Source organism: Kitasatospora sp. Root107 (assembly GCF_001424875.1).
Taxonomy (GTDB): domain Bacteria; phylum Actinomycetota; class Actinomycetes; order Streptomycetales; family Streptomycetaceae; genus Kitasatospora.
On the sequence record NZ_LMCT01000008.1, the window covers coordinates 16944 to 132286 of the forward strand.

The window sequence follows — 115343 nt, forward strand, 5'->3', positions numbered from 1 at the left end:
ACCCGTGTTCGTCGGTCCCCAGCAGACCGGCGAACACGGCAGGAGAGTCGAATCTGGGCAGGCACAGCCAGTCGACCGCCCCGTCCCTGCTGACCAGGGCGGCGGTCTGCATGTCCCCGATGAGTGCGTAGTCCTCGATACGGCCGGCCACGTGGGTCTCCAGTTCGCAAGATGTGCTCGGCGGCCACCGATGGCGGGGCGCGCGGATGCTGCGGGGCCGGAGAGTCCGGGCGGTGGCGGCTGGTGGCCACCTGGTCGGGGCTGGATGGGCCCCTGGCCTGGACGGGGTGAACTGGTGCGGGGAGGCGGCGTGTCCGGTCGCGCATCGGGGACCGAGAGGCGTCGTCCTGACCCCTCGCCCTCCGCGTGCTCTGTCTGTCGGCGATGCGTCCGTGCAGAATACGTCGGCGGCACAGGCCGGGGCACCCCGAAGAACCCCTGTTCGTCAGCTGTCGCACCGTTTGACGTCACATTGGTCCGGCTGGGGCAGTCGGACTGACCCGTACGAACCAGGCGGAACTGATCCTTCCGGGCCAGGCCGGACGGTGACCGGGGAACGCCGGATGAACTCCGGGCGGGCGCGCCGAGGTGCCCGCGACCGCGTCCACCGCCTCGCGCTGATACCCTGGTATCCCGTGGACTGGTGGGCATTCGCCCCGAGCCGCCAACCCCGACGACCCCGCCGGAGCAGCCGAAAGGCTCCCGGCCGAGTGCGAACTCCTCGTCGGCGAGGCGACCGGCGGTCCCTCCACCGGCGTCACCTTCGACAGCGACCCACGGGAGCCCCCTCTTGGCACAGCCCCAATCCGGCAAGGCAGCGAACGGCCGCGCCGTGACGACCAAGCACCTCTTCGTCACCGGGGGTGTCGCCTCCTCGCTCGGCAAGGGCCTCACCGCCTCCAGCCTCGGTGCCTTGCTGAAGGCACGCGGTCTGCGTGTGACGATGCAGAAGCTCGACCCCTACCTCAACGTGGACCCGGGCACCATGAACCCGTTCCAGCACGGTGAGGTCTTCGTCACCGACGACGGGGCCGAGACCGACCTCGACATCGGTCACTACGAGCGCTTCCTCGACACCAACCTGCACGGCTCGGCGAACGTGACGACCGGCCAGGTGTACTCGACGGTGATCGCCAAGGAGCGCCGCGGCGAGTACCTGGGCGACACCGTCCAGGTCATCCCGCACATCACCAACGAGATCAAGTCCCGGATCCGCCGGATGGCGACCGAGGACGTCGACGTGGTGATCACCGAGGTCGGTGGCACCGTCGGCGACATCGAGTCGCTGCCGTTCCTGGAGGCGGTCCGCCAGGTCCGCCACGAGGTCGGCCGGGACAACGTCTTCTTCGTGCACGTCTCGCTGCTGCCGTACATCGGCCCCTCGGGCGAGCTGAAGACCAAGCCGACCCAGCACTCGGTCGCGGCCCTGCGCAACATCGGCATCCAGCCGGACGCCATCGTGCTGCGCGCCGACCGCGAGGTGCCGCAGGCCATCAAGCGCAAGATCTCGCTGATGTGCGACGTGGACGAGGAGGCCGTGGTCGCGGCCATCGACGCCAAGTCGATCTACGACATCCCCAAGGTGCTGCACTCGGAGGGCCTGGACGCGTACGTGGTCCGCCGCCTCGACCTGGCCTTCCGGGACGTCGACTGGACTGTCTGGGACGACCTGCTGCGCCGGGTGCACGAGCCCCAGCACATCGTGAAGGTGGCGCTGGTCGGCAAGTACATCGACCTGCCCGACGCCTACCTGTCGGTGACCGAGGCGCTGCGCGCGGGCGGTTTCGCCAACAACGCGCGGGTCGAGATCAAGTGGGTGACCTCGGACGACTGCCTGACGCCCGAGGGTGCGCAGGAGCAGCTCGGCGACGTGGACGCGATCTGCATCCCCGGTGGCTTCGGCGACCGCGGGGTGGACGGCAAGGTCGCCGCGATCACCTACGGCCGGGAGAACAAGATCCCGCTGCTGGGTCTCTGCCTGGGCCTGCAGTGCGTGGTCATCGAGGCCGCCCGCAACCTGGCCGGCCTGCCGGACGCCAACTCCACCGAGTTCGACTCGGCGGCCAAGTACCCGGTCATCTCGACCATGGCCGAGCAGCTGGCGATCGTGGACGGCAAGGGCGACCTGGGCGGCACCATGCGGCTCGGTCTCTACCCGGCCAAGCTGGCCGAGGGCTCGATCGTCCGTGAGGTCTACGGCGGCGAGCAGTACGTGGACGAGCGCCACCGCCACCGCTACGAGGTCAACAACGCGTACCGCGCGGACCTGGAGAAGACCGGCCTGCAGTTCTCCGGCCTCTCCCCGAAGGGCGACCTGGTCGAGTACGTCGAGTACCCGCGCGAGGTCCACCCCTACCTGGTCGCCACCCAGGCGCACCCGGAGCTGAAGTCCCGGCCGACCCGCCCGCACCCGCTGTTCGCGGGTCTGGTGGCGGCGGCCATCAAGATCAAGACTGCCGCCGAGTAACTCTCGCGGTCGGTGGACGGCGGTCGTGCGATTCTTCGCGCGGCCGCCGTTCTGCGTGGGTTAGTGTCGCAGTGACGAAAAGGGGAGTGCGAGATGACGGACGGTCAGCGACAGATCCGGGACCAGGCGGAGGAGTGGCCCGTACGGTCCAGTGAACAGCCCTTCCAGGGGCGGGTCACCGGGGTCCGGACGGACGAGGTGCTGATGCCGGACGGGAGTTATGCCCGGCGGGACTACCAGACGCACCCGGGCTCGGTCGCGGTGCTCGCGGTGGACGAGCAGCAGCGGGTGCTGATCCTGCGCCAGTACCGGCACCCCGTGCGGCAGCGGCTCTGGGAGCTCCCGGCCGGGCTGCTCGACGTGCCCGGGGAGAACCCGCTGCACGCCGCCCAGCGCGAGCTCTTCGAGGAGGCGCACTGCAAGGCGGGGGAGTGGCGGGTGCTGGTGGACTTCTACACCTCGCCCGGGGGGACGGACGAGGCGCTGCGGCTGTTCCTGGCGACCGATCTGTCGGCGGCGGACGGGGATCGGTACGAGGCGCACGGGGAGGAGCTGGAGATCGAGACGGCGCGGGTGCCGCTCGGTGAGCTGCTTCAGCTGGTGCTGACCGGGGAGCTGCACAACCCGACGCTGATCACCGGGACTCTGGCGTTGCACGCTGCACTGACCTCGCCGGCCGGGCTGGACGCGCTGCGGGCGGCGGAGTCGCCTTGGCCGGCGCGACCGTTCAGCTAGGCAGCTGCGTCCAGTCGGCACACGCCAGGGGCTCGAGGAACTGCGACGCCGACCTCGTGCAAGGTGATCCGTGCGTAAGGGGTCAGGCACTTTCGCAGTGACCCGAACGCCAGATCTCCTCGCAGTTCCCCGAGCCCCTGGTCTGCTCTCGCTGAGCACCTGCGTCCGCATGGGTGATTTGGTGGTTGGTAGTACTGGTGTCACCTCTTGTGCGGGTGGTGGGCCGAACTACGCTTCCCGAACGGGGCCCCGGTGTGGGCCCGTCTGCTGACCGGTCGGGAGTGGCGCAGGTGGCGAGGAAGACGGCGACGATGGACGCACGGCCCGCCCCGGTTCCTGGTCAACTGCCGGACGGGCCCGGGCTGTTCGTCGGGCGTGGCGCCGAGCTCGCGGTGTTGGCGGCGGCCCGTACCAAGGTGGTGGCGGGGCGGTGCCCGTTGCTGGTGGTGGCGGGGCGGCCGGGGTCGGGGCGGACCTCACTGGCCGTCAGGTTCGCTGCCTCGGTGGCGGAGGAGTATCCGGACGGGGTGCTGTTCGCCCGGTTGTCCGCGCCGGACGGGAGCAGGGTGGCGCCCGGGACGGTGGCGCGGCGGCTGCTGGAGCAGCTGGGGGAGCCCGCTGCGGGGGCGCTGCCCACCGGGGCGGAGGAGGGCGAGGACGATCCCGCCTGTGCGGCCGTACGGGCGGCGGTGAGCGGGCGCCGGGTGCTGCTGGTGCTGGACGACGCGCGGGATTCGGGGCAGCTCTGGCCACTGCTGGCGACGGCGCCGGAGGCGCTGGTGGTGGTCACCACGGCGGGGCCGCTGACCGGGATCGAGGGAATTGATCCGGTGATCCTGGGCGGGCTGTCCCAGTCCGCGTCGGTGGACCTGCTGAGTGGGCTGGTCGGCGGGACCAGGATCAGCTGTGACCCGGTCGGCGCGGCTGGACTGGCCGAGAGCTGTGCCTGCCGTCCCACCGCGCTGCGGCTGATGGCGGGCTGGCTGCGGGCCGCCCCCAAGGCGGCGGTCACGGACGCGGCCCGGGAGCTGGCGCTGGCCGTCGAGGTGCGGACACCGCCGAAGCCGGACCGGCTCCGGAAGAAGCGCAAGGGCAAGTCCGAGCCGATCGCCGAGCCGACCCCGGAGGGGCCGGTCCCGGTGCCTGACGGCGACCCGCTCGGGGCGGCGTTCACGCTGCTGCACCGGTCGCTCCCGGCGGCCGAGGCCCGGATGCTGCGGATGCTCACGCTGGCGCCCGCGCAGTCGGCCGATCTGCGCACCGCCTCGGCCCTGGTGGGCTGCCCGGCGCCCGAGGCAGCGACGCTGCTGCAGAAGCTGACGGAGCGTGAACTCCTGGACCAGGACGGCGAGTCAGCCGACGGCACGCCCCGGTACCGGGTGCCCGGGCGGCTGTACGGACGGCTGGTGGCGCTGCGCGAGGAGCTGGACCGGCCGTCCGAGCTGGAGCTGGCCAGGGCACGCCTGCTGGAGCGGCTGGTGCGGCTGGTGGAGTCGGCCCGGGCGCTGCTCGACTCGGCCGCCGGGCCAGGCCCCGACCCGCTGCCCGGGCCGCTGCGGCTGCGGACGCCGGCGCAGGCCAGGATCTGGCTGACCGAGCAGCGCGGCCAGCTGCTGGGCGCGGTCGGGGACGCGATCGGCCGGGCCGATCTGGACGGTTCGGCCGGCCGGCTGGTGACCGCGCTGCTGCGGGCGCTGCCGCTGACGGGCCAGGCCGCCCCGGCGGATCTGTACGAGCTGCACGGGCTGGTGCTCAAGGTGGCCGAGCGGAGCGGGAACAAGCGCCGGACGGCCGCCGCACTGCTCAACCTGGGCGATCTGCAGGCGGCGGCGGGCCGCTGGGAGCCGGCCGCCGAGCGGTACCGGGCCGCGCTGGAGCAGGGCCGCGAGGTGGACGACGAGGTGGCCTGTGCCCGGGCCCTGGAGGGCGTGGCGGAGAGCCGGCGGGCGCTCGGCGACCCGGTGCGCGCCGCCGACTGGTACGGGCGGGCGCTGGAGCTGCGGCAGGGTCTGGGCGACCACCCGGCCGAGGCCAGGCTGCTGGCCCGGACGGCCGAGGCGCATCTGGCGCAGCGGCGGTTCGAGGAGGCCGAGCGGGAGTACCGGGCCGCGCTCGCGGTCCTGCGGCGACTGGGCGACGAGCGGGGGCAGTGGGCGGTCGCGGCGGCCCTGGAACACCTGCGGGGACTGGTCGAAGCCGAGCGGGGCCGGGCGACTTCGGAGTGATGTCCGGAAGGTCGCTTTGCGCCTGGATTGCCAGCTGATGTGGGAGGCAAGCCTACGAATCTGCCAATGTGTCCAGCGGATTTATTCACTTTGGAAGGCTGACGGATCACCTGGGCTTCATTACACTCGACCTTAGTCGCGTAGCGAAGCGTGCCCCGGCGTCTCCGGAGGTCTCCACGTGCGCGTTGCCCGCCGGTGTTCTCCGGCCGGGCCCCAGAGGCAAAAGGGACGTGTTCAGTCGTGAAGGTCGGCATCCCCCGCGAGGTCAAGAACCACGAGTACCGCGTGGCCATCACGCCCGCCGGCGTGCATGAGCTGGTCCGTAACGGACACGAGGTCGTCATCGAGGACGGCGCCGGTCTCGGCTCCTCGATCCCCAACGAGGAGTACGTGGCCGCCGGCGCCACCATCCTCCCCACGGCCGACGAGGTGTGGGCCGCCGCCGACCTGCTGCTGAAGGTCAAGGAGCCGATCGCGCAGGAGTACCACCGCCTGCGCAAGGGCCAGACCCTCTTCACCTACCTGCACCTGGCCGCCGACAAGGCCGGCACCGACGCGCTGGTCGCCTCCGGCACCACCGCGATCGCCTACGAGACCGTGCAGCTCGCCAACGGCGCCCTGCCGCTGCTCGCCCCGATGTCCGAGGTCGCGGGCCGGCTGGCCCCGCAGGTCGGCTCATACCACCTGATGCGCCCGGCCGGCGGCCGCGGCACCCTGCCCGGTGGCGTGCCCGGCACCCACGCGGCCAAGTGCGTGGTCATCGGCGGTGGCGTCTCCGGCTGGCACGCCGCCACCATCGCGATCGGCATGGGCTACGAGGTGACCCTGCTGGACCGTGACATCAACAAGCTGCGTGAGGCCGACAAGATCTTCGGCACGAAGATCAAGGCCATCATGTCCAACGCCTACGAGCTCGAGAGCGCCGTGCTCGAGGCCGACCTGGTGATCGGCGCCGTGCTGATCCCGGGCGCCAAGGCCCCGAAGCTGGTCACCAACGAGCTGGTCTCCCGGATGAAGCCGGGCTCCGTGCTCGTCGACATCGCGATCGACCAGGGCGGCTGCTTCGAGGACTCCCGTGCCACCACGCACGCCGAGCCGACCTTCCCGGTCCACAACTCGGTCTTCTACTGCGTGGCCAACATGCCGGGCGCCGTCCCGAACACCTCCACCTACGCGCTGACCAACGCGACGCTGCCGTACGTCGTCGAGCTGGCCAACCGGGGCTGGAAGGACGCGCTGCGCCGCGACGCCGCGCTGGCCAAGGGCCTGAACGTGCACGAGGGCCAGATCACCTACGGTGCCGTGGCCGAGGCCTTCGGCCTGCCGTCGGTCTCGCTGGAGAGCGTGCTCGCCTGACCCCGCTGACTCCCCGTCAGCACCCGCCGAACGCCCCCGACCTGCTCCCCTCAGGCCGGGGGCGTTCGGTCTGTCCGGCTGCCCTCCGGACGACGTATGTCGACAATTCAGGGTGGTCGGGTGACCGTGTCAATTTATGCGCTCGCTGTCACCCGGCGCAGAAACGTTAGTGGCGTGGGGCCTCACAAGCCTTGACACTGACCGGCCCGATGGCCGACACATCCGGCCCACTACCGTGGATTGTGTTGCTGCGAACGCCGCAGACAGCCTAGAGTCGCAAACCGTCGGCATGCTGCCACGCTGACGAATCGACAACAGTCCTGGATGCCCAAGGAGGTAAGACGACTTGTGAATGAGTCGACATTTGCTCCCGGGGGTGGTCAGCCGGGACTGGCGGAGCACTCGGTCGCGGTCCGTACCTTCGAGGCACGTCAGAACACCGCACCTGCCCCCACTACCGACGAGGCTGACCTGCCGTCACACGGCCTGGCCTACGGCGACTTTGCGTACGGCTCCTACGACGACCCGGACGCCGAGTACGAACCAGACCCGGAGTACGCCGCGACCCTGGCCCCCGACGCAGCCCGCCAGCGCCGTGAGCGCGTTGGCCCGACTGGTCGCCCGCTGCCCTATTTCCCGATCCCCGCGCCGCTGGCCGAACACGGTCCCGCGCAGATCATCGCGATGTGCAACCAGAAGGGCGGCGTCGGCAAGACCACGTCGACCATCAACCTGGGTGCCGCGCTGGCCGAGTACGGCCGCCGGGTCCTGCTGGTCGACTTCGACCCGCAGGGCGCGCTCTCGGTCGGCCTCGGGGTCAACCCGATGGAACTCGACGTCACGGTCTACAACCTGCTGATGGAGCGGGGTCTGACGGCCGATGAGGTGCTGCTGAAGACCGCCGTGCCCGGCATGGACCTGCTGCCCTCGAACATCGACCTGTCGGCCGCCGAGGTCCAGCTGGTCAGCGAGGTGGCGCGCGAGTCGGCGCTGGCACGGGCGTTGAAGCCGCTGCTGCCCGACTACGACTTCGTCATCATCGACTGCCAGCCGTCGCTCGGCCTGCTCACCGTCAACGCCCTGACGGCGGCTCACAGCGTCATCGTCCCGCTGGAGTGCGAGTTCTTCGCACTGCGCGGGGTCGCGCTGCTCACCGAGACCATCGAGAAGGTCTGCGAGCGGCTCAACCCCGACCTGCGGCTCGACGGCATCCTGGCCACCATGTACGACTCGCGCACGGTGCACAGCCGCGAGGTGCTGGCCCGGGTGGTCGAGGCGTTCGGCGAGCACGTCTTCCACACCGTGATCGGACGGACCGTCAGGTTCCCCGAGACCACCGTGGCGGGCGAGCCGATCACCACGTACGCGACCAACTCGGTCGGCGCCGCCGCCTACCGCCAGCTCGCCAGGGAGGTGCTCGACCGGTGCCGCCCCGCCGAGTGAGTCTCCCGGGTGCCGACGAGCTGTTCCGGACCACCGGCGGGATGGCACTGTCGCCCTCCCTCAGCCGGCCCGAGGCACCCCGCACGGAGACCGCCCGGAGCACCGAGAACCGGAGCACCGAGAAGGGCGGGCCGACGGCGGAGGTCCCGCAGGCCCGTGCCGAGTCCCAGCCCGCAGGACCCGAGGAGCCCACGGGGGAGGCCGCCCGGCGGCCCCGCCCCCGGGGCCGGGCCCCGCGCCGCCCGAGCGGACGGGAGCGGCACGACGAGAAGATCACCGTGTACGTCTCGGCCGAGGAACTGATGGACCTGGAGCACGCCCGTCTGGTGCTCCGCGGCGAGCACGGCCTCGCGGTCGACCGCGGCCGGGTGGTCCGGGAGGCGATCGCCGTCGTCCTCGCCGACCTGGAGCAGCGCGGCGAGGCCAGCATCCTGGTCCGCCGCCTCCGCGGCCGCTGAGCTTTCCGCCGGCGGCACCACCAGGGGCTCGGGGAACTGCGACGCCAGCCTCAGGAACGTGATCCGACGTAGCTGGTCAGGTACTTTCGCAGTGACCCGCACGCCAGATCTCCTCGCAGTTCCCCGAGCCCCTGGACCGTAGATGCCTGAGCAGAACGCTGGCTTTCAGGTGCGGCTGGAGAACTTCGAGGGGCCGTTCGACCTGCTGCTGGGGCTGATCGCCAAGCACAAGCTGGAGATCACCGAGCTGTCGCTGTCGCGGATCACCGACGAGTTCATGGCGTACATCCGCGCGATGGGCCCGGACTGGGATCTGGACGTGGCGACCGACTTCCTGGTGGTGGCCGCCACCCTGCTCGACCTGAAGGCGGCCCGCCTGCTGCCCGCCGCCGAGGTGGAGGACGAGGAGGACCTCGCCCTGCTGGAGGCCCGCGACCTGCTGTTCGCCCGGCTGTTGCAGTACCGGGCGTACAAGCAGGTGGCCGCGGTGCTGGCGGACCGCTGGGCGGCCGAGTCGCGGCAGCGGCCCCGCACGGTCGGGCTGGAGCCGCAGCACGCCGAGCTGCTGCCCGAGGTGGTGATCAGCATCGGCCTGGAGGGCTTCGCCCGGCTGGCGGCGAAGGCGATGACGCCCAAGCCCAGGCCGGTGGTCTACGTCGACCACATCCACTCCCCGCCGGTCAGCGTGCGGGAGCAGGCGGCCCTGGTGGCCGAACTGCTCCGGACGCTGGGCGAGGCCGACTTCCGCCGCCTGGTGGCCGACGCGGGTGACAACACCCTGGTGGTGGTGGCGCGCTTCCTGGCCCTGCTGGAGCTGTACCGGGAGCGGGTGCTGGACTTCGACCAGCCGGAGGCGCTGGGTGCGCTGACCGTCCGCTGGGTGGCCGAGGCCGACCGGCGGGTCGAGGTCACCGACGAGTTCGACCGCCCGCCGGAGCCGACCGAGAAGGAGCCGTCATGACCGAGGAGCCGTCACGGCCCGCCAGGCGCTCGCTGGGCGTCCCGGGGCAGTCCCGGGCCGGGGAGTGGCAGGAGTCCGTCTACGGGGCGGTGCAGGACGGCCAGGAGTGGGTGGAGCCGGAGGCCGAGGTGGCCGCGGCGGCCGTCGAGGCGTTCGTCGAGCCGTCGGCGGTGCCATTGCGCGCCGAGCTGGAGGCAATTCTGCTGCTGGTCGACGAACCGGCCACCGAGCGGCACCTGGCCGCCGTACTGGACCGTCCGGTCGCCGAGGTGGCCGCGACCCTGCGCGAGCTGGCCGCCGAGTACACCGCCCAGGGCAGGGGCTTCGACCTGCGGTTCGTCGCCGGGGGCTGGCGGTTCTACACCCGGGCCGACTGCGCGCCGGCCGTCGAACGGTACGTCCTGGACGGCCAGCAGGCCCGGCTCACCCAGGCCGCGCTGGAGACATTGGCGGTCGTCGCGTACCGGCAGCCGGTGTCGCGCAGCCGGGTCTCGGCGGTCCGTGGTGTGAACTGTGACGGCGTGATGCGTACCCTGGTACAGCGAGGACTGGTAGAAGAGACCGGCTCCGAGCCGGAAACAGGTGCAATCCTGTATCGGACGACGAACTACTTCCTGGAACGGATGGGGTTGCGCGGCCTGGAGGAACTCCCGGAGCTCGCGCCCTTCCTGCCCGAGGTCGACGACGTGGAAGCGGAGTCCCTCGAAGGCACGATGATCGCGGAGGCGGTCGCCGCCGCACGTGCGGACGGCAGGGAAGTGCAGTGAGGTCGGCCGGGCACGACGAGCACTTCCAGACGGAACACGACGTACGGATATTTTGATGCGTAGCAGTGGCAACGGCAGGAACAGCAGCGGCGGTGGCGGGAGCCAGGGCCGTGGCGGACAGGGCGGGGGCGGCCGGGGAGGCGACTCGCGCGGCGGTTCGTCGTACGGCGGCAGCGGCGGTGGCCGTAGCGGTGGCGCGCCCGGTGGCGGCCGCAGCGGTGGCGGTTCGTCCTTCGGCGGCGGCGGTGGCGGCCGGGGTGGCGACTCCCGTGGGGGCTCGTCCTTCGGCGGCGGTGGCAGCCGGGGTGGCGACTCGCGTGGCGGTTCGTCCTTCGGCGGCGGTGGCCGCGGTGGCGACTCCCGCGGCGGTTCGTCCTACGGCGGGAGCCGGGACGGGCGTGGCGGCGGTGGCGGCTCCTTCGGTGGCAACCGCAGCGGCGGCGCGTCCGGTGGCGGTCGCAGTGGTGGCGGTTCGTCGTTCGGCGGCGACCGCCGCGACGATCGTCGTGACGACCGGCAGTACCCGGACCGTCCGCTCCGCCCGGAGGAGCGCAAGTACGACCGCCCCGAGTTCGGTGGCGGCCCGCACGCGTACCCCAACCGTGGCAGCGCCGCCCGCAAGCCCAGCCCGGCCCCCCGGCCGCGGCGTGAGGGCCAGGGCGCCCCGGGCGACCCGCGGCGTCAGCCGCAGCGGACCCGTGAGCTGCAGGGCAAGATCGAGGACGCGGTGCTGGCCCGGCACGAGCAGGGCCAGGGCGTGAAGGGCGGGAACGAAGAGGGCGAGCGCCTGCAGAAGGTGCTGGCGCGCGCCGGTATGGGCAGCCGTCGGGCCTGCGAGGAGCTGATCGAGCAGGGCCGGGTGTCGGTCAACGGCCAGCAGGTCACCGAGCAGGGCAAGCGGGTCCAGCCGGAGACCGACGAGATCAAGGTGGACGGCCTGACCGTCGCCACCCAGTCGTTCCTGTTCTTCGCGCTCAACAAGCCGGCCGGCGTCGTCTCCACCATGGAGGACCCGGACGGCCGTCAGTGCCTGGGCGACTACGTGAACAACCGGGAGACCCGGCTGTTCCACGTGGGCCGGCTGGACACCGAGACCGAGGGCATCATCCTGCTCACCAACCACGGTGAGCTGGCCCACCGCCTGACCCACCCCCGGTACGGCGTCACCAAGACCTACCTGGCCGCCATCCAGGGCCCGATCCCGCGTGACCTGGGCAAGACGCTGGCCAAGGGCATCGAGCTGGAGGACGGCTACGCCCGCGCCGACAGCTTCAAGGTGGTCTCCAACGTCGGCAAGAACTACCTGGTCGAGGTCACCCTGCACGAGGGCCGCAAGCACATCGTGCGGCGGATGCTCTCCGAGGCGGGCTACCCGGTCGAGAAGCTGGTCAGGACCGCCTTCGGTCCGATCACGCTGGGCGACCAGAAGTCGGGCTGGCTGCGCCGCCTGACCAACCCCGAGGTCGGGCAGCTGATGAACGAGGTCGGTCTCTAGCACCGGTCGCCCCGGAGGGCCTTCCCGTCACATGGCGGGGAGGCCCTCCGGCGTTCGGTGGGGTTGTGTGAGCCTGAGCTCATCCGGCTTGTCAGCTCAGGGACTCGTGGCGGAGGATGGCCAGCGGACAACGGCGCGCCGAATGGCGGATCTGCGCCACCAGGGGTGGTGGCGAGGGGGAGCCGGTGGGGGAAGGGAACAAGGTGCTCGACTCTTTCGGGGTGCTCGGCCTGGGAAGGCCAGACGGCCAGGTGTACGCGGCTCTGGTGATAGCGCCGCAGTCGACGGCGGACGAGATCGCCACGCAGTGCGGCCTGACGCTGCAACAGGGCCATGCCGCGCTCGACCGGCTGGCCGACCAAGGCATGATCACCCGTGCCCCGGTGGACCGGGAGCGCTATCTCGCGGTCGCCCCCGACGTGGCCATCGGCACCCTGATCGGCCACCGCGAGGCCCAGCTGCGCAGCGCGAGGGCCGAGATGCACCGCCTGATGGACGCGTTCCGGGAGGCCTCCCGGTTCACCGACCCGGCGCACTCGGTCGAGGTCCTGACCGGCGGTGAGGCGATAGCCCAGCGGCTGGAGCACCTGGTCGAGACGGCCCAGTACCAGGTGCGCGGCTTCGACTGCCCGCCGTACATCCAGGACCCGGTGGCCAATCTGCCCCGGCAGCGGCAGCAGCTGCGGGCCGGGGTGCGGTTCCGCACCGTCTTCGACAAGGAGGCGGTGGCCTGGCCGGGGCGGCTGGAGAAGGAGATCCTGATCGGTGTCGCCGACGGCGAGGAGGCCCGGGTCAGGCCGGTGCTGCCGATGAAGATGATGATGGCCGACGACCGGATGGCGATCATCCCGATCAGCGTCGGGGATGCGGTGCTGGACGCCGCGTACGTGATCCACCCGTCGGCGCTGCTGCAGGCCCTGGACGGGCTGTTCGAGGCGGAGTGGGAGCGGGCGGTGCCGCTGCAGGCCGCGATCGGGGACGGCGACGGCGGGCCCGGGCCCGAGGACGACCAGCGCAAGCTGCTCGGGCTGCTGGCGGCCGGGCTCACCGACGAGTCGATCGCGCGGTCGCTGGGCTGGAGCGCCCGGACCACGCAGCGGCGGTTGCAGGCCCTGATGCGGGAGCTCGGCGCCACTACCCGCTTCCAGGCGGGCATGGCGGCCCGGGAACGCGGCTGGCTCTAGGCACACGCGCTGGCGTCAGCCACCAGGGGCTCGGGGCTCTGCTCGTCGGGCGGCTCCGCCGCCGGGGGCGACGCCGACCTCAGGAGCGTTCAACGTGCGTACAAGGTCAGGCACTTTCGCAGTGACCCGAACGCCAGATCTCCTCGCCCTGCGGCGGAGCCGCAAGTCAGCAGAGCCCCGAGCCCCTGGACCGTAGCTGCCGGAGCACCTGCAAAAGGCTCAGCTCCAGGGGAGCAGGGTGGCCCAGCTGCCCGAGGCGTCGCGTTGGAGCTTCTCCAGGCCGATCACGGCGGTGCGGTTGAGGCGGCCGTAGATGTGCGGGAAGCGGATGCCGGGGGTGGCGCCGGCCGGGGGTGTGCCGTTGGGGGGCTCCCACTTGATCATCGGCTCGACCAGCTTCTCCTCGATGAGCAGGGCCATCAGGGGATCCCGCGTGTCCCGGAAGAAGGCGTTGGCGACCGCGAGCAGGGTCGTCTCGTCGGCCGAGCAGTGGATGAAGCCGTCGGTCAGCAGGGAGGCGGCGGTGTACGGCCGTCCAGGGTCGCGCAGCCAGTCGTCCAGGGGTGCGAGATGGTAGATCATGGCTCCATTTTTACCGGAGTTGACGGCATTTCACCGGAGTTGACCGGCTGATCCGGGGTCAGAGTCCGGCCACCTTGGCCGTCGCCGAGACCTCGTACACCAGGGTGACGGTGCGTCGGCCGCCGGGCGGCAGGGTGAGCTGCCAGCGGACGATGCCGTCGGCGTCGAGCTCGTCGGGGGCGGGGGAGCAGAGCTCCTTGCGCAGCCTGACCTCCACCGCCGCGACCTCGGAGACCGGGATCCGCTCCCGGACGGTGACCGGCTGGTCGGTGCGGTCGTCCGGGCCGGTGAAGCGGGACAGGTGCAGCCGGACCGTGCGGGTCTGCACGGTGCGGGAGGACAGGGCGCCGGCGCTGCTCCGGGTCTCCTCGGTCTCCCGGAGCACCCGGTAGGCGTCGGAGCTGCCGAAGGACAGCTCGGCGGGGGCGCCGGGTGCGGTGAACGCCAGCTCGGCGCGGCCGGTGAAGCCGCTGCCCAGCACCAGGTCGACCGGCCCGGCCAGCAGGGCGTGGCCGGACGCGTTGGTGAACCGGGCGACCCGGGTGACCAGCGGGGAGAGTTCGGGGGCGCAGCCGTACTCGCTGCTGGCGGGGGTGCTGAAGACGGTGAGCGGCACCCGGTGCGGGCGGCCGTCGCCGGGGATCCGGGCGGGGTCGGGGGCGCGCAGCACCCGGACCTCGCCGCCGTCGTCCACCCCGGGCAGGCCGTCGGCGGCAGGGCCGGTGGAGCCGATCTCCTGTTCGCGCAGCTCGACCTCGACCGTCCGGCGCTCCTCGGTGGTGCGCGGACGGAGCGTCAGGACGTCCTCGGTGAGCCGGGGCGGTTCGCCCGCGAGGGCGGAGCGGGCGGTGGAGAGGGTGAGCTGGACGCCGGACCAGTCCTCGCCGGTGCGCTGCCAGACCACCGCGCCGGTCTCCAGGGTGAGGGCCCCGTCCTCGGCCAGGGTGGCCCGGTAGGCGGGTCGCCAGAGGGCGCACGGGGTGAGGTGACTGACGGTCAGCCGGCCCGGGCCGCCGGGCGTCTCGACGGTCAGCTCCAGGAAGCCGAGCAGCTCGGGCGGCGCCTCCTCGGTCAGCTCCAGCGCCGCCTCCGCCCGGAGCAGCTCGTCCTCCGCGGTGACCAGCCGGGCGTCGGTGGCGCGCAGCCGCTCCCCGTACGTCTCCCGCTCGGCGTCCACCCGGTCCAGCTCGCGGGACCAGCGGGCCGGCTCGGTCTCGCCCTGCCCGGCGCCCTCGGCGATCTCCCGGAGCAGGTCGGCGGCGAGCTGGGCGAGCAGGGCCAGCCGGGCGGTCAGCCGGAGCCGTTCGGCGCCGAGTTCGGCCTGCTCCTGTTCCAGCGCGTGCACCCGGTGCCGGAGTTCGGAGTCCGCGTCGGCGGGCGGCACCGGTGCGGGCGGAGTCCAGACCCGGGTGATCCGGGTGTCCAGCACGCTGCCAGTGGAGAGTTCGGCGCGCAGCGTGAGGTCGGCGGCCAGCGCGGTGACCGGGCCGAGGCGCAGCCGCTGGACGCCGGGGGCGAGGTCGAGCTCGACCGAGCGTTCGACCAGAGCCCGGTCCTCCAGGCAGGTGACGGCGGTGACGGGGAGCGGTGTGGTGGTCGTCATTTCAGTTCCTCCGGTCTCCGCCGTGCAGGGTCTGGGCAGCGGGGATGCGGATCTCGTAGCCGCCGTCCAGTTCGGCCCGGCCGTGGGCGGGCAGGTCGACCCGCCGGAGCCGGGTACCGGGCGGGCAGTCGTCGGACGGTTCGTCAGGGGCCGACCAGCCGGGCCGTTCCTGGATCTTGACGTCGGCTTCGGCGGTCACCGGCACCCGTTCGCGGACCTCGACGGTGACCGGCCTGGCCAGCCGGTTGGCCAGCTCGAGGTGCACCCGGTGGTCGAGCACCAGGACGTTGTTGCGCAGCCCCGCCGTCGACTCGTGCAGCTCGGTGCGCCGGGCCACCCGGACGCCCTCGGCCACCCCGAGCCCGAGCCGCCCGGTGGCGCCGGGGGCCAGCGTGGGCAGTGCGGCGGTGCGCAGGAAGTCGCCGTCCACCGAGACCTCGACCGGCCCGGCCAGCAGGGCCCGGTCGGTGGAGTTGGTGAGCAGCAGGGTGCCGTAGACGGTCTCCTCGACCGAGGGCACGCAGACGTACTCCGGCTCCAGCGAGAGCGGGATCTCGCCGATGGTGACGGTGTGCCAGCCGCCGTCCGAGGGCAGGTCGACCGGGGCGGCGGTGTCGAACCGCTGGTCGAAGGACCCGGCCGAGCGGCGCGGCGGCACGGTGTGCGGGGGGAGTGCGGCGGTCAGCGCGGGCGCGGCGCGGTGCTGCTGCGGCGCGGCGGCCAGTTGGCCCCGGCGCGGGCCGGTCGGGCCCTGCAGGGTGAGCGCGGTGTAGTCCAGCCAGCCGGCGCCGGGGTGCGGCGGGGCGGGCTCCGGCGGCGGTCCGGTCGGCGGCGGTGCGAGCGGAGCCGCGCCGGCCATCGGTGCGGCCGGGGGTGCGGGCGCGGGGGCGCCGCCGTACCCCTGCGGCGCGCCGCCCGGGGCCCCGCGGAAGCCGTCCCTGGGCATCGCACCCCGGGTCCGCATCGGCGAGACGCTCTTGCGGTGCGCCACCTCGTCCTCGTCGTCGCTCGCGGAGGCGGCACCCACGGCGGCGCCCCCGAACCCGACCGCGGCCGGGCTCCCGGGGCCGACCGGGCCGCGGCGCACCGGGCGCGGCCCCGCCGCGTCGTACGCCGCGAACAGTTCGCCCAGACCGGGCGGGGCCTCCCGCCAGCCGGACGGCGCCGGGGCTGCCTGGCGGCGGCCGATCCGGACCGACTGCAGCCGGGGCAGGTCGGTGCGGCGCTGCAGGTCGGCGGTGGAGAGGCCGAGCCGGACGCCCGTCCAGTCCTCGCCGGTGCGCTGCGCCACCGAGGCCCGCAGCACCAGCTGCCCGCCGGGGTCGCCCTGACGGTGGCTCAGCCGGTAGGTGGGCACCCAGCGGGCGCCGGGGACGCCGTACTCCAGCTCCAGGTCCACCGTGTCGGCGGCCGGTCCTTCGGCGGTCAGCGTGAGCAGGACGGTCGCGGTGCTCGTGGTCGGGGCGGCGTGCTCGGTGTCGGGTGCCGACTCCAGCCGGTCCTGGGCGATCTGCAGGGCGTGCTCGGCGAGCCGGCTCTGCTCGGCCAGCCGGGCCACGTCGGCCTGCAGGACGGTCAGCCGGGCGGCCACGAAGTCGGCCAGCTCCAGCCAGGCGTCGGCGGGGGTGCGGCGGCCGGCGGCGCGGCGGCGGGACGGCGCGCAGCGCGGTCAGCTCGGCGATCCGCTCCTCGCCGCGGCGCTCGCGGGCCCGGGCGGCGTCGTACTCCTGCCGGGCCAGCTCGCAGGCGCGGCGCAGCTCCGGGGTCTGAGCGGGGGCCCGGAGTTGGGCCGTGTACTCGACCCGGGCCTCGGTCACCCGCCAGCCCGCCCCCCGTACGGTGGCCCGGACCGACGACGGATCCAGCGCCGTCGGCAGCCCGGTCAGCCGAACCTGCCCGTCGGCCGGTACCGCCCCGCGCGCCCGCCGTCGGCAGAGCGCCCCGGTGGCGTACACCACCACCTCGTCCAGTACCGACTCCACTCGAACCCCTTCCGCGTGCCTGGTGAGCGTGGCTCAGTCTGCCGGGCCCGACTGACGGTGTCAGCGGATTTGCAGTCCGCGCGTCGCCCGGACCCGGTCGGTCTCAGCTGGGCCGGGCGGCGGATCGGACCTGACAACATCCGGACGGTGGCAGCCGTCGGAGCCTTCGGTGCGAGAAGATTGGGCCGACCCTGGCCCTACCGCCTTCAGGAGACGCACCCGTCATGCGCACAGTCGCCGTAGTCGGCACCGGACTGATCGGCACCTCCGCCGCGCTCGCCCTGACGGGGCGTGGGCTGCACGTGTACCTGGAGGACGCCGACCCGGACGCGGCCAGGACGGCGGAGTCGCTCGGGGCGGGCAGCACCGAGGTGCCGGACGGACCGGTGGATCTGGCGATCATCGCGGTGCCGCCCGCGCTGGTGGGGAAGGTGCTGGCGGACTGTCAGCGCCGGGGCCTGGCGCGCTGGTACACCGACGTGGCCAGTGTGAAGTCCGGGCCGGGGGTCGAGGTGGCCGCGCTCGGCTGCGACACCGTGAACTACATCGGCAGCCACCCGATGGCCGGCCGGGAGCGTTCGGGGCCGCTGGCGGCCCGGGCCGACCTGTTCGAGGGGCGCCCGTGGGTGCTCACCCCGACGGCGGACACCGACACCGAGACGCTGAACGCGGCGCTGGAGCTGGTCGCGCTCTGCGGCGCGATGCCGATCGTGATGGACGCCGCCGCCCACGACCGCGCGGTCGCGCTGGTCTCGCACGCGCCGCAGCTGTTCTCCTCGCTGGTCGCCGCCCGGCTGGAGCACGCGGACGAGACCGCCATAAGGCTGTCCGGCCAGGGGGTCCGTGACGTCACCCGGATCGCCGCCTCCAACCCCGCGATGTGGGTGGACATCCTGTCGGCCAACGCCGGCGTGGTGGCCGAGATCCTGGAGGAGCTGGCGGGCGACCTGACCGACACGGTCACCGCGCTCCGGGCCATGCAGGCCACCGACGAGGGCGAGCGGCGGGCCGGGGCGGCCGGGATCGAGGCTGTGATGCGGCGGGGCAACACCGGCCAGGCCCGGATCCCGGGCAAGCACGGCGCCCCGCCCACCCGGTACGAGACGGTTGCCGTGGTGCTGGGCGACCAGCCGGGCGAGCTGGGGCGCCTGTTCGGCGAGGTCGGCCAGCTCGGGGTGAACATCGAGGACGTGGTCATCGAGCACTCCTCCGGGCAGCAGGTCGGCTTCGTCCAGCTCGCGGTGGCGCCGTCGGCGGTCAAGCGGCTCACGGTCGCGCTGCGGGCCCAGGGCTGGAGCGTCCGGGACTGACCCGCCGTCAGGGGCCCGGCTTGTTTCAGAGCGAGCGGAGGAACTCCCGGACCGCCGCCGCGAAGCCGGCCGGGTCGGCGTCGTGCACGAAGTGGTCGGTCTCCAGCGTGACCAGCCGGGTGTCGGGGCGGCGGTCGGCCATCGCGCTGGCCTGCTCCTCGGACAGGCAGGGGAACTTGCTGCCGCGTACCAGCAGGGCGGGGCAGTTGCTGCCGAGCCAGTCGGCCCAGTGGTCGCCGCGCACCTGCTCCTCGGAGCTCACGGTGTCCGCCGGGTGGAACGGCAGCCGCCAGCCGCCGTACGGGAGCTCACGGAGCCGGTGGCCGACCATCGGGGCCAGCGGCCCGAGCGCGGTGACCAGCTCCTCCCGGGTCGGGGCCGTCCACGGCATCTTCAGGACGAAGGACAGCGGGCTCGGCCCGGCCGGCAGCTCGGCCGGCCCCTCCTCGTTGATCAGGGCGCTGACCAGCTCGGGGTGCCTGGCCGCCAGCTGGTACGCGGTGATGCCGCCGCCGGAGTGCCCGAGCACCGGGATCGGCCCGAGGTCGAGGTGGTGCAGCAGCGCCACCACGTCCTCCAGGTAGCCCTCCCGGCTGTACTCGGCGGTCCGGTCGGAGTCGCCGTGCCCGCGCTGGTCCGGCGCGATCACCCGCCACTCCGGCCCGAGTGCCTGCGCCATGGCGGCGAAGCTGTGGCCCTCCGAGACGTGCCCGTGCAGGGCGAGCAGTGGCCGTCCCGGCCCGCCGAAGTCGAGGTAGGACAGGCGGCGACCCGCGAGGTCCAGCTCGGTACGGGCGGGGGCGGTGGTCTCGATCACGGTCATGGGCATGGTGTGGCTCCTCCTCGATCGGCCTCGGACGACTCCAACTCTAGGGGAGATACATACGTTTGTCCAAGACTCTTGTACAAGACCTCCGTCTAATACAAACGTATTGATTCTCGGGGGTTGGCCGGAGGACCAGCGCGGGGGCCAGCCGGAGAGGCGGGGTGAGGTCAGCCGGTCGGCTGGGCCTCGGCGCAGGTGGTGGAGTGGTCGGCCACCACCTCGCCGACCACCGGGAGGGCCGCCACCTCCGGCGAGCAGACGGCGCTGGCGGTCAGACTCCAGCCGCCCGGAGCCTGGGCGATGTCCCCGACGGTGTTGTTGCTCGCGGCCTGGCCGGGGGTGGCGGCGCAGGTCAGGGCAGCGAGGGCGAGGGCGGCGCCGGTGAGCATTCGGTTCATGGCCGGTCCAACGAGAGCGGGGCCCGGCGGTCACTCGGCCGGGACCACGGCGCGGGTCGACTAACCTTGGTGTAGTTCCTGCCCAGATTCAGTAGAGAGGTTCGTGCCGTGGACACTGCCGACCGAGCGAACACCCCGGTCGTCGTCGCCATCGACGGACCTTCCGGCTCCGGCAAGTCGACCGTCTCCCGGGCGGTCGCCGCCCGGCTCGGGCTGAGCTTCCTGGACACCGGCGCGATGTACCGCGCGATGACCTGGTGGATGCTGGCCAACGAGGTCGACGTCAACGACGCCGACGCGGTGGCCCTCGCCTGCGGCAAGCCGGTGATCGTCTCCGGTACGGACGCCGCCGGGCCGACCATCACGGTGGACGGCCAGGACGTCTCCGGACCGATCCGCGGCCAGCAGGTCACCTCGCAGGTCAGCGCGGTCGCCGCGGTCCCGCAGGTGCGGGCCCGGTTGGTCGAGCTGCAGCGTAACTGCGCGGAGGTGGCCGAACGCGGCATCGTCGCCGAGGGCCGGGACATGGGCTCGGTGGTGTTCCCGGACGCCACCCTCAAGGTCTTCCTGACCGCCTCGGAGGCCGCGCGCGCCGCGCGCCGCGCCACCGAGCTGCGGGCCAAGGGTCTGGACGAGGCGACCATCACCGCGATGGCCGCCGACCTGGCCCGCCGGGACGCGGCCGACTCCTCCCGGGAGACCGCCCCGCTCACCCAGGCCGCCGACGCGGTACGGGTGGACACCAGCGAACTGACGCTGGAGCAGGTGATCGACACCATCTCCGGCCTGGTCGAGCAGAAGGCCGGGCTCTCCGCGGTCTGACGACCGCTCACATTCTCGCGTCCGCTGGAACGAACCGGCGGCTCGCACCGCGCTGCCCCCTCGGGGCAGGTACGCACGGCGCATCCCTGGGAAGGGAAGCACCGGGAAAAGGAAGTACAGAAGCATGAGTATCGAGACCAACGGCGCCGTGGACGACGCCGACTACGCCGAGTTCATGGCACTGGCCGCCGAGGAGGGCTTCGAGGGCGAGGACCTCGAGGGCCTGAACGAGGGCCCGATGCCGGTGCTGGCCGTGGTCGGCCGCCCCAACGTCGGCAAGTCGACCCTGGTGAACCGCATCATCGGCCGCCGCGAGGCGGTCGTCGAGGACAAGCCCGGTGTCACCCGGGACCGGGTCAGCTACGAGGCGACCTGGAACGGCCGCCGGTTCAAGGTGCTGGACACCGGTGGCTGGGAGATCGACGTCCTGGGCCTGGACGCGATGGTCGCCGCGCAGGCCGAGCTCGGCATCGAGACCGCCGACGCGGTGCTCTTCGTGGTGGACGCCAACGTCGGGGCCACCGACACCGACGAGGCCCTGATCAAGATCATCCGGCGGGCCGGCAAGCCCACCGTGCTGTGCGCCAACAAGGTGGACGGCCAGTCCACCGAGGTCGAGGCCACCTACCTCTGGTCGCTCGGCCTGGGCGAGCCGTACCCCGTCTCGGCCCTGCACGGCCGTGGCTCCGGCGACCTGCTGGACGCCGTGATGGCCGCACTGCCCGACGCCCCGCCGCAGACCTTCGGCGTCCCGACCGGCGGCCCCCGCCGGGTGGCGCTGATCGGCCGGCCGAACGTCGGCAAGTCCAGCCTGCTGAACAAGGTCGCGGGCGAGGAGCGGGTGGTCGTCAACGAGCTGGCCGGCACCACCCGTGACCCGGTCGACGAGATGATCGAACTCGGCGGCAAGACCTGGAAGTTCGTCGACACCGCCGGTATCCGCCGTCGGGTGCACCTGACCGCGGGCGCGGACTTCTACGCCTCGCTGCGCACCTCCGCCGCGCTGGAGAAGGCCGAGGTCGCGGTGGTCCTCGTGGACGCCAGCGAGACGCTCGCCGAGCAGGACACCCGGATCATCACGATGGCCGTCGAGGCCGGCCGGGCCGTCGTGATCGCGTACAACAAGTGGGACCAGATCGACGAGGAGCGCCGCTATTACCTGGAGCGCGAGATCGAGAAGGATCTCGTCCAGGTCCAGTGGGCGCCCCGGGTCAACGTCTCGGCGAAGACCGGCCGCCACATGGAGAAGCTCGTCCCGGCGATCGAGACCGCGCTGGCCGGCTGGGAGACCCGGATCTCCACCGCCCGGCTGAACGCCTTCCTCGGCGAGCTGGTGGCAGGCCACCCGCACCCGGTCCGGGGTGGCAAGCAGCCGCGCATCCTGTTCGGCACCCAGGCGGGCGTCAAGCCGCCGCGGTTCGTGCTGTTCGCCTCCGGCTTCCTGGAGGCGGGGTACCGCCGCTTCGTCGAGCGCCGCCTGCGGGAGGAGTTCGGGTTCGTCGGGACGCCGATCTCGATCTCGGTCCGGGTGCGTGAGAAGCGCAAGCGCACCAAGTAAGCAGTAGGCAGTGACATGCGGAAGGGGCCAGGCGGTTTGCCTGGCCCCTTCCGCATGTCTCAGTGCTGGGCCGGGGGCAGCGAGAGCATGCTGCGGTGGCGCCCGCCGACCGCCGGGGAGAGGTAGCCGGTGGCAACCCAACCCTGGCCGGTGGCAGGGGTGTTGGACTGGGCCGGCATGAACTGCGGGGTGCCCTGGGCGTGACCCGGGTAGGTGTGGAAGGTCTGCTGCTGGGGCGGGTACGGCTCGGTCCGCCCGGTGGCGTACGGGTCACGGGTGGCGAAACCGGTGAAGCGGAGGTCCTCCTCGCCGCTCCGGTCGCCGGGCAGGGCGCGGAAGAGCCGGCGGTACTCCGAGTACAGCGCGTCGTAGATCGGGGTCGGCGAGGTGGGGTTCTCCGCGTCGTACGACGGGCGCATACCCGGGATGGGACGGCTCGTGGGCTGGCGGTGGGCGGCGGCGACCTCGTAGCTGTACACGTAGGACCCAACGAGTGAGAGCGGCATGAGATGCGGGCGAGAGGCTCTCGCAGCTCCTGAGGTTGCACTGTCCAGGGGCTCGGGGAACTGCGAGGAGGTCTGGCGCCGGGGTCACGTACGAAAGTGCCTGACCACTTACGTACGGATCACCTGGTACGAGGTCGGCGTCGCAGTTCCCCGAGCCCTGGTGGCTGATGCCCGGAGCGGAGTGCCGACAGGGGCGGCTCAGGTGCCGGCGAGGGGGAGGGAGGCGGCGACCAGGAGGCCGCGGGTGGTGGCGCGGTCGAGGGCCTGGCGGAGCAGGTCCTCGCGGGGCTGGCGGCCGATGGTGCCGGCCGGGGCGGCGTACATGGTGACGGCGGAGAGCTGGCGGGCGGCGGAGCGCCAGGCTTCGGTGACCTGGAGAGGCTGGTGGGCCTGCCACCAGGCGGCGTTGGTGCCGGCGGGGGTGGGGTGCAGGATCGCGTGCAGCTGGCCCATCGCCATCAGGACCGACCAGCCGGGGAGCTGGGCGGGGGCCTTGTTGACGTCCTCGACGAACTGGAAGCCCTGCTCGGTGAGCAGGTCGAGGAACTCGTCCTCGCCGGTGGTGTTGCCGGGGCGGCCGACCGGGCCGGTCGGTTCGATCACCAGGGCGGCGTGCCCGGTGTCGCCGCAGAGCACCAGGCCGCAGGTGATGCCGAGGACGGCGGGCTGCCCGGTGCTGGAGACCGAGGCCTGCCCGGCGACCGGAGGGGCGGGGGCCGGAACGGGGGTGGGCGCAGGGGCCTGGGACTGGCTGATGCTGCGGACGGCGCCGGCCAGCTGCTCCTCGGAGACCGGGACCACCTGGGAGGGGATGCAGCGGGAGTGGGCGAAGGCGAGCACCGCTGTCTCGTCGGCGACGAAGAGCACCGTGCTGGTGGCCTCCCGGCTGGAGTCGCCGGGGGTTCGGCAGGAGGTGCAGTCGTAGCTGTCGGGCGCGTGGGCGCCGGCGAGCAGACTGTCTGCCTCGTCGTCGCCGATCTCGGCGCGGACCTCGTCGCTGACTTCGAGCATGCGCGGCACGGGGGACTCCTCGGTTGGTCGTGGGGGTGGCGGGCACACCCGATCGGCATTACCAACGGGCCGTTGTGGCTGCGGTCACGGGTCCGAGTGATCGTGACGGGATTTGCCCCGAATTCGACTGCGCCGCGTAGAGCAGAGGTCGCAATCTGTCGACATTGTGCGCGAGCTCACAGGGGCTCGAATGTGCCCCAGGCCACTCGAGGGGGAGGTTTGATCATGGAATGGGAGCCGAAAACGGACATAAGACCCACAATTGCTTGATCTTTACTGTCGGTAACAGGTGCCTGAGCTGGGTAAACCCGAAAACGTTTGGAACCTGCCTATCCGGCTCGTAGCTTCGTAACCAGTGCAACGAGCACTACCCGGGTTCACCTCCCGGTGCACGGCCCGCCGGTTCCCACCGGTGCGGCAGGTGCCCACCAGCGTGACTCGCTCGTAAGGGCGGCGCAGGTGTGCGGGAGGTTGCCGGGGCGGCGCGCACGTTGATTCAGAGACGTGCACGGCCGTCTTGCGGACGCGGCAGACGAAATCACGCTCTTCCAGGGCTTGGTTCCGCATGCCTGCCCGGGATTGTCGAGAGGATACTCATGACCTTCCGTAACGAGACCGCCGCTGCCACCACCGCCGTCAAGCGCAACCGCGTTCGGCTGGCTGTCATGGGCGGCGCCATTGCCGTCCTGCCCGTGGCCGGCCTCGTCACGGCCAACTCGGCCTCCGCCGCCTCTGTCTCCACCTGGGACAAGGTCGCGCAGTGCGAGTCCACCGGTGACTGGAGCATTGCCAACGGCAATGGCTTCTACGGTGGCCTGCAGTTCACCTCCAGCACCTGGGCCGCCTTCGGTGGCACCTCGTACGCCCCGCAGGCCAACCAGGCCAGCAAGGCGCAGCAGATCGCCATCGCCGAGAAGGTGCTCGCCTCCCAGGGCCCCGGCGCCTGGCCGGTCTGCTCCGTCAAGGCCGGTCTGACCGCGGGCGGCGCCGCCGCCGACGTCGACACCTCGACGAGCACCAGCACGTCCGACACCAAGGCCTCGCGCTCCGAGACCCGTGCCACGGCGCCGAAGAGCACCGCCACGGCTGCCCCGAAGGTCGAGACCAAGGCCGCCGCCGCCCCGAAGGCTGCCGCTGCGCCGAAGGCCGAGACCAAGGCTGCTGCCCCGAAGGCCGCCACCCCCAAGGCCGAGACCAAGGCCCCCTCGGCCCCGGTCAAGTCCAACGGTGGCAACTACACCATCAAGAGCGGCGACACCCTGAGCAAGATCGCCGCCGACAAGGGCCTGGACTGGAAGACGGTCTACAGCAACAACGCCTCCGTCCTCGGTGGCAACCCGAACCTGATCTTCCCGGGCCAGGTCATCTCGCTCTGATCGACGCCTGACGCTCGCTGAGCCGACTGCGCATCACCACGGCCGCCCCCTCCCTTGCGGAGGGGGCGGCCGTTGCGCGTCGTGGTCGTGGTCGTGGTCGTCGTCGTCCGGACGGACCGGCCGCGGTGCCGGGCGGCCGGGGCCGTGCCTTCATGAGGCCATGCGACCGATACTGCTGCCGACCCTCGCCGCCGCACTGCTGACCGCCGCCGCGCTGGTCCCGGCAGCGGTGCCCGCCGCTGCGGCGAACTCCGTGCCGGACGCCACCTGGGAGCGGCTGGCCCGCTGCGAGAGCGACGGCGACTGGCACGCCGACACCGGCAACGGCTTCTACGGCGGTCTGCAGATCTGGCCGCCGAGCTGGCGGGAGGCGGGCGGGCTCCGGTACGCCGACCGGCCGGACCGGGCCCCGCGGCGGCACCAGATCACCGTGGCCGAGGAGATCCGCCGGCAGCAGGGGTGGGGAGCGTGGGGGCACTGCGCCCGGGAGATCGGCCTGATCCGCTGACCCGTCGGCTGCCAGGATGGGTGCATGGAACTCTTCCCCCGCGAGCGGGCCGACCCGGCGCCCGGGGTGGTGCACCTGCCGGACTGGCTGAGCCTCGCCGAGCAGCGCGAGCTGGTCGCGGCGTGCCGGGAGTGGGCCCGCCCGCCGGCCGGGATGCGGACGGTCCGGATGCCGAACGGTGGCGAGATGTCGGTCCGCTCGCTGTCGCTGGGCTGGCACTGGTACCCGTACCGCTACGTCCGGACGGTGGAGGACGGTGACGGTTCGCCGGTCAAGCCGTTCCCGCCGGTGCTGGGCGAGCTGGCCCGGCGGGCGCTGGCCGACGCGTACGGTCCTGAGCCGACCGGGATCGCGGGCACGACCGGCTACCGGCCCGACATCGGGGTGGTGAACCACTACGCGCACGGCGCACACATGGGCCTGCACCAGGACAAGGACGAGCAGGTCGACGCCCCGGTGGTCTCGCTCTCGCTCGGTGACAGCTGCGTCTTCCGGCTCGGCAACACCGAGACCAGGACCAGGCCGTGGACCGACCTCGAACTGCGCAGCGGCGACCTGCTGGTCTTCGGCGGCCCGATGCGCTTCGCCTATCACGGCGTGCCCCGCACCCACCCGGGGACGGCCGATCCGGCGCTCGGTCTGGTGGGTCGGATCAATGTGACGATCCGTCAATCCGGCTTGGTTTAGTGCCAGGTCGGTGACGGTTCGTCGACAGGGATCGCGAGCGGAGGGTCTCATTCACTAGGGTGGCGCCGACAGTTGACCGAGTGCGGCCGATTCGTGGGGGCGAAACCTTGTCATCGCAACTGAACGTGAATCCAGCGGAGCTGGACAGCGCGGCCACGGTGGTCACCGATCTCAACGGGGAACTCAGGCCGGTCTCGGACCGGGCGGTCAAGGACGCCGACGAGGCGTCCTCCTCCACCGCCGGCTGGTCGGTCTCCGGTCAGCTGGGCCAGATCGCGGACAGCTGGCGTGGCGCGCTGACCGGTCTGCACCGGTCGATGGACGGCAACGCGGACGCGCTGCGCAGCACGGCCGGACAGCACCGCGGCAACGAGCAGTTGGTGGCCGCCTCGATGAGTCAGGTGGGCTAGCGATGGCCAACAGCTTCGCGCTTCTGATGAAGCAGAACTTCGGCGACCTGGAGGCCGCCGCGGCCTCCTGGCGCAAGCTCGGCGAGGGCAGTGGTGAGGCCCAGGCGCGCCACCGGAGTCAGGTGTCCGGTGCGCTGCGCCGGTCGGGCTGGGCCGGCGACGACGCCGATGCGGCGTACGGGAAGCTGGAGCGGGCCGAGGAGCAGCTCGGGATCGTGAACGCCGAGGCGATGGCGATCGCGGTCACCATCGACGCCGTGCACCAGCGGATGTCCGCCGCCCAGCAGGAGCTGCGGGCCGCGGTCTCGGAGGCGGAGAGCAACAACTACCGGGTGGACGACGAGGGTTGGGTCACCGGGCCGCAGCTGGACTCGGTGGAGCGGCACGACCCGGACGCCCAGGAGATCAACCGTCAGCAGAACGCCCGGCTGGGCGAGTTCAGGCAGCGGATCGGCGACGCGGTGCACAAGGCCGAGCAGGCCAGTGCCGACGGAGCCGCCTCGCTGGGCCAGTTGAACGGTGACGTGGTCAACGCCGACAGTGCGAAGGCCCAGGCGGAGGTCGCCAACGACGTGGCGGGGATGCGGTCCTCGCTCGGGCTGGCCTCGGTGGTGCCGAACAACGACAACCCGGCGGACAACGCCAAGTGGTGGAACTCGCTGACCCAGCAGCAGCAGCGCGAGTACCTCGCGCTCTACCCGGCCGAGGTCGGCAATCGCAACGGCATCCCGAGCCACGTCCGAGACGTTGCCAACCGGGCCCAGCTGGAACAGCAGTTGGACCTGGCCCGGAACGACACGTCCGAGGACGGCCGAAAGCGGCTCGGGGCACTGCAGAAGCTCCGCGACCGGCTGGAGTCGGAGGATCGCGACCCCAAGGGCCCCGAGGTGCTGCTGCTCGGGCTGGACCCGAAGGACGACGGCCAGGCCATCGTGGCCTTCGGCAACCCGGACACCGCGAAGAACACCGCCGTCTACATCCCGGGCACCACGGCCGAGTTGGACGGGATCGGCGGAGACCTGAACCGGATGAAGGACCTGCAGGCGGCGTCGGACCAGTACGGCAAGCCCGGGGACACCGCCACGGTCATGTGGCTGGGCTACGACGCGCCCGACGACGTGGTGAAGGACGCTCCGTTCGACAACTACGCGGAGGACGGCGCTCCCAAGCTGGACCGGTACGTGGACAGCCTCGGCGTCACGCACGACGGCGGGCCGCGCCACACCTCGGTGATCGGCCACAGCTATGGTTCGGTCGTGGTCGGAGAAGCGGCGAAGAACGGGAACGGTCTGGCGGCGGACGACATCATCGTCGCGGGCAGTCCGGGCATGCACGTCCAGCACGCCAAGGACCTGAACATCGACCCGAAGCACGTCTGGGCGGCCGAGGCGGACGGCGACCCGGTCCCGAATCTCGGGGCGCTCAAGCACGGCCGGGGTGGCTGGTTCGACTTCCCCAACACGCCGACCTCGGACGACTTCGGTGCCAACCGGATCACCACCGACGGGAACCACGGCCACAGCGAGTACTGGAACAACAACGGCAAGCCGCACAGTGCGTTGGGCAACCAGGCCGCGATCATCACCGGCAACTACGACAAGGTCGGCCTGGAGAATTGAGCATCCCGACGAGACTCCGGACGGTGGCCACCGCCGTCCTCGTACTGACCCTGCTGACTTCCTGCGGGCTCACCGCGGACTCCACGAAGGACAAGTCGTTGCGCATCGCCACCGAGGACCAGATCCGGGCCGAGCTCAAGCAAGCTTCCGACCGGGCGTACCAGGCGCTGGGGGTGAAGGGCCGGCTCGGGCAGAGTGAGACGGTCAACTTCTCCGGCTGCGAGGACCACGGTGGCTCCAAGGACGCCCGGGATGCCATCCACTTCTGGCAGGTGGACGATCTTGACCCGGCTGAGCTGAATCCGGCGGTCGAGCGCCTGCAGAAGTGGCTCAAGGACGAGGGCTGGGGCGGTCTCGGCGACCAGTGGGACGCGAACAAGGTGGACCACGAGGTCTGGGGCAAGAATCCGGAGAAGACCGTCGCGGTGTGGGCACAGTCGTTCCGTCCGATGAATCGGATCATCTTCCGGGTCAGCGCCGCGTGCTTCCAGCCGCCGGCCTCGTGAGGCAGATCACACACCTGGTGAAACCGGGGCAATTTCGGTAACGGTGCGGGTTTCGTTGCACTGGCGATCACGACATGGGCCTTGAATGTGAAGGCGATGCTGCGCTAATGGCAAGTAATCGTTGGTGAATCCTTGGATCTACCCGCTTGATCCATGTCACGGTTCGTCACCATCAAGCCCCTGAGCTGCGGAAACAGTTCAACGTACGGTTCGAGCATGGTTCAGCTCGACTCCCGCCCGAAGGTCGCCGGTCCGGCGGCCGGAGCGGACGCCAAGGACGGCGTCCGCTCCAAGGGCCTCAACAGCAACTCGGTCGGCCTGCTCGGGAACTCCGTCATCGGCGTCTCGACGGTGGCCCCGGTCTACTGCCTGACCACCACGCTCGGCACCACGGTGGCGGCGGTCGGGCTGCAGATGCCCGCGCTCTTCCTGGCCGGCTTCCTGCCGATGATGCTCGTGGCGTTCGCCTACCGAGAGCTCAACAAGGCCGTCCCGGACAGTGGCACCTCCTTCACCTGGACCGTCAAGGCCTTCGGCCCGCACGTCGGCTGGATGTGCGGCTGGGGTCTGGTGGTGGCCACCATCATCGTGCTGTCCAACCTCGCCGGGGTGGCCACGGAGTACTTCTACCTGCTGCTCGGTGAGGCCACCGGCAGTGAGTGGATCACCGGGCTGAACGACGACAAGCTGGTGCACGTCCTGACCTGCCTGGCGCTGATCGCGGTCGCCACCGCGATCAGCTACCGGGGTATGACCGCCACCAAGGGCGTGCAGTACGCCCTGGTCGGGCTCCAGCTCACGGTGCTCGGCATCTTCGCGGTGATGGCGATCGGCAAGGCGGTCGCCGGTGACGCGCCGGGCTCGCTGGACTTCTCCTGGAGCTGGCTCGACCCGTTCCAGGCCAGCTCGTTCTCGTCCTTCGTGGCCGGGCTCTCGCTCTCGCTCTTCATGTACTGGGGCTGGGACGCCTGCCTGAGCGCGAACGAGGAGACCGGGGGCAGCGAGAAGACCCCGGGCCGGGCCGCGCTGCTGGCGATGGTCGTGCTGGTCGGCTCGTACCTGTTCACCGCCGTCGCCGTGCAGATGTACGCGGGCGTCGGCAGCACCGGCACGGGGCTCGGCAACCCGGAGACCTCCTCGAACGTCTTCGCCGCGCTGGCCGGCCCGGTGATGGGCCCGACGCTGGGCATCCTGCTGTTCGTCGCGGTGCTCGCCTCGGCGGCCGCGAGTCTGCAGACCACCTTCATCCCGGTCAGCCGGACGGTGCTGGCGATGAGCGTCTACGAGGCGCTGCCGCCGTCCTTCACCGAGGTCAACGAGAAGTACCGGACCCCGGGCCGGGCCATCGTCACGGCGGGCGTCGGGACCGGCGTCTTCTACACCGTGATGACGCTGATCAGCGAGAACGTCCTCTCGGACACCATCGCCGCGCTGACCCTGATGATCTGCTTCTACTACTCGCTGACCGCGTTCGCCTGCGCCTGGTACTTCCGCCGGGACTTCGGCCGGTCGGTCCGGGACGCGTTGCTCAAGGTGGTCTTCCCGCTGCTCGGCGGGCTGACCCTGGCGGGCATCTTCGCGCAGAGCCTGCGCGACATGGTCAGCCCCGACTACGGCCAGGGCAGTTCGGTCTTCGGGATCGGCTCGGTCTTCGTGATCGGCGTCGGCGTGCTGGCCCTCGGCCTGGTGGTGATGGCCGTGATGATGCGGCGCAGCCCGGCCTTCTTCCGCGGCGAGGTGCTCACCCGGGAGACCCCGGCGCTGGTGCTGCCGGAGTAACGGAACGCGAGAGGCGGCCACCCCGTGCGGGGTGGCCGCCTTCGTCGTACCGTCAGACGTCCGTGAGCGTCGGCATCGGGCCCTCGGTGCGGGCCAGGTCGATCACCGAGAAGTTGGCGCCCTGCGGGTCGGTCAGCGCGGCGAACCGGCCGAACGGGCTGTCCATCGGACCGAACTGGAGCTTGCCGCCGAGCTCGGTGGCCTTGGCCACCGCCCGGTCGCAGTCCGGCACCGCGAAGTAGACGTTGAGCCAGGACGGCACACCGGCCGGGAAGCTGTCGTCCATCTCCATCCGGCCGAGGGCGGGGCCGTCTGCCAGGTTGTAGGTGCGGAAGTCGATCTGCGGGTCCGCCATCGCCTGCACCTTGTAGGGGAAGACCGCGGGGTAGAAGGCGTCCACCTCGGCGGGCTTGCGGGTGAAGACCTCGGCCCAGGAGAACGCGCCGGGCGCGTTGCGCTTCTCGAAGCCCTCGTGCTGCCCGCTCTGCCAGACGCCGAAGACCGCGCCGCCCGGGTCGGTGGCGATCAGCATCGAGCCGAAGTCGCCGACCTGCATCGGGTCCATCAGGACGGTGCCGCCGGCCGCCTTGATCTTCGCCGCGGTGGCGTTCACGTCCGGTGAGGCGAGGTACAGACACCAGGCGGAGTGGCTCTCCGTACCCGGCATCGGGGGGACCACGGCGGCCACCGCCTTGCCGTCGGAGTAGGCCTGGGTGTAGTTGCCGAACTCGGACGAGGCCTCGCCGAACGTCCAGCCCAGCACCTCGCCGTAGAAGGACTTGGCGCCCTCGACGTCGGCGAACATCGCGTCGGCCCAGCACGGCGCCCCTTCAGCGTACGCAGCCATGATCATGCCCCTTCTCTGCCTCGGGTGTGGTCCTTCGTCACCCTAAGCAGGGTCACCGAGACCCGCGCGCGCAGCGGGCCCGGGTACCCGCCGTCCGGGAACCGTAAGGTCTGCGCGGCCCGGCGGACCGCGCCTGCTCCTAGGGTGGGAAGGTCGTGAACGGAGGCTGGAGATGACGACTGACGCACAGTCAGAACTGTTGGGCGGGGCCGAGATCGGGGTGATCGGCGGTTCGGGGCTGTACGCCCTGCTGGACGAGGTCACCGAGGTACGGGTGGACACCCCGTACGGTGCGCCGAGCGACTCGGTGTTCCTCGGGGAGGTGGCCGGGCGGCGGGTGGCGTTCCTGCCCCGGCACGGGCGGGGGCACAGCCTGCCGCCGCACCGGATCAACTACCGGGCCAACCTGTGGGCGCTGCACTCGCTGGGGGTGCGGCAGGTGCTTGCGCCGTGCGCGGTGGGCGGGCTGCGGACGGAGTACGGGCCCGGCACGCTGCTGGTGCCCGATCAGTTCGTGGACCGGACCGGCGGCCGGGCGCAGACCTTCTTCGACGGCGAGCCACTGCCGGACGGCACCGTGCCGAACGTGGTGCACGTGTCGATGGCCGACCCCTACTGCCCCACCGGGCGGGGTGTCGCGCTGGCCGCCGCGCTGGCCGAGGGCTGGCCGCCGGTGGACGGCGGCACCCTGGTGGTGATCGGCGGTCCGCGCTTCTCCACCCGGGCCGAGTCCCGCTGGCATGCCGCCAACGGCTGGTCGGTGGTCGGCATGACGGGCCATCCGGAGGCGGTGCTGGCTCGCGAACTCGGGCTCTGCTACACCTCCTTGGCCCTGGTGACCGACCTGGACGCCGGGGTGGAGGCGGGGGAGGGGGTCACCCATACGGAGGTGCTGGCGGTGTTCGGACGGAACGTGGGCCGGCTGCGGTCGGTGCTGTTCCGGGCGCTGGAGAGCCTGCCCGCCGCCAGGGCGTGCGACTGCGCGCGCGCCCTGGACGGGTTGGACACCGGGCTGAGGCCCTCCGGCGATTGAGGGGCGGATAGAGGAGCGGCGTTGGGGTGCGTGCCTCGGCGTCGCGACGCCGCCCCTCAATCGCCGGAGGGCCTCAGCTGGGGCGTCGACGCCGGGTCAGCAGCCACACCAGCAGGGTGACCGCCGCCGTCCCGGCGAGCAGCAGCAGCCAGTTGCGCAGGTAGGGCAGCGCCAGCACCGAGGGGTTGCCGTGGTCCTGGCCGGCCCGCAGGACGGCGGGCAGTCCGACGGCGGTGAGCGCGGCGGCCACCAGCAGGCCGCCGCGCAGTGCCCAGCCGTGCACCGCCCGGCCGCGTGCCAGCACGGCGCCGGCCAGCAGGACCAGCGGCAGCCAGAGCCCGTCGTGGATCAGCAGCCCGCCGATCGCCCACCACAGCACGCCGAGCGGATCGCTGATCTGCGGGTCCGTCAGCAGTCCGAAGATCCCGAACCCGATCAGGGCCGCCCCGGCCGTTCCGGTCAGTACCCGCAGCATCACTGCACCTCCAGTCGGCTGACCCACTTGGTCTGCAGCACCCCGGGCCGGTTCGGCGCGATCAGTCGCGCCGGGTAGCCGTGGTCCGCGTTCAGCGGCTGCCCGTTCACCATCAGGGCCAGCAGGGTGAGCCCGTCCCGGGCGTACGGGGCGGGCAGCTCGGTGACCGCGTACGGGCCCTCGGCCTCCAACGAGACCACTCGCACCAGCGCGTCGGAGGGTGCCCCGGCCCGGTCGAGCAGGTCGCGGATCCGGACGCCGGTCCACTCCGCCGAGGCGCTCCAGCCTTCCACGCAGGCGATCGGCAGCCGGGCGGTGTGCTGCGGCAGCGCCTGCAGTTCGGCCAGGCTCAGCTGGTACGGCCGGGGCCCGGCCACGGTGAGGCGCCAGTCGGCCGGGACGACGGTGGTGCCCGCCTGGGCGGCCGTCCGGTTGACCGGCAGGCCGAGCGAGCCGATATCGGGCCGGCGCGGTGCCAGCAGGTCCGACCAGCGCAGCCAGGGCACGCTCTGGCCGGCCGTGGTCACCGTGACGGCGGCCGTCGCGACCGTGACGGAGGCCAGGAAGGCCCGCCGCCCGGGGACGGCGGCCTGGCTGCGCCACCAGTTCGCGCCGATCTGCGGGGCCTTGACCGCGATGTGCAGCAGCAGGCCGCCGACCGCCGTCCAGCCGAGCCAGAAGTGGGTCTGTCGGAAGGGGAACGGCCACGGGTACCACTGGAGGGTGTTCAGCAGCCCGGTGAACAGCTCGAGCAGGGTCGCGGCCACGAGAACGGCGATGCCGAGCCGCTCGAGCGCGTGCGCCACGCTGCGGACCGGCGGCCACTCGAACAGCTTCGGGTAGACCGTCCAGAGCTTTGCGCCGAGCAGCGGGATCGCCGCGATGCCGGCGATCACGTGCAGGCCCTGGGTGATCCGGTAGCCGTTCGCCGGGCGGCTCGGCAGGTACCGTTCGAGCCAGTCCGGCGGCTCCTGGAGCAGGTGGCTGAGCAGGCCGCTCAGGAAGCACAGCAGCAGCGCGGCGCCGAGCCAGCGACCCAGCACCACCGCCGTTCTGGGCTCGTGCAGCGGGGAGCTGAACGTCCCTTCGCGGAGCGGTCCTTGGCGCAGCACGGCGGGCGGTGGCGGCAATGGGAGGTCGAACCGGCGGCGGGCGCCGGGGGTGTCTTGGTCCACCCCGTCATCACACCGCGATCCGGCCTCCGGAGGGGGTGGCGACATGCTTACGGAAGTCGTACGGCGTGCGCGCGCCGCCTCCGACGGCCGGGGCGGGCTGGCACGCTGACGGGGTGTCCGATGAACCGTCAGTCCGCCGCCGCTGGGTCCTCCCGGCGGCCGTGCTGTCCCTGCTCGCCCTCACCGCCGCGCTGGCCGGGACGCTGCTCGGCGGCGGCACGCTGGGCAACTCCGGTCCGCTGTACGGCTGGTACGCGCTGGACGCGGTGCTGTTCGCGCTCGCCGTGGCGCTGCTGCGGCTGGCTCCGCCTGGGGTGGTACGTCTGTTGGTCCCGGTGGGTGGCGTGCTGCTGGCGGCCGTCGGGCTGCTGGCGCCGCCCCGGACCAGTGACGATGCCTACCGCTACCTCTGGGACGGCCGGGTGCAGGCGGCCGGGATCTCCCCGTACGCCCACCCGCCGGACGCCCCCGAGCTGGCCGCGCTCCGGGCCCGGGCGCCCGAGCTCTTCCCACCCACGGGGGACTGCGCGGGCTGGGACGAGCGCCGGGCCGGGCCCGGGTTCTGCAGTCACGTCAACCGGCCCGGGGTGCCGACCATCTACCCGCCGGTGGCCGAGGGCTGGTTCGCGGTGCTGTACGCGGTCGGTGGCCGGTACGGCGTGCGGGTAGCCCAACTGGGCGGCTTTGTCCTGGTGTTGGCAGTCGGTTGGGTGCTGTGGGCGGTGCTACGGGAGCAGCGTTGGCGGGTCGCGCTGTGGAGCTGGTGTCCGGGGGTGGTGGTCTGGGCGGTCAACGACGCGCACGTGGACACCTTGGGCGCACTGCTGCTGCTCGGCGGCCTGCTGGCGGCCCGGGGCGCACCGGACCGGGGGCGGACAGCCCTGGCGGGCGCGTTGCTGGGGCTGGCGGCCGCCGCCAAGCTGGTGCCGGGGATCGCGCTGCCCGCCGCGCTCTCCGGCGTGCTGGCCCGCCGTCCGCGCACCGGCCTGCTCCTGCTGCCGCTCACCGCCCTGGCGGCCTTCGCGCTGAGCTACCTGCCGTACCTGCTGGGCTCCGGCCGCGCGGTGCTCGGCTACCTGCCCGGTTACCTGCGCGAGGAGGGTTACGACCAGGGCGGCGGAGTCGACCGCTTCGGGTTGGTGGGATTGCTGCTGCCCGGCCAACTCGCCCCGGTGGCAGGTGTCCTGGTGCTCGGGGTGGTCTGCTGGTACGTGCTGCGGCACGGCGACCCCGACCGGCCGTGGCGGGGTGCGGTGCTGCTGCTCGGCAGCGCCCTGCTGGTCGCCACGCCGGCCTACCCCTGGTACGGGCTGCTGCTGGTGGCGCTGATCCCGCTGGACGGCCGCTGGGAGTGGCTGGCCGTCCCGGCGGCCGCACAGGTGCTCTATCTCGGGGGTGGCGCGGTCCAGCAGGCTGCGTACTGGCTGGCGCTCGGCGCGGTGCTGGCCGGTGCGCTGGTCAGACGGCGAGCGCTGGTCAGGCGGCGGGCCGCCGCAGGGTGATGAAGTGGCGGCCGTGGGCGATCCAGCGTTCGGTCTCGGTCAGCCCGGCCCCGGCGGCGTGCCGGGCTGCGCCTGCGGCGTCCACCCTGGCCCAGCCGAAGGGCGGGCCGAGCCGGTGGTCGGCGCCCTCGATCCGGACCGTCAGCCGCTCGTCCAGGCCGCCGGAGCCGGGCTCCACCTCGGCCAGCAACAGGCCACCAGGGGCGAGGAGCTGGGCGATCCGTCGGAGCAGGGCCGCCGGGTCGCCGCCGATTCCGATGTTGCCGTCGGCGAGCAGCACCGCGCCCCAGCGCCCCTCGCCCGGCAGGCGGTCGAACACCGAGCGCCGCAGGGCCGCCCCGCCGATGCCGGTGGTCCGGGTGACCGCCGCCGGGGTCACGTCCACCCCGAGGGCCGGGACGCCGAGCGCGAGCAGTTCGGTCACCAGCCGACCGGGGCCGCAGCCCACGTCCAGCACGGTCCGGCGCGGGCGCAGGCAGCGGAGCAGCAGCGAATGGTCGGCCGCGTCCGGCGGTGCGCACCAGCGCTCCACGTCCAGCGGGATGCGGCGGCCGTCCGTGCCGCGCAGCCAGAGTGGTCCGCGCTCGGCCGTGATGGCCAGGCTGAACGGGTCGTCGATCCAGGCCAGGGCGGTCAACTCGGCACCCCGCCGGTCACCTTGAGGCTGCGCCACTGCTCGGCGAAGCGGGTGTGCGGGGCGAGGGTGGCCACCTCGGCCGCGCTCGCGGCGGTGTCCACGTCGGTCAGAGCAGGGAGTTGATGGACCGTCAGTCCGGCGGTGGAGAGTCGCTCCAGCAGTACGGCGCCGGTGCGGTCGGTGGACATCGGCACGCCGAGCAGCAGCTGCTGCGCCAGTGCAGCGGTCGGCCGGGCCAGTCCGAGTGCCCAGAAGCCGCCGTCGGTGGCCGGGCCGTACCAGGCGTCCACTCCGCCCCGGGCGGCGGCCGCGAGTGGGGCGGCCAGCGACTGGGCGCGCAGCTGCGGGGTGTCCATGCCGACCAGCAGCGCGGGTACGTCCGGCGGGGCCAGCGCGAAGGCCGCTGCGAGCCGCTCGTCCAGCCCGCCCGGGCCCTGCGGGACGACCTGCCAGCCCGGTAGCAGCCAGTCGCCCGGCTCGCCGTCCAGCACCAGCAGCCGCCGCCCGGCGGGCACCCGGCCCAGCTCGGCCAGCGTGTCGGCGAGCGCCGCCTCGGCCAGTGCGGCGGCCTGCTCGGGGGTGTACGGCGGGGTCAGCCGGGTCTTCACCCGGCCCGGCACCGGGGCCTTGGCGATCACCAGCAGGGTCGGCGGCGGGGAAGCGAGCACTGCCCGCATGTCGCGGATCGCCTGCCGGGTGCCGCGCAGTGTGCCGGTGACCTTCGAACGGCCGCTCCGGGGCAGGTAGTCCACGGCGGTTTCGGTGATCCGCAGCCCGGCCGCCGAGGCGGACAGCACCATCTCCAGCGGGTAGCCGGAACGCCGGTCGCCCAGGCCGAGCGCGAGCAGGTGCTCCCGCCGGGCGGCCCGCATCGGGCCCAGGTCATGCAGCGGGGCGCCGGTCCTGGCCCGCAGCCGGCGGGCCAGTTCGGCGTTGGCCAGCCGGGCGTGCAGCGGCCAGGCGCCGGGAGTGGTCGGGCGACGGCGGCCGAGCACCAGGTCGGCCGAGCCGTCCAATACCGGACCGGTCACCCGGTGCAGCTGGGCCGGGTCCAGCGAGCCGTCGCAGTCCAGGAAGCACACCAACTCGGCGGTGGCGGCGAGCAGTCCGGCATGGCAGGCCGCGCCGAAGCCCCGGCGGTCCTCGCGGACCACGGTGGCGCCGAGCGAGCGGGCCAGCTCGGCGGAGCCGTCGGTGGAACCGTTGTCCACCACGATGGGCCGCCAGCCGGCCGGGATCCGGCCCAGCACCCAGGGCAGCGCCCGGGCCTCGTCCAGACAGGGCAGCACCACGTCGACGGTGCCGGGGATGAAGAGGGGAGGGGTCACGCTCTCCACGCTACGGTCGGGCACCCGGCCCGGCCCGGCTTCGACTCCTTACGGAAGTCCAACGGAGGCGAGCCGGACGCCCGGCCGGGGCCACGGCCTTCTACGCTGAAGGAGTGACAGCGACACCCCCCACCACCCGCGTCCTGGTGGTCGACGACGACCCGACGGTCGCCGAAGTCGTCACCGGCTACCTGCTGCGCGCCGGGTACCTGGTCGACCAGACCTCGGACGGCCGGCACGCCCTGGAGCTGGTCGCGGCCGACCCGCCGGACCTGCTGGTGCTCGACCTGATGCTGCCCGGACTGGACGGCCTGGAGGTCTGCCGCCGGCTGCGCGCCACCGAGGCGGGTGCCGCGCTGCCGATCGTGATGCTGACGGCCAAGGGCGAGGAGGCCGACCGGGTGCTCGGTCTCGAACTCGGCGCGGACGACTACGTGACCAAGCCGTTCAGCCCGCGCGAGCTGACCTTGCGGGTGCAGTCGGTGCTGCGGCGCAGCGCGGCGCCGCCGCCGGTCTCCTCGGTGCTGGTGGTGGGGGAGCTGACGCTCGATCCGAAGGCCCGCCGGGCGTTCCGTTCGGGTGCCGAAATCGCCCTGACGCTGCGGGAGTTCGACCTGCTGGCGCACCTGTTGCGGCACCCGGGGACGGTGTTCTCCCGGGAGGAGTTGATGCGGCAGGTCTGGGGCTGGGAGTTTGGCGACCTGTCCACCGTCACGGTGCACGTCCGGCGGCTGCGCGAGAAGGTCGAACACGACCCCGCGGCGCCGGTTCTGATCAGCACGGTGTGGGGGGTCGGGTACCGCTTCGACCCCGTGCCGTCCCAGCAGGGGAGTTGACGTACGTCCATGAATGACCTGTTGCTGATCGCGCTGTTCGCGGCCGTCGGGGCCGGGCTGGCCGGGCTGCTGGGCTGGCCCGCCGTCCGGATACTGCGCCGCCGGTCGGTCGCTCTGTCGCTGTTCGCCGTCGCGGTGGTGACGGTGCTGGCGATGGCCGCCGGTACCACCGCCGTCGCCCAGGCGATGTTCCTCTCCGAGCACGACCTCGGGGTGGTGATCACCGTGCTGGCGATGGGGGCCGTGGTCTCGCTCGGCACCGCCGCCCTGCTCGGCCGGCAGGCGGTGGCGGGCAGCCGGGCGCTCACGCTGGCCGCCAGGACCGTCGGCAGCGACACCGGCTTCACCGCGCCCGCGCAGCCGCTCAGTGCGGAACTGACGGAGCTGAGCGCCGAGTTGGCCGCCACCAGTGCCCGGCTGGCCGAGTCCAGGCAGCGCGAACAGAACCTGGAGTCCTCCCGCCGGGAGCTGATCGCCTGGATCTCGCACGACCTGCGGACCCCGCTGGCCGGGCTGCGGGCGATGGCCGAGGCACTGGAGGACGGCGTCGCCGAGGACCCGGCCCGCTACCACGCCCGGATCAGGACCGAGGTCGATCGGCTGACCGGCATGGTGGACGACCTCTTCGAACTCTCCCGGATCCAGGCCGGCTCGCTGCACCTGAGCCCGAGCCGGATCTCGGTCTACGACCTGATCGGTGACGCCCTGGCCGGGGCCGACCCGCTGGCCCGTGAGCGCGGCATCCGGCTGCTCGGCGGCCAGGTCGAACCGGCGCCGGTCGAGGTGGACGGCCGGGAGATCTCCCGGGCGCTGGGCAACCTGCTGGTCAACGCGATCCGGGCGACCCCCGCCGACGGCGTGGTGGCGGTGGGCGCCCGCCGCGAGCAGGACCGGGTGGTGCTCTCGGTCACCGACGGCTGCGGGGGCATCCCCGAGGGCGACCTGCCCCGGGTCTTCGAGACCGGCTGGCGGGGCGTCAGCGCCCGTACGCCACAGCCGGTCGGCGGCGCGGGGCTGGGCCTGGCCATCGTCCGGGGCATCGCCGAGGCGCACGCGGGCATGGCTACGGTCCGTAACGTCGAGGGCGGCTGCTGCTTCGAGATCACCCTCCCGGCGGCGGCCGCCCTGGTCTGAGCCTCAGGCTCCCGCTGTCGCGAAGGCGGCCATCCCGGCGGCGAACGAGACCTCCGGGCGCCAGCCCAGTTCGCGCCGGAGGCGGCCGGAGTCGGCGGTGATGTGCCGGACGTCGCCGAGGCGGTACTGGCCGGTGGTGACGGGGGCCGGGCCGTGGTGGGCGGTGGCCAGTGCGGTGGCCAACTCGCCTACGGTGTGCGGCTCGCCGCTGCCGACGTTGTAGACCCGGGCGGTGCCGGGCGGCCGTTCGGCGACGGCGGTCAGGGCGGTCAGGTTGGCCCCGGCGACGTCGTCCACGTGCACGAAGTCGCGGCGTTGGCCGCCGTCCTCGAAGACCCGGGGCGCCTCGCCGCGCGCCAGCGCCGAGCGGAACAGCGAGGCCACCCCCGCGTACGGGGTGTCGCGCGGCATCCCGGGCCCGTACACGTTGTGGTAGCGCAGCGTCAGGACCCGTCCGCCGCAGGCCCGGGCCCAGGAGGAGGCCAGGTGCTCCTGGGCCAGCTTGGTGGCGGCGTACACGTTGCGCGGGTCGGTCGGGGCGTCCTCCGTCACCAGCCCGGGGGAGAGCGGGGCGCCGCACTGCGGGCAGGGCGGCTCGAACCGTCCGGCGTCCAGGTCCGCCACCAGCCGGGGCCCCGGGGCGATGTCGCCGTGCCGGGGGCAGCTGTGCCGCCCCTCGCCGTAGACCACCATCGAACCGGCCAGCACCAGTTGACGTACCCCGGCCCTGGCCATCCCGGCCAGCAGCACGGCGGTGCCGAGGTCGTTGCAGCTCGCGTACTCGGGTGCGTCGTCCAGGTCGACGCCGAGACCGACCATCGCCGCCTGGTGGCAGACCGCGTCCACCTCGGCCAGCGCTGAGGCCACAGTGTCCCGGTCGCGGACGTCGCCGTGCCGGAACTCCACCCCGGCGGGCAGCACGGGCGGTTCGCGGTGCACCGAGGGCAGCAGCGCGTCCAGCACCCGGACCTGGTGGCCCGAGCGCAGCAGCTGCGTGGCGACGGCCGACCCGATGAAACCGGCGCCGCCGGTGAGCAGAATCTCCATGCCGCCGACGGTAGGCCCGAATGCCGGCCCTCAGCCTGTGAACTGCCGGTCCGTCAGGAACAGGTAAGACCTCAGGCGGCCCCCAGTCGGGCGGCGAAGGCGGAGAGCAGCAGGTCGAGCGCGAGCGGGTAGGCGCTGCGGTTCATCTCGGCGGTGAGCAGCGGGGCGGTGGCCGCGATGTGCGGGTGGGTCTCGGCGGGGAGCTGGGCGTAGCTGCTCTGCCAGACGCCGTGGTCGGCGGCCCTGGCGGGGGCGGGGAGGGCGTTCACGGCGGCGTCCAGGGCGGCGAAGGCCAGGCCCTGGTCGACGAAGGCGTGGTAGAGCTGGACGGCCTCCGGGTCGGGGAAGCCCGCGTTGCGCAGCACGCCGACGATCGACTCGACCGCCTGCATCTCGTACGCCCGCCCGGTGGTCCGGTAGGCGGCGAGCAGGGCGGCCTTCGGGTGGGCGTGGTAGACGCTGTGGATCCGCAGGCCGATCGCGCGCAGGTCGGCCTGCCAGTCGCCGGTGGCCTGCCAGCCCTGCTGGGAGCGGCCGATCAGCTCGTCGGTGATGGCCAGCAGCAGGTCGTCGGTGCTGTGGAAGTACCGGTAGATCGCGCTCGGGTCGGCACCCAGCGCCGCGCCCAGGCGCCGGACGGTGAGAGCTTCGGCGCCGTGCTGGCCGAGCAGTCGCAGCGCGGTCTCGATGATGATCTGCTCGGAGAGCACCGTGCCCTGCTTGGTCGGCCGCCGTCGTCGCCGTTCCGGTTCGCTCACCACCCGCTCGCCCATGGCCGTCACCTTACGACAACGGCATTGACGTGTGAAGGGCACCGGGAGTTTCATTTGCCGGACCCGGGGCCGACCGATAGGCCCCCTGGTCAAGGCGGTGGTCTGTTGACTGCGACAGCGAAGGACGGGGCGAGAACCTCGCCCCAGAGCGTCACCATGCGGAAGTCGATCGGCATGGTGGACGGGGTGGTGATCGCCGCCTCCAGTACGGCGGCGACCTCGAGTATCGGCATCGGGCTCGGCCTGACCGCAGGTGTGGTCGGCCTGCACCTGCCGGCCATCATGCTGCTGGCCTTCCTGCCGGTGCTCGGCATCGCGGTCGCCTACGGCCGGCTGAACCGGGTGGAGCCCAACGCGGGCAACGCCTACACCTGGGTCGGCCGGATCCTCAGCCCCTGGCTGGGCTTCCTGACCGGCTGGGTGAACATCGTCGGCACGATCGTCTTCATGGCGTACACCGTCGCCGTGACCGGTTCGGCGGTGCTCCAACTCGTCGGCCAGGCCGGGCTGCACAGCATCGGGGGCCTCGCCCTCGACCCGGACTCCACCCTGCAGACCACGCTGCTCGGGCTGGCCGTGCTGGCCGCCGCCACCGTGGTCGCGATCCGCGGCCTGGCGCTGGCCGCCCGGCTGCAGAAGTACCTGCTGATCTTCGAGTACGCGGTGCTGCTGGTCTTCTGCGGCTACGGCCTGGTGGTCGGCGACCAGCCGTTCTCGCTGGAGTGGTTCAACCCGTTCGCGATCCCGAGCATGGACGCGCTGGCCCAGGGCATGGTTTTGGCGGTGTTCTGCTACTGGGGCTTCGAGTCGGTGTTCACCGTCGCCGAGGAGGTGCGCGACCCCAAGGACGCCTCGCGGGGCGGCATCTTCGCGCTGGTGCTGATGATGCTGCTCTTCCTGCTCGCCGGTACGGCCTTCCAGCGCGTGCTGCCGCTGGACGAGTTGGCCGACAACGGTGCCCAGGGCCTGGCCTACTTCGGCGAGAAGCTCGCCGACCAGCCGCTTGCCGCCCTGCCGCTGATCGCCCTGACCTTCTCCGCCGTGGCGTCCCTGCAGGCCTCGGTGATCCCGACCGCCCGCGGCACCTTCGCGATGGGCCGGGACCGGACGCTCGGCCAGGTCTGGACGCGGATCCACCCCAAGTACGGGACCCCGGCGCTCGGTACGGTGCTGCTGGTGGTGATCGCCTCCGCGATCTCGCTGGCCGCCCTGGTCATCCCGACCGTCACCGACCTGATCAGCGCGGCAGTGAACGCGATCGGCATCGTGGTGGTGCTCTACTACGCGCTGACCGCCGTCGCCGCCGCCGTGAGGTTCCGTCACCTGCTGCGGGACGAGCCGATGGCCGGGCTGCGGGTGGTGATCGCCCCGCTGGTGAGCGCGGCCGCACTGCTCGCGGTCGGCGGCTACCTGGCCTGGACCTTCTACACCTCGGCCGACCACTTCGAGGTCAGCGCCGACAACGGCTGGTTCCAACTGCTGGTCCCCGCTCTGATGATCGGCACCGGACTGGTGGCCGCAGCCTGGGCCCGCTGGGTCCGCAAGTCCCCGTATTTCGTCACCGGTCGCGGCACTGACGCCGACTCGATCGAACTCGCACCCTCGGTCTGACGACCCGAAACCTCCTGGAGACACACCCATGAACCACGCAGACCTGGTCTTCACCGGCGGACCGGTGTTCACCGCCGACGCCGCCCGGACCCGGGCCACCGCCCTGGCCGTCACCGGCGAGCGGATCACCGCCGTCGGCCACCACGAGATCCGGGACCTGATCGGCCCCGGGACCGAAGTGGTGGACCTGAAGGGCAGGTTGCTGGTTCCCGGGTTCCAGGACTCGCACATCCACGCGGTGTACGGCGGCACCGAGCTGGGTGAGTGCGACCTGAGCGACACGGTCGGCGTGACCGAGTACCTGGACCGGGTGCGCGCCTTCGCCGACGCCCACCCGGACCGGGAGTGGCTCACCGGCAGCGGCTGGTCGCTGGAGAGCTTCGAAGGCGGGCTCCCCACCCGGCAGTTGCTCGACTCGGTGGTCGCCGACCGTCCGGTCTACCTGGTGAGCCGCGACCATCACGGCGCCTGGGCGAACACCCGGGCGCTGGAGCTGGCCGGGCTCACCAAGGACACCCCGGACCCGGCCGACGGCCGGATCGAGCGGGAGCCGGACGGCACGCCGAGCGGCGTGCTCCAGGAAGGTGCCACCGGTCTGGTCGCCCGGCTGGTGCCGCCGACCACGGCGGCCGACCGGCTGGCCGGGCTGCTCCGCGCGCAGGAACTGCTGCACTCGCTCGGCATCACCGGCTGGCAGGACGCCCTGCTCGGCGTCTTCAACGGCCAGCCGGACCCCTCGGACGCCTACCTGGCCGCCGCCCGGGCCGGCCTGCTGACCGCCCGGGTGAACGGTGCGCTCTGGTGGGACCGCGAGCGCGGCAGCGAGCAGATCGCCGAACTGGTAGCCAGGCGGGCGGAGTTGGTGCACGGCCGATTCCGGGCCGGCTCGGTGAAGATCATGCAGGACGGCATCGCGGAGAACTTCACCGCCGCGATGACCACCCCCTACCTGGACGGCTGCGGCTGCGCCACCGCCAACTCCGGGCTCAGCTTCGTCGATCCGAAGCTGCTCGGCGGGTACGTCACCGAACTCGACGCGCTCGACTTCCAGGTGCACTTCCACGCCCTCGGCGACCGCGCCGTCCGGGAGGCGCTGGACGCGGTCGAGGCCGCCCTCGCCGCCAACGGCCAGCGCGGCAACCGGCACCACCTGGCGCACCTGCAGGTGGTGCACCCCGAGGACCTCGGCCGGTTCGCCCGGCTCGGTGCGATCGCCAACATCCAGCCGCTCTGGGCCGCGCACGAGCCGCAGATGGACGAACTCACCATCCCTTTCCTCGGCCCCGAGCGCGCCGCCTGGCAGTACCCGTTCGGCGAACTGCTGCGCACCGGAGCCACCTTGGCTGCGGGCAGCGACTGGCCGGTCAGCAGCCCCGACCCGCTGGCGGGCCTGCACGTCGCGGTCAACCGGGCCGAACCCGGCGCCACCGACGGCCGGATCTTCCTGCCCGAACAGCGCCTCGACCTCGCCACCGCCCTCGCCGCCTACACGGCGGGCTCGGCCCACGTGAACGGCACCGACCAGGCCGGCAGCCTGCGTCCTGGCCTGCTGGCCGACCTGGTGGTGCTGGACCGCGACCTGTTCGCCCACCCGGCGGACCAGATCGCCGATGCCCGGGTCGAACGCACCTACGTGGGCGGCCAGTTGGTCCACCAGGCGGGCTGAGGACCTACGCTGCTGCGCAGCGCCGCCACCATCTCGAAGGGGGCAGGGGTGGTGGCGGTCAGTTCCAGCTTCTGATCAGCGTGTGGGCGAAGGGCTGGGGTTTGACCGGGACGGTCCAGCGGCCGAGGGTGACCTCGGCGGTGATGCCCGGGCCGAAGGTGGCGATCAGGCCGGTGGCCCGGTCGGTCGGGGTGCCCTCGTCGAAGTAGCGGGCCAGGGCGTCGAACACGACGGCGCCGCCGATGTTCCCGTACTCGGCCAGGGTGGCCCGGCTGAACCGTACGCGGTCCGGATCGACCTTCAGGTGCGCGCAGAGCTCGTCCAGGACGCGGGGTCCTTCCGCGTGCACGAGGTAGAAGTCCAGCTCGGACGCGTTCCAGCCGTGCTGACCGGCGAGTTGGGCCAGGACGGGGGCGAGCAGCGCCGTGCTGTCGGGCACCCGCCTGTCCTCGGTGCCCGGGACCAGATGCGAGCCGTTGCGCTCCAGGTGGACGCCGGTGCCGCCGTGGCCCCGCACCACGGCGGCGGCCACCGCGTCGCCGAACAGGCCGTCGGAGAGCAGCGTGCCAGTCTCCAGGTCCGTCGGCCGGTCGCCGAGCGAGCAGAACTCGCAGGCCACGATGAGCACGTTGGCCTGCGGGTAGGCGGTGCAGAAGTCGTGCGCGCGGTTGATCGCGGCGCCGTCGGCCGCGCAGCCCAGCTGGGCGATCGGGAGCCGACGGGTCTCGGGGCGGAACCCCATCGAGTTGATCAGCCACGCGGTCAGCGACGGCATCATGAAGCCGGTGCAGGAGACGTGGACGATCAGGTCGATCTCCTTGGCCGTCAGGTGCGCGTGCTCCAGTGCCTCCCGCACCACCGGCGGCACCCGGCGCCTGGCCTCCGCCTCGTAACGCCGGGTCCGCGCCTCGAGGCCGGGGCGCTCCAGGATCTCCTCGGCCGACTGGACCAGATGCCGCTTGCGTACCCTGGAGTTCTCGATCAGCTGTAGGGCATGCAGCAGTTGGGGATGATCGGCGTGGATCGACCGGGCCAGCTCGAGGGTCTCCTCCAGGGTGATCACGTACTCGGGCACGGCAACAGCGGGACGGCACAGGGTGGCCACGGGCAGGACGTTCCCCTCGCTCGGCAAGGGCCCGCCGGACGGGGGACACCCGTGGGGGGCCCGGAGCCGGACCGGCTCCGGCCGGTAGTCGTTCCCAGCAGCCCGCCGCAGCACCACCTGACGGGTCGAACTGCACACGAAGGAACCAGTCGCAATTCGGAGGCGGAGCCGAGAGCCCTCGGCGATACTCGCCGGATGACCTTTACCGACCCCGCCCAGGGGAGCACCGCGGCGGCCGCCCGGTGACCAGCTTCGTCACCCACCGGGAGCGGGTGCTCGATCCGGCCCTGCCGGTGCTGCAACGGCACCGGGAGCTCTGGGTCTGTCTCCATGTCTTCGCGCCGTACGGATTCCACGGCACCTACCACCATCTGACGATCAGTGCCCGGATGCCGCGTGACCTGGAGACCGACCCCGACGCGCTGGTCCGCGCGGTGACCGAGCTCGACCGGGCCCGGGTGCTCTGGCAGGCGGCGGAGGCCGGGTACGCGGAGCGGCGCCGGTTCGAGAAGCGGGAGTTGGGGCTGCGGACGCCGCAGCGGCCCGGGCCCTGGTGGCACGGCGGGCCGATGCAGGCGTGCTACGTGGTGGACGTCCTGTGCCACCCCGCCCTCGGCCTGCTGGAGTACGTCCACCGCCAGGTGCTGCTGGCCGAGGGGGTCATGCTGCCGGGGTGCCGGCAGTGCGGCGACGAGCGGCCGACGGTGTCGCGCTCCACCGGGCACGGGTTCGTCGAACTCTGCCAGGGGTGTGCGACGGTGCGGCGCTCCTGCGCCTGCGGCGGGCGGCACGTGCTGCGATCCCGCGAGCCGGTCGGCTGGCAGAGCCTGCGGCTGCGGGAGCACCTGACGGAGGACGGCCGGCCGCGCGAGACGGGCGGGATCGCGGCGCGGATCGCGCAGTTGGAACAGGTGCCGCCGCCGCGGGTTCACCTCGCGGGGTAGCCGGTTTCTTCCAGGTCGTCGGCCAGATCCGCCAGGGTCAGCTCGGGATTGAGGGCGCGGACCACCTCGGTGGTCAGTGGCCGCAGCGCCAGCACGTGGCGGACGGCGGCGAGGTCGATCGGGACCTCGTAGTAGTCGGTGGCGAACTCGGCGTACGCCTCCGCCGAGCGGTCGGTGAGGGACTGGAACATCCAGTCGGCGCCGTCCGGGTCGGGGTGGCCGGGCGGGAGGTCGACGGTGCCGGTGTGCCACTGCTCGTCGGTGCTCAGCCGCCAGAGTGCGGCGGTGACGGCCGGGAGGCCGTCGTCGGTGAAGGCGGGCTCCTCGGCGCAGGCGCGCAGCGGCTCGGGCACCTCGTCCAGCACGCCGGGCCAGACCCGGTCCTCCGCGTACGGGCTCATCGGGGACTCGTGGTCGAAGCCGCGCAGGTAGACGCCGGCGGGGGTGAAGGTGACCGTGTACTCGTCGCCGGAGCCGTTCTTCATCGAGGCCAACTGCTCACCGGGCGCCCAGTCGGCATCGAAGGAGAAGTAGCGGTCCGGCCACTCGGGGCAGAGGATCGCGTCCAGCACGGCCAGCGCCCGGCAGTGGTCCCGCAGGACGTCCGGGGCGGGCAGCAGCGGGGCGACATCGTTGGCGGTCATGATGATCATCCAACCGTATCGCTCCGACAGCGCTCGCCCCGGCCCGGCCCCTGGGCCCCTGCGGTCAGTTGAGGCTGTACCAGGGGGACGGGGTCCAGGCCGCGCCGAACGGCAGGGCGGCGTCCGGGTCGGTCAGGGTGATCCGGATGCCGACCGTCCCCGCCAGGCCGAGCCGGAGGCGGCTGCGGACCAGGGCGAGCATCCCCGTCAGGCCGTACTTGTTGAGCAGCGAGGTCCGGTAGCAGGCGGTGGTGTCCGGGTCGCAGAGTGCGGCGCGGGCCTGCTGCCGCCCGCCGAGCGGGCGGCCGTGCTGGTCGCAGGGCTCGACCAGGACGCCCGGGTGGCTCCGGACGTGCCGCACCACCGCCGAGTCGGTCCGGGCCCAGACGCCGAGCGCCGGGCCGTCCGCCACCACCCAGGTGGTGGCGGTGGCGGCGGTGCCGTCGGGCTCGAAGGTGGTGAGCAACAGGTACTGCTTCTCGGCGAGTTGGTCGCTGGGCAGGCTCATCTCACGCTCCGTCAGTGCTCGTCGGTGTGGGTGATCTCGCGGTACTGCTCGGCGGTCGGCCGGCTGATCTGGCTGCCGGGGCCGTACCAGGCGCGCGAGGCGCGGACCCGGACCTTGGTCAGCAGCCCGGCCCGGCCAGGGAGTTCGGCGGGTGTGTACTGCTCGTGTGCGGTCAGTCGGTGCAACTCGGCCTGTGGCAGCGGCTCGTGGAGTTCGACGAACTCGCCGTGCGGCAGCCGCTTGATGATGCCCGTCTCCCGGCCGTGCAACACCTTGTCCCGGTCCCGCCGTTGGAGGCCGAGGCACCAGCGCTTGGTGATCAGGAACACCGCGACCGGCACCACGAACGCCCCGATCCGGACCGCGTAGGTGATGCTGTTCAGCGAGAGGTGCAGGTGGGTGGCGAACAGGTCGTTGCCACCGCCGGCCAGCAGCACCAGGTACAGGCTGATCCAGGCCGTGCCGAACGCGGTGCGCACGGGCGCGTTACGCGGGCGGTCGAGCAGGTGGTGCTCCCGCTTGTCCTGGGTGATCCAGCTCTCCACGAACGGGTAGACCGCGATCGCGGCCAGCACCAGCGGGAAGGCCAGGAAGGGGATCAGGATGCCGAGGTTGAGGGTGTGGCCCCAGAGGCCGACCTCCCAGCCCGGCATCACCCGGATCAGGCCCTCGGCGAAGCCCATGTACCAGTCGGGCTGGGCGTCGGTGGAGACCTGGTCGGGGCGGTACGGGCCGTACGCCCAGATCGGGTTGATGGTGGCGATGGCGGAGATCACCGCGATGATGCCGAAGACCAGGAAGAAGAAGCCGCCGGCCTTGGCCAGGTAGACCGGCATCAGCGGTGAGCCGACCACGTTCTGCTCGGTGCGGCCGGGACCGGCCCACTGGGTGTGCTTGTGGTAGAAGACCAGGATCAGGTGCGTCACCAGCAGGCCCACGATGATGCCCGGGATCAGCAGCACGTGGATGGTGAAGAACCTCGGCACGATGTCGGTGCCGGGGAACTCGCCGCCGAACAGGAACATCTGCGCGTAGGTCCCGATCAGCGGCACCGCGAGGGTGACGCCCTCGACGAAGCGGATGCCGGTGCCCGAGAGCAGGTCGTCGGGCAGTGAGTAGCCGAAGAAGCCGTCCAGCAGTCCGAGGAACAGCATCAGGAAGCCGAACAGCCAGTTGATCTCGCGCGGCTTGCGGAACGCGCCGGTGAAGAACACCCGCATCATGTGCACGAACATCGCCGCGACGAAGACCAGCGCGGCCCAGTGGTGGATCTGACGGATCAGCAGCCCGCCGCGCACCTCGAAGCTGATGTGCATCGTACTGGCGTAGGCCTCCGACATCCGGATGCCGCTCAGCGGGAGGTACGGGCCGTGGTAGACCACCTCGGCCATGCTCGGCTTGAAGAACATCGTCAGGTAGACGCCGGTCAGGACGATGACGATGAAGCTGTAGAGGCAGATCTCGCCGAGCATGAAGGACCAGTGGTCCGGAAAGATCTTGCGCAGGTTGGTCCGGGCGATCGTGTAGATGCCCAGCCTGCCGTCCAGCCAGTCCGCCGTGCGGCGCCCCGAGTTCTGACGGGTGGTCATGGCACTCCCCTTGTGCGCGATCCGTGCAGCCAGTTGAAAACGGGGACTGCCCCCCGCTTCTGGGCGCTACTGTAGCAGTAGTGGGGAATGGTCCCCGTTTCAGGGATTGGTTAGGGTGAGCACATGACGGATCAGCAGGCCACGCCCCGGCGGCGGGACGCCCGGCGCAACCGCGAGGCGCTGGTCGAGGCGGCCGCCGAGCTCTTCGCCCAGCAGGGGCTCAACACCCCGCTGGACGTGATCGCCCGCCGCGCGGGCGTCGGAAACGCCACCCTCTACCGGCACTTCCCGACCCGGGAGGACCTGATCGGCGAGGTGTTCGCGACGGCGGGCTCGGTGCTGGCCGAGGCCGGGGAGCAGGCGCTCGCGGGTGAGGACGCCTGGGCCGAGATCGAACGGTACTTCGGCCGGATCTTCGAACTGGTCGCAGCCAACCGGGGGTTCAACGACCTGGTGACGATGGCCATCCCGAGCGTCCCGGCGCTGGCCGAGATGAGCCACCGGAACGCCGCCACCGTCACCGCCCTGATGGTCCGGGCGCAGAAGCAGGGCGCCATGCGGCTGGACGTGGTCCCGATGGACCTGCTCTTCCTGCTCGGCCCGCTCTGCCGGGCCGTCCCGGCCGCCGACGACCTGCGCCCCGGCCTGTGGCGGCGCTACCTGGCCCTGCTGCTGGCCGGATTCCACACCCGGGCCACCGGTCCGCTGACCGAACCGCCGGTCGGCGAAGAGCAGTTGGACCAGCTCTTCGCCGGGCTCTGGGAGGCGGAGGGGTGATCGTGCGTCAGCGGGGCACCCGAGTAGGGTCGGCGGCATGACCAGTGCGCCGGCAGTAGGGGGAGAGATGGCCGAGAGCATCGAGTACGTCAGGTCGGCGGCGGCCGTGGCGACCAGCACCGGTGACGACTACCGGGTGGAGATCCGGGCCGGACGGCACCAACTCGCCGCCGACGAGCCGGAGTCGGCGGGCGGCGCGGACACCGCGAGCACGCCGGTCGGACTGCTGCTGTCGGCTCTCGGCTCCTGCACGGCGATCACGCTGCGGATGTACGCGCAGCGCAAGCAGTGGCCGCTGGAGACCGTGCGGGTGCACCTGGGCTACGAGAAGGGCGCGGGAACGGCGGTGCGGATCACCCGGCGGATCGACCTGGTCGGCGAGCTGGACGAGGCCCAGCGGGCCCGGCTGCTCGACATCGCCGAGCGCACCCCGGTGACCCGGGCGGTCGGCTCGGCGGCACCCCGATCATCGCCGCCGAGCCGCACCCGGCGCGCAGTCACTCGCCCGCGTAGGCCCGCTGCAGTGCGGCGAGGTCGAACTTGACCATCTGGAGCATCGCTGCGGTGGCGCGGCCGGCCTTCTCCGGGTCCGGGTCGCTGACCATGTCGAGCAGGGCGGTCGGCGTCACCTGCCAGCAGACCCCGAACCTGTCCCGCAGCCAGCCGCACTGGATGGCCTGGCCGCCCTCGGTGAGGCGGCTCCAGTAGTAGTCGATCTCCGCCTGGTCGGCGCACGGGATCTGGAACGAGACCGCCTCGTTGAAGGTGAACTCCGGCCCGCCGTTGAGGCCGACGAACTTCTGCCCGTTCAGCTCGAACTCCACGGTCACCACCGAACCGGCCGGTCCTGGACCGGCCTCGGTGTAGTGGCTGGTCCGGCCGCGGCGGGAGTTCTTGAAGATCGACAGGTAGTGCTCGGCGGCCTCCTCGGCCTGCCCGTCGAACCACAGACAGGTGGTGAAGCGGTCGTCAGTGGTCATACCGGTGCCCTTCCGACTGGCCTGCCGGTGGCCTTCGGACGCACGCGGCCGGCGGTGCTGCGCCGAAGCCGGCGCCCGAAAAGTGAGCATAGGACCGAATCGGCACCGTCCGGGTGGACGCCGCGCGGGGTCAGCCCCGGCTGTGCGGCCGTGGTGCGGGGAGGGCGGCGCAGAGGCGGTCCAGTTCCTCCTCGGTGTTGTAGTAGTGGACCGAGGCGCGCACCACCGACTCCAGGCCCCGTTCGGCCAGGTCCCAGCGGGCCGAGCCGACCGCGGACACCGAGAGGTTGATCCGGCGGGCCCGCAGCTCCCGGACGAGTTCGAGGCTGTCGTGGCCGTCGACGGTCAGGCTGACGATCCCGCACTGCCGCAGGCCCCGGTCGTGCATCCGTACGCCGGGCAGGGCCCGGAGCCGGTCCCGCAGGCCGGCCGCCAGTGCGGTGACCCGCTGTTCGATCGCGGGCAGCCCGAGTTCGAGCGCGTAGTCGACCGCCACCCCGAGCCCGATCCGGCCCGCCACACCGTTCTCCCAGCTCTCGAAACGGCGGGCGTCCTCGCGTACCCGGTAGGAGTCCGGGCCGGTCCAGACCGCCGACTGCAGGTCCGGGAACGGCGGCTCGAGGCGGTCCTGCAGCCGCTCCGAGCAGTACAGGAAGCCGGTGCCGCGCGGCCCGCGCAGGTACTTGCGGCCGGGTGCGGTGAGCAGGTCGCAGCCGATCTCCCGGACGTCGACCGGCAGCTGGCCGACCGACTGGCAGGCGTCCAGCAGGTACAGCACCCCGGCCGCCCGGGCCACCCGGCCGATCTCGGCCGCCGGGTTGACCAGCCCGCTCTGGGTCGGGACATGGGTGACGCCGATCAGCTTCACCCGCTCGTCCAGCAGCTCGCGCAGCGCCGGTACGGAGATCTGCCCGTGCTCGTCGTCCGGCACCACCTCGATCCGGACCCCGTACCGCTGGGCCGTCTGCAGATAGGCCATCGCGTTGCTGGCGTACTCCGACCGGCCGGTCAGAATCCGGTCGCCCGGCTGCCAGCGGAGCCCGTAGAACGCCATGTCCCAGGCCCGGGTGGCGTTCTCCTGCAGGGCGATCTCGTGCGGTCCGGCGCCGATCAGCCGGGCCAGTGCGTCGTAGACGTGCTCGATCCGGTCGGTCTCGGCGATCGCGGCCTCGTAGCCGCCGCTCTCCTCCTCCAGCCGGAGGTGGCGCACCACCGCGTCCACCACCTGACGCGGCGGCAGGGAGGCACCGGCGTTGTTGAGATGGGTGACGGCCGTACAGCCCGCCGTGTCCCGCCGGGCCTGTTCGACGTCGATCGGCACTGTTGCCTCCCTGGGGTCCACCGTTGCTGCTCACCCTAGGCAGGCGGTCGGCCGGACGCAGGGGAAAGCCCGACGGGGTGTCAGGTGTGTGTGGAAGCACAGGTCGCGCGTCTGTGGCCGGGAATCGAGGGCAGGAGGGGAGAATGTCCGAGATGCGAGCGATTCTGTCGGCGAACGTACACCAGTATCTCCGCGATCCGGTGGTGCACCTGACCGTCCGGGCCACCCTCGCGGCGACGCTCGCCTATGCCGTGGCCGTGCAGCTGAGCACCGAGCCCGCGCCGCTCACCGCTCCGCTGACGGCGCTGCTGGTGGTCCAGGTGACGGTCTACTCGACGCTGACCACCAGTATCCGCCGGGTCAACTCGGTGGTGGTGGGCGTGCTGATCGCGATCGGCTTCAGTGCCGTGATGGGACTCAGCTGGTGGAGCCTGGGGCTGATCATCCTGGCCTCGCTGACGGTCGGTCAGTTCGTCCGGGTGGACGAGTTCGTCAACGAGGTGGCGATCAGCGCGATGCTGGTGCTGGGGGTGACCCGGCTCGCCAGCCAGGCCTGGGACCGGGTGCTGGAGACCCTGATCGGCGCCGGGGTCGGCCTGCTGTTCAACCTGCTGTTCGCGCCGCCGGTCTGGCTCGACACCGCCGGCGAGTCGATCGAGGACCTGGCGCGCCGGGCCCGCCACCTGCTGCTGCGGCTCGCCGAACAGCTGCACGGCCCGACCGAGGTGCACCGGGCCGCCGCCCGGCTGCACGAGGCCCGCGAGCTGGACCAGGCGATCGCCGAGGTGGACGCCGCGCTCCGGCAGGCCGAGGACAGCCTGCGGTTGAACCCGCGGATCTCCGAGGGCGTGCTCTCCCGGCTGGTGCTGCGCACGGGTCTGGACACCCTGGAGATCTGTGTCGTGGTGATCCGGGTGCTGGCCCGTTCGCTCACCGACCTGGCCAAGCGGCGCACCGGTGACCAGGGGCTGTTCCCGCCGGACGTGGCGCTCGCGCTGGAGGAGTTGCTCGCCCACATCGGGGGCGCCCTGGTCAGCTTCTCGGTGCTGGTCACCACCCAGGTCAGCCGCAACGCGGAGGCGGCCGAGCAGCGGCTGGCCGACGAGCTCAGCGCCGCCCTGGCCAGCCGGGAGAACGTCGCCAGGCTGCTGCTGGAGCAGGTGCGGCAGGATCCGGACGCCTGGCAGCTGCACGGTTCGCTGCTCGCCGAGCTGGACCGGATCCTGGACGAGCTGGATCTCGAACACCGGTCCCGCCGCCTGATGGAGGAGCTGGACCGGGCCACCGTGGCCAACCGGGAGCGGTTCACGGTGCTGTACCGGCTGCGCAGGCTGGTCCGGGGCTGACGCTCGGTCAGCGGCTCAGGCCGGGGTCGAGGTCGGGGTCGAGGTCGGTGCCGGGCCGAAGCGGCGGCGGTACGCCTGGGGGTTGAGGCCGGTCTCGCGGCGGAGCAGGGCGCGCAGGTTGGCGGCGGTGCCGAGGCCGCTGCGGTGGGCGCCGCGTTCGATCAACCGGCGGGCCAGCGTGAGCCGTTCGCCGGTGAGCCAGACCAGCGGGGTGGTGCCGAGCTCGGCGCGGAAGCGCCGGTGCAGGGTGGCCTGGCTGACGGCGGCACGGGCCGCCAGGTCGGCCACCGTCAGCGGTGCGTCCAGCCGCTCCTGGGCCCAGGCCAGCACGGGCCCGAGCGACTCGTCCGGCAGATCGCGGACCGGCCGTTCGACGAACTGCCGTTGCCCGCCGTCCCGGTGGGCCGCGAAGACCAGCCGGCGGCTGACCGAGTTGGCGATCTCGGCGCCGTGGTCGCGCCGGACCAGGTGCAGGCCGAGGTCGAGGGCGGCGGCGCTGCCCGCCGAGGTGAGGATGTCGCCGTCGTCGACGAACAGCACGTCGGACTCCAGTCGGACGGCGGGGAACCGGGCCCGGAACGAGTCCGCCCACTGCCAGTGCGCGGTGGCCCGGCGCCCGTCCAGGACCCCGGCCTCGGCCAGCGTGAAGGCGCCGCTGCAGAAGCCGACCAGCCGCGCCCCGCGCGCGTGCGCCCGGCGGACGGCGCCGAGCACGGCCGGGCGGCGCGGCACGTCGGTGTCCGGCCGGTTGGGGACGATCAGGGTGTCTGCCGTCTCGGCGGCCGCCAGGTCGGCCACGCCGGTGAGGGTGAAGAAGCCGTCCCGCATCAGCGTCTCGGGTGCCGGTGAGCAGAGCTTGAACTCGTAGAGCTCGCGCCCGACTTCGGGCCGACGGAGGCCGAACACCTCGGTGGCGCAACCGAGCTCGAACGGGTTGGAGTTCTCGTCCACGATGACGACCACGCGGTGCGGCCTGGTGTGCGGGGATTCTTGCGGCATGTGCGATTCCTAGCACTCACGCTGTCGGTCCGCCAAAGGCCAGGATCGGCCCATGACCACCACACCGATCGCTCTCGGCACGGCCCTGGCCTCCTTCGACGCCCTCTGGAGCCCCCGGATCGTCACCCGCGTCAACGACTACGACGTCCGGATCGCCAAGGTGCACGGCGAGCACGTCTGGCACGCCCACGACGACACCGACGAGTTCTTCCTGGTCCTGGAGGGCGAGTTGCACATCTCACTGCGCGAGCCCGCCGGGGAGCGCACCGTGGTGCTGCCGAAGGGCGCCGTCTTCACCGTCCCCCGGGGCATCGAGCACCGGCCGTCCGCTCCCTTGGGCGCCGCGATTCTGATGTTCGAACCCAGCGGCACCGCCACGGTCGGCGACCGCCACGACGAGATCCCTGATCATGTGGACGCCACCACGGGTCACCCGCTCACGTCCTGGTGAACTTGTCCGTGCGTGGTTGCGCCGGGGCGGTGGCACTTCCTACGGTCGTCACCATGAGTATCCCTACGGAAGCGATCGGTAGCATCCCGCGATCGCGCGCCCTGCAAGAGGCCCTGACCCAGCACGCCGAAGGGCGGCTGAACACAGCAGATCTGACGAAGCTGCAGGAGCAGGCGACGGCCGAGACCCTGGCCGCCCTGGAGGAGTTGGGCTGCGCCGTCCTGGTGGACGGGGAGCAGGCCAAGCCCAGCTTCGTCACCTACCCCCTGGCGGGGCTGACCGCCCTCGACCCGGATGGTGTGGTCATCCCGTTCGCCGACGGCCACATCCGGCAACTGCCCAAGCTGACCGCCGGGCCGTTCCGCTACCAGGTCCGCGCGGAGAGCTATCTGCGGGACGCCCGGCGGCACACCCACCGTCCGGTCAAGCAGGCGGTGATCGCACCGTCCGCGCTCAGTCTGCTCTACCCTGGCGAGCCGATCGGCGGCTACTCGCGGGACGCGTTCCTGCGTGATCTCGCGAACGAGGCCGAGGCCGATATCCGCGGCTGCCTGGACGCGGGTGCGCACGCGGTCCAACTGGACTTCACCGAAGGCCGGTTGTCGCTCAAGCTCGACCCGTCCGGGGGCGTGCTGGACGAGTTCGTCGCGCTCAACAACGAGGTGCTCGGCCGGTTCGACGACGAGCAGCGGTCGCGCCTGGGCGTGCACACCTGCCCGGGCGGCGACCACGACTCCACCCACAGTTTGGACGTCGACTACGCCGAGCTGCTGCCCAAACTGTTCCAGCTGAAGGTCGGCAACTTCTACGTCCAGCTGGCCAGCGAGGCGGACCCGGAGCGGGTGCTCGGCATCATCGCCGACCAACTCCGGCCCGGCATCCGGGTGTTCGTCGGGGTGACCGACCCGATCGACCCCGTCGTGGAGACCCCGGAGCAGGTCCGTGACCGGGTGTTGACGGCGGCCCGGTACATCCCGGTGGACCAGTTGGGCACCACCGACGACTGCGGCTTCGCGCCGTTCGCCGACGACATCTCGACCTCGCGCGACCTGGCCTTCGCCAAGATCGCGGCCCGGGTGCAGGGCACGGCGCTGGCGGCGCAGGCGCTCGGTCTCTGAACCCCCGGCGGTGGCCTGCCCGAGCGGGCCACCGCCGTTGCCTCAGCGCCTGGTTCGGAGCCAGTCGGCCAGCGCCGCCAGACCTGCTTCCGGGTCGCGGCGGCCGAGACCGATCCGGAACCGGTCGGTGGGGGTGGGGGTCAGCTCGGAGCGGTAGATGCTCGCGGGCAGCAGCAGCACCCCGGCCTCCTCGACCAGCCGGGTGCAGAAGGTTTCCACTCCCTCGGCGCCGAGGTAGCGCGGATAGGCGACGCAACCGCCGTCGGGCGCCTGCCAGTCGAAGAGCTCGGCGAAGTCGGCGAAGAACGCGTCGAAGAGCGGCAGGTTCGCCGCCAGCAGCGCCCGGTTGCGGTCGATGATGGTGTCACGGGCCTTGAGGGCGATCCGGGCCAGTACCTCGCTGGGGGCCGAGTTGCAGATCGTGGTGTAGTGCTTGGCGCGCTCCAGCCGGGACCGCAACTCGCCGTCGCGGCAGGCGATCCAGCCGATCCGCAGACCCGGCAGGCCGAGCGCCTTCGAGGTGACGTTCAGTGAGAGGGCTCGCGGCGAGAGGTCGGCGGCCTGCGGCAGGGTACGCGCGGGGTCGCGCTCCAGGCCGCGGTAGACCTCGTCGCTGAACAGGTGGATGCCGCGCTCCTCGCAGAGCTGCACCAGGGCGGCGAAGTCGGCGGCGTCGATCACCTTGCCGGTGGGATTGTTGGGGAAGTTGACCGACAGCACCCGGGTGTTCGGGCGCAGTGCGGCCCGGACCCGGTCGAGGTCCAACGCCCAGTCCTGGTCCGGGTCCAGGGCCACGCCGGTGACCTCGCAGAGGGCGAGCGGAATGGTCTCGGCGGCCTGGTAGTTCGGGGTGACCACCACGGCGTGGTCGCCGGGGCCGAGCAGCACGTTCATCGCCAGGTAGAGCGCCTCCTCGGCGCCGGCGAAGCAGATCACGTCGTCCGGCCTTGCCAGGTCGTACGTCGCCGCGATCGCCTCGCGCAGGCCCGGGTCGCCGAAGGTCTCGGTGTAGCCGAGCGGGAGGTGCTCGAAGGCTTCGCGGTCCCCGGCGTCGGCCAGCGTGAGCAGCTCGCTCAGGGTCATGGTCTGGGCGTCGGAGGCGGTGAGGTGGTGACGGGCGGTGAACTCCCAGCGGGAGAAGTAGGTTTCGAGCCGGAAGTCGGGCAGTCGGGTCATCGCGCCAGTCCTTCGGGGGGAGTCGCCCTGAGCTCGGTCAGCAGGGCGTAGACGGTGGACCGGGACACCCGCAGGGCATCGGCGACGGCGGGTGCGGCCCGGCGGACCGCGAACACCCCGGCCTGCTCCAGCTCGGCCAGCACGGCCAGCCGGTCCTGCCGGGTGAGCCGCTCGACCGGGCGGCCGTGCTCGCGGACGTAGCCGCCGATCGCGTGCTGGATGCGCTCGGACCAGTCCTGCTCGAACAGCGGCTCCGGACGCCGTACGGTCGGCGCCCCGAAGGCGGACAGCACGGCGGCGGCCCGCTCGAGCGGCGTCCGGTCGAGGTTGACGCAGAGCACCGCCGTCGCTCGGCCGTCCCCGTCGCGCAGGACGGCGCTGACCGAGGACAGCCGCCGGCCGTCCGCGAGCAGCTTCTCGTACGGCCCGTAGACGTCCTCGGCCGCCGGGTCCAGCGCGTCCAGTTCGCCGAGCAGTGAGGGGTCGCCCGCTCGGCGGGAGGTCAGCGGGTGCCAGATCCGCAGCACCCGGTCGGTGTCGGGATCGTGCAGCACCACCTCGGCGTACGGGCCGAGCAGCAGCGCCACGGCCTCGCACACCGGGCCCCACATCCGCACCCGGGGGTCCTCCGTGCTCTTCGTCATGCCTGGACTGTACGTCCGGACTGGACGGAGAGTCCAGCAGCTCAGGCGTCCAGTTGCTCGGCGACCATGGTGGCGAACTCGTCCGGGGTGATGATCCGGATGCCCAGCTCCTCGGCCTTGGTGCGCTTGGAGCCGGCCTTCTCGCCCGCGACCAGCAGGGTGGTGCGCTTGGAGACCGAGGAGGAGGCCTTGCCGCCGGCGCGCTCGATCAGCTCGTTCATCTCGTTGCGGGAGAGCTCGGCCAGGGCGCCGGTCATCGAGCCGGTGACCACCACGGCCTGGCCGGAGAGCGGGCCCGTCGGGGAGGTGTCGTCGTCGGCGGAGGCGGCGACCGCGGTCGGCTCGCTCTCCGCGATGCCGACGTTCTGGGCGATCAACTTGTCCAGCAGCGGAGCGAGTTCGGTGAGCTCGGCGACGATCACCCGGGCCTTCTCGGTGCCGATGCCGGGCACTCCGGCCAGGGTGTCCTGGTCGGCGGCCCGGATCGCGGCCATGCTGCCGAAGTGTGCGGCGATCCGGCGCGACATGGTCCGGCCGGTGCCGCGGACGCCGAGTGCGCAGAACACCCGGTGCAGTGGCTGGTGGCGGGCGGTCTCCAGGGCGGCGAGCAGGTTGTCGGCGCTGGTCTCGCCCATCCGCTCCAGGGTGAGCAGTTGATCCCTGGTCAGGGTGAACAGGTCGGCGAGGTCGGCGACCAGGCCGGAGTCGACCAGCTGGACCGCCCGGGTGCCGCCGAGGCCCGCGATGTCGAGCTGGTCGCGCGCGGCGGCGTACCGGATCGAGGCGACCGCCTGGCAGCCGCGCCCCTGGACGCAGCGCCAGCGCTGCTCGGAGGTGTCGATGTCACCGCCGCAGCGCGGGCAGACCTCCGGGAAGGCGATCGGCTGCTCGGCGCCGGTGCGCTGCTCGACCAGCGGCGCCTCCACCCGGGGGATCACGTCGCCGGCCCGGTAGACGAAGACCTGATCGCCCGTCATCAGCCCGCGCCGGGTGATGTCGGCGGGGTTGTGCAGGGTCGCGTAGGTGACCGTGACGCCGTCGATCACGACCGGCTCCAGCACCGCGCGGGGCGCGATGATGCCGGTACGGCCGACGTTCCACTCCACCTCCAGCAGGCGGGTGACCTTGTGCTGGGCGGGCAGCTTGCGGGCCACCGCCCAGCGCGGGGCCCGGGAGCCCGCCCCGGCCTGCTGCTGGTCGGCGGCGGAGTCCGCCTTCACCACCACGCCGTCGATACCGAACGGCAGCACCGGCCGGAGCGCGGCGATCTCGTCGATCCGCTGCTGCACCTCCTCGACCGTGGCGCAGCGCCGGGGCTCGGCCGCCGTACCGGCGGCGGTGTGCGCACCGAGCTCGGCGATCCGGGCCAACAGCTCGCTGTGGCAAAGGCCGTCAAGACCGACGGCGTCGTACGCGAAGAGCGTCAGCTCGACCCGGTACGGCCGGTCCTTGGCCCGCAGGGTGCCGGCCGCGCCGCTGCGCGGGTGGGCGAACGGGGCGGCGCCGTGTGCGGTGCGGGTCTCGTTGGCCAGCTCGAACTGCTCGTGGGTGAGCAGGACTTCACCGCGCAGCTCCAGATCGACCGGCTCGGTCAGGGTGGCGGGCAGGCCGAGCACGGCGTCGGCGGAGTGCGTGATGTCCTCGCCCGCCAGGCCGTCGCCCCGGGTGAGCACCTGCACCAGCCGACCGGCCCGGTACCTGGCGGCCACCGCCAGGCCGTCCAGCTTCGGCTCCACGCACCAGCCGTCCACCGGCCGCCCGAGCCGGCGCTCCAGGCCGGCCGCCCAGGCGGTGAACTCCTCGGCCGAGAAGACGTTGTCCAGCGAGAGCATCGGCACCGAGTGCGGGACGTCGCCGTCGGCCGCGCCGCCCGCCACCTTGCCGGTCGGGGAGTGCGTCAACACCTCGGTCGGGTGGGCGAGTTCGTACGCCTCGATGGCCCGCACCAGGGCGTCGTACTCGTCGTCACCCAGCGGGGTCGAGCCGTCGTCGTAGTAGGCCGCCGCTGCCTGGACAGCGGTGTCCACGGCGTCGGAGTAGGCGGCAAGGGAGGCGAGAGTGGCTGCGTCCGTCATACCCACATCATCTCGTCCGGCACTGACATCGCCATCGGTCCCGGGCCCGCCGTCGGTGACTCTCGGTAGTGAAAGGGGAGGCGGATCCCCCCTCTTTCGAGTGTTCGGCGAAGTGGAATCCCAGCTATTGGTCAAAGGTCGGTCAAGTGTATTAATGATCCCTTTTTCGTCCGGTACAGTTTCCGTATGGGACATCGTGAGGATCTGCTGGAGGGCGCCAAGCGGTGCCTTATCGAAAAAGGTTACGGCCGTACGACCACCAGAGACATCGTCGCGGCTTCCGGAGCCAACCTGGCGTCCATCGGCTATCACTACGGATCGAAGGAGGCGCTGCTCAACGCCGCCCTCCTGGAGGCACTGGACGACACCGGCGGGGAGTACCAGCCGACCTCGGTCGAGGACCCGCGGCCCGGCGCCGACCCGCTGGAGCGGTTCGAGGCAGCCTGGGCTCAGATCGTCGAGAAGTACACCACCCGCCGTCAGCTGCTGCTGGCCAGTTTCGAGGTGTTCGCGCAGGTGGACAGGGTTCCCGAGCTGCGAGCGGCGCTGGCCGACGGGATCCAGCAGGGGCGCGAGTCGATGGCCGAGCTGTTCCAGAGCATCGCCGGCGACAGTGCCGAGCCGCTCGACGAGGAGCGGCAGAACGCGATCGGTTCGTTCTACCAGGCACTGGCCACCGGGGTGATGGCGCAACTGCTGGTGGACCCGGACCGGGCCCCGACCGCACGTGATCTGACCCTCGCACTGCGCACCATGGTGAACTGGCAGCCGGCTCTTCTCCCGGAGCCGGAGCCCGTTCAGATCTGACCCGGATCCGACGTGGATCCGAGTTTCGGAAAACAATTCGGAGAATGCCGAAATGACCGGCGGTCGAGGAATTCCTCGACCGCCGGTTCACGTTTTCCGGCGCTGTTCCCGGAGGTCCGTCAGATGCGGTGCAGAACGAAATCGTCGGTGGTCTCGCCCTTGAAAAGCAGGTCGGGACGGCCACTCAGCGTGTAGTCACCGTGCGGGGTGACCAGCACGTCGGTGGGCAGCCGCTCGGGCCACGGCTGGACGCGCTGGATCTCGTGCGCGGCGGACCAGCTGCGGTCGGTCGGGCGGAGCACGATGACCGCGTCCACGCCGGCCGGGTTCGCCAGGTCGTTGCTGACCACCAGCAGGGTGCCGTCCGGGCGCAGCGCGATCGAGTCGCCGCCGACGATCGGACGGTCCAGCGTGACCGGGTGGGCCTGCTGCGGGGCGTCCAGCGGGATCCGGACCAGCTGGCCGGTGCTGTACTGCAGGGTCAGCAGGAAGCCGGCCGGGTGCAGCAGCAGACCGATCACACCGGCGCCGGTGCCCAGCTCCCAGCCGGGCGAGATCACCGAGGTGTCGGCCAGCACCGAGGCCTGACCGTCCGTGGTGACCCGGTAGATCTTGTTGGCGGCGGGGTCGCTGACGTAGGCGGTGCCGTCCTTGTCGATGGCGACCCGGTCCGCGGCGTGCATCGGCTCCTCGCCGAGGCTGAGGTCGACCAGGAACAGCTGGCGGCCGGTGCTCAGCTCGAAGACGCCGAGTCCGGACTCCTTGAGGTAGGTCTCCGGGGTGGATCGGGTGCCGAGGCCCAGGTCGTGGTAGCCGAGCAGCAGTCGGTCGCGGTGCACGTCGACGGCTATCCCGACGGACGAGACGATCTTCGGGTCGGGGTCGGTCACCAGCGGGGTCACCGAGCCGTCGGAGTTCAGGATCGAGGCGGTGCCGTGCCGGGTCGAGCTCAGCAGGATGGCCTTGCGCCGGGGGTCCCAGGTCATGCCCTCCGGGTGCAGGGAGTCGGCGTGGCCGGTGATGACTCCGGGGTAGGGGCAGGACGAGGCGGTCTCGGTGGCGGCCTCGGCCGAGGGTGTCAGACCGGCCGTGGCAGCGGCGGCGACCACTGCGGCCCCGAGCACGCCGCGGCGGCTGATCTCAGTGTCGGTCATGTTTCTTCGTCTCCTGGTGGGACAGGCGTGCACGGACCACGAGCGCCCGACGGCGAGACGGGAAACTTGGGCAGGATCGACGACGCCGCCGCACTGGGTTCGTCCGGGAACGGGTGCCCCCAGCATCGAACTTGGCACGAAACTAGTCCCGCGAAGGTCCCGCCCCCACCCCTATCCGCCCCCTGTCCGACCGGCGCCTACCGGACCAGGACCGGGAGCGACTCGACGCCGTAGACGATCGACAGCTTGCGGAACGCCAGCTCCTCCGGGGGCACCGCCAGCCGCAGTTCGGGGAACCGCCGGACCAGGGCGGGGAAGGCGGCGCGCAGCTCCATCTTGGCGAGCTCGGCGCCGATGCAGCGGTGCATGCCGTACCCGAAGGCCAGGTGCGAGGGGCCCTTGCGGTCGCCGTCGAAGCTCTCCGGGTCGGCGCCGAAGACGGTGTCCCGGTTGGCGCCGCTGAGCGAGCAGAGCACCACGTCGCCCGCCGCGATCCGGGTGCCGGCGATCTCCATGTCCTCCCGGGCGAAGCGCGGGAAGGCCATCTGAACGACCGTCAGGTAGCGCAGCAGCTCGTCCACGAACGGGGCGGTCGCGGCGTCGTCGTCGCGGATCCTGGCGAAGGCCACCGGGTCCTGCAGCAGCACCAGCGAACCGAGCGCCAGCATGCTCGCGGTGGTCTCGAAGCCACCGGTCAGCACCCCGTCGGCGAGACCGGCCAGCTCCTGGTCGTCGATGTCGTCGCCGTACTCCTTGATCAGCATGCCGAGCAGGCCGTCGCCCGGCTCCACCCGCTGGCGCTGCACGACCTCCTGCAGGTAGGCCAGCGACTCGGTGATCGCGCCGAACGTGCCGCCCGCCCCGGCGAACAGGTCGAACCTGGCGGTGCCGAGGCGCTGGAAGTCCTCGCGGTCCTCGTACGGTATGCCGAGCAGCTCGCAGATGGTCAGCGAGGGGATCGGCAGCGCGTAGTGCTCCACCAGGTCGACCGGGCCCGGGCCGGCGGCGGCCATCTGGTTGAGCTGCTCGGTGACCAGGGCGTCGATTCGCGGGCCGAGCCGGCTGAGCCTGCGCATGGTGAACTCGGGGGTCAGCCGGCGCCGCAGCCGGGTGTGCACCGGCGGGTCGCTGAAGCCGAGGCCCCCCGGATTCTGACCCTCGGTCAACCCGGCGTTCCCGATCAGGTTGGCGAAGTCGCTGCTGAAACCGGTCGGCCGGCCCAGCACCTGCTTGACCTCCTCGTAGCCGGTCACCAGCCAGGCGTTGAAGCCGAACGGCAGCGGCACCCGGCTGATCGGCGCGGCCGCCCGGGTGGTGGCCATCGCCGGGACCGGGTCCAGTCCGTCCCGTTTGAGTGGCATCAGGACCGATTCGGGCAGGAATGAGATGTCGGAGAGGTCGAAGCCGTTCCGAGCGGTCCGGGCGAGGTAGCGGCGCCCGATCCAACTGGTCGCACGTGAACGGAGTTTGGTCATCAGCACTGGGTGCTCCAATCCGGGCAGGAGGCCGACTGGCCAAGGGGTCGTCGAGCGGCCGTGCGCGGCGGCGGGCCTCAGCGTATCCAGAGACGGTCGTACGTATGACAGCCGGATGGCCGTTAGGGGTTCCACCGGAGCTCTCAGGGGGGTGAGTCGGCTGGTGACGCCGTCCGGGCCCGATTTGAATGAATCGTTCGACCGCTTTCTGAATCACCCGACCGGTTGGAGAGGTGGAGCGTGACTACTGTTGAGGAGGCCCTGGCGGTGCGGCAGGACGTCGTAGGACGTCCTGACATGCGGGCCAGGGTCGACGAGTTGCTGGCGACCAAGGACGAGGTGGCGCAGGGTGCGCCGCAGGCGACCCTGAACCAGCGGGCCAAGGGGAAGCTGACGGTCCGTGAACGGATCGACCTGCTCTTCGACGAGGGGACCTTCCGCGAGATCGAACAGCTCCGCCGGCACCGGGCGACCGGTTTCGGGCTGGAGAACCGGCGCCCGCACACCGACGGTGTGGTCACCGGCTGGGGCAAGGTCTGGGGCCGGACGGTCTTCGTCTACGCCCACGACTTCCGGATCTTCGGCGGCTCGCTGGGCGAGGCGCACGCGGAGAAGATCCACAAGGTGATGGACCTGGCCGAGGCGGCCGGTGCGCCGCTGGTCAGTCTCAGCGACGGTGCCGGGGCCCGGATCCAGGAGGGCGTCACCGCGCTGGCCGGGTACGGCGGGATCTTCCGCCGCAACGTGCTGGCCTCCGGGGTGATCCCGCAGATATCGGTGATGCTCGGCCCCTGCGCGGGCGGCGCGACCTACTCGCCCGCGCTGACCGACTTCGTCTTCATGGTCCGGGACATCTCGCAGATGTACATCACCGGACCCGACGTGGTGAAGTCCGTGACCGGCGAGACGATCAGTCACGACGGGCTCGGCGGTGCCGAGGTGCACGCGGCGGTCTCCGGCGCGGCCGGCTTCCTGCACGACAACGAGGTCGACTGCATCGAGGACGTCCGGCACCTGCTCTCGCTGCTGCCGTCCAACAACCGTGAACTGCCGCCCGTGGAGCTCTCGGAGGACCCGCCGGACCGGCGCAACGAGGCGCTGCTCGACCTGGTGCCGGCCGATCCCAACCGGGCCTACGACATGCGCAAGGTGATCGAGGAGATCGTCGACGACGCCGACTTCTTCGAGGTGCACGCCTCCTGGGCCACCAACATCCTGTGCGGGCTGGCCCGGCTGGACGGGCACGTGGTCGGCATCGTGGCCAACCAACCCGCCTCGTTCGCCGGGGTGTTGGACATCAACGCGAGCGAGAAGGCCGCGCGCTTCGTGCAGCTCTGCGACGCGTTCAGCATCCCGCTGGTGACCCTGGTCGACGTGCCCGGCTTCCTGCCGGGACGGGACCAGGAGCACGAGGGGATCATCCGGCACGGCGCCAAGCTGCTGTACGCGTACTGCAACGCGACCGTGCCGCGGATCCAGCTGATCCTGCGCAAGGCCTACGGCGGCGCGTACATCGTGATGGACTCCCGCTCGATCGGCACCGACATCTCCTATGCCTGGCCCACCAACGAGATCGCCGTGATGGGCGCCGAGGGTGCGGCCAACGTGGTGTTCCGCCGGGAGATCGCGGCCGCCGACGACCCGGAGGCGGCCCGGCAGCAGCGGATCAAGGAGTACCAGGAGGAGTTGATGCACCCGTACTACGCGGCCGAGCGCGGCCTGGTGGACGACGTCATCGACCCGGCGCTGACCCGGTCCACGCTGATCGACGCGCTGGCGATGCTGCGCGCCAAGCACACCCGGCTGCCGGCCCGCAAGCACGGAAACCCGCCGGTGTAGTGATGACGCAGACGACACAGGAGTTGTCGCGGATCACCGTGGTCCGGGGTGCCCCGGACCCGGAGGAGCTCGCCGCCGCCGTGGTGGCGCTGCTCGCCCTGGCCCGGCGGCGGTCCTCCGCCGCCGGGCCGGGCGGCCGTCCGCCCCGGGGCACCGGCTGGGAGCCGGAGGGCTTCGGTGCGCCCGGGGCCTGGAACGGCGGCTCGAAGTCCAGGCCGTGAGCACGGCGGTTGTCCGCGAAGTTGTCACGGAAGTTGTCAGGAAGGAAGCTCAACCACCATGTCAGTGACGTCCGTTGAGAGCGGAGCCTGGACCCGAAGGTTCCATCCGGCGCCGGAGGCCCCGACCAGGCTGGTCTGCTTCCCGCACGCCGGCGGGTCGGCCACCTACTACTTCCCCGTCTCCCGGGCACTGTCGCCCGGTCTCGACGTGGTCTCGATCCAGTACCCCGGCCGGCAGGACCGGCGCCACGAGCCCGGTGTCGACTCGGTGGACCGGCTCGCCGACCTGGTGGTCGAGGAGCTGGGGGAGTGGCTGGACCGCCCGCTGGCGCTGTTCGGCCACAGCCTGGGCGCCACGCTGGCGTTCGAGGTGGCCAAGCGGCTCGAGCGGCGCGGCGTGGTGCCGGTGGCGCTGTTCGCCTCCGGCCGCCGGGCGCCGTCCCGGCACCGTCCGGGGCGGGTCCACCTGTACGGGGACGCCGAGTTGATCGCCAACCTGAAGAAGATGAGCGGGACGGACGCCCAGGTGCTGGGCGACGACGAGATGCTGCAGATGATCATGCCCGCGATCCGCAGCGACTACAAGGCCGCCGAGACCTACCAGTACCGCCCGGGGCCGAAGTTGAGCTGCCCGATCATCGCGCTGACCGGCGACGAGGACCCGGAGGTGAACCTGGAGGAGGCCCGGGCGTGGTCCGAGCACACCACGGCCGGCTTCGAGATGCAGGTCTTCCAGGGCGGGCACTTCTACCTCAATCAGCACGCCCCGGCGGTGCTGCGGGCGATCACCACCCAACTGGGCGGCTGACCGCGGGAACGGCAGAGGCCGGCGGGCCGGGGTGTGAACCCCGGCCCGCTCGATCAGTGGTGGGCCGGAGCCCGGCTGTCGCCCTGCTGCGGGATGGTCGAGGTGCCCTCGCCGTCCTCGTCCTCCACCGGGGCGATGTCCTTCGGCAGCTTGCCGAGGACGACCGCGGAGAGGATCGCGCCGAAGATCATGACGCCACCGGCGGTGATCGCCGCCGCGTGCATGCCGTCGGTGAACGCCACCCGGGCGATCCGGACGACGGTGTCGCGGACTCCGTCCGGGAGCTGGTTGGCCACCGCGACGGCGTCGCCCAGCGCCTCCCTGGCGTGCTGCGCGACGTTGGCCGGCAGGTCGGCCGGCAGCTTGTCGGCCAGGTTGCCGCGGTAGACGGCGAAGCCGACGCTGCCCAGCACTGCCATACCGGCAGCACCACCGAACTGCTGGGTGGTCTCCAGCATGGCGGACGCCGAGCCGGACTTGGCCTTCGGGACGGTGGACAGCGCCAGGTCACCGACCAGGACCATGGCCATCATCAGACCGACGTTCGCCACGCCGACACCGGTGAGCAGCACCCACAGCGGGGAGTCGTACTCGGCGGTGAGGACGAAGGCGTAGCCGAAGATGGAGACCGTGAAGCCGGCGCTGATGACGTAGGCGCGGTGCATCTTCTGGGACAGCACGGCCGCGACCGGGCCGGCCACCGCGACCGCGAAGGACGGGATCAGGCACCACAGACCGGCGCTCAGCGCGCTGAGCCCGAGCACCGACTGCAGGTACTGGGTGGAGAAGATGCCGAAGCCGACGATCGCGAACATCGCCGTGGTGTTGATCGCCGCCGAGCCGCCGAAGCCGCGGCTGAGCAGCAGCCTGGTGTCGATCATCGGGGTCTCGAGGGCGCGCTGACGGCAGACGAACAGCACACCGACCACGATGCCGGCCCCGAGCGCGATGCCCGAGCCCAGGTTGAACTTGTCGGCGGCCAGCGTCTGCATGGCGTAGATGACCGGGAGGATGGCGCCGAGCGAGAGGACCGCGCTGGGCAGGTCGAAGCGGCCCGGGTTGGGGTCCTTGGACTCCGGCAGCAGGATCGGTGCCAGCACCAGCATCAGGATCATCGCCGGGATGTTGAGCAGGAAGACCGAGCCCCACCAGAAGTGGTCCAGCAGCAGGCCGCTGACCACCGGGCCGATGGCGACGCCGAGTCCGGTACCGGCGGTCCAGATGCCCACCGCGGCGGTGCGCTCCTTCTCGTCCCGGAAGATGTTCAGGATCAGGGCCCGGGTCGAGGGCATCAGGGTCGCGCCGCCGATGCCCAACAGGGCTCGGGCGATGATGAGTTCGTTGGCGGTGCCGGCGTATGCGGCGCCGACCGAGGCGAGGCCGAAGCCCAGGATGCCGATGAGCAGCAGCTTGCGGCGGCCGATTCGGTCGGCCAGCGAGCCCATGGTCACCAGCAGGCCCGCCAGGATGAAGCCGTAGATGTCGAAGATCCACAGCTGCTGGTCGGTGGTCGGGAGCAGGTCGGCACTGAGGAAGGGCACCGCGAAGTACAACACCGAGGTGTCCATCGAGACGATGACCAGGGGCAGCACAAGCACGCCGAGGCCGAGCCACTCCTTCGCGCCGGCCTTGGGCGCCGCGTGGGCGCCGGAGGTGGTGCTCTGTTGGTTCGTCATTTCTAGGCTCTCTCCAGCCTTGTGGTGATTCGGTCGGACCAGTGGGTCGGACTAGGGGTCAGGTGGTTCGGACTAGTTGTGTCCTGGCCATGTCATGTCTTGGACAGTCGGGTCGGCCCCGGGACGGGCTTGCTGCGCCCGCCCCCGGGCCGTGCGTACTGCGGTCTGGTCGGTGCTGCTTACTTGCCGGCCTTGACGACGGCGCCGCCGTCGACCTTGAGCTGAAGGCCGGTCACGTACCGGGACTCGTCGGAGGCCAGGTAGGTGACCGCGTGCGAGACGTCGAGCGGCTCCACGTACGGGATCGGCATGCCCTGGACCACCGGGAACGCCAGCTCGGCGTCCTCGCGGGTCGGCTGCTCGACGTCCGGGCGGAAGACCTTGTACATCGCCTGGTTGTGCAGCATGACGGTGTTGGCGTTGGTCGGGTGAACCACGTTGAGGCGGCGGCCGGTCGGCGCCAGGTACGGCGCGAACCAGTTGACGTAGTCGTTCAGGACGGTCTTGGCGAAGGAGTAGCCGATGCCGCCGGGGCCCATCGGACCCGGGGCGCCCGCCTCGGCTATGTAGGCCGCGGCCGAGCCGATCAGGATGATCGACGCGCCCTCGCCCAGGTGCGGCAGTGCGGCGTGCACGGTGTTGAGCGCGCCGCTCAGGTTGACGTCCACCGCGTCGGTGAACGCGTTCAGCGGACGGTCGGCACCGACCGGGCCGATGGCCGCGTTGGCGACCACGACGTCGAGGCGGCCCAGCTCGGCCACGCCCTCGTCGATCGCGGCCTTGAGTGCGGCGCGGTCGCGGACGTCGGCCACCTTGGTGACGATGCGTCGGCCGGTCTTCTCGACCAGCCGGGCGGTCTCCTGGAGTTCCTCGGCGGTGGCCAGGGGGTACTCGACGACGTCGATGTCCTCGCAGATGTCGATCGCGATGATGTCGGCGCCCTCCTCGGCAAGTCGTATCGCGTGGCTGCGGCCCTGACCGCGGCCCGCACCGGTGATGACGACGACCTTGCCTTCAACGCGGCCCATAAGGCCCTCCCGATCATGTGTCGTTGAATTATTTATACCCAAGGAAACCTCCCCTCCGATGGGCTCGGTACCCCCTAATCGCCCCTGCCGAAACAGGACAGGGGTGGGGCTAGGGGTGGGTAAGGGGCTTGACAGGACAGGGCAGTTGGGGCCGTCGTCGTTCACCTTGAGACTACCGGGACCCCCTGACAATGCGTCAGGGTAGCCGGTGGCGCGCGGGCTCGCTAAGGGGTTTTCTAGGGGTTCCGTGCGAGCGCCGTCTCATTACGGTGGAGGAGCCTGGGCCGGGTGTCCAGCAACAATGTCGCGCGCATATGCGAATACGGGACGGGAGTTCGGTGGCGACCAGCCATTTCACATTTCCCGCCTCCCGATTCCTCGTCCGAACTCGTCGGCGCTCACACGGGAAGCGGGATCACTGAAATGGCCAACCTCAACTCCGACGAACGGCTTGTCGAAGCACTTCGGGCGTCGCTGAAGGAGACCGAGCGGCTGCGCGGGCAGAACCGGAAGCTCTCGGCGGCCATGCGGGAGCCCATCGCGATCGTGGGGATGGCCTGCCGCTACCCCGGCGGCGTGACCTCGCCGGAGGACCTGTGGCGGCTGGTGGCCGACGGGGTCGATGCGGTGTCCGAGTTCCCGGAAAACCGCGGTTGGGATCTCGAAGGCGTGTACGACCCGACCGGCGAGCGGCCCAACACCACGTACACCCGGGAGGGCGGATTCCTGCACGACGCGGGGGATTTCGACCCCGCATTCTTCGGAATCGCACCCAATGACACGCCGTACGTCGACCCGCAGCAGCGGCTGCTGCTGGAGGTCAGCTGGGAGGCGTTCGAGCGGGCCGGGATCGACCCGGCCACCCTGAAGGGCAGCTCGACCGGCGTCTTCGCCGGACTGATGTACCACGACTACCCGTTCAGCAGCGCGGCCGGCTCGATCGTCTCCGGACGGGTCTCCTACACCCTGGGTCTGGAGGGCCCGGCCGTGACGGTGGACACCGCCTGCTCCTCCTCGCTGGTCGCGCTCAACCTGGCCGTCCAGGCGCTCCGTTCGGGCGAGTGCTCGCTGGCACTGGCGGGTGGGGTGGCCGTGATGGCCACCCCCGAGACCCTGGTGGAGTTCAGCCGGCAGAAGGGCCTGGCCAAGGACGGGCGCTGCAAGGCGTTCGGCGCCGGCGCCGACGGCACCGGCTGGTCGGAGGGAGCAGGCGTCCTGCTGGTCGAGCGCCTGTCGGACGCCCGGCGCAACGGCCACCCGGTGCTGGCCATCGTGCGCGGCACCGCGATCAACCAGGACGGCGCGTCGAACGGCCTGACGGCGCCCAACGGCCCGGCCCAACAGCGGGTCATCCGAGCAGCGCTGGCCAATGCCCAGCTGACTCCCGCGGACGTGGACGCGGTCGAGGCGCACGGGACCGGTACGACGCTGGGTGACCCGATCGAGGCGCAGGCCCTGCTCAACACCTACGGCCAGGGCAGGGCGGAGGCCGGGCCGCTCTGGCTGGGCTCGCTGAAGTCGAACCTGGGGCACACCCAGGCGGCGGCGGGTGTCGGCGGAATCATCAAGATGGTGATGGCGATGCAGCACGGTGTGCTGCCGCGTACGTTGCACGTCGAGCAGCCGTCCGGGCAGATCGACTGGGAGGCCGGTGCGGTCGAGCTCCTGACGGAGGCTCGGGACTGGCCGGAGACGGGGCGGGTGCGGCGGGCGGCCGTCTCGTCCTTCGGCATCAGCGGCACCAACGCGCACGTGATCATCGAGCAGGCCCCGGCGGAGGTGGAGCAGCCCCCGGCCGCTGTCACCGGACTGCCGGTGGTGCCGCTGGTGGTCTCGGCGAAGAGTGCGGAGGCGCTGCGGGCGCAGGCGGCGGTGCTGCTCGAACGGCTGGTCGGTGAAGGTGAGTTGAAGCCGGTCGACGTCGGGTACTCGTTGGCCACCACGAGGGCGGTGCTGGAGCACCGGGGCGTGGTGGTCGGAGCGGACCGTGCGGAGCTGGTGGCGGGGCTGCGGGCGTTGGCCGAGGGCGGGGGTGTGTCCGGTCAGGCGAAGGGGGGCCGGACGGCGTTCCTGTTCACGGGGCAGGGGTCGCAGCGGTTGGGGATGGGGCGTGAGCTGCACGGTGCGTTCCCGGTGTTCGCGGCGGCTTTCGACGAGGTGTTGGCGGAGCTGGGCGGGTCGCTGCGGGACGTGGTGTGGGGTGAGGACGCCGATGAACTGAACCGCACGGTGAATACCCAGAGTGCGCTGTTCGCATTCGAGGTGGCGCTGTTTCGGTTGGTGGAGTCGTGGGGGGTGCGGCCTGACTTCCTGGCCGGGCACTCGGTGGGTGAGATCGCGGCCGCGCATGTGGCGGGGGTGCTGTCGCTCGCGGATGCGGTGAAGCTTGTGTCGGCGCGTGGCCGGCTGATGCAGGAACTGCCCGCCGGTGGTGCCATGGTGGCGATCGAGGCCACGGAGGAGGAGGTCCTGCCGCTGCTGACCGCAGAAGTGAGCATCGCGGCGGTGAACGGCCCGCGTTCGGTGGTGATCTCGGGTGACGAGGCGACGGTGCTGCGGATCGCCTCCGGCTTCGAGCGGACGAAGCGGCTGAGCGTGTCGCACGCGTTCCACTCCCCGCTGATGGATCCGATGCTGGACGAGTTCCGTTCGGTGGTCCAGCAGTTGACCTTTGCCGAGCCGTCGATCGCGGTGATGGCGTCGGGTTCGTTCGCCGACCCCGAGTACTGGGTGAGCCACGTCCGGGACGCGGTCCGGTTCGCCGACAACGTAAGGGAGTTGGAGTCCTCGGGTGTCTCGCGCTTCGTGGAGATCGGCCCGGACGGCATCCTGACCGGGCTGGCCCAGCAGAGTGTCGAGTCCGAGGATGCCGTCCTCGTGGCGACGGTGCGCCGGGACCGCCCGGAGGCTGCCACGCTGGTGGCCGCGCTGGGCCGACTGCACGTCTCCGGCGGCGGGGTGAAGTGGCCGGCGTTCTTCGCCGACTCAGGTGCGCGGCGGGTGGATCTGCCGACGTACGCCTTCCAGCGGAAGCACTACTGGCTCGATGCCGCGTCGGTCACCGGCGGCGATGCGTCGAGCATCGGCCTGCTGCCCGCCGACCACCCGCTGCTCGGTGCCGTCGTGGTGTCCCCGGACGGCGAGGGTGTGGTGCTGACCGGCCGGCTGGCGCTCGGTACGCAGCGCTGGATCGCCGACCACGGTGTGCTGGGCAACGTCCTGCTTCCGGGCACCGCGTTCGTGGAACTGGCGGTGCGGGCGGGTGACCAGGTCGGGTGTGACCTGCTGGAGGAGCTGACGCTCCAGGCGCCGCTGATCCTGCCGCCCGGCGGCTCGGTGCAGGTCCAGGTCGCGGTGGGTGAGGCGGACGGTGAGGGCGACCGGCCGGTCACCGTGCACTCGCGCCCCGAGGGGGACGAGGGCGGTGCCTGGATGCTGCACGCGGACGGCGTGCTGACGTCCGGAGCTGCGGCACCGTCGTTCGACCTCGCGCAGTGGCCGCCGACCGGCGCCACCGAACTGAAGCTGGACGGCGTCTACGACCGGCTGCTCGCTCAGGGCTACAACTACGGGCCGGTGTTCCAGGGCCTGAAGGCCGCGTGGAAGCGTGGTGACGACCTGTTCGCCGAGGTGGCGCTGCCCGAGGTGGCCCATGCGGAGGCGGCCCGGTTCGGGCTGCACCCGGCGCTGCTGGACGCCGCGATGCACGTGGCCCTGGTGGACGACGGCGAGGGCAAGGACGGCGAGCCGGTCCTGCCGTTCGTCTGGAGTGGTGTCACGCTGCACGCGGCCGGTGCCTCGTCCCTGCGGGTTCGCATCTCGCCCGACGGGCCGGAGAGCGTGAACGTCGTGGTGGCCGATGGTGTGGGTGTGCCGGTGTTGTCGGTGCGGTCGGTGGTGGGTCGGCCGGTTTCGTCGGAGCAGTTGTCGGCCGGTCGTGGTGTGGAGTCGTTGTTCCGGGTGGAGTGGCCGGTGGTTTCGGTGGGCTCCGGGGCCGGGGCGCTGTCTGGGTGGGAGTCGCTCACGGCCGGCGGTGTGGTGCCTGAGGCGGTGGTGTTGGAGTGTGTGACGCCGTCTTCGGGTGATGTGCCCGGTGGGGTACGCGAGTTGGCGGGCCATGTGCTGGGTGTGGTGGGGGAGTGGCTCGGCGATGAGCGGTTCGCCGACTCGCGCCTGGTGGTGCTGACGCGCGGCGGCGTGGTCGCGGCTGATGGTGATCTGGTGGATCTGGTGCAGGCTCCGGTGTGGGGTCTGCTGCGGGCTGCGATGGCGGAGAATCCGGGTCGGTTCGTGGTGGTGGACTGGGACGGTCTGCCGGAGTCGCGTGCGGTGCTGGGTGCGGTGGTTGCGTCGGGTGAGGTGGAAGCTGCGGTCCGGGCCGGTGTGGTGCGGGTGCCGCGCCTGGCGAAGGTGGGTGCGGTCGACGGCACGGTGCCGGCCGTTGACGGCACCGTCCTGGTGACGGGTGGCACGGGTGGTCTGGGCGCGGTGGTGGCTCGGCACCTGGTGGTCGAGCACGGTGTCACGAGCCTGGTGCTGACGAGCCGTCGGGGTCTTGGGGCCCCGGGTGCTGCGGAGTTGGTGGCCGAGCTCGAGGCGCTGGGTGCGAGCGCCCGGGTGGTGGCGTGTGATGTGGCGGATCGTGCGGCGGTGCGGGAGCTCCTGTCTTCCCTGGAGCGTCCGTTGGCGGGCGTGGTGCATGTCGCCGGTGTGATGGACAACGGTGTCATCACCTCCGTGACGCCGGAGCGTCTCGACGCCGTGTTGGCGCCGAAGGTGGATGCGGCGTGGCACCTGCACGAGCTGACCGCCGGAAGTGAGTTGGCGTTCTTCGTGATGTTCTCCTCGGCCGGTGGCATGGTGCTGGCAGCGGGTCAGGCGAACTACGCGGCGGCGAACGTCTTCCTGGACGCGCTCGCGGTGCAGCGGCGGGCCGCCGGTCTGCCGGCCACCTCGATGGCCTTCGGCCTCTGGGGCGTCACCACCGGCATGACGCAGCAGACCCACTCCCTGGAGGAGGCCGAGCAGCGGATGGCCCGCCTCGGTCTCCCCGCGCTGCCGCAGGCCGAGGCACTGGCCCTCTTCGACGCCTCGATAGCAACGGGCGAAGCCGTCCTGGTCCCGCTCCGGATCGACCCCAAGGCCCTGCGCACGCAGGGCGATTCACTGCCCGCACTGCTACGCGGGCAGGTGACCGTCCGACGCCGGGCGGCGGTCGGCAAGGCCGAGGCGGACTCGCTGCGGCAGCGACTGGCCGGGCTGGACGAGGCCGAGCGGGAGCAGGCGCTGCTCGCCGTGGTGCTCGGGTACGCGGCCAACCTGCTCGGCCACAGCGGGCCGGAGGCGGTGGAGCCCGAACGGGACTTCCTGGAGGCCGGGTTCGACTCCCTGAGCGCGATGGAGCTGCGCAATCTGCTCAACAAGGCGACCGGTCTCCGGTTGCCCCCGCTGGTGGTCTTCGACAGCAAGACCCCGGCCGCGCTGGCCCGGTTGATGCGTACGGAGCTCACCCTGGAGCCGGTCTCCGCGGCCCCCGGCGGCGAGGTGTCACAGGGTACCGGCGGTCAACTGTCGGTCCCGGACGACGAGATCGGCCGCGACACCCTCAGCCAGCTGTTCCGGGAGGCGGTGCTGTCCGGCCCGATGGCGCAGGCGTTCGGCCTGCTCGGTGCGGTCGCCCGGACCAGGCCGAGCTACTCCTCGTTGGCCGATCTCGGCGCGGTCCCGCAGCCGGTGCGGCTGGCGGACGGTCCCGGCCGCCCCCGGCTGATCTGCGTGAGCACTCCGATGGCGACCGGCGGTGCGTACCAACTCGCCCGCCTGGCCTCGCACTTCGGTGACGTACGGCCGGTTTCGGCGGTGCCGCTGTCCGGGTTCGTGCCCGGCGAGAAGCTGGCCGAGTCGGCGGAGGCCGCGATCGAGGTGCTGGCGGCGAGTGTGCTGGAGGCCGCCGAGGGTGAGCCGTTCGTGCTGGTCGGCTACTCGGCGGGCGGTCTGCTGGCCCATGTGACGGCCGGCTACCTGGAGTCGGTGCTCGGGATCGGCGCGGAGGGTCTGGTGCTGCTGGACACCTACCGCTCGGACAGCGAGAGCCGGGACGACGTGGACCGGGGCATGGTGCTCAGCATGCTGGAGAAGGAGCGGATGTTCGGCCGCTTCGACAGTGCCCGGCTGGCGACCATGGGCCGCTACGTCGAGCTGGTGCCCAAGATCGTGCCTGGCAGGATCGAGGCGCCGGTGCTGTTCGTGCAGTGCCTGGAGGAGTTCTCGGGCCCGGGTGGGCCGCCGGCTCAGATGACGGAGTCGGACGACTGGATGGCCCACCCGTGGGACTCCTCGCAGGACGTCCGGCAGGTCCGGGCCAACCACTTCAGCATGCTGGAGTCCGAGGCAGCCGCGACCGCCGGGGCGATCGAGGACTGGCTCGCCGAGCGCGGCTGATCCACTGCTGACCCACCGTCACCAGATGCGGCCGGCGCCGTGTACGGACTCCGTGCACGGCGTCGGCCGCACTCCGTGCTCGGGGAAGCCTGATGGGGGCTGCTAAGGGCGCGGATAGGGGCTCGTAGGGGATCCTGCGAACACCCGTTCCTCCTAGGGTTGATTTTGGCTGATACGACAGCGAATTGACGGTCAGTCACCACAATCCCTGAACTTCTCAGTCTCCGGCAGCGGCGAGCCACCTGCCGATGAAAAGGAGCGAGCATGCGCTTCGGACTGCTCTACCTGCAGCAAGTTCCCCGGCCGTGGGCCGAGGACAGCGAGGAGAACGTCCTGCACGAGGCACTGGAGCAGATCGAACTGGCCGACCGGCTGGGTTTCGACTACGTCTGGGCCTCCGAGCACCACTTCCTCGACGAGTACTCCCACTCCTCCGCCCCCGAGGTGTTCCTGGCCGCTGCGGCCGCCCGTACGAAGCGCATCCGGCTTGCCCACGGCATCGTCTCGCTGCCGCCGGCCGTCAACCACCCCGCGCGCGTGGCCGAGCGGCTGGCGACCCTGGACCTGATCTCCAAGGGCCGGGTCGACTTCGGCTCCGGCCAGGGCAGCACGCAGCACGAGCTGGGTGCCTTCAACATCGACCGGACGACCAAGCGCGAGCAGTGGCGCGAGGCCATCGGCGTGATCACCCGGATGCTCACCGAGGTCCCGTTCACCGGCCACAAGGGCCAGTGGATCGACGTGCCGCCGCGCAACGTGCTGCCGAAGCCGAACCAGAAGCCGCACCCGCCGCTCTGGGTCGCCTGCAGCTCGCCGGAGACCGTCGAGACTGCCGCCCGCAACGGTGTCGGTGCGCTCTCCTTCGCCTTCATGACCGAGGACGAGGCCAAGGAGCGGGTCGCCGCCTACTACGACCTGATCGGCTCCGAGGAGTGCGTGCCGGTCGGCAAGGCAGTCAACGCCAACTTCGCGGTCGCCCTGCCCTTCCTCTGTCACGAGGACGAGGAGACCGCCTACGAGCGGGCCATGGGCGGCGTGAACTTCTACGTCAACTCGTTCATGCACTTCTACCTGCAGGGTGAGCACCGCCCCGGCACCACCGTGCTGTCGGAGGAGTTCGGCAAGAAGGCCCCGCTGCCCAAGGAGAACCAGGACCGGATGGACCTGGTGGTCCGCCGCGGCATCGGCACCCCCGAGAAGCTGCGGGAGATGATCCGGGCCCAGGAGGCGGCCGGCGTCGACCAGATCATCTTCCAGGTGCAGCTGGGCGCCAACAAGCACGAGCACATCCTGGAGTCCCTGGAGCTGTTCGCCCGCGAGGTCATGCCGGAGTTCGTCGAGCGCCGCGAGGCGCAGGACCTGGCCAAGGCCGAGCGCCTCGCCGTCCCGGTCAAGGAGGCCCTGGGCCGGATCGAGACCAGCACGGTGGACGTCTCCGACTACCTGATCCGCACCGACATGGAGCTCTTCGGTCCTCCTCAGCAGCCCGCCCCCGACGCCACCCCCACAGCGTCGGAGAACGGCAGCTGAGATTCCCCGGTCCCCGGCGGCCGCCGCTCAACGGCGCGCGGCGGCCGCTGGGGACGCACCATCGGCCTCTGAGCAGGCCGCCCCTGCGCCACTCACAGCTGAGAGGTATTCAGATGTTGCACGCCTTCGACGAGTCGGCGACCATAGCCGGCGATCTCGACGCGATCTGGCGGACGGTGTCCGACGTCGCAGGATGGTCCACCTGGGATCCGCACGTCCTGGAGAGCGGCACCGACACGCCGTTCGAGGTCGGCGGCGGTGGCTGGACCATCTCGCGCATCGTGAAGGGCCGTCGTAGCTACTTCAAGCTGGTCGAGGTCGACCCCGGCCGCGGCTACACCACCGAGTCGCCGATGCCGCTCGGCAAGATGCTGATCATCAACAAGTACGAGCAGGCCGGCCCCGGCCTGGTGAAGCTCAGCCGCCGGGTCGAGGTGCACGGCGGCTTCGCGCCGGTCTACGGCTTCTTCTGGGCGAAGGCGTTCCAGGCCGACACCCGCGCCACCTTCGAGGAGCTGGGCCGCGAGATCAAGCTGCGTGCCACCCGAGCGGAGACGAGCCGATGACCAGAGCGATAGTGATCGGCGGCGGCCTCTCGGGCGTGCTCGCCGCCACGGCCCTCTCCCACCACGTGGACGAGGTCACCGTCATCGAGAGCGACAAGTACCCGGAGCAGCCCGCTCCCCGGCGCGGTATGCCGCAGGGCCGGCAGAACCACATGCTGACCGCGGGCGGCGCGCACGCCCTCGACCAGCTGCTGCCCGGCACCACCGACCTGCTGTTCGCGGCCGGTGCGCACAAGCTGGCGATGGGCCGCAACATCCTCACGCTGTCCTCCGAGGGCTGGTTCCGCCGGGTCGACGACGACGCCTTCTTCATCGCCTGCAGCCGCAACCTGCTGGACCACATCGTCCGTCAGCAGGCGCTCACCAACCCGGTCATCACGGTCCTTCAGGAGACCAAGGCCACCGGCCTGGTCGGCACCGCGAGCCGGGTCACCGGCATCCGGTACGAGAAGGGCACCGAGCCCGAGCAGACCCTCACCGCCGACATCGTGGTCGACGCCACCGGCAGCCGCTCCAAGACCCCGCAGTGGCTCACCGAGCTCGGTGTGGCCGAGCTGTACGAGGAGTTCCTGGACGCCGGTCTGGCATACGCGGGCCGCCTGTACGAGGCCCCCGCCGATGCCGCCGCCGACTTCCCCGGCGTGCTGATCCAGACCGTCCCCAACACCGGAAAGCCCGGTGCCGGTGCGGCCTTCATGCCGCAGGAGGACGGCCGTTGGATCGTCTCCCTGATCGGCACCGCCGGCGGCCAGCCGCCGACCGGTGAGGAAGGCTTCATGGAGTTCGCCCGCAGCGTGGGCAACCCGATCGTCGGCGAGCTGATGGCCCGGGCCACCCCGATCGGCGAGATCAAGGGCTCGCGCGGACTGGCCAACCGCCGCCGCTACTTCGAGCGCCTGACCCTCCCCGAGGGCTTCCTGGCGCTCGGTGACGCGGTCACCGTGCTCAGCCCGAACTACGCCTCCGGCATGTCGATGGCCGCCTTCGGTGCGCTCGCGCTGCGCAGCCAGCTCAAGTCGCACGGCCTGGAGCCGGGCCTGGGCAAGAAGGTCCAGCTCGACATCGCCAACAAGGTGGCCGGGCCCTGGAAGTCGGCCACCAGCACCGACCGTTGGTTCCCGGGCGTCCGTACCAACATCAAGCTCGGCAAGGGGACGGTCGAGCAGAAGCTCGCCGTCCGCTGGTCCAGGGTGGCCGCCGAGCACCCCGGCCTGCTGAAGGCCACCTACCAGGTCGCCACCCTGCAGACGCCGCAGAACAAGGTGATGACCCTGCCGCTGATGGGCGCCCTGCTGCGCGGACCGCAGCAGACCCCGCTCACCCCGGCCGAGGCGCTCGCGCAGTTCCCGCAGATCGGGAAGCTGCTCAGCTCCGCGCCGGCCGACCTCTCCAAGGTCGAGCACTGACGGAGCCTTCCAGGCCCGCTTCGCACCACCCGGCTGCACAGATCTTCCGACCACGGACCGCACTAAAGGGGATGGCCTTCGGTGAGCACGAGCAACGAGCAGAGGCTTGTCGAGTACCTCAAGCGAACCCTTGCCGAGCTCCGCGATGCCCGTCGGTGCCTCGACGAGGCGGCGCGCAAGCCCGACGACGAGTCGATCGCGATCGTCGGCATGGGATGCCGGTACCCCGGTGGCGTGACGTCGCCCGAGGGACTGTGGCAGCTGGTGTCAGAAGGGGTCGACGCGGTGTCGGAGTTCCCGGCCGACCGTGGCTGGGACCTCGACGTGTACGACCCGGAGCCCGGAAAGCCGGGGAAGACCTACTCGCGGGAGGGTGGATTCCTCCACGACGCGGGCGAGTTCGACCCCGGCTTCTTCGGGATCTCCCCGAACGAGGCCCTCGCGATGGACTCCCAGCAGCGGCTGCTGCTGGAAGCCTCGTGGGAGGCGATCGAGAGCGCGGGCGTCGACCCGCTGTCGCTGAAGGGCACCCGGACGGGCGTCTTCGGCGGCGTGATGTACCACGACTACGCGCAGGGCCGGGAGCCCGGGACCTCGGCCGCGGGCAGCCTGGTGACCGGCCGGGTGTCCTACACCCTCGGCCTGGAGGGCCCGTCCCTCTCGGTGGACACAGCGTGCTCGTCCTCGCTGGTGGCGCTGCACCTCGCGGTGCAGGCGCTGCGGCGCGGGGACTGCACGCTGGCGCTGGCCGGTGGCGTGACGGTGATGTCCAACCCGGAGATGTTCGTCTTCTTCAGCACCCAGGGCGGCCTGTCGAAGGACGGCCGCTGCCGGTCCTTCGCCGAGGCCACCAACGGCATGACCTGCTCCGAGGGCGCCGGCGTGCTGTTCCTGGAGCGGCTGTCGGACGCCCGGCGCAACGGCCACCCGGTGCTCGCCATCGTGCGCGGCTCGGCCGTCAACCAGGACGGCGCCTCCAGCGGCTTCAGCGCCCCCAACGGCCCCGCGCAGCAGCGGGTGATCCGGCAGGCGCTGTCCGGCTCCGGCCTCACCTCCGCCGACGTGGACGTGGTCGAGGGCCACGGCACCGGCACCACGCTGGGTGACCCGATCGAGGCGCAGGCGCTGCTGGAGACGTACGGCCAGGGCCGGGCGGAGAACCTGCCGCTGTGGCTCGGCTCGCTCAAGTCCAACATGGGCCACACCCAGGCGGCGGCCGGGGTCGGCGGCATCATCAAGATGGTCATGGCGATGAAGCACGGCGTGCTGCCGCGCACCCTGCACGTCGACCGCCCGACGACCAAGGTCGACTGGACCTCGGGCGCGGTTCGGCTGCTGACGGAGGCTCAGGAGTGGCCGGAGGCCGGGCGGGTGCGGCGGGCCGGGATCTCTTCGTTCGGTCTGAGCGGTACCAACGCGCACGTCATCATCGAGCAGGTCCCCGAGCCCGACCCGGAGCCGTCCGAGACCGAGCCCGTGCCGCTGCCGGCCGTGCCGGTGGTGGTCACCGCGAAGACCGCCGGTGCACTGCGGGCCCAGGCGGCCCGGTTGGTGCAGCACCTGGAGGCGCGGCCCGAGATCGCGGTGCCGGACCTCGGCCTGTCGCTCCTGACCACGCGTTCGGTGCTGGAGCACCGGGGGCTGGTGGTCGCGGCGGACCGCGCGGAGCTGCTGGACGGACTACGGGCGCTGGCCGAGGGCGGGGGTGTCTCCGGCCAGGCGAAGGACGGTCGGACGGCGTTCCTGTTCACCGGGCAGGGGGCGCAACGGTTGGGGATGGGGCGTGAACTGCACGCCGCTTTCCCGGTGTTCGCCACTGCTTTTGACGAGGTGACGGCGGCACTTGGTGGTTCGCTGCGGGAGGTGGTCTGGGGCGACGACGCTGATGAGCTGAACCGCACGGTGAACACGCAGCGTGCACTGTTTGCCTTCGAGGTGGCGTTGTTCAGGCTGGTGGAGTCGTGGGGTGTGCGGCCGGATTTCCTGGCCGGGCACTCGGTGGGCGAGATCGCCGCCGCGCACGTGGCCGGGGTGCTGTCGCTGGCGGATGCGGCGACGTTGGTGTCGGCGCGTGCTCGCCTGATGCAGGAACTGCCCTCGGGTGGTGCGATGGTGGCGATCGAGGCGACCGAGGCGGAGATCCTGCCGCTGCTGACCGATCAGGTGAGCATCGCGGCGGTGAACGGTCCTCGCTCGGTGGTGGTCTCGGGTGACGAGGCCGCGGTGCTGGCGATTGCTTCGGGCTTCGAGCGGACCAAGCGGCTGAGTGTGTCGCACGCGTTCCACTCGCCTCTGATGGATCCGATGCTCGAGGAATTCCGCGCTGTCGTCGGCAAGTTGACCTTCGCCGAGTCGTCGGTGCCAGTGGTGGCGTCGGGTTCGTTCACCGACCCCGAGTACTGGGTGCGGCACGTCCGTGACGCGGTCCGGTTCGCCGACGCGGTACGGGAGTTGGAGTCCTCGGGTGTCTCGAGGTTCGTGGAGATCGGTCCGGACGGGATTCTGACCGGGCTGGCTCAGCAGAGCGTCGAGTCCGAGGACGCGGTCCTCATCGCGACGCTGCGCCGGGACCGCCCGGAGGCTGCCACGCTGGTGGCCGCGCTGGGTCAACTGCACGTCTCCGGTGGGGCTGTGAAGTGGCCGGCGTTCTTCGCCGACTCGGGTGCGCGGCGGGTGGACCTGCCGACGTACGCCTTCCAGCACAAGCGCTACTGGCTGGAGGCCACCACCGGGGGCAGTGACTTCTCCGGCCGCGAGGTGGAGCCGGAGGAGGACCCGTTCGAGGTCCTGGTCCTGCGGCAGCGGCTCGACGGCCTGCCGGAGGGTGACCGGGAGCGGGTGCTGCTGGAGGAGGTCCGCATTCATGTGGCGGCGGTCCTCGGGCATGCCTCGCACGAGGAGATCGGGCCCGACCTGGCGTTCCAGGAGCTCGGCTTCGACTCGCTGGCGGCGGTGGAGCTGCGAAAGCGGCTGAGCCGGGTCACCGGCGTCCCGCTGCCCGCCACGCTGGTCTTCGACTACCCGAACTCCCGGGCGGTGGCGGAGTTCGTCAACGCCGAGATCGACCCGGCCGGCGGAGCAGCGGTGGCACCGCTGCTGGGCGAGCTGGACCGCCTCTCGGAGGCGCTCTCGGTGGTCGCCCCGGCGGCCGGTGAGCGCGCCAGGATCACCGCGCGTCTGGAAGCCATCCTCCGCAAGTGGAACGACGCACAGGGCAGTTCGGTCGCCGACGAGGCCGACGACCTGCTGGACGCAGCCACCGATGACGAGTTGTTCGCGGTCCTGGACAGCGAACTCGGCATCTCCTGACCTGTACACACGCACGCACGACAGCCGGCCGGTTCACGAACAGCTTGAGACCGATTGAGGGCAGATGGGTACCGACGAGAAGCTCCGTGAGTATCTGAAGCGCGCCACCGCAGACCTGCAGCAGACCAAGCGGCACCTGCGCGAGGTGGAGGCCAAGCAGCACGAGCCGATCGCCATCGTGGCGATGAGCTGCCGTTACCCGGGCGGGATCAGCTCGCCCGAGCAGCTGTGGGACCTGGTGGCCTCGGGCACCGACGGGATCTCGCTGTTCCCGACCAACCGTGGCTGGAACACCGACGAGCTCTACCACCCGGACCCGGCCACGCCGGGCAAGACGTACTGCCGGGAGGGCGGATTCCTCCACGACGCGGGGGAGTTCGACGCCGACTTCTTCCGGATCAGCCCGCGCGAGGCCCGCGAGACGGACCCGCAGCAGCGCCTGATGCTGGAGACCGCCTGGGAGGCCTTCGAGCGCGCGGGCATCGACCCGCTCTCCCTGAAGGGCAGTCGGACCGGCGTCTTCGCCGGGGTGGTCTACCACGACTACTCGGCGGACAGCGGCACCGGCGGTCTCGCCAGCGTCGCGTCCGGGCGGGTCGCGTACGTGCTCGGCCTGGAGGGCCCGGCGATCACCGTCGACACCGCCTGCTCCTCCTCGCTGATCGCCCTGCACTTCGCCATCCAGTCGCTCCGCAACGGCGACTGCACGATGGCGCTCGCGGGCGGGGTCACCGTGATGGCCACGCCGGTCTCCTTCGTCGGCTTCAGCCAGGACCGTGGCCTGGCCCCGGACGGCCGCTGCAAGTCCTTCGCCGGTGCCGCCGACGGCACCACCTGGTCGGAGGGCGTCGGCATGCTGCTGGTCGAGCGCCTGTCGGACGCTCGCCGCAACGGGCACCCGGTGCTCGCGGTGATCCGGGGCTCGGCCGTCAACTCGGACGGTGCCTCGAACGGCCTGACCGCGCCCAACGGCCCGTCCCAGCAGCGCGTCATCCGCGCCGCCCTGGCAGACGCCCAGCTCTCGGCCGACGAGGTCGACACCGTCGAGGCGCACGGGACGGGCACGACGCTCGGTGACCCGATCGAGGCGCAGGCCCTGCTGGCCACCTACGGACAGGGCCGTCCGGCCGAACGGCCGCTCTGGCTCGGCTCGTTCAAGTCGAACATCGGTCACACCCAGGCGGCATCCGGGGTCGGCGGCGTCATCAAGATGGTCGAGGCGATGCAGCACGGCATCCTGCCGAAGACCCTGCACGTCGACGAGCCGTCGCCGAACGTCGACTGGTCGGCCGGGAACATCGAGCTGCTCACCGAGGCCAGGGCCTGGCCGGACCACGGACACCCCCGTCGGGCCGGCATCTCCTCCTTCGGGCTGAGCGGCACCAACGCGCACGTCATCGTGGAGGAGCCCCCGGCGGACGGCGAGTTGGCGGCACCCGAGGCGGTGCTGCCGACCTCCCTTGTACCGGTGCGGGTCTCCGGCCGCAGCGCGCAGGCGCTCCGCGGCCAGGCCGCCCGGCTGGTGGAACACCTGGAAGCCCGGCCCGAGGCGGGCCTGCTGGACCTCGGCTACTCCCTCGCCACTTCGCGGGCCGCCCTGGAGCACCGGGGCGTGGTGATCGCGGCGGACCGGACGGAACTGCTGGCCGGGCTGCGGGCGCTGGCCGAGGGCGAGAAGCCGGCGGGTGTCGTGCAGGGCGTTGCGCAGACCGATGGCCGGACGGCGTTCCTGTTCACTGGGCAGGGGTCGCAGCGGTTGGGGATGGGGCGTGAGCTGCACGCTGCTTTCCCGGTGTTCGCTTCGGCGTTCGACGAGGTGTTGGCTGAGCTGGGCGGGTCGCTGCGGGATGTGGTGTGGGGCTCGGACGTTGAGCTNCACGCTGCTTTCCCGGTGTTCGCTTCGGCGTTCGACGAGGTGTTGGCTGAGCTGGGCGGGTCGCTGCGGGATGTGGTGTGGGGCTCGGACGTTGAGCTTCTGAACCGCACCGTGAACACGCAGAGTGCGCTGTTCGCGTTCGAGGTCGCGCTGTTCCGGCTGGTGGAGTCGTGGGGGGTGCGGCCTGACTTCGTGTCGGGTCACTCGGTGGGTGAGATCGCGGCTGCGCATGTGGCGGGGGTGCTGTCGCTCGCGGACGCGGTGAAGCTGGTGTCGGCGCGTGGCCGGCTGATGCAGGAACTGCCCTCGGGCGGTGCCATGGTGGCGATCCAGGCGACCGAGGCGGAGATCCTTCCGCTGCTGACTGCTGACGTGAGCATCGCGGCTGTCAACGGCCCGCGCTCGGTGGTGGTCTCCGGTGACGAGGCCGCGGTTCTGGAGATCGCCTCGGGCTTCGAGCGGACCAAGCGGCTGAGCGTCTCGCACGCGTTCCACTCGCCGCTGATGGACCCGATGCTGGACGAGTTCCGCACGGTGGTCAGCGGATTGAGCTTCAATGAGCCGAAGATCGCGGTGGTGGCGTCCGGCTCGTTCACCGACCCCGAGTACTGGGTCAGCCACGTCCGTGACGCGGTCCGCTTCGCCGACAACATCGGCCGGTTGGAGTCGCGCGGCGTCACCACCTTCGTGGAGATCGGCCCCGACGCCGTCCTCACCGCAGCCGGCGCCGACTGCGTCGCCGAGGACTCCGAAGCGGTGTTCGTCTCCACGCTGCGCCGCGAGCGGAGCGAGGAGCGCGAGCTGCTGACCGGCCTGGCCCGCGCCCACGCGCAGGGTGTGGCCGTCGACTGGGCGGCGTACTTCACCGGTCGGGGTGCCGCGCGGATCGACCTGCCGACGTACGCCTTCCAGCGCCGTCACTACTGGGCTGACAGCCAGCCCGCCGAGTCCGCCGCCCCGGCCAGGGCTGCGGACCCGCTGGAGTCGGCGTTCTGGGATGCCGTCGAAGGTAGGGAACTCCCGCTCTTCGCCAACCAGTTGGGTGTCGACTCGGCAGATCTCGGCAAGGTGCTGCCCGCGATGGCCGCCTGGCGCCGGAGCCACCGGGAGCAGGCGCAGGTCGACTCCTGGCGGTACCGGGTGGAGTGGCAGCCGGTCGGCGAACTGTCGGGCGGATCGCTGTTCGGTGCCTGGCTGGTGGCCGTCCCGGCGGGCCGGCTGACGGACGACCTGGTGGTCGGTGTGCTGGCCGCGATCGGCGAACGCGGCGCCCACGCCGTGCCGTTCGAGGTCGCCGACGAGGACCGGGCGGCGCTGGCCGGACGGCTGGCCGACGGCGAGCCGGTGCTCGGGGTGCTCTCGCTGCTCGCCCTGGACGACGCCCCGCACGCCGTACACCCCGAGCTCTCCCGTGGTCTGGTCGCGAGCATCACGTTCGCTCAGGCGCTCGGCGACGCAGCGCTCGGTGTGCCGCTCTGGGCGGTCACCGCCGGTGCCGTCGCGGTGGACGCGCTGGAGACCGCGGTGCCTTCGCAGACGGCGGTCTGGGGTTTCGGCGCCAGTCTCTCGCTCGACCACCCGGACACCTGGGGCGGCCTGGTGGACCTGTCGCCGACCGCCGATCAGCGTTCGTTCTCCCAGCTGCTGGACGCCGTTACGGCGACCGGTGGCGAGGACCAGCTGGCGATCCGTCAGGGCAAGGTGCTCGGCCGCCGGATGGTCCGTTCGCCGCTCGGTGACCAGCCGGCCGGGCAGGAGGTCTGGCAGCCGCACGGCACGGTCCTGATCACCGGTGGTACCGGTGGCCTCGGCGCCCATGTGGCACGGGAGTTGGCGGCCGAGGGGGCCGAGCACCTGGTGCTCACCAGCCGTCGCGGCCGGGAGGCCGTCGGCGTGGAGCAGCTGGTCGGTGAACTGACCGCGCTCGGCGCCGAGGTGACGGTGGCGGCCTGCGACGTGGCCGACCGCGCCGCGCTCGCCGCCGTACTGGCCGAGATCCCCGCCGACCGGCCGCTGACCGCCGTGGTGCACGCCGCCGGGGTGGCTCAGCGGATCGCCCCACTGGGCGAGTTGACGGTGGCGGAGTTCGCCGAGGTCGGCCGGGCCAAGGTGCTCGGCGCCGTACATCTGGACGAGCTGCTGGGCGAGCAGAAGCTCGATGCCTTTGTGCTCTTCTCCTCGGGCTCCGCCGTCTGGGGCAGCGGCAACCAGGCCGCGTACGGCAGTGCGAACGCCTTCCTGGACGGGCTGGCCCAGCGCCGTACAGCGCAAGGTCGGCCGGCCACCGCGATCGCCTGGGGCTCCTGGGACGGCGGCATGGTCGATGCGGAGCTCGGCGCCCTGATGCGCCGGATCGGCGCGCCCGCGATGGCGCCGGAGCTGGCGATCACGGCGCTGCGGCGTGCGGTCGCCCAGGACCAGAGCAATGTCGTGGTGGCCGACTTCGACTGGTCGCGGTTCGCCCCGACCTTCGCGATCGCGCGGCCCCGTCCACTGCTGGACGCCATCCCGGAGGTCCGCACCGCGCTGGCCGGTCCGGAGGAGACCGGCGACCAGGCGGGCGGCACGTCGGGCCTGGTGGAGCAGCTCGGCGCGCTGTCCGAGCCGGAGCAGAGCCGGACCCTGCTCGACCTGGTCCGAAAGCACGTCGGCGGCCTGCTCGGCTACGACGACCCGGCGACGCTGGAGGCCGGGCGCTCCTTCGAGGACCTCGGCTTCGACTCGGTCGCGGCGGTCGACCTGCGGGAGTCGCTCAGCGCGGCCACCGGCCGGAAGCTGCCCACCTCGATGGTGTTCGACCACTCGACGCCGCTGGCACTCGCCGAGTACCTGCGCAAGGAGCTCTGCCCGGCCGGCGGGACCCCCGCGGTGCCGCTGCTGGCCGAACTCGACCGCTTCGAGGAGGTCGTGAACGGCCTCTCCGGCGAGGAGATCGAGGCCAGCCGCCTCACCTCCCGGCTGCAGGCCCTGCTCACCCGGCTGAACGAGAGCCTCGGGGCCGGCCACGGCCCGGACGTCGGCGGGCAGTTGGAGAGCGCCTCCGCCGACGACGTATTCGACTTCATTGACAAGGAACTCGGCCTCGCCTGAGCGGGCAACGGGCTTTAGGACCAAAGGACTCGGTGGGACTGAGATGGCGAACGACGACAAGCTCCTCGATTACCTCAAGCGCGTCACTGCCGATCTGCACCAGACCCGGCAGCGGCTCCAGCAGATCGAGAGCGAGGACCTGGAGCCGATCGCGATCGTCGCGATGAGCTGCCGGTACCCCGGTGGGGTGACCTCGCCGGAGGAGCTCTGGCAGCTGGTCTCGGAGGGCCGGGACGCGGTGACGCAGTTCCCGGCCGACCGTGGCTGGGTCATCGACCACGACACCGACGCCGACCGGTCCGGGACCAGCTACGTCCGCGAGGGCGGGTTCGTTCACGACGTCGCCGACTTCGACCCCGGCTTCTTCGGCATCAGCCCGCGCGAGGCCCTGACCATGGACCCGCAGCAGCGCCTGATGCTGGAGATCAGCTGGGAGGCGTTCGAACGCGCGGGCATCAGCCCGGACAGCGTGCGTGGTGCGGGTGTGGGTGTCTTCACCGGTTCGGGTATCCAGGACTACGAGGACCTGCTGGACGCCGCGCCCGAGGTGGCCGAGGCCTACATGACCACGGCCAGCGCGTCGTCGGTGATCTCGGGCCGGGTCTCCTACGTGCTCGGCCTGGAGGGCCCGTCCCTCTCGGTCGACACGGCCTGCTCCTCCTCGCTGATCGCCCTGCACCTGGCCGCCGAGGCGCTGCGCCGCAAGGAGTGCACGCTCGCGCTGGCCGGTGGCGTGATGGTGATGTCCACGCCGTCGCCGTTCATCGCCTTCAGCCGCCAGCGCGGCCTGGCCCCCGACGGCCGCTGCAAGGCGTTCTCGGAGTCGGCCGACGGGACCGGCTGGTCCGAGGGCGCCGGTGTGCTGCTGCTGGAGCGGCTGTCGGACGCGCGGCGCAACGGGCACCCGGTGCTCGCGGTGATCCGTGGTTCGGCGATCAACCAGGACGGTGCCTCGAACGGGCTGACCGCGCCCAACGGTCTTGCCCAGCAGCGGGTGATCCGGCAGGCGCTGGCCAACGCCCGGGTGCCGGCCGGTCAGGTCGACCTGGTCGAGGGCCACGGCACCGGGACCACGCTCGGCGACCCGATCGAGGCGCAGGCGCTGCTCGCCACGTACGGCCAGGCCCGGCCCGAGGACCGGCCGCTCTGGCTCGGCTCGATCAAGTCCAACATCGGCCACGCCCAGGCGGCGGCCGGTGTCGGCGGTGTGATGAAGATGGTCATGGCGATCCGGCACGGCCTGATGCCCGAGACCCTGCACGTCACCGAGCCGTCCTCGCACGTGGACTGGTCGGCGGGCAACGTCAAGCTGCTGACGGAGGCTCAGGAGTGGCCGGACCACGGCTACCCGCGCCGGGCCGGCGTCTCGGCCTTCGGCGTGAGCGGTACCAACGCGCACGTCATCATCGAGCAGGCCCCCGAGGCGGAGCCCGCCGCCGAGCCGGTGCTGCGGCCCGAGCCGACGGCAGGCGTCCCGGTGCCCTGGCTGCTGTCCGCGCGCAGCGCCGACGCGCTGCGGGCACAGGCGGCCCGGCTGACCGAACACCTCGGTGCGGCGGAGGAGTTCGACCCGCGTGACGTGGCCTTCTCGCTGGCCACCTCGCGGGCGGCGCTCGAGCACCGCGCGGTGGTCCTCGCGGGCGACGCTGCGGCGGCGTTGCGCGGACTGGCCGCCGTCGCGGAGGGTGGGCCGGGCGCCGGTGTCGTCAAGGGCTTCGCCGGGGACGGCCGGACGGCGTTCCTGTTCACGGGGCAGGGGTCGCAACGGTTGGGGATGGGGCGTGAACTGCACGCTGCTTTCCCGGTGTTCGCCGCTGCTTTCGATGAGGTGTTGGCTGAGCTGGGTGGTTCGCTGCGTGAGGTGATCTGGGGTTCCGATGCCGACGAGCTGAACCGGACCGTGAACGCGCAGAGTGCGCTGTTCGCCTTCGAGGTCGCCCTGTTCCGGCTGGTGGAGTCGTGGGGGGTGCGGCCGGAGCTGCTTGCCGGGCACTCGGTGGGCGAGATCGCGGCTGCGCATGTGGCCGGGGTGCTGTCGCTCGCGGATGCGGCGAAGCTGGTGTCGGCGCGTGGTCGCCTGATGCAGGAACTGCCCACCGGCGGTGCGATGGTGGCGATCGAGGCCACCGAGGAGGAGATCCTCCCGCTGCTGACCGACCTGGTGAGCATCGCCGCGGTGAACGGCCCGCGCTCGGTGGTGGTGTCGGGTGACGAGGCGACCGTGCTGCGCATTGCGGAAGGCTTCGAGCGGACCAAGCGGCTGAGCGTCTCGCACGCGTTCCACTCCCCGCTGATGGATCCGATGCTGGACGAATTCCGCGCCGTGGTACGCACGTTGATGTTCACCGAGCCGTCGATCCCGGTCGTGGCCAGTGGCAGCGTCACCGATCCCGAGTACTGGGTGCGCCACGTCCGCGACGCGGTCCGGTTCTCCGAGAGCATCCAGTACCTGGAGTCGGTCGGGGTCTCGCGGTTCGTCGAGATCGGCCCCGACGGGATCCTGACCGGGGTGGCCCCGCAGTCCACCCAGGCCGAGAGCGCGGTCTTCGTGGCGCTGTCGCGCCGGGACCGCTCCGAGGCCGACGCGCTGCTGACCGGGCTGGCCCGGCTGCACACCGCCGGTGTCGGCATCAACTGGTCGGCGTACTTCGCCGGTTCCGGTGCCGAGCGGATCGACCTGCCGACCTACGCCTTCCAGCACGCCCGCTACTGGATCGACGCCCAGCCCAGCCTGGGGGATGTGACCTCGGCGGGCCTGGACTCGGCCGACCACCCGCTGCTCGGTGCGGCCGTGACGCTGGCCGACACCGACGGTGTGGTGCTGACCGGCCGGCTCTCGGTGGGCTCGCAGAAGTGGCTGGCCGACCACGTGGTCGGCGGCTCGGTGCTGTTCCCCGGCACCGGCTTCGTCGAGCTCGCGATCCGGGCCGGTGACCAGGTCAACTGCGACCTGCTGGACGAGTTGACGCTGGAGGCGCCGCTGGTGCTGCCCGAGAGCGGTGCCGTGCAGGTGCAGGTGGTGGTCGGCGCCGCCGACGACACCGAGGCCCGCAGCGTGACCTTCCACTCGCGCCGTCAGGGCGCGGAGGCCGATCTGCCGTGGACCCGGCACGCCACCGGTGTGCTGGTCCCCGGCGCCCGGCGGTCCGGCGAGGAGCTGACGCAGTGGCCGCCGGCCGGAGCCGTTCCGATCGAACTGGGCGGTCTGTACGAGGGGTTCACGGCGGCGGGGATGGCCTACGGGCCGGTGTTCCAGGGCCTGAAGGCCGTCTGGAAGGCCGGCGACCTGGTGTTCGCCGAGGTCGCCCTGCCCGAGCAGGCGAAGTCCGACGCCGAACGGCTGGCGCTGCACCCGGCGCTGCTGGACGCCTGCCTGCACGCGGCCGTGTTCACCGGTGCGATCGGTGAGCAGGGCGCGCTGCCGTTCGCCTGGTCCGGCGTCTCGCTGCACGCGGCCGGAGCCGCCGTGGCGCGGGTCCGGCTGACCCCGACCGGCACCGGTGGCGGCCTCGCGCTCGCCGTCGCGGACGGCGAGGGCCGCCCGGTGGCGTCCGTCGACTCGCTGGTGCTGCGGCCGATCTCCGGCGAGCAGCTGGCCGCCGCCCGGTCCGGAGCGCAGGATTCGCTGTTCCGCCTGGACTGGGCGCCGGTCACCCTGGACGGCCCGGCCGCGCCGGTGGCGTACGCCGATTGGGAGCGGGTTGTCGACGGCGGCGCGGTCGCCCCGGTGGTGACCCTGGAGCTCACGGGTGGTTCGGACGCCGAGGCGGTCCGCACCGCCACGTACCGGACCCTCGAGGTGCTGCAGCAGTGGCTCGCCGAGGACCGTTTCGCGGACGCCCGCCTGCTGGTGGTCACCCGAGGCGCCATCGCACTGGCGGGCGAGGACGTCACCGATCTGGCCGCCGCCGCAGCCGCGGGCCTGGTCCGCTCGGCCCAGTCCGAGAGCCCCGAGCGCATCCAGCTCGCGGACCTGGACGGGACCTTGGACGCGGCGACGGTCGCCGCGATCACCGCAAGCAACGAGCCGCAGGTCGTGGTGCGCCAGGGCGTGCTGCGCGCGGCCCGGCTGGCCCGGGTCACGTCGGCCGCCGACCGGAGCGTCGCGCTGGACGGTGAGGGCACGGTCCTGGTCAGCGGCGCCACCGGCGCGCTGGGCGGACTGTTCGTCCGGCACCTGGCCGCCGAGTACGGCGTGCGCAGGCTGCTGCTGGTCAGCCGACGCGGCGCCGACGCCCCGGGAGCGGTTGAACTACGGGCCGAGCTCAACGAGTTGGGTGCCGAGGTCGAGTACGCCGCAGTGGACCTGGCGGACCGTCAGGCCACCGCCGAGCTGCTGCGGGACGTCCCGCTGATCGCGGTCGTGCACATCGCCGGTGTGCTGGACGACGGTGTGGTCGGCTCGCTCACCCCGGAGCGGATCGACGCCGTGCTGCGCCCCAAGGTGGACGCCGCGCTCAACCTCCACGAGCTCACCGCAGACCGGGAGTTGGCCGCGTTCGTGCTGTTCTCCTCGGCCGCCGGTCTGCTCGGCGCGCCCGGTCAGGGCAACTACGCGGCCGCCAACTCCTTCCTGGACGCGCTGGCCGCCCACCGCCGAGCAAACGGTCTGAGTGCCCACTCGCTCGCCTGGGGTCTGTGGGACCAGGCCGGCGGCATGGCCGGGAAGCTGGCCGGTGCGGACCGCTCCCGGATCTCCCAGGGCGGGATGTTCGCCCTGTCGGCGGAGGAGGGTGTGCAGGCCTTCGACGCCGCGCTGCTCACCGACGAGCCGATCACCGTCCCCACCCGCTTCGACCTGGCCTCGCTGCGCGCGCAGGGCGAGAACCTCGCCGAGGTCTTCCGGGGCCTGGCCCCGGCGACCCGGCGCCGCAAGGCCGGTGCGAAGGCCGAGACCGGCGCGCTGCAGCGCAAGCTGGCCGTCCTGCCGGAGGACAAGTGGCCGGCGGCGCTGCTCGACCTGGTGCTCGGTCAGGCGGCCTCCGTACTGGGCCACCCCGACCCCAAGGCGGTCGACCCGGACCGGCACTTCCAGGACCTCGGCTTCGACTCGCTCACCGCCGTGGAGTTCCGCAACAGCCTGAGCGACGCCGTCGGCCGACGGCTGCCGGCCACCCTGGTCTTCGACTACCCGACGCCGGTCGCGCTGGCGGCCTACCTGCTGGGCGCGGTGCAGGGAGCAAAGACCGAGATCGCGGCCGTCGCCGCCACGGCGTCGGCGACGGACGACGAGCCGATCGTCATCGTCGGTATGGCCTGCCGGTTCCCGGGCGGGGTGGAGTCGCCCGAGGACCTGTGGCGGCTGGTGGCCGACGGGGTCGACGCGGTGTCGGACTTCCCGGTCAACCGTGGCTGGGACACCGCGCAGGTCTACGACCCGACCGGCGAGCGGGCCAACACCACGTACACCCGCGAGGGTGGGTTCCTGCACGCCGCCGACGAGTTCGACCCCGCGTTCTTCGGCATCGCGCCGAACGAGGCGCTCTACATGGACCCGCAGCAGCGCCTGCTGCTGGAGACCTCGTGGGAGGCGTTCGAGCGCGCCGGGATCGACCCGGCCACGCTGAAGGGCAGTTCGACCGGTGTGTTCGCCGGAATGATGTACCACGACTACGCGGCCAACAACAGCACGGGCGCGATCGCCTCCGGCCGGGTGTCCTACGTCTTCGGCCTGGAGGGCCCGGCCGTCACGATCGACACCGCCTGCTCCTCCTCGCTGGTCGCGCTGCACCTGGCGGCCCAGGCGCTGCGCTCGGGCGAGTGCTCGCTGGCGCTGGCCGGTGGTGTCGCCGTGATGTCCACCCCCGAGGTGTTCGTCGAGTTCAGCCGGCAGAAGGGCCTGGCCAGGGACGGCCGGTGCAAGTCCTTCGCGGACGCCACCGACGGCACGGGCTGGTCGGAGGGAGTCGGCATGCTGCTGGTCGAGCGGCTGTCGGACGCCCGGCGCAACGGGCACCCGGTGCTCGCGGTGGTGCGCAGTACGGCGATCAACCAGGACGGTGCCTCGAACGGTCTGACGGCGCCGAACGGTCCCTCGCAGCAGCGGGTGATCCGGCAGGCGCTGGCGAACGCGGGTCTGACCACCGCCGACGTGGACGCGGTGGAGGCGCACGGGACGGGTACCACGCTGGGTGACCCGATCGAGGCGCAGGCGCTGCTGGCGACGTACGGTCAGGACCGGCCGGCGGACCAGCCGCTCTGGCTCGGTTCGATCAAGTCCAACCTGGGCCACACCCAGGCGGCGGCGGGCGCCGGCGGCATCATCAAGATGGTCGAGGCGATCCGTAACGGTGTGCTGCCGAAGACGCTGCACGTCGATGCGCCGACGACCAAGGTGGACTGGACCGAGGGCAACGTCCAGCTGCTGACGGAGAATCGGGACTGGCCGGAGACTGGCCGTCCGCGCCGGGCCGGCATCTCCTCCTTCGGGCTGAGCGGTACCAACGCGCACGTGATCATCGAGCAGGCCCCGGCGGAGGTGGAGCAGCCCTCGGCCGCTGTCACCGGACTGCCGGTGCTGCCGCTGGTGGTCTCGGCGAAGAACCCGGAGGCACTGCGGGCGCAGGCCGCCCGGCTCGCCGAACACCTCGACGCGGGCGAGGAGTTGGACCCGGTCGACGTCGGCTACTCGCTGGCGGCGACGCGGGCGGTGCTGGAGCACCGGGGCGTGGTGGTCGGCACGGACCGGGACGAGCTGCTCGCCGGGCTGTGGGCGCTGGCGGACGGGCGGACCAGCCCGGGTGTGGTGAGCGGCTCGGGGCGGGCGCGTGGTCGGACGGCGTTCCTGTTCACGGGGCAGGGGTCGCAGCGGTTGGGGATGGGGCGTGAACTGCACGCTGCCTTCCCGGTGTTCGCTTCGGCCTTCGACGAGGTGCTGGGTGAGCTGGGCGGGTCGCTGCGTGAGGTGATCTGGGGCGATGATGCCGATGAGCTCAACCGGACGGTGAACACGCAGAGTGCGCTGTTCGCGTTCGAGGTGGCGCTGTTCCGGCTGGTGCAGTCGTGGGGCGTGCAGGCGGACTTCCTGGCGGGTCACTCGGTGGGCGAGATCGCTGCCGCGCATGTGGCGGGGGTGCTCTCGCTCGCGGATGCGGCGAAGCTGGTGTCGGCGCGTGGGCGGCTGATGCAGGAACTGCCCTCGGGTGGGGCCATGGTGGCGATCGAGGCCACCGAGGAGGACGTCCTGCCGCTGCTGACCGACCTGGTGAGCATCGCGGCGGTGAACGGCCCGCGTTCGGTGGTGGTGTCAGGTGACGAGGCCACGGTCCTGGAGATCGCCGCTCGTTTCGAGCGGACCAAGCGGCTGAGCGTCTCGCATGCGTTCCACTCCCCGCTGATGGACCCGATGCTCGATGAGTTCCGCACGGTGGTCAGCGGGTTGACCTTCAACGAGCCGGAGATTCCGGTGGTGGCGTCGGGTTCGTTCGCCGATCCCGAGTACTGGGTGGGTCACGTCCGTGACGCGGTCCGCTTTGCGGACGCGGTACGGGAGTTGGAGTCCTCGGGTGTCTCGCGCTTCCTGGAGATCGGCCCGGACGGCATCCTGACCGGGCTGGCCCAGCAGAGCGTCGAGTCCGAGGACGCCGTGCTGGTCCCCACGCAGCGCCGGGACCGTTCGGAGGCGGCGACCTTCGTGACGGCGCTCGGGCGGCTGTTCGCCGGCGGCGTCGAGCTGGACTGGGCCGCCTACTTCGCGGGCACCGGTGCCCGCCGGGTGGACCTGCCGACGTACGCCTTCCAGCGTCAGCGCTTCTGGGTCGACACCAACGAGTACCTGGCGGACTCCTGGTTCGGCGGTGACACCACCAACATCTCGTCCGCCGGACTGCGTTCGGCCGAGCACCCGCTGCTCGGCGCGGTGGTCACGCTGCCGGATTCCGGTGGTGCGGTGCTGACCGGGCGGCTGTCGATCGACACCCACGCCTGGATCGCCGACCACGACGTGCTGGGCAATGTCCTGCTGCCGGGCACCGGCTTCGTCGAACTCGCGATCCGGGCGGGCGACCAGGTCGGATGCGATGTGCTGGAGGAGCTGACGCTCCAGGCGCCGCTGATCCTGCCGCCGGGAGCCTCGGTGCAGGTCCAGGTCGCGGTCGGTGAGGCGGACGGTTCGGGGGCCCGGACCGTCACGGTGCACTCGCGGATCGAGGGCGACGACGGCGGGGACTGGACCCTGCACGCCGAGGGCGTGTTGACCTCGGGCGCTGCGGCACCGTCGTTCGACTTCTCGGAGTGGCCGCCGGCCGGTGCCACGGCCGTGGCCACCGGTGACGCGTACGACCTGCTGCTGGCTCAGGGGTACGCCTACGGACCGGTTTTCCAGGGCCTGAAGGCTGCCTGGCAGCGCGGTGACGACCTGTTCGCCGAGGTGGCACTGCCTGCCGAGGCGCACGCGGAGGCGGCCCGGTTCGGGCTGCACCCCGCACTGCTGGACGCCGCGATGCACGCGATCCTGCTCGACGCCGGTGACCGTCCCGACGGCGAGCCCGTCCTCCCGTTCTCCTGGAACGGCGTCACCCTGCACGCCGCCGGAGCCAACGAGGTCCGGGTGCGGATCTCCCAGGTCGGCCCGGAGCACAACATCGCTCTCGCCGTCGCCGATGGTGTGGGTGTGCCGGTGTTGTCGGTGCGGTCGGTGGTGGGTCGGCCGGTTTCGTCGGAGCAGCTGTCGGCCGGTCGTGGTGTGGAGTCGTTGTTCCGGGTGGAGTGGCCGGTGCTTTCGGTGGGCTCCGGTTCGGGTGAGCTGCCGCGCTGGGATTCGCTCTCTGCTGGCGGTGTGGTGCCTGAGGCGGTGGTGTTGGAGTGTGCGACGCCTGCGTCGAGTGATGTGCCTGGTGGAGTACGGGAGTTGGCCGAGCGTGTGCTGGGTGTGGTGGGGGAGTGGCTCGGTGACGAGCGGTTCGCCGCCTCGCGCCTGGTGGTGCTGACGCGCGGTGGTGTGGTGGCGGCCGATGGCGATGCGGTGGATGTGGTGCAGGCCCCGGTGTGGGGTCTGCTGAGGGCCGCCATTGCGGAGAACCCGGGCCGGTTCGCTCTGGTGGACTGGGACGGTGCGTCGGAGTCGGGTGCGGCGCTGAGTGCGGTGGTTGCCTCGGGTGAGGTGGAGGCCGCGGTCCGGGCCGGTGTGGTCCGGGTGCCGAGGTTCGCGAAGGTCGGCGCGGTCGAGGGTGCTGTGCCGTCGGTGGTCGACGGCACGGTCCTGGTGACCGGCGGCACCGGTGGTCTCGGTGCGCTGGTGGCCCGCCACTTGGTGGTCGAGCACGGCGCTACCAGCCTGCTGCTGACGAGCCGTCGGGGCCTGGAGGCACCGGGGGCCCGGGAGTTGGTGGCCGAGCTGGCGACGCTGGGCGCAGCGGTTGAGGTCGCTGCGTGTGATGTGGCGGATCGTGAGGCGGTGCGGGAGCTGCTGGCCTCGCTGGAGCGTCCGTTGGTGGGCGTGGTGCACGTCGCCGGCGTGATGGACAACGGCGTGGTCACCTCCGTGACTCCGGAGCGGCTGAACGCGGTGTTGGCGCCGAAGGTGGACGCGGCCTGGCACCTGCACGAGCTCACCGCTGACAGCGAGTTGGCGTTCTTCGTGATGTTCTCCTCGGCCGGTGGCATGGTGCTGGCGGCGGGGCAGGCGAACTACGCGGCGGCGAACGTCTTCCTGGACGCGCTGGCGGTGCAGCGGCGGGCCGCCGGTCTGCCGGCCACCTCGATGGCCTTCGGCCTCTGGGGCGTCACCACTGGCATGAGCGGTGCGCACTCGCTGGACGAGGCCGAGCAGCGGATGGCCAAGCTGGGCCTCCCCGCGCTGCCGCAGGCCGAGGGCCTGGCGCTGTTCGATGCCTCGATCGCGACCGGTGAAGCGGTTCTGGTGCCGCTCCGGATCGACCCCAAGGCCCTGCGCACGCAAGGCGATTCGCTCCACAGCCTGCTGCGCGGACTGGTCCGGGTTCCGTCCCGGCAGACCGCGCGGTCGGGCGCCGGCGGCGGATCGGCGGTCGGGCAGCAGCTCGCCCGCCTGGACGCCGCCGAGCGCGGACGGGCGCTGCTGGAGCTGGTGCGGACCGAGGTGGCCTCGGTCCTGGGTCACGCCTCGATCGACGCGGTGGAGCCGGACCGGGCCTTCAAGGAGCTGGGCTTCGACTCCCTCAGCGCGGTCGAACTGCGCAACCGCCTGAACACGGTGATCGGCATCCGGCTCTCCGCCACCCTGGTCTTCGACTACCCGAGCGCCCAGGCGGTCGCCGACCACATCGGCGAGACCCTGGCCGGTACCGAGACCGAGTCCACCGCGCCGGTCGCGGTGGTGACGCCGCTGACCGACGACCCGATCGTCATCGTCGGCATGGCCTGCCGCTACCCGGGCGGGGTGGAGTCGCCGGGGGACCTCTGGCAGCTGGTGCTCGACGGGGTGGACGCGGTGTCGGACTTCCCGACCGACCGCGGCTGGGACCTCGACGCGCTCTACGATCCGGAGCCGGGAAAGCCGGGGCGCACGTACACCCGTACCGGTGGATTCCTGTACGACGCCGCCGACTTCGACGCCGACTTCTTCGGGATCTCGCCGAACGAGGCGGTCACCATCGACCCCCAGCAGCGCCTGCTGCTGGAGGCGTCCTGGGAGGCGATCGAGAACGCCGGTATCGACCCGCTCACGCTGAAGGGCAGCCGGACCGGCGTCTTCGGCGGCGTGATGTACCACGACTACGGCCTCGGCCCGGAGGCCGCCACGACCAGCGGCGGCAGCCTGGTGACCGGTCGGGTGGCCTACACCCTGGGCCTGGAGGGGCCGGCCGTCACGGTCGACACCGCCTGCTCCTCCTCGTTGGTCGCGCTGCACATGGCGGTCCAGGCACTCCGCTCGGGCGAGGTGTCGCTCGCGCTGGCCGGTGGTGTCGCCGTGATGTCCACCCCGGGCATGTTCATCGACTTCAGCCGGCAGCGCGGGATGGCCAAGGACGGGCGCTGCAAGTCGTTCGCCGAGGCGACCGACGGCACGGGCTGGTCGGAGGGCGTCGGTGTGCTGCTGGTCGAGCGGCTGTCGGACGCGCGACGGAACGGGCACCCGGTGCTCGCGGTGGTGCGGGGCAGCGCGATCAACCAGGACGGCGCGTCGAACGGTCTGACGGCGCCGAACGGTCCCTCGCAGCAGCGGGTGATCCGGCAGGCGCTGGCGAATGCCGGTCTGACCACCGCCGAGGTCGACGCGGTGGAGGCGCACGGGACAGGCACCACACTGGGTGACCCGATCGAGGCGCAGGCGCTGCTGGCGACGTACGGTCAGGACCGCCCGGCGGACCAGCCGCTCTGGCTGGGCTCGATCAAGTCCAACCTGGCGCACGCCCAGGCGGCGGCCGGTGTCAGCGGCATCATCAAGATGGTCGAGGCGATCCGGAACGGCGTGCTGCCGAAGACGCTGCACGTGGACGCGCCGACCTCGAAGGTGGACTGGACGGAGGGTAACGTCCAGCTGCTGACGGAGCGTCGGGACTGGCCGGAGACCGGCCGTCCGCGTCGGGCCGGTATCTCCTCCTTCGGGCTGAGCGGCACCAACGCGCACATCATCATCGAGCAGGCCCCGGCCGTCGAGGCGCAGCCGGCCACCGAGGTGGCGCAGCTGCCCGCGGTGCCCTGGACGGTCTCGGCGAAGAGCGTGGACGCGATCCCGGCCCAGGCGGCCCGGCTCGCCGAGTACGTCGAGGCCCGGCCCGAACTGGCCCCGGCCGACCTGGGGTTCTCGCTCGCCACCTCGCGTTCCGCGCTGGACCACCGGGCGGTGGCGGTCGGCGCCGACCGGGAGGAGCTGATCGCCGCGCTGCGCGAGCTCGCGGCGGGTGGGGGCAACGTCAGTCTGGCCCGGCCGGGTGCGCAGGTCGCGTTCCTGTTCACGGGGCAGGGGTCGCAGCGGCTCGGGATGGGGCGCGAACTGCACGCTGCCTTCCCGGTGTTCGCTGCCGCCTTCGATGAGGTGCTGGCCGAGCTGGACGGGTCGCTGCGTGAGGTGATCTGGGGCGATGATGCCGATGAGCTCAACCGGACGGTGAACACGCAGAGTGCGCTGTTCGCCTTCGAGGTCGCCCTGTTCCGCCTGGTGCAGTCGTGGGGTGTGCGGCCGGACTTCCTGGCCGGGCACTCCGTCGGTGAGATCGCCGCTGCGCACGTGGCGGGGGTGCTCTCGCTCGCTGACGCCGCGAAGCTGGTGACGGCCCGTGGCCGGCTGATGCAGGAACTGCCCTCGGGCGGCGCGATGGTGGCGATCGAGGCCACCGAGGCGGAGATCCTGCCGCTGCTCACCGCCGACGTCAGCATCGCGGCGGTCAACGGCCCCCGCTCGGTGGTGGTCTCCGGTGACGAGGCGACCGTGCTGCGGATCGCCGAGAGCTTCGAGCGCACCAAGCGGCTGAGTGTCTCGCACGCCTTCCACTCCCCGCTGATGGACCCGATGCTGGACGAATTCCGCGCCGTGGTCAGCGGGTTGACCTTCACCGAGCCGAAGACCCCGATGGTGACCACCGGCAACGTCACGGACCCGGAGTACTGGGTGAGTCACGTCCGTGACGCGGTCCGATTCGCGGACAACGTACGGGAGTTGGAGTCGCGCGGAGTCTCCCGGTTCGTGGAGATCGGCCCCGACGGCATCCTCACCGGGCTGGCCCAGCAGAGCGTCGACTCCGACCGGGCCCTGTTCGTCGCGGCGGTCCGCAGGGACCGTCCGGAGCCGGCCACGCTGGTGACCGCGCTCGGCCGCCTGCACGCCGCCGGTGTGGCGGTCGACTGGCCCGCGTTCTTCGCGGCCTCCGGTGCCCGGCGGGTGGATCTGCCGACGTACGCCTTCCAACGGACCCGCTACTGGGTGGACGCGCTGGCCGGGGTGAACGACGTGGCCTCCGTCGGTCAGGACGCCGTCGAGCACCCGCTGCTCGGGGCATCCGTCGAACTGCCGGACGGTGCGGGCCTGGTGCTCACCGGCCGGCTGGCCACCGGTGCCCAGTCCTGGCTGGCCGATCACGTGGTGGGGGAGACGACGCTCTTCCCCGGCACCGGCTTCGTCGAGCTGGCGATCCGGGCCGGTGACCAGCTCGGCTGCGGGGTGCTGGAGGAGCTGACGCTCCAGGCGCCGCTGGTGCTGCCGGAGCGCGGGGGCGTTCAGCTCCAGGTCGCGGTCGGTGCGGCGGACGGGACGGGTGCCCGGCCGGTCACCGTCCACTCCCGACCGGAGGGCGACGAGGGTGCGGGCTGGACGCTGCACGCCGAGGGCCTGCTGACCGACGAGGCCCAGGCACCGTCGTTCGACCTGACCGCCTGGCCGCCGAGCGGTGCGACGGCGGTGGACATCGAGGACGGGTACCAGCGACTGCTGGCCATGGGCTTCGGCTACGGCCCGGTGTTCCAGGGCCTGCGGGCCGTCTGGCAGGACGGCGAGTCGATCCTCGCGGAGGTCTCGCTGCCGGTCGAGACCCACACCGAGGCGGCCCGCTTCGGGCTCCACCCGGCGCTGCTGGACGCCTGCCTGCACGCGGCGATCCTCGCCAACGACGCCTCGGAGGGTGACGGCGGCCGGGTGCTGCCGTTCTCCTGGTCCGGTGTCGAGCTCTTCGCGGCCGGTGCGGCCGCCGTCCGGGTCCGGATCTCGCCGACGGGCGAGAACACCGTGGCGCTGGCCCTCGCCGACGCGGTCGGCAACCCGCTGGCCGCCGTACGCTCGCTGGTCTCCCGCCCGGTCTCCGACGAGCAGCTGGCGGCGGGCCGGACGGCCTTCCACGACAGCCTGTTCACCCTGGACTGGACGCCGGTGACCCCGGCAGGACCGGCTCTGCCGGTATCCGCCGTGGACTGGGAGACGGTCGCGGCAGCCGAGGCCGTGGTGCCCGGGCTGGTGGTGCTGCGGGTCGAGGGCGGCAACGACGCCGAGGCGGTCCGTACTGCCACCCACCGGGTGCTCGCGGTGCTCCAGGCCTGGTCGCAGGAGGAGCGCTTCGGCGCCGCCACGCTGGCGGTGCTCACCCGGGGCGCGGTCGCGCTGCCGGGGGAGGACGTCACCGACCTGGCCGGTGCGGCGGTCTGGGGCCTGGTCAGGGCCGCCCAACTGAGCAACCCCGAGGGCATCGTGCTCGCCGACCTCGACACCGGCCGGGCAGGGGAGGCCGAGGCGCTCGCCGCCGTGCTGGCCACCGCCGAACCGCAGTTGGTGGTACGGGGCGGTACGGTCCTGGCGGGCCGGCTGGCCCGGGTGCCGGTCGCCGACGGCGAGCCGCCCGTGCCCGCCACCCGCTTCGACCGGGCGACCACCGACCCGGTGCTGCTGACCGGTGCGACCGGTCTGCTGGGCCGTCTGGTGGCCCGCCGCCTGGTCACCGAGCACGGGGTCCGCAGCCTGCTGCTGGTCAGCCGGCGCGGCGCCGCCGCCGACGGGATGTCCGAGTTGCGGGCCGAACTGGCCGGGCTGGGTGCCGAGGTGGAGCTGGCCGCCTGCGACGTGTCCGACCGGGAGTCGGTGGCCACGCTGCTGGCGGGGCGTCAACTCTCGGGCGTGGTGCATCTCGCGGGCGTGCTGGACGACGGTGCGATCGGTTCGCTGACGCCCGAGCGAATGGACCGGGTGCTGCGCCCGAAGGTGGACGCGGCGCTCAACCTGCACGAGCTGACCAGTGGGATGGACCTGACCGCCTTCGTGCTCTTCTCCTCGGCGGCCGGCACGCTCGGCAACGCGGGGCAGGGCAACTACGCGGCGGCGAACGCCTTCCTGGACGGGCTGGCCGCGCACCGGCGGGCCCACGGCCTGCCCGCCCAGTCGCTGGCCTGGGGCCTGTGGGCCGACGGCGGTATGGCCGGTGAGCTGGCCGAGGCCGACGTCCGGCGGATGGGCCGGGTCGGCATCGGGGCGATCCCGACCGAGCGGGGCCTGGAACTGTTCGACCTGGCAGGCACCTTGGCGAGCCCGGCGGTGCTGCCGATCCGGCTCGACCTGCGGACGCTGGCCGAGGTGGGCGAGGAGCTGCCGCCGGTCTTCCGGGGCCTGGTCCGGAGCCGGCCGCGCCGGGCGGCCGCGGCCGCCGCCGGAGCGGTCTCCGCCGAGGGCCTGCTGGCCCGGCTGAACGGCCTCCCGGCAGCCGACCGGGCCGACGTGCTGCTGGAGCTGGTGCAGACCCAGGCAGCCGTGATCCTCGGTCACGCGGGCGGTCATGCGGTCGAACCCGACCGTGCCTTCAAGGAGTTGGGCTTCGACTCGCTGTCGGCGGTCGAGTTCCGCAACCAGGTCAACGCGGCCACCGGCCTTCGGCTGCCGGCCACGCTGGTCTTCGACTACCCGAACGCCCGGGCGCTGGCCCTGCACCTGGGCGAGGTGCTGGTCCCGGAGACCGGGGCCGACCAGGGCGGAGCGGTCGGCACCGAGGAGGACCGGATCCGCCGCATCCTGCGGGAGATCCCGATCGACCGGCTGCGGATCGCCGGCCTGCTGGACGAACTGCTGGAGCTGGGCGGCGAGTCGGCCGTCGGCGACGGCGGGGCGGACCAGGAGGGCTCGGCGGACCAGGAGGGCTCGATCGACGGGCTCGACGCCGACAGCCTGATCAGCATGGCCTTCGAGGGCCTCTCCATCGACGACTGAGCGACCGGTGGCCGAGCTGTCGGCCGCCGGGCGCACGAACAGCGAAAGGAATCGGGGTAGCGATGGCTCTGGCGCCCAGTGCCAAGGGAAGCGTGCCGTTCCGTGAACACAAGACCTGGTACCGGGTGACCGGAGACCTGAAATCGGGAAAGCCGGTCGTGGTCGCGGTGCACGGCGGTCCCGGCAGTACCCACGACTATCTGCTGAATCTCGCCGAACTCTCGGCGCAGGACTGGCCGGTGGTGCACTACGACCAGATCGGAAACGGCGGTTCGACCCATCTCCCGGACCGCGGCGCGGATTTCTGGACGGTCGAGCTCTTCCTCGACGAACTGGACAATCTGCTCGGCGCGTTGGGGATATCCGACAACTACGTGTTGTTCGGCCAGTCCTGGGGCGGGCTGCTGGCGGCGAAGCACGCCGCCGGCCGCCCGGCCGGTCTGCGCGGCCTGGTGGTGGCGAACGCCCCGGCGTCGTACCCGCTCTGGCTGCAGGAGGCCAAGGTGCTGCGCGACGCGCTGCCGCCCGAGGTGAACGAGACCCTGCACAGGCACGAGGCGGCCGGGACCACCGACAGCCAGGAGTACTTCAACGCGATGATGCCGTTCTACCTGCGGCACGTCTGCCGGCTGGACCCCTGGCCGAGGGACTTCATGGCCTCGTTCATGGAGGTCTACAACGACCCCACGGTCTACCGGACCATGAACGGGCCGAGCGAGTTCCACGTCGTCGGCACCCTGAAGGACTGGGGTGTGACCGACTGCATCGAGAACATCGCGGTGCCCACCCTGCTGATCTCCGGCGCCTACGACGAGGCGACCCCGGCCACCGTCCAGCCGTACGCGGACCTCATCCCGGACGTCAGTTGGGAGATCCTCGAGAACTCCAGCCACATGCCGCACCTGGAGCAGCCGGAGAAGTTCCTCGAGGTGCTGAGCAGCTATCTGCGCCGGATTCACTGACCGGCCGTCCAGGGGTCGGCGGCCGGGCTAGGGGACGGAACAGGGGGGTCGGCGATTACGGCCCCGCACTAGTCTCCGAGCTACCGCGAGTCAAGTCCCCGAGCCGTCACTGGATTCGCCGGGTTCAAGGTAGTCAGGCCGCGTTGCACACCTATGCCGGGGCCCACTCCCGAAGGCGGGCCCATGAGACCGGAGGAATGTCCGAATGTCCCTGCTGACCCTCGAATTTCCCACCACGGAACGATTCAAAGCGTTCGGCCCAAGACACATCGACGAGATCGCCAGCCGTTACGGACTGCCTGCGCACCTCCAGGAGACCGTCCGGATGATCTCGCAGGTCCTGCCGTTCCGGGTCAACGAGTACGTGCTCTCCTCGCTGATCGACTGGACCAACATCCCGAACGACCCGATCTTCCAACTGGTCTTCCCGCAGCCGGGGATGCTGTCGATCGAGGACGAGAAGCGGCTCAGCGTGCTGTCCGGTGACCCGGCGAACAAGCTCCAGCTGCGGGAGACCGTGCAGGACATCCGCTCGCGGCTGAACCCGCACCCGTCCGGGCAGAAGGAGCTCAACGTCCCCCGGCTGGACGGCGTGGAGCTGGCCGGCATGCAGCACAAGTACCGCGAGACGGTGCTCTACTTCCCCGGCCAGGGGCAGACCTGCCACGCGTACTGCACCTACTGCTTCCGCTGGGCGCAGTTCGTCGGTGACGCCGACCTCAAGTTCGCCGCGCCGGACCCGAGTCAGCTGGTCGAGTACCTGAAGGCGCACCCGCAGGTGACCGATGTACTGGTCACCGGTGGCGACCCGATGGTGATGTCGACCGAGCGGCTGCGCAGCCACCTGGAGCCGCTGCTGGCGATCGACAGCGTCCGGACCATCCGGATCGGCACCAAGTCGGTCGCGTACTGGCCGCAGCGGTTCGTCACCGACCAGGACGCCGACGAGGTGCTCTGGCTGTTCGAGAAGATCGTGGACTCGGGCCGCAACCTCGCGGTGATGGGCCACTTCAGCCACCCGCGGGAGCTGGAGACCGACATCGCCCGCCGGGCGCTGCAGCGGATCCGCTCCACCGGCGCGCTGGTCTACGGCCAGGCCCCGCTGATCGGCAAGGTCAACGACGACGCCGACGCCTGGGCCGAGCTGTGGCGCCGGGAGCTCGGGGCCGGTGTGGTGCCGTACTACATGTTCGTGGAGCGGGACACCGGCCCGCACGACTACTTCAAGGTGCCGCTGGCCCAGGCGGTCGGCATCTTCCAGGCCGCCTACCGTCAACTGCCGGGCCTGGCCCGGACGGTGCGTGGTCCGGTGATGTCCGCCAAGCCGGGCAAGGTCGCGGTGGACGGGATCGAGGACACCCCGCAGGGCAAGTACTTCCAGCTGCGGCTGCTCCAGGCCCGGGACCCCGAGCTGGTCGGCCGCCCGTTCCGGGCGCACTTCTCGGAGACCGCCTCCTGGGTGGACGAGCTGGAGCTGGCGGAGACCACGCCGGCCGACATCAGGGCAGCGGTGCAGGGGGTCTGAGCACCCTCGGAGAGGCGGCGGGACTCTCCTCCCGGCCCGGGGCGAAAGGTCTGGGCGCAACGGCAGAATCAGTGGAAGGAGCTGGCGATGGCCGGCCGGAAAGTGTCACCGAACCTGGACCTCAACAACGACGTGGCGGAGCGCCGGACGAGGGGCGAGTCGATCGTCCATCTGGCCTTCGGCGAGGCGCGGTTGCCGGTCCACCCGGCGCTGAAGGGGCAGTTGGCTGCCAGCTCCGGGGAGAACGCCTACGGGGCGGTGCCCGGCGGCCGGGCGGTCCGGCGGGAGGCGGCGGGCTATTTCAGCCGCCGCAACCTGCCGACCGAGCCCGAGCAGGTCGTGGTCGCCCCGGGCAGCAAGCCGCTGCTGATGGCGGTTCAGTTCGTCGTCCCCGGCGACCTGGTGATCCCCAAGCCCGCCTGGAACACCTACAAGCCGCAGGGCCTGCTGGCCGGCAAGCAGGTGTACGAGGTGGACATCCCGGCCGAGTGCGGCGGTGTGCCGGACCCGGTCAAGCTGCGGGAGACCGTCCGGGCCGCGCGCGCGGCCGGCGGCAACCCGAGGCTGGTGGTGCTCACCCTCCCGGACAACCCGACCGGCACCGTGGTCTCCCCCGAACTGGTCCGGGAGATCTGCGCGGTGGCGGAGGAGGAGGACCTCTACCTGATCTCCGACGAGATCTACCGGGACGTGGTGCACGACCCGGCCACCCCGGTGCTCAGCCCCGCCGAGGTGCTGCCGGAGCGCACCATCGTCACCAACGGTCTGAGCAAGACGCTGGCGCTCGGCGGCTGGCGGATCGGCGTAGCCCGGTTCCCCGACAACACCTGGGGCAACAGCGTCCGGGACGGTGTCATCTCACTGGCCAGCGAGGTCTGGTCGACGCTGGCCATCCCGATGCAGGAGGTCGCGGCGTACGCCTTCTCCGAGCCGCCGGAGGTGCGCGACCGGTTCGCCCGCAGCGCCCGGCTGCACGGGGCGGTGGCCCGCGCGGTGTACCGGATCATGATCGGGGCCGGCGCCACCTGCCGCCCGCCGACCGGCGGGTTCTACGTCTACCCGGACTTCGAGCCGAAGCGCGCGGCCCTGGAGGCCAAGGGCATCACCGACGCGCAGTCGCTCTTCCGGTACCTGTTCGACGAGTTCGGGATCGTGGTGCTGGCGGGCGACAACCTGGGCGACGACTCCGGGGCACTCCGCTTCAAGGCGGCCACCAGCCTGCTGTACGGCCACACCCGGGAGGAGCAGCAGCTCGCCCTGGACGCCGAGGACCCGCTCTCGCTCCCGCACATCCGGGACGTGCTGACCCGGATCGAGGAAGCCTTCACCAAGCTCGTCGGCTGAGGCTGACGGATCCACAACTCTGAAGGGAACAACCAGAGATGAAGGCCGAAGACCGGCCCGGCACCGCGATCATCTTCCCCGGCATGGGGCCGTCGCAGTTCGCGGACGTGGCGAAGTTCATGCTGCTCAACCCGTTCGCCCGGAAGCTGGTGGCGACCGCCGGGGAGACCCTCGGATACGACCTGCTGGCGCGCTACCGGGCCAGCGAGAGCGACTACTCGGAGTACGCCCAGGTCGCCTTCCTGGTGAACTGCGTCGCGCTGGCCCAGTGGGCCGAGGCGGAGCTGGACAGCCGCCCCGAGCTGATCGCCGGGCCGAGCTTCGGGAGCAAGGCGGCCGCCGTGCACTCCGGGTCGCTGGACTTCGCCGAGGCGGTCTGGGCGACCGCCCAGATGGCCCGCTGCGAGGACGAGTACTTCGCGGTCGAGCACCGGGACATCGTCACCCACTCGTTCACCCGCACCCCGCAGGCCCGACTGGCCGAGGTACTGGCCGAGTTGGACGAGCAGGGGGAGTGGTACGACATCTCCTGCTACATCGACGAGGACTTCTACATGCTCTCGCTGCGGGAGGGCCGGGTGGACTGGCTGCAGGACCGGCTGCGGGCGATGGGCGGCCTGCCGCTGTACACGATGAACCCGCCGATGCACTCCTCGGCCTTCGGCGCGCTGCGCGACCGGGTCGAGGCGGAGGTGGTGGACCGGCTGACCTTCGCCGACCCGGTGCTGCCTATCGTGGCGGACCAGGACGGCTCGGTGCTGACCACTGGCGCGGGCGTCCGGACGATGATCCTGGACGGCTACGTGAAGCCGGTGCGCTGGCCGGCCGTGGTGGAGACCTTCCGGCGGCTGGGCATCGGCACCGTCCAGGTGTCCGGCCCGGACGGCCTGTTCGGCCGGGTGGGTGCCACCACCCGGAACTTCGAGGTGGTCCCGGTCAACCCGCGGACCGCGATGCAGCCGCGCCGCCGGGTCCCGGCCTGAGGCCCTAAATGAAATTCCCTCCGGAATCACCAGGATTCCGGAGGGAATTTCGGGCCGACGTCTGTGACGGTCAGACAGCCGGAGCACCGAGCTTCGAGATCGCGTTCCACAGCGTCTCCGCGGTGGAGAAGGTCTCGGAGTTCAGGAAATCGTGGATGAACTCGACACCGTACGTCTCCTCCAGTGAGGCGAGCAGGTCCACGGTGCCCATCGAGTCCAGGCCCAGTTCGCGGAGACTGACGTCGGGCCGCAGTTCGTCACCGGCCTCCAGATACGGCAGGTGCCGACGGATCGTGTTCTCGAACTTCTTGTCCCACATGCTGACTCCGAATGTCGATTCCCGACCTGGGCGGGATTTCCAGGATGTCTTGCGCGTTCGACGATACCCGCGCCGGGAGTGCGGGCCGCAACCCCTTACCACCCCTCTCCTGGAGGCAGAATGAACGTGACCGACGGGCCTGCGCTGCACGCCCGATTCCTGCGTGGCCTTGCCCTCTCACCCGACCGCCTGGCGGTCCGGCTGGGTGCCGATTCGCTGACCTACACCGAGGTGCACCGCCGTGCGCTGAGCTGGGCGGGAGCCCTGCTGGCCGGCCCCGGTGAGCCGCCCGAGGTGATCGGGGTGCTGGCCGGCAAGGGGGTCGAGGCGTACGTCGCGATCCTGGCCGGGCTCTACACCGGCCGCACGGTGGTGCCGCTGCGCTCGGACTTCCCGGTCGCCCGGACCCGCCGGATGCTCGAGGTGGCCGGGGTCCAGGCCGTGGTGGCCGACCGGTTCGGCCTGGCCAACCTGGTCGAGCTGGCGGCCGAGGGCCTCGACCTGCCGGTGCTCGCCCCTGGCCACGGGCTGGACGAGGAAGGGAAGTTGCGCGGCCTGCCGCTGCGCGGGATCGCCCTGGACGAGAAGGACGCGCTCACCGAACCCCGCCCGGTCAGCGCCACCGACCGGGCGTACGTGCTGTTCACCTCGGGCTCGACCGGCACCCCCAAGGGCGTGCCGATCAGCCACGGCTCCACCCACCACTACTTCGAACTGCTGGACCAGCGCTACGACTTCAACGCCGACGACATCTTCTCGCAGACCTTCGACGTCAACTTCGACTGCGCGGTCTTCGACATGTTCTGCGCCTGGGGCGCCGGTGCCACCCTGCTGGCGCTGCCCAACGAGGCGTACCACGACCTGCCCGGCTACCTCACCCAGCAGGGCGTGACGGTCTGGTTCTCCACGCCGAGCGCGATCTCACTGGTGCGCCGCACCCGGGGGCTGAAGCCGGACTCGATGCCCGGCCTGCGCTGGAGCCTGTTCGCGGGCGAGGCGCTACGGGCCGCCGACGCCACCGACTGGCAGGACGCCGCGCCGAACTCCACCCTGGAGAACATCTACGGCCCGACCGAGCTGACCGTCACCGTCACCGGCTACCGCTGGGACCGGGACACCTCGCCGGTGCTCTGCGTGAACGGCCTGACCCCGATCGGCACCGTGCACGAGGGCCACGACTTCGTCCTGCTCGCCCCGAACGGCGTGCCCTCGCTGACCGAGGGCGAACTCTGCATCACCGGGCCGCAGATGACCACCGGTTACCTCGATCCGACGGACGACCAGGGCCGCTTCCTGGAGCACGAAGGCCGCCGCTGGTACCGCACCGGCGACCGGGTCCGCCAGCACGGCAACGGGGTGCTGGTCTACCTCGGCCGGCTGGACGCCCAGGTGCAGGTGCAGGGCTGGCGGGTGGAGCTGGCCGAGATCGACCACGCCCTGCGGGTCTGCGTCGGGGTGCAGGACGCGGTGGCGGTGGCCAGGGAGGGCGCGAACGGCACCGAGCTGGTGGTCTTCTACGTCGGCGAGAAGTCGCCGCCGGCCGAACTGGCCCGCCAGCTGCGCGAGGTGCTGCCGCACAGCATGGTGCCCCGGCACTACCGGCACGTCGAGGACTTCCCGCTGAACGCCAACCGCAAGGTGGACCGCGGCCTGCTGGCCAGGCAGGCGGCCGCCGAACTGGAGGCCGTACCGGCCTGAGCACCGGACAAGCCGTCGGCCCCGACCTCCCAGGAGGTCGGGGCCGTTCGGGTTGACGTTGCGTCAGACGACGCTCGCCGCCAGCACCTTGCGGTCGATCTTGCCGTTCGGGGTGACCGGGAGGCTGTCCACCACCCGCAGCTCGTGCGGGGTCATGTAGGCCGGCAGGGTCTCCTTGCAGAAGGCCCGGATCTCGTTCTCGCTGATCTGCTGGGCGTCCTTGGCGGTCACCACGAACGCGCCGAGCACCGGCTCCTTGTCGGCGCGCGGCAGCACCAGCGCGGCGGCCGCGGTGATCCCGGGGAACTCCAGGATCCGGCGCTCCACCTCGCCCAGCTCGACCCGGTTGCCGCGGATCTGCACCTGGTTGTCGGCCCGGCCGCAGAAGTACAGCTCGCCGTCGGCGCCTTGGTACGCGAGGTCGCCGGTACGCAGCACCAGCTGGCCCGACTTGGGGTTCAGCGGGTCGGGCACCTGGGCGGCCCGGGTGGCCTCGAGGTCGTCCCAGTAGCCGGTGAACATCGACGGGGCGCGCAGGTGGATGTGGCCGACCACGCCGGGCTCGGTGACCGGTACCTGGTCCTCGTCCACGATGGTCATCTCGGCGCCCGGGTAGGCGAAGCCGATCGAGAGCTTCTCCAGGTCGTCCGGGAGCGGGTTGGGCACGTCGGTGAAGGAGGCGGCCATCGACTCGGTGGCGCCGTAGCAGTTGACCAGCCGGGCGGTCGGCCGGGCCCGCTGGAGCAGCCGCAGCTCGGGCAGCGGGAAGTCCTCGCCGCAGAACAGCACACCGCGCAGCTTCTCCAGCTCAGCCAGCCCGGCGAGTTCGTGCCGCAGCACGCCGCGCCAGATCGACGGCACGCCGTTCACCTGGGTCACCTCGGCCTCGTTCAGGAAGGCCAGGAAACGCCGTGGCCAGGGCAGCGCGGCGCGCGGCACCGGGACGACGGTGGCGCCGCTGCCCAGCGCCAGGCCGATGTCCAGCAGCGAGAAGTCGAACTGCAGCGGCGAGGTGGTGGCCACCCGGTCCTCGGTGCCGACGATGCCGGCCGCCAGCATGCCCCGGTAGAAGGCCACCACGCCGCGGTGGCTCATCACCACGCCCTTGGGCCGTCCGGTGGTGCCCGAGGTGAAGATCATGTACGCCGGGTCGGTGGCGGACGCCTCCCGGCGGTGCCGCACCCGGGCCATCGGCGGGCGCTCCACGGACAGGCCGTTCGGCCCGAACCTGGCGGTGCCGACCTCGGCCGGGATGCCCTGCCGGTCGCCGGTCGGGCTCTGCAGGTGCAGCGCTGGCGCGGTGGTCGAGATGATCGAGTGCAGTCGCTTGTCCGGGGTCTCCGGGCTGACCGGGATGAACGCGACGCCGGCCTTGGAGCAGGCCAGTAGCAGCGCGATCGCGTGTCCTGAGGTGTCCGACTCCAGGATCACCCGGTCCCCGATGTCCAGGCCGAGATCCACCAGTGCGGCGGCGTACCTGTCGACCCGGTCGGCGAGTTCCCGGTAGGTGGTGGTGACCAGCCCGCCGACCCCGTCGGATTCGACCACGGCGGGCCGTTCCGGAGCGAATGCGACCGGGGCGAGCATGAATTCATGAATTCGCTCGGCAGGCCGCTGCGCGTAATTCTCGGCACTCAAGTTCACGTGAATCAGTCCCCTGTCGGCTAGAGCTATCCAGGGTTTTGGTACCACGGATGTGGCGCCCCTTGTACACCCGTAATCGCAGTCTGGGGCCCCTAGGGGGCGTTAGGGGCTTGGGCGCGTGTTCGAGTTTCCGTAGTGTGCATTTCTGTGGCTGCCCGTGCGTGGCCTGCCGGCGAAGACGGATAAAGTGGAGCGTATCTCGATGAGCGAGTCTGGGAGTTTCGTTTCCGGTGACGGGCAGACGCCGGTGGACCGGTCCGAGCTGGTCCGTCGACTGGAGGCGCTGCCGGTTTCCGAGCAGCGCAGGGTGCTGCTGGACCTGGTGTGTGAGCAGACCCTGGCGGTGCTGCGCAGAGTGCGCCCCGGCGTCGATCCGGTGGTCGACGTCGACCGTCCGTTCAAGGAGCAGGGCCTCGACTCGCTGGGTCTGGTCGAGGTGCACGCCCGGCTGAACGCGGCCACCAACCTGGCCCTGCCGGTCACGGCGGGCTTCGACCACCCGACCCCGGCGCTGCTCGCCGAGTACCTGCGGGCCGAGGCGCTGGGCCTGCCGGAGGACGCCGGGGTGTCCACCCTGGCGGCGTACGCGGACGACGAGCCGATCGCGATCGTCGGCGTCGGCCTCCGCTTCCCCGGTGAGGTGACCACCCCCGAGGCGCTCTGGCAGATCGTCAGCGAGGGCCGCACCGTCTCCGGCGACTTCCCGGACGACCGTGGCTGGGACCTCGACAACCTCTTCGACCCGGACCCGGACGCCCCGGGCCGCAGCTACACCCGCAAGGGTGGATTCCTGTACGACGCCGCCGAGTTCGACGCCGACTTCTTCGGCATCAGCCCGCGCGAGGCGCTCACCATGGACCCGCAGCAGCGGGTCACCCTGGAGGCCGCCTGGGAGGCGCTGGAGCACGCGGGCATCGACCCGACCGAGCTCCGCGGCACCCGGGCCGGCGTCTTCCTCGGGGCCGGTGCGCACGAGTACGGCGTCCGCTCGCACGAGAGCCCGGAGGGCTTGGACGGCTACCTGCTGACCGGCACCGCGCTCTCCATCGCCAGCGGCCGGGTGGCCTACACCCTCGGTCTGGAGGGCCCCGCCCTCACCATCGACACCGCCTGCTCCAGCTCGCTGGTCGCTCTGCACCTGGCCGTCCAGTCACTGCGCCGGGGCGAGTCCTCGCTCGCGCTGGCCGGTGGCGTGACGCTGATGGGCAGCCCGGCGATCTTCACCGAGTTCAGCCGCCAGCGCGGGCTGGCCGAGGACGGCGTGATCAAGGCCTTCGCCGAGGCCGCCGACGGCACCGCCTTCGGCGAGGGCGTCGGCTTGCTGGTGGTCGAGCGGCTCTCCGACGCCCAGCGGCTCGGCCACCCGGTGCTGGCCGTGGTGCGCGGCACCGGCATCAACCAGGACGGCGCCAGCAACGGCCTCACCGCGCCCAGCGGCGCCGCCCAGCGCCGACTGATCCGCGACACCCTGGCCACCGCCGGGCTGACGGCCGATCAGGTGGACGCGGTCGAGGCGCACGGCACCGGCACCACGCTCGGCGACCCGATCGAGGCCCAGGCCCTGCTGGCCACCTACGGGAAGGGCCGCCCCGAGGACCGGCCGCTCTGGCTCGGCTCGGTGAAGTCCAACATCGGCCACACCCAGGCCGCCGCAGGCGTGGCGAGCATCGTCAAGGTGATCATGGCGATGCGGCACGGCGTGCTGCCGCGCACCCTGCACGTGGACGCGCCGTCCGGCAGCATCGACTGGTCCGCCGGGGACGTCCGGCTGCTGACCGAGGATCAGGACTGGCCGCGGGACGCCGAGCGCACCCGCCGGGTCGGCGTCTCCTCGTTCGGCGTCAGTGGCACCAACGCGCACGTGATCATCGAGGAGCCGCCGGCCGTCGAGCCCGCCGAGGCTCTCGAGCCCGTCGCGGCCCCGCTGCCGGTCATCGTCACCGTCAGCGCCAAGACCGAGCCGGCCTTGCGCGGCCAGGCCGAGCGGCTGCTCGCGCTGGCCGAGTCGGACCCGGAGCTCGCCCCGGCCGACCTCGGCCACTCGCTCGCCACCACCCGGGCCACGCTCGCCGAGCGGGCCGTCCTGGTGGCCGAGGACCGCGACGAACTGCTCGCCGGCCTACGGGCGTTGGCGGCGGACGCGGAGCTCCCCGGGGTGTTCCGGGGCACCGCGCCGGCCGGTCGGCTGGCCTTCCTGTTCACCGGCCAGGGCTGCCAGCGGCTGGCGATGGGCCGTCAGCTCTACGACACCTACCCGGTCTTCGCCCGGGCCCTCGACCAGGCCATCGGCTACCTCGACCTGCAGCTCGAAATCCCGCTCTGGGACGTGCTGTTCGCCGCCGAGGGCTCTGCCGAGGCCGAGCTGCTGCACCAGACCTGCTACGCCCAGGTCGCGCTGTTCGCGGTCGAGGTCGCGCTCTACCGCCTGGTTGAGTCCTGGGGCCTGCGCCCGGACTTCCTGGCCGGCCACTCGGTCGGCGAGATCGCGGCGGCCCACGTGGCCGGGGTGCTCTCGCTGGAGGACGCGGCCACCCTGGTGGCCGCCCGGGGCCGGCTGATGCAGGAACTGCCCACCGGCGGCGCGCTGGTGGCGATCCAGGCGAGCGAGGCGGAGATCCTGCCGCTGCTCACCGCCGGGGTCAGCATCGCGGCGGTGAACGGCCCGCGCTCGGTGGTGATCGCGGGCGAGGAGGAGGCGGTCCTGGCGATCGCGGCCCGGTTCGAGCGAACGAAGCGGCTGCGGGTCTCGCACGCCTTCCACTCGCCGCTGATGGAGCCGATGCTCGAGGAGTTCGGCCTGATCGCCGGGATCCTCAGCTACTCCGCGCCGCGGATCCCGATCGTCTCCACCGTCACCGGCCGCCCGGCCACCGCCGAGGAGCTGACCTCGCCGGACTACTGGGTGCGGCACGTACGGGAGTCGGTGCGCTTCCACGACGCCGTGGAGAGCCTGGCGGCCAACGGCGTCCGGAGCTTCCTGGAGCTCGGTCCCGACGCGGTGCTGACCGCGATGGGCCAGGACTGCGTGCCCGAGCAGGCCGCCGACGCGGTCTTCGTCGCCGCGCTGCGCGCCGGACGGGACGAGGTCAGGGAGCTGGTCTCCGCCGTCGCCCGGATGCACGCCCGGGGCGGCACGCTCGACGGCTTCACCCCGTACGCCGGCCTGGCGCCGCGCCGGGTTCCGCTGCCCACCTACGCGTTCCAGCACAAGCGGTACTGGCTGACCGCGCCCACGGTCGCCGCGGACGCGGCCGGTCTCGGCCAGGACGTCGTGCAGCACCCGCTGCTGGGAGCAGCGGTCAGCCTGGCCGGTTCGGACACCGTGGTGCTCACCGGCCGGCTCTCGCTGCGGGCCCAGCCCTGGCTGGGCGATCACGTGATCGCGGGCGTGATCCTGCTGCCCGGCACCGCCTTCGTCGAACTGGCGCTGGCCGCAGGCGATCAGGTCGGCTGCGACCTGGTCGAGGAACTCACCCTGGCCGCCCCGCTGGTGATCCCGGCCGAGGGCGACGTCGCGCTCCAGGTGGTGGTCGGCGTCGCCGACGGCACCGGGCGGCGCACCGTCGAGTTCTACTCCCGGACCGAGGACGGTCCGTGGGAGCGGCACGCCGAGGCCGTGCTCGGCTCCGGTGCACCCCTTCTTGAGACCGCCGAGCTCACCGTCTGGCCGCCGCAGGGCGCCCAGCCGCTCGACGTCAGCGGTCTGTACGAGCAGATGGCCGGTCAGGG

At 71.8% G+C, this 115343-nt stretch carries 78 protein-coding genes and 5 pseudogenes (1 of these 83 only partly in view); 50 read left to right on the forward strand and 33 right to left on the reverse strand.

Annotation, left to right across the window (positions count from 1 at the left end):
• Positions 1 to 151, reverse strand: a 151-nt coding sequence (locus ASC99_RS40210) for a trehalase-like domain-containing protein (protein WP_255359230.1), incomplete at its 3' end; no start/stop codon positions are given.
• A gap of 639 nt (positions 152 to 790) precedes the next feature.
• Between ASC99_RS40210 and ASC99_RS08510 the strand changes: the two genes are divergently transcribed.
• From ASC99_RS08510 to ASC99_RS08555, 10 genes are all read left to right on the forward strand, one after another.
• Positions 791 to 2467 (forward strand): CTP synthase, encoded by a 1677-nt coding sequence (locus ASC99_RS08510; protein ID WP_235502613.1) that lies wholly within the window; start codon positions 791 to 793, stop codon positions 2465 to 2467.
• A gap of 93 nt (positions 2468 to 2560) precedes the next feature.
• Positions 2561 to 3202 (forward strand): NUDIX hydrolase, encoded by a 642-nt coding sequence (locus tag ASC99_RS08515; protein WP_057230025.1) that lies wholly within the window; start codon positions 2561 to 2563, stop codon positions 3200 to 3202.
• Positions 3203 to 3513: 311 nt separating this feature from the next.
• Positions 3514 to 5427 carry a tetratricopeptide repeat protein gene (locus ASC99_RS41670; RefSeq protein WP_057230027.1) on the forward strand — a complete coding sequence of 638 codons (1914 nt, stop codon included), beginning with the start codon at positions 3514 to 3516 and terminating at the stop codon, positions 5425 to 5427.
• A gap of 240 nt (positions 5428 to 5667) precedes the next feature.
• Positions 5668 to 6783, forward strand: a complete 1116-nt coding sequence (gene ald / locus ASC99_RS08525; protein ID WP_057230029.1) for an alanine dehydrogenase — start codon at positions 5668 to 5670, stop codon at positions 6781 to 6783.
• A 348-nt stretch (positions 6784 to 7131) separates the two neighbouring features.
• The gene (locus tag ASC99_RS08530; RefSeq protein ID WP_057230032.1) at positions 7132 to 8226 is read left to right on the forward strand and encodes a ParA family protein; all 1095 of its coding nucleotides are present in this window, start codon (positions 7132 to 7134) and stop codon (positions 8224 to 8226) included.
• Complete coding sequence (locus tag ASC99_RS08535; protein WP_057230034.1) at positions 8223 to 8684, forward strand: hypothetical protein; 462 nt, start codon at positions 8223 to 8225, stop codon at positions 8682 to 8684. The genes ASC99_RS08530 and ASC99_RS08535 overlap by 4 nt, the downstream gene beginning before the upstream one ends.
• A gap of 142 nt (positions 8685 to 8826) precedes the next feature.
• Positions 8827 to 9645 (forward strand): ScpA family protein, encoded by an 819-nt coding sequence (locus ASC99_RS08540; RefSeq protein ID WP_063978447.1) that lies wholly within the window; start codon positions 8827 to 8829, stop codon positions 9643 to 9645.
• Positions 9642 to 10412 (forward strand): SMC-Scp complex subunit ScpB, encoded by a 771-nt coding sequence (gene scpB / locus ASC99_RS08545; RefSeq protein WP_082598185.1) that lies wholly within the window; start codon positions 9642 to 9644, stop codon positions 10410 to 10412. The genes ASC99_RS08540 and scpB overlap by 4 nt, the downstream gene beginning before the upstream one ends.
• 55 nt (positions 10413 to 10467) lie before the next feature.
• Positions 10468 to 11907 carry a pseudouridine synthase gene (locus ASC99_RS08550; protein ID WP_057230038.1) on the forward strand — a complete coding sequence of 480 codons (1440 nt, stop codon included), beginning with the start codon at positions 10468 to 10470 and terminating at the stop codon, positions 11905 to 11907.
• Positions 11908 to 12023: 116 nt separating this feature from the next.
• Positions 12024 to 13091: a helix-turn-helix domain-containing protein gene (locus tag ASC99_RS08555; protein ID WP_082598186.1), complete on the forward strand. Its 1068-nt coding sequence runs from the start codon at positions 12024 to 12026 to the stop codon at positions 13089 to 13091.
• A 219-nt stretch (positions 13092 to 13310) separates the two neighbouring features.
• Here the strand turns inward: ASC99_RS08555 and ASC99_RS08560 are convergent, their stop codons facing one another.
• From ASC99_RS08560 to ASC99_RS42065, 4 genes and pseudogenes are all read right to left on the reverse strand, one after another.
• Complete coding sequence (locus ASC99_RS08560) at positions 13311 to 13673, reverse strand: DUF952 domain-containing protein (protein ID WP_057230043.1); 363 nt, start codon at positions 13671 to 13673, stop codon at positions 13311 to 13313.
• Between the two features lie 58 nt (positions 13674 to 13731).
• A complete protein-coding gene (locus ASC99_RS08565; protein WP_057230045.1) occupies positions 13732 to 15276 on the reverse strand; it encodes a DUF4139 domain-containing protein in 1545 nt (514 codons plus the stop codon).
• Position 15277: 1 nt separating this feature from the next.
• On the reverse strand, positions 15278 to 16867 hold the full coding sequence (locus ASC99_RS08570; protein WP_369825082.1) for a DUF4139 domain-containing protein: 1590 nt from the start codon (positions 16865 to 16867) through the stop codon (positions 15278 to 15280).
• 145 nt (positions 16868 to 17012) lie between these two features.
• Positions 17013 to 17258 (reverse strand): annotated as a pseudogene (locus ASC99_RS42065) (DUF4140 domain-containing protein); the annotation flags it as partial.
• A 224-nt stretch (positions 17259 to 17482) separates the two neighbouring features.
• Here ASC99_RS42065 and ASC99_RS08575 point away from each other — a divergent pair.
• A complete protein-coding gene (locus tag ASC99_RS08575; RefSeq protein WP_057230047.1) occupies positions 17483 to 18568 on the forward strand; it encodes a prephenate dehydrogenase in 1086 nt (361 codons plus the stop codon).
• 25 nt (positions 18569 to 18593) lie between these two features.
• Here the strand turns inward: ASC99_RS08575 and ASC99_RS08580 are convergent, their stop codons facing one another.
• Both ASC99_RS08580 and ASC99_RS08585 read right to left on the reverse strand, forming a co-directional pair.
• Complete coding sequence (locus ASC99_RS08580) at positions 18594 to 19397, reverse strand: alpha/beta fold hydrolase (protein WP_057230049.1); 804 nt, start codon at positions 19395 to 19397, stop codon at positions 18594 to 18596.
• 164 nt (positions 19398 to 19561) lie between these two features.
• A complete protein-coding gene (locus tag ASC99_RS08585; RefSeq protein ID WP_057230051.1) occupies positions 19562 to 19792 on the reverse strand; it encodes a hypothetical protein in 231 nt (76 codons plus the stop codon).
• A gap of 108 nt (positions 19793 to 19900) precedes the next feature.
• Between ASC99_RS08585 and cmk the strand changes: the two genes are divergently transcribed.
• Positions 19901 to 20614 carry a (d)CMP kinase gene (gene cmk / locus ASC99_RS08590; protein WP_057230053.1) on the forward strand — a complete coding sequence of 238 codons (714 nt, stop codon included), beginning with the start codon at positions 19901 to 19903 and terminating at the stop codon, positions 20612 to 20614.
• 124 nt (positions 20615 to 20738) lie between these two features.
• Positions 20739 to 22172 carry a ribosome biogenesis GTPase Der gene (der, locus tag ASC99_RS08595; protein WP_057230055.1) on the forward strand — a complete coding sequence of 478 codons (1434 nt, stop codon included), beginning with the start codon at positions 20739 to 20741 and terminating at the stop codon, positions 22170 to 22172.
• 59 nt (positions 22173 to 22231) lie between these two features.
• Here the strand turns inward: der and ASC99_RS08600 are convergent, their stop codons facing one another.
• Positions 22232 to 22678 (reverse strand): hypothetical protein, encoded by a 447-nt coding sequence (locus ASC99_RS08600; protein ID WP_057230057.1) that lies wholly within the window; start codon positions 22676 to 22678, stop codon positions 22232 to 22234.
• 198 nt (positions 22679 to 22876) lie between these two features.
• Positions 22877 to 23698, reverse strand: a complete 822-nt coding sequence (locus ASC99_RS08605; RefSeq protein WP_057230059.1) for a hypothetical protein — start codon at positions 23696 to 23698, stop codon at positions 22877 to 22879.
• A gap of 587 nt (positions 23699 to 24285) precedes the next feature.
• Between ASC99_RS08605 and ASC99_RS08610 the strand changes: the two genes are divergently transcribed.
• The 7 genes from ASC99_RS08610 to ASC99_RS08640 all read left to right on the forward strand — a co-directional run bounded on the left by ASC99_RS08610 (position 24286) and on the right by ASC99_RS08640 (position 30574).
• On the forward strand, positions 24286 to 25065 hold the full coding sequence (locus tag ASC99_RS08610; RefSeq protein ID WP_057230061.1) for a transglycosylase family protein: 780 nt from the start codon (positions 24286 to 24288) through the stop codon (positions 25063 to 25065).
• Positions 25066 to 25225: 160 nt separating this feature from the next.
• Positions 25226 to 25573, forward strand: coding sequence for a transglycosylase family protein (locus tag ASC99_RS08615; protein ID WP_057230063.1), 348 nt, complete (start codon positions 25226 to 25228; stop codon positions 25571 to 25573).
• Positions 25574 to 25597: 24 nt separating this feature from the next.
• Positions 25598 to 26260, forward strand: a complete 663-nt coding sequence (locus tag ASC99_RS08620) for an alpha-ketoglutarate-dependent dioxygenase AlkB (RefSeq protein ID WP_057230065.1) — start codon at positions 25598 to 25600, stop codon at positions 26258 to 26260.
• 125 nt (positions 26261 to 26385) lie between these two features.
• Positions 26386 to 26670: a hypothetical protein gene (locus ASC99_RS08625; protein WP_057230066.1), complete on the forward strand. Its 285-nt coding sequence runs from the start codon at positions 26386 to 26388 to the stop codon at positions 26668 to 26670.
• Between the two features lie 2 nt (positions 26671 to 26672).
• Positions 26673 to 28289 carry an alpha/beta hydrolase gene (locus ASC99_RS08630; RefSeq protein ID WP_057230068.1) on the forward strand — a complete coding sequence of 539 codons (1617 nt, stop codon included), beginning with the start codon at positions 26673 to 26675 and terminating at the stop codon, positions 28287 to 28289.
• A gap of 23 nt (positions 28290 to 28312) precedes the next feature.
• Positions 28313 to 28795: a hypothetical protein gene (locus ASC99_RS08635; RefSeq protein WP_057230070.1), complete on the forward strand. Its 483-nt coding sequence runs from the start codon at positions 28313 to 28315 to the stop codon at positions 28793 to 28795.
• A 216-nt stretch (positions 28796 to 29011) separates the two neighbouring features.
• A complete protein-coding gene (locus tag ASC99_RS08640) occupies positions 29012 to 30574 on the forward strand; it encodes an APC family permease (RefSeq protein ID WP_057230072.1) in 1563 nt (520 codons plus the stop codon).
• A gap of 52 nt (positions 30575 to 30626) precedes the next feature.
• On the opposite strand, the gene ASC99_RS08645 is transcribed toward ASC99_RS08640, so the two are convergent.
• Entirely contained in the window at positions 30627 to 31421 is a 795-nt protein-coding gene (locus ASC99_RS08645; RefSeq protein ID WP_057230187.1) for a VOC family protein, read from the reverse strand.
• Positions 31422 to 31593: 172 nt separating this feature from the next.
• Between ASC99_RS08645 and ASC99_RS08650 the strand changes: the two genes are divergently transcribed.
• Entirely contained in the window at positions 31594 to 32454 is an 861-nt protein-coding gene (locus tag ASC99_RS08650) for an S-methyl-5'-thioadenosine phosphorylase (protein WP_057230073.1), read from the forward strand.
• Between the two features lie 73 nt (positions 32455 to 32527).
• Here ASC99_RS08650 and ASC99_RS08655 read toward each other — a convergent pair whose 3' ends face one another.
• Positions 32528 to 32929 (reverse strand): hypothetical protein, encoded by a 402-nt coding sequence (locus ASC99_RS08655; RefSeq protein WP_057230075.1) that lies wholly within the window; start codon positions 32927 to 32929, stop codon positions 32528 to 32530.
• Positions 32929 to 34041, reverse strand: coding sequence for a molybdopterin-dependent oxidoreductase (locus ASC99_RS08660; protein WP_235502616.1), 1113 nt, complete (start codon positions 34039 to 34041; stop codon positions 32929 to 32931). Before ASC99_RS08660 ends, ASC99_RS08655 begins: the two co-directional genes overlap by 1 nt.
• A gap of 176 nt (positions 34042 to 34217) precedes the next feature.
• On the opposite strand from ASC99_RS08660, the gene ASC99_RS36645 reads away from it, so the two are divergent.
• Positions 34218 to 35606 (forward strand): glycosyltransferase 87 family protein, encoded by a 1389-nt coding sequence (locus ASC99_RS36645; protein WP_063857037.1) that lies wholly within the window; start codon positions 34218 to 34220, stop codon positions 35604 to 35606.
• Here the strand turns inward: ASC99_RS36645 and ASC99_RS38365 are convergent.
• The 3 genes and pseudogenes from ASC99_RS38365 to ASC99_RS40235 all read right to left on the reverse strand — a co-directional run.
• A complete protein-coding gene (locus ASC99_RS38365) occupies positions 35581 to 36243 on the reverse strand; it encodes a class I SAM-dependent methyltransferase (RefSeq protein WP_235502610.1) in 663 nt (220 codons plus the stop codon). The two genes, ASC99_RS36645 and ASC99_RS38365, sit on opposite strands and share 26 nt — an antisense overlap.
• On the reverse strand, positions 36240 to 36881 hold the full coding sequence (locus ASC99_RS40230) for a DUF2064 domain-containing protein (RefSeq protein ID WP_369825084.1): 642 nt from the start codon (positions 36879 to 36881) through the stop codon (positions 36240 to 36242). Before ASC99_RS40230 ends, ASC99_RS38365 begins: the two co-directional genes overlap by 4 nt.
• Positions 36858 to 37571 (reverse strand): annotated as a pseudogene (locus tag ASC99_RS40235) (glycosyltransferase family 2 protein); the annotation flags it as partial. The gene ASC99_RS40230 and the pseudogene ASC99_RS40235, both read right to left, overlap by 24 nt.
• A 113-nt stretch (positions 37572 to 37684) precedes the next feature.
• Here ASC99_RS40235 and ASC99_RS08685 point away from each other — a divergent pair.
• Both ASC99_RS08685 and ASC99_RS08690 read left to right on the forward strand, forming a co-directional pair.
• Complete coding sequence (locus ASC99_RS08685; RefSeq protein ID WP_057230081.1) at positions 37685 to 38407, forward strand: response regulator transcription factor; 723 nt, start codon at positions 37685 to 37687, stop codon at positions 38405 to 38407.
• 9 nt (positions 38408 to 38416) lie between these two features.
• The gene (locus ASC99_RS08690) at positions 38417 to 39541 is read left to right on the forward strand and encodes a sensor histidine kinase KdpD (RefSeq protein ID WP_057230084.1); all 1125 of its coding nucleotides are present in this window, start codon (positions 38417 to 38419) and stop codon (positions 39539 to 39541) included.
• A gap of 3 nt (positions 39542 to 39544) precedes the next feature.
• Here the strand turns inward: ASC99_RS08690 and ASC99_RS08695 are convergent, their stop codons facing one another.
• The gene (locus tag ASC99_RS08695) at positions 39545 to 40588 is read right to left on the reverse strand and encodes an NAD(P)-dependent oxidoreductase (RefSeq protein WP_057230085.1); all 1044 of its coding nucleotides are present in this window, start codon (positions 40586 to 40588) and stop codon (positions 39545 to 39547) included.
• A gap of 71 nt (positions 40589 to 40659) precedes the next feature.
• Positions 40660 to 41361 (reverse strand): TetR/AcrR family transcriptional regulator, encoded by a 702-nt coding sequence (locus ASC99_RS08700; RefSeq protein WP_057230087.1) that lies wholly within the window; start codon positions 41359 to 41361, stop codon positions 40660 to 40662.
• Positions 41362 to 41517: 156 nt separating this feature from the next.
• On the opposite strand from ASC99_RS08700, the gene ASC99_RS08705 reads away from it, so the two are divergent.
• Positions 41518 to 42972: an APC family permease gene (locus ASC99_RS08705; RefSeq protein ID WP_057230089.1), complete on the forward strand. Its 1455-nt coding sequence runs from the start codon at positions 41518 to 41520 to the stop codon at positions 42970 to 42972.
• A gap of 28 nt (positions 42973 to 43000) precedes the next feature.
• Entirely contained in the window at positions 43001 to 44638 is a 1638-nt protein-coding gene (locus tag ASC99_RS08710) for an amidohydrolase (RefSeq protein ID WP_057230091.1), read from the forward strand.
• Between the two features lie 58 nt (positions 44639 to 44696).
• Here ASC99_RS08710 and ASC99_RS08715 read toward each other — a convergent pair whose 3' ends face one another.
• The gene (locus ASC99_RS08715) at positions 44697 to 45743 is read right to left on the reverse strand and encodes a type III polyketide synthase (protein ID WP_057230092.1); all 1047 of its coding nucleotides are present in this window, start codon (positions 45741 to 45743) and stop codon (positions 44697 to 44699) included.
• Between the two features lie 242 nt (positions 45744 to 45985).
• Between ASC99_RS08715 and ASC99_RS08720 the strand changes: the two genes are divergently transcribed.
• Complete coding sequence (locus ASC99_RS08720; RefSeq protein WP_063857028.1) at positions 45986 to 46687, forward strand: hypothetical protein; 702 nt, start codon at positions 45986 to 45988, stop codon at positions 46685 to 46687.
• Here ASC99_RS08720 and ASC99_RS08725 read toward each other — a convergent pair.
• The 3 genes from ASC99_RS08725 to ASC99_RS08735 form a co-directional block, all read right to left on the reverse strand.
• Positions 46672 to 47331 carry a hypothetical protein gene (locus ASC99_RS08725; protein ID WP_057230189.1) on the reverse strand — a complete coding sequence of 220 codons (660 nt, stop codon included), beginning with the start codon at positions 47329 to 47331 and terminating at the stop codon, positions 46672 to 46674. The two genes, ASC99_RS08720 and ASC99_RS08725, sit on opposite strands and share 16 nt — an antisense overlap.
• 64 nt (positions 47332 to 47395) lie before the next feature.
• The gene (locus ASC99_RS08730; protein WP_057230093.1) at positions 47396 to 47839 is read right to left on the reverse strand and encodes a PPOX class F420-dependent oxidoreductase; all 444 of its coding nucleotides are present in this window, start codon (positions 47837 to 47839) and stop codon (positions 47396 to 47398) included.
• Positions 47840 to 47850: 11 nt separating this feature from the next.
• Complete coding sequence (locus tag ASC99_RS08735) at positions 47851 to 49428, reverse strand: cytochrome bc complex cytochrome b subunit (RefSeq protein ID WP_057230094.1); 1578 nt, start codon at positions 49426 to 49428, stop codon at positions 47851 to 47853.
• Positions 49429 to 49551: 123 nt separating this feature from the next.
• On the opposite strand from ASC99_RS08735, the gene ASC99_RS08740 reads away from it, so the two are divergent.
• A complete protein-coding gene (locus tag ASC99_RS08740; RefSeq protein ID WP_057230095.1) occupies positions 49552 to 50205 on the forward strand; it encodes a TetR/AcrR family transcriptional regulator in 654 nt (217 codons plus the stop codon).
• Positions 50206 to 50242: 37 nt separating this feature from the next.
• On the forward strand, positions 50243 to 50749 hold the full coding sequence (locus tag ASC99_RS08745; protein WP_201009272.1) for an OsmC family protein: 507 nt from the start codon (positions 50243 to 50245) through the stop codon (positions 50747 to 50749).
• Here ASC99_RS08745 and ASC99_RS08750 read toward each other — a convergent pair.
• Together ASC99_RS08750 and ASC99_RS08755 are read right to left on the reverse strand one after the other, a co-directional pair.
• Positions 50703 to 51185, reverse strand: a complete 483-nt coding sequence (locus ASC99_RS08750) for a VOC family protein (RefSeq protein ID WP_057230096.1) — start codon at positions 51183 to 51185, stop codon at positions 50703 to 50705. The genes ASC99_RS08745 and ASC99_RS08750 overlap by 47 nt on opposite strands.
• Positions 51186 to 51315: 130 nt before the next feature.
• Complete coding sequence (locus ASC99_RS08755; protein WP_057230097.1) at positions 51316 to 52506, reverse strand: aminotransferase class V-fold PLP-dependent enzyme; 1191 nt, start codon at positions 52504 to 52506, stop codon at positions 51316 to 51318.
• A gap of 152 nt (positions 52507 to 52658) precedes the next feature.
• Between ASC99_RS08755 and ASC99_RS08760 the strand changes: the two genes are divergently transcribed.
• Entirely contained in the window at positions 52659 to 53852 is a 1194-nt protein-coding gene (locus ASC99_RS08760) for an aromatic acid exporter family protein (protein WP_057230190.1), read from the forward strand.
• A gap of 15 nt (positions 53853 to 53867) precedes the next feature.
• Here ASC99_RS08760 and ASC99_RS08765 read toward each other — a convergent pair whose 3' ends face one another.
• Positions 53868 to 54851: a GlxA family transcriptional regulator gene (locus tag ASC99_RS08765; protein WP_057230098.1), complete on the reverse strand. Its 984-nt coding sequence runs from the start codon at positions 54849 to 54851 to the stop codon at positions 53868 to 53870.
• Between the two features lie 52 nt (positions 54852 to 54903).
• Between ASC99_RS08765 and ASC99_RS08770 the strand changes: the two genes are divergently transcribed.
• Together ASC99_RS08770 and ASC99_RS08775 are read left to right on the forward strand one after the other, a co-directional pair.
• Entirely contained in the window at positions 54904 to 55302 is a 399-nt protein-coding gene (locus tag ASC99_RS08770) for a cupin domain-containing protein (RefSeq protein ID WP_057230099.1), read from the forward strand.
• 53 nt (positions 55303 to 55355) lie between these two features.
• Entirely contained in the window at positions 55356 to 56420 is a 1065-nt protein-coding gene (locus ASC99_RS08775; RefSeq protein ID WP_057230100.1) for a cobalamin-independent methionine synthase II family protein, read from the forward strand.
• Between the two features lie 42 nt (positions 56421 to 56462).
• On the opposite strand, the gene ASC99_RS08780 is transcribed toward ASC99_RS08775, so the two are convergent.
• Genes ASC99_RS08780 through ligA form a run of 3 tightly spaced genes read right to left on the reverse strand, consistent with a single transcriptional unit; the run spans position 56463 to position 60315 of the window.
• Positions 56463 to 57596: an aminotransferase class I/II-fold pyridoxal phosphate-dependent enzyme gene (locus ASC99_RS08780; RefSeq protein WP_057230101.1), complete on the reverse strand. Its 1134-nt coding sequence runs from the start codon at positions 57594 to 57596 to the stop codon at positions 56463 to 56465.
• Positions 57593 to 58240, reverse strand: a complete 648-nt coding sequence (locus ASC99_RS08785) for a transcriptional regulator (protein WP_057230102.1) — start codon at positions 58238 to 58240, stop codon at positions 57593 to 57595. The genes ASC99_RS08780 and ASC99_RS08785 overlap by 4 nt, the downstream gene beginning before the upstream one ends.
• A 41-nt stretch (positions 58241 to 58281) precedes the next feature.
• Positions 58282 to 60315 (reverse strand): NAD-dependent DNA ligase LigA, encoded by a 2034-nt coding sequence (ligA, locus tag ASC99_RS08790; RefSeq protein WP_057230103.1) that lies wholly within the window; start codon positions 60313 to 60315, stop codon positions 58282 to 58284.
• A 186-nt stretch (positions 60316 to 60501) separates the two neighbouring features.
• On the opposite strand from ligA, the gene ASC99_RS08795 reads away from it, so the two are divergent.
• On the forward strand, positions 60502 to 61122 hold the full coding sequence (locus tag ASC99_RS08795; RefSeq protein WP_057230104.1) for a TetR/AcrR family transcriptional regulator: 621 nt from the start codon (positions 60502 to 60504) through the stop codon (positions 61120 to 61122).
• Between the two features lie 119 nt (positions 61123 to 61241).
• Here the strand turns inward: ASC99_RS08795 and ASC99_RS08800 are convergent, their stop codons facing one another.
• Positions 61242 to 62276, reverse strand: coding sequence for a hypothetical protein (locus ASC99_RS08800; RefSeq protein WP_057230105.1), 1035 nt, complete (start codon positions 62274 to 62276; stop codon positions 61242 to 61244).
• A gap of 197 nt (positions 62277 to 62473) precedes the next feature.
• On the reverse strand, positions 62474 to 63751 hold the full coding sequence (locus ASC99_RS08805; RefSeq protein WP_057230191.1) for a cytochrome P450: 1278 nt from the start codon (positions 63749 to 63751) through the stop codon (positions 62474 to 62476).
• A 297-nt stretch (positions 63752 to 64048) separates the two neighbouring features.
• Here ASC99_RS08805 and ASC99_RS08810 point away from each other — a divergent pair, with 297 nt between their 5' ends.
• From ASC99_RS08810 to ASC99_RS08820, 3 genes are read left to right on the forward strand one after another with little or no spacing between them, the layout of a single operon-like run.
• Positions 64049 to 65590, forward strand: coding sequence for an acyl-CoA carboxylase subunit beta (locus ASC99_RS08810; protein ID WP_082598190.1), 1542 nt, complete (start codon positions 64049 to 64051; stop codon positions 65588 to 65590).
• 2 nt (positions 65591 to 65592) lie between these two features.
• On the forward strand, positions 65593 to 65811 hold the full coding sequence (locus tag ASC99_RS08815) for an acyl-CoA carboxylase epsilon subunit (protein WP_057230107.1): 219 nt from the start codon (positions 65593 to 65595) through the stop codon (positions 65809 to 65811).
• Positions 65812 to 65869: 58 nt separating this feature from the next.
• Positions 65870 to 66619 (forward strand): thioesterase II family protein, encoded by a 750-nt coding sequence (locus ASC99_RS08820; protein WP_057230108.1) that lies wholly within the window; start codon positions 65870 to 65872, stop codon positions 66617 to 66619.
• A gap of 53 nt (positions 66620 to 66672) precedes the next feature.
• On the opposite strand, the gene ASC99_RS08825 is transcribed toward ASC99_RS08820, so the two are convergent.
• Entirely contained in the window at positions 66673 to 68295 is a 1623-nt protein-coding gene (locus ASC99_RS08825; RefSeq protein ID WP_063857030.1) for an MFS transporter, read from the reverse strand.
• 179 nt (positions 68296 to 68474) lie between these two features.
• Positions 68475 to 69323 (reverse strand): mycofactocin-coupled SDR family oxidoreductase, encoded by an 849-nt coding sequence (locus ASC99_RS08830; RefSeq protein ID WP_057230109.1) that lies wholly within the window; start codon positions 69321 to 69323, stop codon positions 68475 to 68477.
• A 441-nt stretch (positions 69324 to 69764) separates the two neighbouring features.
• Between ASC99_RS08830 and ASC99_RS08835 the strand changes: the two are divergent.
• The 12 genes and pseudogenes from ASC99_RS08835 to ASC99_RS08885 all read left to right on the forward strand — a co-directional run.
• Positions 69765 to 75764, forward strand: a pseudogene (locus ASC99_RS08835) (type I polyketide synthase); the annotation flags it as partial.
• Between the two features lie 264 nt (positions 75765 to 76028).
• Complete coding sequence (locus tag ASC99_RS08840) at positions 76029 to 77294, forward strand: LLM class flavin-dependent oxidoreductase (RefSeq protein ID WP_063857031.1); 1266 nt, start codon at positions 76029 to 76031, stop codon at positions 77292 to 77294.
• A gap of 113 nt (positions 77295 to 77407) precedes the next feature.
• Positions 77408 to 77860 (forward strand): SRPBCC family protein, encoded by a 453-nt coding sequence (locus ASC99_RS08845; RefSeq protein ID WP_057230111.1) that lies wholly within the window; start codon positions 77408 to 77410, stop codon positions 77858 to 77860.
• Entirely contained in the window at positions 77857 to 79266 is a 1410-nt protein-coding gene (locus tag ASC99_RS08850; protein WP_063857032.1) for an NAD(P)/FAD-dependent oxidoreductase, read from the forward strand. The genes ASC99_RS08845 and ASC99_RS08850 overlap by 4 nt, the downstream gene beginning before the upstream one ends.
• A gap of 90 nt (positions 79267 to 79356) precedes the next feature.
• Positions 79357 to 82575 (forward strand): annotated as a pseudogene (locus ASC99_RS08855) (type I polyketide synthase); the annotation flags it as partial.
• A 94-nt stretch (positions 82576 to 82669) separates the two neighbouring features.
• On the forward strand, positions 82670 to 84450 hold a 1781-nt coding region (locus tag ASC99_RS40240), incomplete at its 3' end, for a type I polyketide synthase (protein ID WP_369825085.1).
• A gap of 1 nt (position 84451) precedes the next feature.
• Positions 84452 to 87541: pseudogene (locus tag ASC99_RS40245) on the forward strand (SDR family NAD(P)-dependent oxidoreductase); the annotation flags it as partial.
• Positions 87516 to 103139: an SDR family NAD(P)-dependent oxidoreductase gene (locus ASC99_RS08865; protein WP_369824221.1), complete on the forward strand. Its 15624-nt coding sequence runs from the start codon at positions 87516 to 87518 to the stop codon at positions 103137 to 103139. The pseudogene ASC99_RS40245 and the gene ASC99_RS08865, both read left to right, overlap by 26 nt.
• Before the next feature lie 62 nt (positions 103140 to 103201).
• A complete protein-coding gene (locus ASC99_RS08870) occupies positions 103202 to 104101 on the forward strand; it encodes a proline iminopeptidase-family hydrolase (protein WP_057230116.1) in 900 nt (299 codons plus the stop codon).
• A 205-nt stretch (positions 104102 to 104306) separates the two neighbouring features.
• Positions 104307 to 105626: a KamA family radical SAM protein gene (locus ASC99_RS08875; protein WP_057230117.1), complete on the forward strand. Its 1320-nt coding sequence runs from the start codon at positions 104307 to 104309 to the stop codon at positions 105624 to 105626.
• Between the two features lie 87 nt (positions 105627 to 105713).
• Complete coding sequence (locus ASC99_RS08880; protein ID WP_057230118.1) at positions 105714 to 106970, forward strand: pyridoxal phosphate-dependent aminotransferase; 1257 nt, start codon at positions 105714 to 105716, stop codon at positions 106968 to 106970.
• A 38-nt stretch (positions 106971 to 107008) separates the two neighbouring features.
• A complete protein-coding gene (locus ASC99_RS08885) occupies positions 107009 to 107953 on the forward strand; it encodes an ACP S-malonyltransferase (RefSeq protein WP_057230119.1) in 945 nt (314 codons plus the stop codon).
• Positions 107954 to 108023: 70 nt separating this feature from the next.
• On the opposite strand, the gene ASC99_RS08890 is transcribed toward ASC99_RS08885, so the two are convergent.
• Positions 108024 to 108272, reverse strand: coding sequence for an acyl carrier protein (locus ASC99_RS08890; RefSeq protein WP_057230120.1), 249 nt, complete (start codon positions 108270 to 108272; stop codon positions 108024 to 108026).
• 120 nt (positions 108273 to 108392) lie between these two features.
• Here ASC99_RS08890 and ASC99_RS08895 point away from each other — a divergent pair, with 120 nt between their 5' ends.
• Entirely contained in the window at positions 108393 to 109970 is a 1578-nt protein-coding gene (locus tag ASC99_RS08895) for an AMP-binding protein (protein ID WP_057230121.1), read from the forward strand.
• Between the two features lie 63 nt (positions 109971 to 110033).
• Here the strand turns inward: ASC99_RS08895 and ASC99_RS08900 are convergent, their stop codons facing one another.
• A complete protein-coding gene (locus ASC99_RS08900; protein WP_057230122.1) occupies positions 110034 to 111557 on the reverse strand; it encodes a D-alanine--poly(phosphoribitol) ligase in 1524 nt (507 codons plus the stop codon).
• A 259-nt stretch (positions 111558 to 111816) separates the two neighbouring features.
• Between ASC99_RS08900 and ASC99_RS08905 the strand changes: the two genes are divergently transcribed.
• Positions 111817 to 115343, forward strand: partial view of a type I polyketide synthase gene (locus ASC99_RS08905; protein WP_082598191.1) — the 5' portion only. The gene runs 12577 nt beyond the window's last position; the window shows 3527 of its 16104 coding nt (coding positions 1–3527); it begins with the start codon at positions 111817 to 111819; the stop codon falls past the right edge of the window.

Bases quoted from the DNA above. Each gene is read 5' to 3' on its own strand.
- ASC99_RS08515 (WP_057230025.1), top strand. From the start codon at position 2,561: ATGACGGACGGTCAGCGACAGATCCGGGACCAGGCGGAGGAGTGGCCC.
- ASC99_RS41670 (WP_057230027.1), top strand. From the start codon at position 3,514: ATGGACGCACGGCCCGCCCCGGTTCCTGGTCAACTGCCGGACGGGCCC.
- ASC99_RS08540 (WP_063978447.1), top strand. From the start codon at position 8,827: ATGCCTGAGCAGAACGCTGGCTTTCAGGTGCGGCTGGAGAACTTCGAG.
- scpB (WP_082598185.1), top strand. From the start codon at position 9,642: ATGACCGAGGAGCCGTCACGGCCCGCCAGGCGCTCGCTGGGCGTCCCG.
- ASC99_RS08550 (WP_057230038.1), top strand. From the start codon at position 10,468: ATGCGTAGCAGTGGCAACGGCAGGAACAGCAGCGGCGGTGGCGGGAGC.
- ASC99_RS08555 (WP_082598186.1), top strand. From the start codon at position 12,024: ATGGCCAGCGGACAACGGCGCGCCGAATGGCGGATCTGCGCCACCAGG.
- ASC99_RS08560 (WP_057230043.1), bottom strand. From the start codon at position 13,673: ATGATCTACCATCTCGCACCCCTGGACGACTGGCTGCGCGACCCTGGA.
- ASC99_RS08565 (WP_057230045.1), bottom strand. From the start codon at position 15,276: ATGACGACCACCACACCGCTCCCCGTCACCGCCGTCACCTGCCTGGAG.
- ASC99_RS08575 (WP_057230047.1), top strand. From the start codon at position 17,483: ATGCGCACAGTCGCCGTAGTCGGCACCGGACTGATCGGCACCTCCGCC.
- ASC99_RS08580 (WP_057230049.1), bottom strand. From the start codon at position 19,397: ATGCCCATGACCGTGATCGAGACCACCGCCCCCGCCCGTACCGAGCTG.
- ASC99_RS08585 (WP_057230051.1), bottom strand. From the start codon at position 19,792: ATGAACCGAATGCTCACCGGCGCCGCCCTCGCCCTCGCTGCCCTGACC.
- der (WP_057230055.1), top strand. From the start codon at position 20,739: ATGAGTATCGAGACCAACGGCGCCGTGGACGACGCCGACTACGCCGAG.
- ASC99_RS08600 (WP_057230057.1), bottom strand. From the start codon at position 22,678: ATGCCGCTCTCACTCGTTGGGTCCTACGTGTACAGCTACGAGGTCGCC.
- ASC99_RS08610 (WP_057230061.1), top strand. From the start codon at position 24,286: ATGACCTTCCGTAACGAGACCGCCGCTGCCACCACCGCCGTCAAGCGC.
- ASC99_RS08615 (WP_057230063.1), top strand. From the start codon at position 25,226: ATGCGACCGATACTGCTGCCGACCCTCGCCGCCGCACTGCTGACCGCC.
- ASC99_RS08620 (WP_057230065.1), top strand. From the start codon at position 25,598: ATGGAACTCTTCCCCCGCGAGCGGGCCGACCCGGCGCCCGGGGTGGTG.
- ASC99_RS08630 (WP_057230068.1), top strand. From the start codon at position 26,673: ATGGCCAACAGCTTCGCGCTTCTGATGAAGCAGAACTTCGGCGACCTG.
- ASC99_RS08640 (WP_057230072.1), top strand. From the start codon at position 29,012: ATGGTTCAGCTCGACTCCCGCCCGAAGGTCGCCGGTCCGGCGGCCGGA.
- ASC99_RS08645 (WP_057230187.1), bottom strand. From the start codon at position 31,421: ATGGCTGCGTACGCTGAAGGGGCGCCGTGCTGGGCCGACGCGATGTTC.
- ASC99_RS08650 (WP_057230073.1), top strand. From the start codon at position 31,594: ATGACGACTGACGCACAGTCAGAACTGTTGGGCGGGGCCGAGATCGGG.
- ASC99_RS08655 (WP_057230075.1), bottom strand. From the start codon at position 32,929: ATGCTGCGGGTACTGACCGGAACGGCCGGGGCGGCCCTGATCGGGTTC.
- ASC99_RS08690 (WP_057230084.1), top strand. From the start codon at position 38,417: ATGAATGACCTGTTGCTGATCGCGCTGTTCGCGGCCGTCGGGGCCGGG.
- ASC99_RS08695 (WP_057230085.1), bottom strand. From the start codon at position 40,588: ATGGAGATTCTGCTCACCGGCGGCGCCGGTTTCATCGGGTCGGCCGTC.
- ASC99_RS08700 (WP_057230087.1), bottom strand. From the start codon at position 41,361: ATGGGCGAGCGGGTGGTGAGCGAACCGGAACGGCGACGACGGCGGCCG.
- ASC99_RS08705 (WP_057230089.1), top strand. From the start codon at position 41,518: ATGCGGAAGTCGATCGGCATGGTGGACGGGGTGGTGATCGCCGCCTCC.
- ASC99_RS08710 (WP_057230091.1), top strand. From the start codon at position 43,001: ATGAACCACGCAGACCTGGTCTTCACCGGCGGACCGGTGTTCACCGCC.
- ASC99_RS08725 (WP_057230189.1), bottom strand. From the start codon at position 47,331: ATGACCGCCAACGATGTCGCCCCGCTGCTGCCCGCCCCGGACGTCCTG.
- ASC99_RS08730 (WP_057230093.1), bottom strand. From the start codon at position 47,839: ATGAGCCTGCCCAGCGACCAACTCGCCGAGAAGCAGTACCTGTTGCTC.
- ASC99_RS08735 (WP_057230094.1), bottom strand. From the start codon at position 49,428: ATGACCACCCGTCAGAACTCGGGGCGCCGCACGGCGGACTGGCTGGAC.
- ASC99_RS08740 (WP_057230095.1), top strand. From the start codon at position 49,552: ATGACGGATCAGCAGGCCACGCCCCGGCGGCGGGACGCCCGGCGCAAC.
- ASC99_RS08745 (WP_201009272.1), top strand. From the start codon at position 50,243: ATGACCAGTGCGCCGGCAGTAGGGGGAGAGATGGCCGAGAGCATCGAG.
- ASC99_RS08750 (WP_057230096.1), bottom strand. From the start codon at position 51,185: ATGACCACTGACGACCGCTTCACCACCTGTCTGTGGTTCGACGGGCAG.
- ASC99_RS08760 (WP_057230190.1), top strand. From the start codon at position 52,659: ATGCGAGCGATTCTGTCGGCGAACGTACACCAGTATCTCCGCGATCCG.
- ASC99_RS08765 (WP_057230098.1), bottom strand. From the start codon at position 54,851: ATGCCGCAAGAATCCCCGCACACCAGGCCGCACCGCGTGGTCGTCATC.
- ASC99_RS08770 (WP_057230099.1), top strand. From the start codon at position 54,904: ATGACCACCACACCGATCGCTCTCGGCACGGCCCTGGCCTCCTTCGAC.
- ASC99_RS08775 (WP_057230100.1), top strand. From the start codon at position 55,356: ATGAGTATCCCTACGGAAGCGATCGGTAGCATCCCGCGATCGCGCGCC.
- ASC99_RS08780 (WP_057230101.1), bottom strand. From the start codon at position 57,596: ATGACCCGACTGCCCGACTTCCGGCTCGAAACCTACTTCTCCCGCTGG.
- ASC99_RS08785 (WP_057230102.1), bottom strand. From the start codon at position 58,240: ATGACGAAGAGCACGGAGGACCCCCGGGTGCGGATGTGGGGCCCGGTG.
- ligA (WP_057230103.1), bottom strand. From the start codon at position 60,315: ATGACGGACGCAGCCACTCTCGCCTCCCTTGCCGCCTACTCCGACGCC.
- ASC99_RS08795 (WP_057230104.1), top strand. From the start codon at position 60,502: ATGGGACATCGTGAGGATCTGCTGGAGGGCGCCAAGCGGTGCCTTATC.
- ASC99_RS08800 (WP_057230105.1), bottom strand. From the start codon at position 62,276: ATGACCGACACTGAGATCAGCCGCCGCGGCGTGCTCGGGGCCGCAGTG.
- ASC99_RS08805 (WP_057230191.1), bottom strand. From the start codon at position 63,751: ATGACCAAACTCCGTTCACGTGCGACCAGTTGGATCGGGCGCCGCTAC.
- ASC99_RS08810 (WP_082598190.1), top strand. From the start codon at position 64,049: ATGCGGGCCAGGGTCGACGAGTTGCTGGCGACCAAGGACGAGGTGGCG.
- ASC99_RS08815 (WP_057230107.1), top strand. From the start codon at position 65,593: ATGACGCAGACGACACAGGAGTTGTCGCGGATCACCGTGGTCCGGGGT.
- ASC99_RS08820 (WP_057230108.1), top strand. From the start codon at position 65,870: ATGTCAGTGACGTCCGTTGAGAGCGGAGCCTGGACCCGAAGGTTCCAT.
- ASC99_RS08825 (WP_063857030.1), bottom strand. From the start codon at position 68,295: ATGACGAACCAACAGAGCACCACCTCCGGCGCCCACGCGGCGCCCAAG.
- ASC99_RS08830 (WP_057230109.1), bottom strand. From the start codon at position 69,323: ATGGGCCGCGTTGAAGGCAAGGTCGTCGTCATCACCGGTGCGGGCCGC.
- ASC99_RS08840 (WP_063857031.1), top strand. From the start codon at position 76,029: ATGCGCTTCGGACTGCTCTACCTGCAGCAAGTTCCCCGGCCGTGGGCC.
- ASC99_RS08845 (WP_057230111.1), top strand. From the start codon at position 77,408: ATGTTGCACGCCTTCGACGAGTCGGCGACCATAGCCGGCGATCTCGAC.
- ASC99_RS08850 (WP_063857032.1), top strand. From the start codon at position 77,857: ATGACCAGAGCGATAGTGATCGGCGGCGGCCTCTCGGGCGTGCTCGCC.
- ASC99_RS08870 (WP_057230116.1), top strand. From the start codon at position 103,202: ATGGCTCTGGCGCCCAGTGCCAAGGGAAGCGTGCCGTTCCGTGAACAC.
- ASC99_RS08875 (WP_057230117.1), top strand. From the start codon at position 104,307: ATGTCCCTGCTGACCCTCGAATTTCCCACCACGGAACGATTCAAAGCG.
- ASC99_RS08880 (WP_057230118.1), top strand. From the start codon at position 105,714: ATGGCCGGCCGGAAAGTGTCACCGAACCTGGACCTCAACAACGACGTG.
- ASC99_RS08885 (WP_057230119.1), top strand. From the start codon at position 107,009: ATGAAGGCCGAAGACCGGCCCGGCACCGCGATCATCTTCCCCGGCATG.
- ASC99_RS08890 (WP_057230120.1), bottom strand. From the start codon at position 108,272: ATGTGGGACAAGAAGTTCGAGAACACGATCCGTCGGCACCTGCCGTAT.
- ASC99_RS08895 (WP_057230121.1), top strand. From the start codon at position 108,393: ATGAACGTGACCGACGGGCCTGCGCTGCACGCCCGATTCCTGCGTGGC.
- ASC99_RS08900 (WP_057230122.1), bottom strand. From the start codon at position 111,557: ATGCTCGCCCCGGTCGCATTCGCTCCGGAACGGCCCGCCGTGGTCGAA.